Raw genomic sequence first — 102582 nt, 5'->3', positions numbered from 1 at the left:
ATAGTGTGGTGGCGATAGCCTGAAGGATACACCTGTTCCCATGCCGAACACAGAAGTTAAGCTTCAGCACGCCGATAGTAGTTGGGGGATCGCCCCCTGCGAGGATAGGACGTTGCCACGCGATTATTCCGGCATAGCTCAGTTGGTAGAGCACCTGACTGTTAATCAGGTTGTCGACGGTTCGAGCCCGCCTGCCGGAGCTTTGTAATGGAGAGTTGTCCGAGTGGCTGAAGGAGCAGCATTGGAAATGCTGTAAACGGGTACTAACCTGTTTCGAGGGTTCGAATCCCTCACTCTCCGTTTGGAATAGTATGACCCGTTGGTCAAGTGGTTTAAGACACCGCCCTTTCACGGCGGTAACATGGGTTCGAATCCCGTACGGGTCATTTTGGAGGATTAGCTCAGTTGGGAGAGCGTCTGCCTTACAAGCAGAGGGTCACAGGTTCGAGCCCTGTATCCTCCATATGACATAATAATATTATGGTCCGTTGGTCTAGTTGGTTTAGGACGCCTGCCTGTCACGCAGGAGATCACGAGTTCGAGTCTCGTACGGACCGTTGTTATGTTATTAATTTAATACAACAAGCATTACATGATGGTAAATGGCTCGGTAGCTCAGTCGGTAGAGCAATGGATTGAAGCTCCATGTGTCGGCGGTTCGATTCCGTCCCGCGCCATTATGGTGGGGTAGCGAAGTCTGGCTAAACGCGGCGGACTGTAAATCCGCTCCTTCGGGTTCGGTGGTTCGAATCCACTCCCCACCATCATAGGGATATAGTTCAATGGTAGAACAACGGTCTCCAAAACCGTCGATGTGGGTTCAACTCCTACTATCCCTGTTGTAATGTTATGGCGGTATTGGTGAAGGGGTTAACACACCGGATTGTGGTTCCGGCACGCGTGGGTTCGATTCCCACATACCGCCCTAGATTGGGCATCTTGTTTTATTTAGCTGGTCCAATCAGATTGGATAGGCGATTATGGTGGTATAGCCAAGTGGTAAGGCAGAGGTCTGCAAAACCTTTATCGTCGGTTCGAATCCGATTACCACCTTTGACTGGGTGTATCCAATCATGAGTTATTTTTTGCCGGAGTGGCGGAACTGGCAGACGCGCTGGACTCAAAATCCAGTGTCCGTTGAGGACGTGTGGGTTCGAACCCCACCTCCGGTATAAGAAGCTTCATCTCAGAAGTCATCGCAATCGGCGATGACTTTTTTGTAATCCTTTGTTAACGGGTTCGGAGATTGTAGGGTTTGTTGCGAGAGTCTAGTTTATTTACGAAGAAAGCTGTTGACTAAGCAATTACCTGTTAGTGGTTGATAATAAATGTTCACTGGATTAGGAGGCCGCTGCACAAAAATGATGTTGACGGACACTATTCGTCAACATCAAAAATAGCATGAGAATTTATTCAGCTGAGGCCTAATTGGGCTTCTGATATGTAGCCATACGCAGATCAGCATGTAAAAAGTTAGATTCAAGTGTAGTAGTGATAGGGAATCAAGGCACCAGAGCATATATGTGGCTGATTGGTAATGTATACGCCCCTTACTTAAGGCGTTAAGGCGCACGATGCGGCTGTGGTTGGTGGGCCTTGACGATTGTCACGTTATGCTGTGACCAACTACTAACATAGCGAGTTACATGGCCAATTCGGGTATAACGATCGGCGTCTTTTCCTTGAGCACCAATGACCGTCTCAATAACGTTATTGAGGTTGGATAGACGGACGATAATCCTTCTCGGGTCACCACAAATGATTGAGTTAATAACCGGGGCCTGGGTTAGGTGATGGGCATCATTAACCACGTTTTCCAAGTTATAAGCCGCCAAAGCTTTTTCCCGGTCAATTTGTGTCTGTAAGTCAAATGATTGAAAGCGTGACGTATAACGTGATGGATCAATTACGTAGATAAAGTATAGAGTTTTATGGCTGGCTGTTGCCATTTTTGCTGCATAGGTGACTAATGTGGAAGTAATGGCTGAATGGTCGATCGGTACTAAAATAACATTACCAGTTGTCGTCATGGGGGTAACCGCCTTTCTTTATCGAGATCACTAGGGACCGTATCATTTAAAAACTTAAAGCATCAACACATGCTTATCAGGTTTGGCGTAAACGGACCCACTAATACCTCAATAAGTTTTTGTCAATTTGATTATAGCATAAGATTAGTAGGTGAAATCATCCGCTTGATGAAAAAATCCCCCAGCTATTCAGCTAGGGGATTTATAGGTATTCGTCAATGTTAGCAATAAGATTTACTAGTTGTTGTACGCATTGTTCAAAGCTACTTTATCTTGATAATCAATGGAAGCATAACGATCTGAGGCGTACATCACACTCTTCTTGCTTGCAGAGTGGCTTAAACCTAAGGCATGACCAATTTCATGCGTTGCCACATTAGTGCGCTGATTTTTAGTATAATCGTACTTGCTTAATAAGCTCCGGTTTAAAGTAGACTTTGCAGAAACGATTTGATCGTTGCCACTCTTTTTGTAGTAAGAATAGTTTGTGTAACCAGCCAGTTTTCCGCCTTGTGTACTTAAGGAAGCAGAAGAGGTCAAGGTGATATCCGCTTTTTCACCGGTAGTGGCAGCCTTTAATTTAACCACGCCAACTTTATTCCAACGCTTAACAGCATTTTTCCAAATGCTTTGGTAGTAAGACGATGTATTCTCCGTTTTGTATGTAATTGTTGTGTCGTCCCAACTACCCCAACTAGGCGTCTTAGCAGCTGTTGCAGCGGCAAAAATGGTTGTGCCACAAGTTGAAATGGTTAATACGATGGTGGCGATCATTAAAATAGTCCATTTGCCAATTTTTGTTAACATTGCGAATACCCACTTTCTTAAAATCCGAATAATCACTTTTTTAATTGCTTGCTATCTTATTGACTATGGTTAGTATAGGACGGTTAGCAGAGATGGTTGACAGCCATTCAGAGGATTGTGGATAAAAGCTAGGGGACAGTTTTTTTTAAGTGGATATAATATATCCCAGATTGCTTATTGTGTGGTATTAAAGCGTTACATGTTGATGCTTGTGGTCAAGCCCCATTATGAATAGATGCGTCTAATATCGAAAATTAATTTTAAAAAAACTGACGCTGTGATTATTGCCAATCACAGCGTCAGTTTTTTGAAAACTATTTAGTTGAGTGTAACGAACTATTGAGGCGTAACAATCACATTTTTAAAGGAAATTACACATATTTAACAGCAGTCCCGTATGCAGCCACTGATTGCATATCTGTGCCAATTGAACCGGAATCGAAACGCATCATCACCACGGCATCTGCTCCCATATCATGGGCATTTTTTCGTAATCGATCCACAGAAATATTACGAGCTTCGTCTAACATTTTCGTATAATCTTTGATTTCACCACCCACCACATTTTTTAAAGCGGCACCCATATTACGTAAGACATTTTTTGATTGGGTAGTTAGGCCAAAGACCTCACCGATAACCTCATATTCTTTTCCCGGAATATGTTCAGTCGTTGTGACTAACAGATCAGTATTCATTCAAGCTTCCTCCTCGCTATAAATTAACTTCAATATACTGATTTTATTGATAAAATGCAAGTTTGCCATTTGAGCGTCATTTAACTGATAATTATAGATTTTATATAATATTGATTATAATGGGTATTAATTTTATTTCTTGTATGTTAAAGTGGCTTTACGGTTGATTGAAACCAAGAATCACCGTTGAAAGGAAGATTTAGTGAATGAGTAAAGATGATCTTAAGGGCGATATGACACCTGAAACGATTGGCACGAAAGAAAGAAAATTAATTGATCAATTTCTTGAACTACGCCAATCCTATCAAGCAATTACGCGACAGATTGAACACGACCTGCAAACGCCGTTAGATCACTATCAGCAAAAACGGTTATTTTATCTGGACGTGAGTGACTTAACTCACTTTCGGCTTAATTTTTTCGATACAGTCGGTTACTTTTTACGCGAGTCATTGGCAACAACCTATCATCTTGAGATTTGGGATCGGCAGACCCATCAAAAACGATGCTATTCGTTAGATGAGCTTCAGCGGGTATCCCACTGGCAAGTGGAGCAGGGGACAGCGGTAGAGACGGTAACTTATGGTAAGTTAGGGTATCGCATTCGCCGAACTTTTGACATCTACAACCAGCGCTTATATGTCAGTAAAACAGAGTTCTTTGATGCCAATGAGCAGATCCCGTTAGTAGATGGCCTCATGTTGCTCCAACAAGAACTGAATGACCATACACTGTGGATTCGAGGCAATCTATTACGAATTAAAGATTTTACTTAATTCAGGAAATAAAAAAGACGTTCAATCTTAACTAAATGATTGGACATCTTTTTTATTGGTGTTGATCAGATGCTTAGATTGTAATTGGTTTTGTGCAAGTGTCACTTGACCACGAAGCAGATCAGAATGGGTCACGGCTATAACGTTATGGTGTTCCAGTAGACGATCGGTGACTTGTATGATTCGTTGATCAACTAGATAAAGAACAGTCGGATCTACCTTGAAATTCCAATGATGTTCTGCTGTCACTGCGATTGGTGGTAAGTGAAGCGTGGCTGCTAAATTCTGGCAAAAATGGTCAATTAAGCTGGCGTCAACAATGCGATTACCTGTGAGTGTGGGTTGGTAGTTACCGCTAAGAATGTCACCAATCACCTTGATGGTGGTCATAAAAGTTCCTCCATTTATGAATTGATGTCTCATTCTAGCATGGTTTATTTTGAGAACGGTAGTCACAAACCAGGGTTTTGCTAAACTTTAAAAAACAAGCAATGTTCTAGAGCAAAATAAATAGGCCAGCGATTAATTGTAAGCATCCCGATGCTATTAGGCGGTAGCGTGCATTTAATCGAGGTTGTAACCACCAATGACCGCCCACAATCAGCATAACCACAAGTACTCGCCAAGAGAACGCGATTCCTCCCATAATAATAAGCAGAATTATCGGAGAAATTAACGTTAAGCGCCAATCACGTTCGGCGGGTAGATAGTAAGGTTCGAAGAAAACTAGGTAGCTGGCAACTAGGGGCAATAACAAGACTAAAAACTGAAGTGCCAAGTAGTGGTTTCGGAGAAAGAAAAGAATGACTGGGACACCATAACCGGCTAAGCAGCTAAAAACAATGAGCCCGTAGATGGACTGCAAGCCTAATTGTGGGATACAGACGAGAACTAAGAAAAGACAGAGGAGTAGGGCAAAAAGTTGCACTAAATGGACATTGGGAGCTGCTAGGAACCCCATAGTCACAGCTGCAACGACGAGAACTGGTCCAATTCGTGATCGAAATTGGTGATTTAAAATTAAAAAGATTCCCGCTGCCAGCAGGCCGCCATATACTACTAGGTAGATTTTAACGAGCGTCGTTAATGGACTTCCTGTATTGACGGTGGAACTGGCAAGCCACCAAAGACTATTTTGACACACTGTGAAGATAACAAGTTGCTGGACTGTTCGATTTTTTAAGAAGGCCATGAGCGTGGTCATGGAATCGCTCCATTCAATTGGTTATAGTGTTGCTTTTTATATTAGTGATTATTTGTGGTGCGGTCAACGGTTCTTTCAGATTTTTCTGGCACTTCCTTTTAAGTCAACTGATTTTGTGGTAAAATTCTTGAGTTATGAGTCAATTCCCGATAGGATTCACATGCTAGTGAAGCTGCCTTGTAACCGAATGGCGACGAGATTATCGGTCAACTTGCCGTCTACTATATCTAGGGGGAATATCCATTGCAAGAAAGACATTTATTTACGTCAGAATCCGTTTCTGAAGGCCATCCTGATAAGATCGCTGATCAAATTAGTGATGCCATTTTAGACGCATTATTGGCGCAAGATCCAGATTCTCGAGTGGCTTGTGAGACGTCAGTCACGACAGGCTTGGTTTTAGTTTTCGGTGAAATTTCAACGAAGGCTTACGTTGATATTCAAAAAGTGGTTCGGCAGACGATTAAAGAGATTGGTTATACGGATGGTCAATACGGGTTTGACGGCGACAACTGTGCCGTTCTCGTGGCGATCGACGAACAATCACCCGATATTGCCCAAGGGGTCGATGATTCCTTAGAAACCCGGGAAGGTGATGCTGATCCGTTAGATCAGATTGGCGCTGGTGATCAAGGATTAATGTTTGGGTACGCGGTTAATGAAACACCTGAATTGATGCCGTTACCAATCGAATTGAGCCATGCTTTGATGCGACGGATTGCGATGCTTCGTAAGCAAGCCGTTTTAGATTACCTACGTCCAGACGCCAAAGCTGAAGTAACGGTTGAATATGATGATAATGATCAACCCTTACGCGTGGACACGGTTGTTCTTAGTACTCAGCATGATCCAGACGTTACGTTGGATCGTATTCGCCAAGATGTCATTGAACAAGTTATTAAGCCAACTATTCCGGCTGACTTGTTGGATGATCAAACGAAGTACTTCATTAATCCAACTGGTCGATTCGTCATCGGTGGTCCGCAAGGGGATGCTGGCTTGACTGGCCGTAAGATTATTGTTGACACGTATGGTGGTGCCGCTCGTCATGGTGGTGGGGCCTTTTCTGGTAAGGACGCGACGAAGGTTGACCGGTCCGCCAGCTATGCTGCTCGCTACATTGCCAAAAACATCGTGGCAGCTGAATTAGCCCAGAAGTGTGAAGTTCAAATTGCTTACGCCATTGGGGTGGCTGAACCCGTTTCCGTATACGTTAATACGTTTGGGACTGGCACAGTTGCTGAAGCGAAATTAGCAGCGGCTGTTCGTGATCTGTTTGATTTACGGCCAGCTGGAATTATCCAAATGTTGGACTTAAAGCGGCCAATCTACAAGCAAACGGCGGCTTATGGTCACTTTGGCCGAACCGACATTGATTTGCCTTGGGAACATACTGATAAGGTAGATGCTTTGAAGGCTGCTTGCAAGTAAATAAGTTAAAAATTAGACGGTTAGACGCTCGGTTGAGCGGTCTAGCCGTTTTTCGTCGTGCTGGCTAAAAAAGATGAGCTTCCCTCTTGATATTTATGAAGCTAGCCGTGATAATTAGGACATTACTGTAAATCAGAAATTGGGAAGTAGCAGCAATTGGCTACTTAGATTCGTTGAGTGGTGGGGCCAACGTTAGGAGGAAATTATGGTTAAGAAACAAACTAACGTTGGTGTTGTAACGGGTGCTGTTTTTGTAGCGACATTTATGTCAGCAATTGAAGGAACAATCGTTTCAACGGCCATGCCCACCATTGTTGGTGACCTGCATGGGGTTGCCTTGATGAACTGGGTATTTTCTATTTTTCTGCTGACTAGTGCATTGGCAACGCCAATCTATGGCAAGTTAGCGGATACGGTCGGTCGAAAGCTTGTCTTTCTAGTCGGTCTATTTGTGTTCATTTTAGGCTCAACCTTGTCCGGAATGTCGCAATCAATGGAGACATTAATTGCTTGGCGAGCTCTTCAAGGGATTGGTGCGGGTGCCATTATGCCAGTCTCTTTTACGATCTTAGCGGATATTTATCCCGTTGAACAACGGGCCCGTGTGATGGGCCTGAACGGGTCTGCTTGGGGCATTGCTGCCGTTGTGGCCCCACTATTAGGGGGCTTCATCGTTGATCAACTTAGCTGGCACTGGATCTTTTTCATTAATATTCCAATTGGGATTATCACGATGCTATTGATTTGGTTTTTCCTGAATGAATCAACGCAGCGGAAACCCTTTATGATGGACTGGGCAGGGTGCTTATGGCTATCGGTTGGGCTATTAGCGTTGATGTTAACCTTCCAGTTGTTGAGTGAGAGTAACTTAGGGATCGTCTGGATTATAGCTGGCTTTCTGGTCACGATTGTGGCGTTTTGGCTATTTTTACGACGGGAGCAACGCACCGATGACCCGTTGATTCCATTAGCCCTTTTTCGGAATCGAACGTTTGTCATTCAAAACTTAATTGCGGCCTTATTAAGTGGTTTTATCATGGGATTTGAAGTCTATTTACCGACGTGGACGCAAGGCCTATTAGGTCTGTTGGCGTCACAGGCGGGGTTTGCTATTACACCCAGTTCACTGATGTGGATTGTCGGGTCCTTTATCGCTGGTAAGCTTCTTATGCGGCGCTCGCCTAATCAAATTGTTAATATTGCCCTGACGCTGGTTCTAATTGGTGCTGTAACAATGGCTTTATTGCCAGCAAATACGCCGTTTTGGTGTTTCTTTGTGATTGCTGCAATCTGTGGTACTGGTTTTGGGATTACCATTACGACCACTACGGTGACGGTACAGAGTCAGGTGCCTGTCGATGAGGTTGGTGTGGCAACGTCATTTAATACTTTATCGCGGACATTAGGGCAAACGGTGATGGTCTCACTGTTCGGCATCATCATGAATGTCGAGATGGCCCGCGGGGTGGCGCAACACCCCAAAACAACGATGGCGATGATGAATCAACTGATTAATCCGCAGACGGCTAAGGACTTGCCTCAGGCGCTCTTGCCGACGCTTCACGGTATTTTATACCAAGGACTGCATGTCATCTTTATTGCGGGTGCTGGATTGATTGTGATATCGTTCATGGTAAATTGGCTTGATCGTAAGAATACTCAGCGGGTTACTGAGCATTAAGAGCTAAATTATTCCCGTTTTAAACTAAGTTACGGTATAATAGCTATAAATAACGGTAGATGGAGGCGATAAGATGTTTGAAAGTAATCATGCCCGCTATGCGAGTTACGGCACGGTGGCGGCCTTACCAGGTGAGATGATTGATGCTGTTTGGCAGATTATTGATGACGACCTCCAGGGACTTTTCCCGTTGGCAAATTTGCTAACATTTAAGTTGCATAATAACCAAGGACAAACGACTTTTGAATACGTCCAAACTGATGATGACCAAGAGGTGACATTGCGAGCCGGATTTGACACACAGTTCGGGTACACTCCTGAATTGCCGGCTACAGTTTTGGCGTATGATGATGGTGATAGTCAGATTATTTTATTACCATCTGAAACGGCTGAACACTAAAAAAGAACTGTGAAATCTATGATGATTTCACAGCTCTTTTTTTATGTTTAAACGGCCGTGCTAGTACGAAGACCTTTTAAAGCATCATCGATTTGCCCCAAAACAAGTTCTGTATTACCGGGAACATCAAGGTCGTATTTTTGAAGGTCAATTTTGATCTTAGGACTAACGTCGTAATCTGCGAACCAGCCTTGATAAGCAGTCCACATCTTTTTATAGTAAGATTCTAGTTCAGGATTATTGTCAAATTGTTCGTAATCCCGACCACGTTTCTTGATCCGATGTAAGATTGTATCAAAGTCAGCGTCTGCGTAGACTAACAAATCAGGTGCCTTTTTAGGTAACTCATTGAGTTCATTCATCATGTTGTCTAACAGATTCAAATAAACTTCTAGTTCTGTATCTGTGATGTTACCTTCGGCGTTATTCTCCCGCGTGAAGAGGGCGTCTTCGTAAATTGAACGGTCTAAGACGTTGTTGTCATCGGCCAGTGCACGTTTGATCATGCTAAAACGCTTATTTAAAAAGTAAATTTGCAGTAAGAAGCCGTATTGTTTGGGATCTCGGTAGTAAAGTGGTAAAACCGGGTTATCGCCAACCGGTTCAAAAAATGCTTGCGTACCTAAATGCGATGCAATCTTTCCAGTAAGTGTTGTTTTACCAACACCAATCATTCCTGCTGTAATTATCACCATGATAGCCCCTCTTTTAAATAGAAATACAAGATATAGTGTACCATAAAATTGCCAACTACTACATTTGCTGAGCAAAAAAATTTCGCCATTTCGTAAACTTTGGTCATTGTTGTATAATGAATCTGTCAAAACCAGTGAACTAGGAGGCTAATTATGTATCAAGCCATCGTCTTTTTTGATCTGGATAGCACGCTATTTGACGATAACAAGCACGTCTTACCGGCAAGTGTCGCAGCCATTCATGAAATGCAACAACATCATATTCTACCAGTTATTGCCACAGGAAGAAACATCTTTGAGATACAATATGTTTTGGACGGTACTGGAATTGATTCCGTAGTCGGTGCTAATGGCAGTTATGTACAGTATCAAGGTCAGCGATTAGCCGCAGCGGTAATTGCGCCCAAGTTATTGACAGCAGTAACAGCATTTGCGCAACGCCAGCATGATCCGATTGCGTACTATACGAGTCAGGGCTTCCGTTTGAGTCAGGCCAATGCTGATACGACAGAAAACTTTCAGTTGTTACGGCTGCATCCGATCGTTGATCCAGCGTGGTATGCAACTCAGCAAATTAACTTTTTAAATGTATTTAATCGCGACCATGACCAGCTTTATCAAGAGAAGTTTTCAGGCCAGTTAACTTTTGTGCGAAATAATCCACGGTGTTTGGATACGATGGTCAATGGCGTGACGAAGCAGTCAGGGATTCGAACCTTAATTCAACAGGCCGGACTACAGGGGATTAAGACTTATGCCTTTGGGGATGGGTATAATGACCTGCAAATGTTTGACGAAGTTGATGTTCCTATTTCGATGGGGAATGGGGTGGCTGCTGCTAAAGAAAAAGCAGCATATGTGACTACTACAAATACCACGGATGGAATTGTTCGCGGACTTCGCCACTTTGGTTTAATTCAATAGAACACACAAAAAGGGACTGAGCGATTTGCTCAATCCCTTTTTGTATTGATGAATTTAGTCTAACTTAGCCGCAATGTTGGCTAAGGTCACATCGGCCGTGTCCGCAAAGACCATATCCGCGGCACCTAATTCGGTGGCATCACCAATGCCTAAGGAAATTTCACCGGCGGCATTAATCGCGGCCACACCAGCAGCGGCATCTTCAACGCCGATACATTGTTCGGGTGGCAAGTTTAATAGCTCAGCCCCTTTGGTATAGATCTCAGGATCTGGCTTACCATGAGTTAAACTAGCTGGGTCGACAATCTTTGGGAAGTAGTCGGCCAATTCCAACTTAGCTAATACGCGGGGGGCGTTCTTAGAAGCAGAGGCCAATGAGAGCTGGTAGCCTTTGGCGCGTAGATCATCAAGAAAAGCTTTCATCCCTGGTAAAATATTAGCGGGCGTCATCTTGTCGACTTCAGCGACATAGTTGGTGTTTTTCTGAGTGGCTAACTGCTCTTTTTCAGCCTGGGTATAGTCGTTTTCCTTACCACCAGCCTTCAGAATCATTTCCAAGGAATCCATGCGACTAATCCCTTTAAGACCATTGCCCAGTTCATCACTCCAAGTAACACCTAGGGAATCGGCGAGCTGATGCCAGGCCTTACCATGAAGAATGGAAGTATCCGTAATCACACCGTCGAGATCAAAAACAAATCCTTTAATATCAGAAAACTTTGTCATGCTAAGCACTCCTTAATAAGTTATGGTGGTTGAAACGTGTGGTTTTAGTGAAACAGATTGTTGCTGAATTTGAAGGGTGGTTGCCTGGTCGGCCGTCACGGTAATGTGGTGATGGTCAATGCTAAAGGCATAGGTGATGCCACGAATGCATTGCTTAAACGCAATGGCTGTCCAAGCATGGGGCAGGCGAGGGGCAACCGTCAGGTGATCGGCTAGCGCATCGACCCCGGCATAATACCGCATAGTCATTAACGTTACCGCCCCCATGACGCCTAGGTGAATACCTTCGGCTGTTGTCCCGCCTTGAATGTCGTAGTAATCGGACAACAGTGCTTGAGAATAGAATTGCCAAGAACGATCCAAGTGCCCTGCCATCGCCGTTAATGCGGCGTAGACAACCCGCGATAGGGTAGACCCATGGGTTGTTCGATCCAAATAGAATTGTAGATTCTTAGTTAACGCACCTGTGGGAAGCTGGTAACCCAATTGCTGAAGCAGCGTCATGACCTGTGGAACATCTAAGTTGTAGAAAATCATAAGGGCATCGGCTTGCTTAGCCACTTGGTAGGCATCAGGCGTCTTTCCTTCGGCCTTCAAGATGCGATCCATTCGGGAAATATCTCCGTATTTTTGCCGATACTTCTGGAAATCTAACTGGGGAAGCTTGAAGTAACCAGCAAATTGCCCGATAATGCCGTCCTCGTTAATGTCGAGTTTCAAGTGCTGGGCAACGTCTGCAAATTGGTCGAGAATTTGCGGAGTCACGCCCGTTTTCTGGTCAATGGCTGCCAATTGGTCGGGTTGGCACTGCTGCCGAAGGACCTTCAGTTCGCGAAATAACCAGGCAACCATTAGATTGGTGTATGCGTTATTGGCTAATCCTCGGCTGTGCGCGTTTGGATAGTTTTCGTGAAATTCATCCGGTCCCATGACTTGATCAATTGTGTATCGTTGATCGGGCGCATTCCGGTGGGCCTTACTGAGCCAAAATTGTGCAATTTCTTGCAGCATTTCTAAACCATATTGTACCAAGAAGGTATGGTCACCAGAAATTCGGTCATACATAATAACATTGTAAGCAACGGCTAATGACACGTGGCGTTGCAAAGATGAATAGTCGGGGTCCCACGTATTGGTCAGGGGATTCAAGTGAACTACCTGGGACTGTTCATCTCCAGTTGCACCGGACTGCCATGGGAACATGGCACCAGCAAATCCGGCCTCATGGGCGTTCTTTTTGGCAGCGGGTAGCCGACGATAACGATACATCAGCAGTTGCCGCACAAGTTGCGGATCATATAGTGTCAGTAGCGGCAGGTCAAACATTTCGTCCCAAAAGACATGTCCCCGATAGGCTTCACCGTCTAGCCCACGGGCGTTAATTGAGGCATCAATTTTACCAGAAGCGATGGCCTGCGTTGCTGAGAATAGATGGTACAGATTGACTCGGATTAATTTTTGGGCTGTCATATCACCCGAGAGTTGAATATCCGCAATATCCCAGCGATGTTGCCAATAAGTGGTGCTACTCTTATGCGTATTCTCAAAACTGGCCTGGGCCAAATCGGCTTGCGTTGCAGCTAAAAGGTCACCAGTTGTTTCGCGAGCGGTATAGAGCACAATATTTTTTTCAAACGTATAGGTGTGTTGGGGTTGAACGTCAAGCGACTGCATCTGGCGCACTTGTTGATCGGCGTCTGGGCGATCATGGTTTTGCGGGGTGAGCGCCGTTCCTGGACCAGTTAATCGGGACCCTAGAACGAACTTGACAGCTGAGGTAGTTGTTTGCCCCTCTAAGAACATTGAGTCGGTTTGCTGACTGGTTCCTGTGATGCGTAAATGTCGTTGATTAAAGGCATTATAGCGGTCGACATTCGCATTGATTACCCGACCATCAATCGCAGAGTAAATTTGCAGACTTCCCGCAAAATTTAAAGGAGTGATCCGGTATTGGATGGCTAAACGGTGCCAATCTTTGAAGTTAGCCAGTTTTTTAGTTTCAATTCGGAGGGCATGACCGGTAGGGAGTTGGACAAGCATGGTGGTGGTTAGCGTCCCAGTATGCAGATCAAGACTACGATAAATATCTTGGATATCAGCAGCCTTAATCTGAAAAGGATTTTGATGATCAACACCAAAGGATAAGGCCTGAGCGTTAGGTAAGTTAACCAAGTCTTCATTTGTTACGTTGCGACCATTGAGATTGGTGGTTAACTGGTCATACAGGCCAGCCGTATACATGCCCGGATAATTGTCGGCATCGGCGTGAGCTTCTGTATAAGCACCACGAAGCCCGATAAAACCGTTGCCGACGGTGAGCATAGCCTCTTGACCATAGTTACGTTTACCTTGGTACTGACCATAATAGTCAAGGTGCCAGGTTAAATAGTCGCGTTTAGCGGTCAGTGCAGCGGTGAGTCCTTGTTGCTGCACGGCTTGGGAACTGACAGCGGGAACATTTAACATGTTGGTAATCGCGAGGCCTAAATCAATCCGTTGGTGATTAATGCCCACCACGGTATCTGAAAATGGGTAACTGAGTGCATTATCAATTACGGCGGCATCGACGTCTAAACCAGCTAATTTCAACCGCAAATTCTCAAGGTTTTCGCCAATAGTTTGATCAGAATTGTAGGCGATCGTAAAACGTCGCCGTTCATCGGGATTAGTGGGTTGGTAGCTGACGGCTAAAGCGTCATCCAAGACATGCAATGAAATTAAGTTCAATTTGAGATCATCCTTTCTGCTAAATGATAGCGTATTCTTTCAAGACTAATCTTAGGCTACCCAGATTGAATAAGCAATTAATTCTTCCGATTTTGGTTAAAATAATTTTGTTGATAAAGGTTGATTTGACAATATTGCAACCGATTGCAGTATTTGTAGTCATCACGCCTTTGATCCATAAAAAAACACTCAAGCTGTGAACTTGAGTGTTACTGACGTTTAAGGGTTAACAATGTATAAGGGGGCCTGTCCCTGATCCACGCGAACCGCATTCTTGGCAACAATCGTAGCCATAGCGTCACGTGCTTCCACGGTTGCGTTACCAACGTGGGGCGTTAAAATGACATTGTCCAATGCTTTGAAGCCGGCGTCAACGTGCGGTTCGGCTTCATAAACATCCAAAGCAGCGCCAGCTAACTGTCCCTGTTGGAGAGCTGTCAACAGGGCGGCTTCATCGATAATGGAACCTCGGGCCGCATTAATTAAATAAGCGGAATCTTTCATGGCCTTAAATTCGGCAGCTCCTAATAAATGATGCGTCTCTGGCGTGAAAGGACAATGAATGGTTAAAATGTCACTTTGCGCAACTAAGTCAGTTAATGGCACCTGTTGGGCATGTAAGGCCTGCGCGGTGGTCGCATCGAGAGGATGGCGTTGCGTGTAGATAATTTTCATATCAAAAGCAGCTAAGCGTTTGGCGACTGCCTGCCCAATTTGGCCCATACCGAGAATGCCCAAAGTCTTGCCCGCTAGTTCATGACCCAAGAAGAATAGGGGTGACCAGCCATCAAACCCTTGATCGCGCATCAATCGGTCACCCTCAACAAGGCGGTGAGTTAAAGCGATGATGAGACCGGCAGTCACCTCAGCGGTTGAGACAGTCGAGACTTTCGGGGTGTTCGTCACGGGAATTTGTCGTGACCGGGCATAGTCGGCATCAATATTATTGAAACCGGCGCCATAATTTGCAATCAACTTTAGTTGTGGATCGGCATCAATGATGTCACGATCGACCTGAGTGGATAGTGGGGTAATCAGATAATCCTTACCCACAACACGTTTTAACAATTCAGCCTTGGTGATCAGGCCGTGGCCATTATAGCAATCTACGTCTAAGTTGGCTTGGCGCAAGATGTTTAGCGCCGCCTGAGGAATGGGGGCAGTTACGAGAACACTGGTCATATGAGTCACTCCTTCAGTTAAATTTAAAAGACACCTTCATTGTAATCGTTTCCAGTTAGGAATACAGCTATTAGCCGAATTTACTTCGATAATTTGAAGAAACGTGGTAACATTTGTACATGATTACTTAACGAAGGGGCATTCTGGCTGTGAAAATTTTAACGTCATTGTTGATGGTTTTACTAACTGGTGGTCTGATTGGCGGTACCTTGTGGGGGATGCTCACGTGGAACGTGGCTTTTGGCTGGGATATCATGATTGGTTTAACGGGATTGATCGTTAGTACGCTCGTTAATCTTGGTCTGTACTGGTTTTTATGGCCCCGATCGCCAATACTTTTAGAGGATGAGACGGCCGTTGGTGATGAGGAAGCACAAAAAAAGCCATTACGATAAGTCGCAATGGCCAAAGAGTAAGGTTACAACATAATTGGGGGATTATGTTGTAAAAAATTTCATCTACTTTGGGGGAGTAAAATGAAATCTGTCTGTTGAATGAGGACAGAAGCCTCACGCATAAGTTGAAGGTTAGTTCAAACTCATCCGCAACTTTATAGTAACGTATTTATTAAGAAATTGCTATTAAAAAGTAAATATTTTGGTGAAGGTATTTAATGAGACGGTTGATCGTTCAGCCATGAGGCGATTAGAGAACTTTGAACCGGTTAGTTAAGCGAGGAAACAATGCTGAGAGGGTGGACAAGGTGACACAACAACGGATTAAAATAGGTGGCTTTGGCAGTTGGCTATGGGTTATCGGGATGGTGATTCTAATATCGGTGGTTCAATTGCCATTGCTACAATTAAATCATGGCTCATTGTTGCATCGTGTTTTATGGAGTGGTATTTATCTGGCTGGGTTTGTGATCACGGCCCTGATTGGTTTTTGGCGCTATCGCCAGATTCATCCAGTTAATTGGCAACGGTTGACTGGGCAAGATTGGGTACAAATGGTCAAAGGCTATGGGTTTATCATCTTGTCAGAGTTTATTTTAAGTGGTTTGACTAGTGTGCTGTACCATCAAACTAGTACGGCGAACAATCAAGCCATTGGGACTTTGATGGGGCGGAGTAGTTTAACGATGATTCTACTGAGTTTGACGGCAGTATTGGGGTCACCAATTATCGAGGAGTTAACCTTTCGGGGGCTGTTAATTGATGGCTGTTTTGCCCCCAGATCTTTCTGGTTATCAATTGTTGTGAGCGGGATTGCTTTTTCGATTCCCCATGCCAGTTCTAATCCAATCAGTTGGCTTTTATATGCGGTAATGGGAGGAACCCTGGCCTATGTGTATCGGCGAACGGGTAAATTACAGAGTAGCATCCTACTTCACGGGTTTAATAACCTAGTTGCAGTGGGACTCATGTTATTGACACTTAAATAGTAAAAAGACAGCACTGACAATATCGTCCGTGCTGTCTTTTTATAAAAAATATTAATCTTGATCGACTTGTTTAGCAATCATGCGCTCTTGGCTGACGTGGTCTAACTGTGACTTCACGGTGACCAGTTCAGTCATCATTTGATCAATTTCTTTGTCGGACATTCCCAACAACGTTTGGCATTGACCGATACGCGTATAAACCTCGTCACGCTTAGCCGCTGCCATGTCGGTCAAGTGAATTAGCACTTGGCGTTCATCAGTTTGGCTTCGGACTCGAGTAACCCAACCTTGTTTTTCTAATCGTTTCAGAAGCGGGGTCAGGGTTCCACTATCAAGTTCCAAACGGTCCCCTAATTGGTGGACGGTTAATGGCGCATCCTCCCAAAGAACCAGCATGGCAATGTATTGCGGATAGGTTAACCCAAAAGGTGCCAAGGCACTCTGGTAGAAATGATTAAACTTTTTGCTAGCAGAATAGATGGAGAAGCAGAGTTGTTCGTCTAGCAAAATCGGTGTCACTTTAGTCATGGCACAGACCTCCTTTTAAATGACTTTCAGAGTATTGTATACAATTGAATTGTTGTTTACAAGTAAAAACCATTAAGGTTATTTTTCCTTAATGTGTTTAGGTAAATTCATTGTGATGAGATGGCCGGACATATCAGCCATATCGAGAACTTGGGGACATTGTAATTTAATGACCAGCTGATATAACAGACAGTAATCATGTTCGATTGTGACGAAGCACAATACCAAAATAATATTACAATTGCCAATAGCTTAGATACTTAATCGTATAACCATAAGTATAGCAGAACTTTAATAAATTTAAAGCCTGTTTAGTGAAGAACTTATAAGAAAGTGGCTAGATACAAGTTTAAACGGCGGCCTAATAATCACAATGTGAAATGTTATCTAATGATAAAACCACCATTTTTAGTATTGTGTAACCGCTTAGCTTGCTGTGCAAGTAGACTTTTAAAATAGTTCATCTGAGGGCAGAAAACAAACTGATATATTGCAAATATGGGATTGTTCCTGATAAACGGAGTCGGTATACTAGAGGACAAGGGGATGAAGTGAGTGAGATGGTTATTTTACATTGTGGTTAGCCTACTTTGGGGTAGCCTAATTGTGCGCGCGCTTTTTAACCGACAGTATCGACGTTGTTGGTGGTGGTTGGGCTGGTGGTTATTAACAACCTTAACGTGGACACCAGTCACGCTGAACTTTGGGAGTGCGGTTGGTGGAATTACGACTCATTGGTGGGCTGGTGGCATTTGGGTAATACGTCCCTTACAACCAGCAAGTGTTGATACATCCTTTTGGCTGAATATTGTCATGACCGTGCCACAAGGCGGACTATTAGCCTGGAACTGGCCGCGGTTGCGTTGGCCCCAATGGGTGTTAGCGGGGATACTCACAGGGCTAACCTTAGAAGCCGGTCAAGCGCTGGGAAATTGGTTACTTGGTCTGGGAAGATGGGTTGATGTAAATGATGTCTTAACCAATGCCACCGGAATAGTGATTGGTGCAATTCTATTTTGGTGTTGGCGTCAATGGCAGCAAAAAATGAAAGGGCGTGGCAGTAAATGTTTATGACGACGGGTGGTTTGAATCGAACGCATGCCATTCAAGGAATTTTAACGGCGACGGCTAGCACAATGTTACGGTCGGAAAAGCCAGATGAATTTTCTCTGTTTGACGGATTATTTGAAGAGGTTAAGCAGCAGTTAATGAAGCAAGCACAAGAGAATCAAGCGGATGGGCTAATCGAAGTGCGGTTTAATACCGAAGTCGTACGTATGAATGTAGCACCTAAATTTTTAGTCGTTCACGGGTATGGCACAGCGGTGAGGTTTCCAGACGTAAAAAAAACTGAATAAAGGGCTTCCCTTTTATGCAGTCTTAGTGTAATATATTATTTGTTGTTGAGTTGCCCCGATGGCGGAACTGGCAGACGCGCAGCGTTCAGGTCGCTGTTTGAGAGATCAAGTACAGGTTCGAATCCTGCTCGGGGCATAATAGTAATAAAAGAGGAACACTGCTAAATCAACGTTTAGCGGTGTTCTTTTTTACAATCAAAAAACGAAAAGCTTAGAAGCATTGAAGTGCTTCATAATTGTTAGACAAAGAAGTCTAACGATTGTGAGGTACTTTTTTCATGGTTAAATATAATTCTGTTTTAAAAGCCCAAATTATAAATGAACATCTCAACGACGGTACTTCCGGAGCGGAACTAGCAAGAAACCATCAATTACCCAAGCGATAAGTTAATCGGTGGCTTCAACAGTATCGTTTGAACGGCATTGAAACACTTAAGCGGCACAAAACTAAGCGTAAGTTCTCGGCAGAATTCAAATGGAATGTGATAAACTACTACCAAACTCATGATGAGTCTTTAGCCGAAGTTGCCGGAAAATACAATGTTTTAGCCTGTCAAATCTGTACTTGGCGAAAAACGTTTATTCGAGACGGCTACTCTGGTTTAGGACCCCATCCCAAAGGTAGGCCAACTAAAATGAAACGTTCTAAAAAACAGATTCGTCAATTAGAAAAACAAAGTGAACTTGAGCGTTTACGAAACGAACTCGCCAAAAAGAATCAAGAACTCTATGCCACAAAATTGGAGAATGATATCTTAAAAAAATCAATGACCCTGTTCGGACCTTCAAAGGACGTCAAAAAACCGAAATAGTGGATCAGATCAGGGCGGATCAAGTCAAGCTACCTAAGAACCAACGTTATAAAATTGGCGACATACTTAGTGCCATTGGTCTTAAGAAAGCCACGTATCATGATGAACGTAAACGAATCAAAAATCATACTGATAAATATGCCGACATCAAAATAAAAGTCAAAAAGATCACTGAAGATGGTAAGTGCCGCGGTCGGTTAACCTACGGTTACCGGCGGGTTCAAGATGAACTAATTAAGCTTGATGTCCATATCGCAGATGCGGTTGTCCGCCGACTAATGGCTGAATTGGGCGTACAAGTGAGTCTTTATAATCGGCACAAGAACGGTAAGTATTCCTCCTATAAGGGTACCATTGGTAAAGTCGCTGAAAACCTCTTGGAACAAAACTTTAACCAAGCCAAGCCTTATACGGTACTCCATACAGATGTTACGCAAATTCGCTTAGGGAACCACAAATGGGCTTATATCTCAGCGATCACCGACGAGGCCAGTAAGGAAATCCTAGCGTTTCAAATTAGCAACAGTCCCAATCGTATTCTAATAACTAAGACCGTTGATGAGCTGATCAGTAAGTTACCAAGTAATGTCCAACCCATCATTCATTCCGATCAAGGATGGCATTACCAATTAGATTACTACATGAAAAAATTATCCGAACATGAATTCATTCAAAGTATGTCCCGTAAGGGAAACTGTCATGATAATGCTCCAATTGAAAGCTTTTTTCACCTTTATAAGACCGAATGCCTGACTGGATTCCCACCCTGTAAAGATTTAGCCGAACTAAAAGCAGTTTCCTTAGAATATGTTAATTGGTTCAATTACCAACGAATCTCATCAAAAACAAAAGGTATGTCCCCGTGTGAATATCGAGAACATACCTTAGCAGCGTAATAAATATTTACTTTTGTCTAACTTTTATGTTGCACTTCACATTTGCCTTTTAGTACGGGACTTTCCGTTAGCTTAATAAAGCTATTACGGATACTTTTAAATCTGCTTTCGGTCAGCAAGTTAAGCAGAGAACTGCGGGACTCCCTCTTTTTGATTCGTGGTATAGTGAAGGGTATCAGTGTAGTTAAGAAAGGGGTTATGAGTAGTGGCAACTCAGTTACCAGCAGAAATTAAAGTGCGTGGCGCACGGGTGAATAATTTAAAAAATATGGACGTCGACGTCCCACTCAATGAGTTCGTGGCGATTACCGGACGCAGCGGCTCTGGAAAATCATCATTGGCGATGGGCGTCTTATATGCGGAAGGAGCGCGCCGCTACCTTAACGCATTATCAACCTTCACCCGGCGGCGGATCAATCAAATGGGGAAGGCAGCTGTGGATTCAGTCGAATATTTACCATCAGCCTTAGCGTTACGGCAACGCCCACAAGTTCCAGGAGTCCGGTCCACAGTCGGCACGATGTCCGAAAGTTTAAATATTCTGCGACTCGTTTTTTCTCGGTTGGGATCGCCAGTTTGTCCTAACGGGCATCAAGTGCCACCAACCCTAGATGCCGCTGAGAATGATGGCTACGTAGTCTGTCCAACTTGTGGCGTTCGTTTCCGTGCACCAGGAGCAGAGGATTTTGCTTTTAATTCAGATGGGGCTTGTCCAACCTGTGGTGGTTTGGGAGAAGTTCGCCAGTTAGATGCCAGTTTGTTAATCGCTGATGACACGCTAACCTTACGGCAGGGGGCTGTGGCATCTTGGCATTTACCTGGCCGAAATTTCATGCCAACGGTGGCGGATGCGATTGGAATTCCAATCGATGTGCCGTATCGGGAATTGAGTGCGGCGGACAAACAGCGCGTTTTACATGGTGCCAAGCAAACCGTTGCCGTGAATATTCCCAGTAGCAAAGGCAAAATTTTTCACATGGATAATGCTGTTTATGAAAATGCCTTTGCAGCGGTTGAAGATAGTCTAGCGACAACTAAAAATGAACGAACAATAGCGAAGCTTAACAAATTTTATACGTTTGACACTTGTCCGACCTGTCAAGGCACACGTCTCAATCCGGAACGATTAAAACAGCAGCTCAATGGGCGTAATCTGGCAGAAGTGTGTGACTTGCCAATTAACCAGTTACGTACTTTTGCCAACACGGTGGTGGCGTGGTTACCTCCTACCATGCAATCGATGGGGACGGAGTTGATTGACGAGTTGCTAGCTAGTCTACAGCCCCTCGTTGATTTGGGGTTAGATTACTTGACGTTAAGTCGACCAGGAGCCACGTTGTCAACGGGTGAACTTCAGCGTATTCAACTGGGCAGAACGTTGCGAAGCGCAACGACGGGAGTTCTGTACGTCCTGGATGAACCGTCTGTTGGACTACATCCGGCTAACGTGACGGGGCTTATTAAGGCCTTCCATGAGTTGGTTGCTCAGGGAAATTCAGTGGTGGTCGTGGATCATGACACCCGGATCATTAGTGCGGCAGATCATGTCATTGAAATTGGTCCCCAAGCAGGTAAGTTGGGCGGTACAGTTGTGGATCAAGGAACGGTTGCTGAGATCAAAAGCAGTGCGCAATCGTTAATTGCACCATTTTTAACGGGACGAGCACAGTTACGGGAACGCCCTACGCTGAGTTCAACTGACTTATGGGCCAAGGGGCGGCTGGCTATTGAGGTAGCGGACCGATTTAATATCAACGATGTGTCAGTGGCCTTTCCTAAGAACCGGTTGACCACGGTGACGGGGATGAGTGGTGCTGGAAAAACAACGTTAGTCCTAGACAGTTTGATTCCAGCAATTGAGGCTGAGGTTGCGCATCACCCGTTGCCAACCCATGTTCGCCAGCTTGAACGGGGGAAGATTCGCCATATCGTGACGGTTGACTCAGTTCCCGTGGGTAAGAATGTGCGCTCAACGGTGGCAACCTATACAGATATGCTAGATCATTTACGCAAATTATTTGCGGCAACGCCGGCGGCCCAAGCACATGGATATACGAATAGCCGGTTTTCATACAATGTTAAAGCAGGGGCCTGTCCACTGTGTAATGGAACCGGTCAAATCTCATTAGATGTGCAGTACTTACCGGATATTACCGAAGTTTGTCCGCAATGCCAAGGGCAGCGGTACAATCGTGAGACCCTAGCGGTGAAGTGGCAAGGATATAGTATTGCCGATATTTTAGCCTTGTCCGTGGATGAAGCCTTGCCAATTTTTGCGACAGAAAAGGCGATCAGCCAGACCTTGCAGGCGCTCCACGATATGGGGCTGGGCTATCTATTATTAGGAGAAAGCACCCCCGCTTTATCGGGAGGCGAAGCTCAGCGATTAAAATTGGTATCACGAATTGGTAAACGACAAAACGGCACTTTGTTTATTTTTGATGAGCCGACGGTGGGTCTACATCCCTTAGATATCCAACAACTGGTAAAGGTCTTCGATCAACTCATTTCACAGGGAGCCACCGTGATTGCCATTGAACACGATCTTGACTTGATTGCCAATGCTGATTATGTGATTGATATGGGGCCCGGCGGCGGAATTAATGGCGGCCAGGTAGTGGCTGTGGGAACGCCTAGCCAAATTAGTGCGAATCCAGCTAGTGTTACGGGACGCTATTTAAAAGAAGAATTACATCTGTTTGCGCAGCAGGTATAGGAGATTTAGGTAACTAATAGTATAAATGAGAGGGAGTGCTTGGTGTAAGCCATTGAGAGCATTCCCTTTTTGAATTCAGGTAAGGGTAATGCTGATAAACCGGAGATTATTGAGGAAAATATTCTCAGACTTGAAGTTCGCTGCAAATGAGATAGTATATAATGCAAGTGGGGGGATGCGTGTGAGTTATAGTAGACCATTCTATCGTGTGGTCGCATTTGTTCTTGGTCTGATGTTGTTAGTGATCCCTTTGACAGCACAATATTCTAATTTCGCGATCCCCGCTATTATCTTGGGGCTAGTATATGTATATTATATGTGGGTGGTTTCGTTGTTGCATAAGCGAGCCAGGGTATTTATTAGACTCTTTATCCATTTGATCTATACCACAATTGCGGTTAGAACGATGTACATTGCTTGTGATCATATTTTTATGATGCATAATCTCATTAGCTGGATTGACATGCTATTTGCATTGGTTGCTTTTGGTATTTTTGGGATTAAGACGATTATAATTTTTGTCAATAATTATGATGATATTATTAGTCTGCTGCATTAGACTAGCTGTTAAAAATGAATTACTTCTTAAGGATGAACGAAATTGATTGGAGTCAGTTTCGCTCATTTTTTACATAAAAATTTGCTTGAGCCCGCTTAATTGTCAAAACACCGAAAATGTTCGTTATTTCAACGATTTTTAGTTGTATAATGGTGTTAATTATAGGGGGTGCTGATATGGGTAAAGAAGCAAATGAACTAGCCAAATCGGTTGTAAGTGCGGTCTTGAGTGAGCTACGTCGGTACAAAAAGAAAGATCCCAATAAGGCATTTATGTTATTAGACTTAGCGGGAAACATGGTTACAGAGATTAGAAGTTGTGGGCCGTTAATTGCGTGTGAGTTGTTAAAAAACGATGGAGTAGAGTATATGAAATTATATAGTCCTAGTACCGTTAATTTTGAGATTCGAGAAGTAAAGAACAATTAGTCTGACTTATATCGAGATGTAATACCAATACGATCTACCAGACTAATGCTAATTTTAGATGGTTGTTATATTAGCTCTGCTTACTTTAAGCGGGGCTTTTTGACGTCTTTCTCACATCTAAATAAGTTAGTGGAGATTCATGGCTAGATGTTGATTTTAAAATAAAAAAGTTCTAGTGACTATAGATAGCATCTGGTTAAAATTTATCGAGAAATGCGTTTAACGATGAAATAATTCGTTTATGAAATATATTAAGGCAACAGATTATGCGAAATGTGTAACTCTCAGTAACTATATTAGTCAATCCCAAATAGCCTTTGGGAACCCAATGAAAGTTAAAATACCGTCCAATATCATTTAAACTGCTACAGTATTGTGTTAAAATGTTTTTATAGTATTAAGTATTGTAAGTGCTAATGTAAGCGGCATATATATATCAATGCTATTATAAAACGGACTAACTGGTAGACTATTAAAGCCATTAATAAATGATTGGAATTGGGTTCAATCATTTCTAATAAGACACAATAATTTTTAGGGAGGAGACCAATTTGAAGCTATCGACATCGCGATTGGTAATTTTACTACTAAGTTGTCTGATTTTCGGCTTTGGCATTATGAAGGGGCAGACGGCAGAAGCTAGTATTACGACATCTGGTAGTACGTATACGGTAACCTCGGGAGATGACTTGTTTAACTTGTTGACGAATAACAAGAATTACTGGTCATCCCAAAATGTTCCACCGACGGATCTGACAATCAAGGTGGCTAATACCATTACGTTACCGGGGTATGATGCGAGTTTATATAGTGGGCTGACCAATGTTAAGGTTGATTTTCAACAACACCAGTTCTATGCAGGAAATTACGTGGCGTCGCGAGTTCTAATTCCAAGAACGAGTTCGGCTCAATTAACCGTGGCCAACGTCAACAACACGAGTAATGCCACTACTAACCAGGTTACTGGAGTGCCAAACTCAGCTGGAACGGGGACAGCGACAGCTTATCTCAGTACCTACTACGGTATGTTGTTTTCATCAGATTTTGGGCTGTCGGGTGGCACGACCTCCTGCGCGGCACAAGTCACGTACGATAATGTTGTATATAATATGCCCAATAATTTGACCTACAATCAACCATTGTGCACCTACTTTGTACCAATCAATTTCACTGGAAAAAATAAAATTATCACTGCCGTCTCGGGACAACAAGTTGGTGAAATCGCAAATTTAAAGGTCAGTTCGGGAACCACTGAAATTATTGGTGGCGATGGAAGCAGTGGCTTAGCTGGTGGGATGTTTTATCCCTACTACAATAACTTGAATCAGGCTGACTTTCCGATTGATGTGGCAAAGGGAGCAACCTTGACGTTAACCAATAAAGATGCCAGGGCCCCCATGTTTGCATTTATTGGTATAGCCAATTCAGTAACAATTAATAATCAAGGAACCTTGAATTTAAACGCGACGAGTGCACAGACAACGTTATTTGGTTCGGGAACGAAAGGGGTAACCTTAAATGCTTCCGCACAGGCCAATACCAATATTAATACAGCCGGCGCAGCATTTAGTAATGACATGGGGACAACGAAGTTCATTGGTAATTTTGCCGACCAATCGCGTACAGTGCTTTCGTCCGCGACCTCTGTTTTTAAAAATTCAAGTGCTTGGAAAAACAATAGTTCCTTGAATGTTACGACTGGTGCTAAGATCGCGGCTTATAGTGGTGGTACCCAAACAGGTGGGTTAACCGACTCCAGCAGCCACTATATTCCGGTGACGTTTAATGGGGGGAGCATGGCTCAAGGCTTTTTAAAGCCAAGTGCTCCCAGTACGACGGACGATTATACCGGACTAGAACCGGCCGACTCGAAGTTTAATGCGGCTGGTAGTACCGTAAACTCTAATGACTTAACCAATGCCAATAATAAGGGGTTGCTTATTTCAGCGGAACTATTGGGGACTGACCTTGGTGCAGTCGATCAGTACAAGTGGGATTACAATATTGCGGACCTAAGTGAGCAGCCTACGTTACTACCGCGAACGACCGGAAACGATCTTTATTTTAGAGTGATTGATACACGGTCCGCGACGCCGTCTTTTTCGGTGATGGCAAGTTATACGCCAGCCGAAACACAGCCGTTTACCATGTGGTTTAAAAATGATCAGTCGGCGGTTCAGCTATCGCCAACCGATCAAACTGTGCTTAGTGCTGACCAGATGACGGCAGATAACGGGGTTTATACAAAAACTTTTGATGAGAACACCGGTTTGCTGCTTAGGGCTAGCATCGCTGCACGGGCCGGATCGTATACGGGGAAAGTAGTTTGGACCCTGGTAGATGGTGTTCACTAGGGAATGTGTTGAGTAGGCGTTGGTGATAATTGATCAACGCCTTTTTTGCGGGTTTAAAATTTAATTCATGAGGGCAACGACAAAAAAGACCCGCGATCTGTTTACCAATCGCGGGTCTTTAAAGGAGCTAAGATTCAAATGTGACAATTACAGTTTTTTAGAAACGGTATACCGTTTCGTCGTTGATGGCTCAGTAGAATTTGTGAGCTGTTGCTCCGCTAAAAAGATATCAAAGGACGGTTCACCATGCTCGTTTTTAACAACTAAAACATGGCCGGAATTATCGTGCCGTTCTTGATAGATTTGCGCCGTTTGCACGGCTTCGTGATAATCATGGAAATTACCAATTGAGTCACCAGGATTGAAAAGTACTACTTCATCCATTGTCATCATTCCTTTCAGGGCTAGCTGCTGATTTCATTATAGCGCATTCACTTGAAAAACAACACCAATTTACAAATCAGCATCCATGGTAAAAGATAATTTAGAGAGGTCACCGTTGGCCTGAATCAGCTTACCAATTTGAACTTGAATCTGGGCAAATGCAGCTGTGGCAGTTTCTTGATTGAAATGACCTAGCTCAGCGGCGGTGGGGGTAGTTTGCGTGTCACCTGTGCTTAACCGTTGAAAACCGGCAATTTGGGTTTCCTTTAGAAAATTGTCTAGTAGCTTACGGTTTTGATGATAGTGTGCTTCGCTTAAAACATCGAGTAATTTACCTGCCCAATAAGGATTTTGATTGTCATAGGCAGCGTTGTTTGCGGCATAGCTAGGGGCTAACTGATCACCAGCGGCATAGAATGGGACATACGGACTGAATGCCGGATTGCCCAAGCATTGCCAAATCACACCAGCTAAGGTTGGTGCGACGTTACGTCGCAGTTGCAGAATGTGTGAGTTCTGGGTTCGTGATAGACCAATTGCCCGAAATTGGTGACGTTCAGTTTCACTACCAGTTCCCAGTGGATCATAAGGGGTTTCTTGATAGTGTGATCCAAGGAAGGCTTCAACTTCGGGGATGCTAATTTTTTGTTCCGCCTGCCGAATAAAGGGGAGTTCCATACTGGTTGGCTCTTCAAAGGCACTGGGAGTGAAGCAACGATGACCGTACCACACCCGGGGCGTATTATAGTGTGCATCATCGGCCGTTTTGGTTCCGAAAATATGCCGGGAGTTAAAGCGACCGCCACCGGGATTTAGCCGGTGATGTTGAACAAATTGGCGAATACCAGCGGAAGTTAGGAAATCTTGTGGGCGATCAAAGTCAATATCCTCAATTGCTAATTGATTGGCGACAACAGCGTATGCATCGTCTGGAATTCGCTGGGCCACCCAGTGATGACCGCTAACGATTTCCATGTACCAGACTTCTTCGGTGTCACTGAAGAGCACACCGTTTGTTTCCGCAGCTCCCTGCTCACTAACTAGCTGACCTAGTCGCTTAACGCCAGCTTGAGCGGAGTCAATGTAAGGCAGCACAACAGTTAGCATGGCATCTTCAGCAATACCATTGCTGACTAAGGGGTCTACGCCAAGAACACGACTGTTCGTGTAGGCGCTTTCGGTGGCACTCATAGCAACATTTTTTTCGTTAATGCCGCTTTCTTCATAGTAACCTTCACTGGGATCGGTGTCGGGAACAGCGGTGTACTGATAAGTGGTTTGAGGAAGCCGAGTGGTGAACTGATTTCCTCGTGATACAAAAGGTTGTTCAGGAGACTCACCAGCGGGGTGGACAATTGCACGTTTAGGCCAGATAGCAACGAAGTTATCTTCATTACGGGCAATGATGGTGCTGCCATCTAAGGTTGCCATTTTCCCTGCCAAAAACGAGGTACAAGCTTGGTGTGTATGTCGAGACATTCAAGGTTCCTCCCTTTCAGAAATGAGACTGTGATTTATTACGAATACTATAGCACATTTCGCTAGTTTAAGACGTCTCTCACCGCTTCTTCATCAGAATTTGCTAAGATGGATGTATCAGAAAAAGGAGATGTCGTTATGGCACACACCCAACATCAGCATTCATTGACGCGAGAACTGGCGTGCATTAATCAAGTACCGATTTTTCAGCACTTATCAGATGAGCAGAAGGTGTCGGTTGCTCAGGTGACTCGCCCCGTTCATGCGGCCAAGGGTGAGACAGTGTTTGCGATGGGGGAGGTTTCCCAGACGCTGTACATTGTTAACACGGGCCAGGTACGGTTATATCATTTAGCTGCCGATGGGCATGAACAGGTTCTGCGAGTGTTGAATCCAGGGGACTTTGTGGGCGAAACGGCGTTGTTCACAGATGAAATTCACGCAAGCTTTGCTGCGGCAACGCAGACGGGTGAACTATGTACGATCTCACGGGCGGCACTGACTGCACTCGTGAAGACGTTGCCCCCCGTGGCATTAGCGTTGTTGCAGGCGTTGGCTGACCGGTTAAAAACAGCGGAACGTCAAGCAACCCTGTTAGCCATCCCAGATGCGTTACCCCGGTTAGCTGGCTACTTACAAGCCATCAGTGGGCGACAAGCAATCACGCTAACGTTACCGATGAGTAAACAAGATTTGGCTGCTTATTTGGGAATGACACCGGAGTCGTTAAGTCGGAAATTACGGCAATTGGCTAAGGCTGGTATTATCGAAACCGTCGGCCGACGTCAGATTGGGATTATTGCGCCTGAAAAGTTGGCGGAATTGGCGCCAGAATAGCGTTGAGCTTGTGGTTCTTTTAAGAATCCTTAATAATATGGTATTCCCGAAATAAATTTGCTAAAATGATGGGTGTTGTGTTTCATTGAAATAAATGAACGACTAATTAGGCTTAAGACTAAAATGAAAAAGGGGATACGCACATGTGTGGATTCGTTGGCTATGTGAATCAAAAGGATGTTCCGTCTACCACGATTAATGCGATGGCAGATCGGATCAAGCATCGGGGGCCCGATGATGAAGCTTTCTTTGAAGATGATCAGGCGGTTATGGGGTTCCGACGCTTATCAATCATTGATTTAGCTCATGGTAAGCAACCCATGTACAACCGAGATCAGACGAAAGTTTTGACCTTTAATGGCGAAATTTATAACTATCAAGAAATTCGAGAAGAATTAAAACAACTCGGTTACGAATTCCAAACGGACGTGGACTCAGAAGTCTTGATTCACGGTTACGATGCTTGGGGTCCTAAGCTGTTGGATCGCTTACGTGGGATGTATGCCTTTGTGATTTACGATAAGACGACCAATGAAGTATTTGGCGCACGTGATCATTTTGGAATCAAACCTCTATACTATTATGATGATGGGGACACTTTCCTGTGGGCCTCTGAAATCAAAGCTTTCTTGGAACATCCAAATTTCAAGAAGGAATTTAATGAAGCCTTACTCCCAATTCATCTGAGTTTTGAATTCATTCCTTCTCGGGATACGATGTTTAAAAATGTTTATAAAGTGCTACCGGGCCAATACTTTATTCACCATGCAAATGGCGAAACCGAGACGCACCGGTATTACAAATTCAATTACGATCACATTGACAACACCCAAACGGTTGAAGAAGATGCCAAGAAGATTCGGGGTATCGTTGATGAATCCGTTAAAGCCCATATGATTGCGGACGTGGAAGTCGGTAGTTTTTTATCCAGTGGGATTGATTCTTCATACGTGTTGAACGAGGCATCTAAGTTAAAGCCAATCCAGTCATTCTCTTTAGGATTTAAGGATTCTAAGTACAGTGAATTGAGCTGGTCAACAGAATTTGCCAAGGAAATCAAACAAAAGAATACGCCGCTCTACATGACGGGTGATGATTACTTCGATATCTTACCAACGATCATGTATTACATGGATGAACCCTTATCTAATCCATCGGCAATGCAGCTGTATTACTTGTCTAAGGGAACACGTGAATCCGTGAAGGTAGCCTTATCTGGTGAAGGAGCCGATGAATTCTTCGGTGGTTATAACACCTATCTGGAAGCTATTCCATTTGAACGCTATCAAAAATGGGTTCCAGGTGGCATTCGCAAGATGCTAGGGAGTATTGCTGAGAAGTTCCCTCGTTTCCACGGTCGGCGTTTCTTGGTTCGTGGGGCGCAGCCATTGAGTGAGCGGTACTACCGGGTTAACTATGTCTTCGACTTCCATGATCGTAATAAGATCTTGAAGAACCCGAGCTTGAATCAGGACGCTGGTGCTTATACCAAGCATTTGTTTGATGATGTGAAGGGGTTAGACGAAATGACCCAAATGCAATACTTCGACATCAACACGTGGTTACCTTACGACATTTTGCATAAGGCTGATCGCATGAGTATGGCGAACTCTCTAGAAGTTCGGACGCCATTAGTTGATAAAGAGGTGGCGAAGTTTGCGGCAACCATGCCGGTTAAGACGCGAATTCACACGGACGAAACCAAGGTCTCTTTGCGGACGGCGGCCGAAGCAGAACTGCCAGAACGGGTAGCTAAGAAGGAAAAGATGGGATTCCCATCTCCGATTGCGACTTGGATCAAGACAGAACCTTATAAGTCACGGATCATTGAGGCCTTCAACTCTGACGTGGCTAACAAGTTCTTCAATACGGATGCCTTAATGGATATCTTGCATGAGCACATCAATGGGAAGTCCAGTATGCAAAAGATCTTTACCATTTATACGTTTATCTTGTGGTACCAAGTTTACTTCCCAGAAGAGACGACGGCTAAAACGGTGGATCTAGTGCACCGGACGCAAGTTTAATAATTTAACGGCGCGCCAATGAATTTGGTCGGCCGATAACGATCAAGGTTGCTATTGGACTCGTCCGCTAACAACCTTGATTGTGTTTACTTAGCTTTTAATCAAAATTTAGTGTGAAGGGACGTTTATGTGTGATGGAAACCAATGGCGTCAAGTTTACGCCCGTATTACTCGGGAGTGATTTTAACGTTTACGGGATGGCTCGCTCCTTTTATGAGCTATACCATGAACCCGTTCAAGCTTTTGCCAGTGTGCAATTAGCACCAACGCGCTATACAAAAGTTGTTAATTTAGAGTTGATTCCTGGATTTGATGAAGATCCAGTTTGGATTCAAACAATGCGTAAACTTAAGGAGCGGTACGCTGATCATCCCGAACCTGTGATTTTAATTGGGTGTGGGGATGGTTATGCCGAATTGATTAGTAAGCATAAAGCCGAACTCGCTGATGTGTTTATTTGCCCCTATATCGACTACGATAAATTACGGCATTTGAACAATAAAGAGAATTTCTACAAAGTCTGTGACCAGTACGGATTACCCTATCCGGCTACCCGTATTATCACCAAGGACATGGCGACAGCCGCTGAACCGGTGGAACAACCCTTTGATTATCCGGTAGCCCTGAAACCAGCTAACAGTGTGGAATGGTTGGATGTCCACTTCGAGGGGCGTAAGAAGGCCTTTCGGATTCAGTCTGAAGCAGAGTTCCGCGATATTGTGCAGAAGATTTATGCCAACGGCTACCAGTCCGATCTGATCTTACAAGATTTTGTTCCTGGTGATGATAGTAACATGCGGGTACTAAATGCTTACGTCGATCAATATCACCATGTGAAGATGATGTGCCTCGGCCATCCTTTGTTGGAAGACCCAGCACCATCTGCGATTGGTAACTATGTTGCGATCATTCCTGAATATAACGAGACAATTTATCAGAACATTCAGAAATTCTTGGAAGCCATTGAATTTACTGGGTACGCGAACTTTGATATGAAGTACGATGTGCGTGACCAAACGTTTAAGTTATTTGAAATTAACTTACGTCAGGGACGGAGTAGTTTCTTTGTGACCTTAAATGGCTATAATCTGGCTGATTGGGTTGTTAAGGACTACGTTAAACAGGAATTGGTTGATGCTCCCACCGTTTACGGTAATCAAGATGAGTCACAACATGCGCTATGGTTAGGTGTGCCGGTGAAAGTCTTTAAGCAATATACGCGTGAGAATGTGGACAAGCAACGGGCGTTGAAGTTGATTGCCGCTGGCAAGTATGGAACAACGTATCACTACGATCAGGATATGAACTTAAAACGGTGGGCATTGCTAACCTGGATGCAACACAACTATACGGTGAACTTTAAGAAGTATTTCGCTGAAAATAAGGGGTAAGCCATTATGGAAAAATTCTTTACGATTATTGGCGGCATGGGAACCATGGCCACCGAAAGTTACTTACATCAATTGAACTTACGGACGCCGGCGCACGCCGATCAAGAGTATTTGAATTACATTTTGGTCAATCACGCAACGGTGCCGGATCGGACAGCTTATATTTTGGATCACAGCCAGCCCAGTCCGTTACCCACATTACTGGATGACATCCGGCAACAAAGCCAGTTAAACCCAGCGTTCTTTACGCTACCTTGTAATACGGCTCATTATTTTTATGATGACTTGCAGGCCGCTACGACTATCCCGTTGTTGCATATGCCACGCGAAACGGTCAAGGAAATCCAACGCCATTTTCCGGAAGCTAAGCGCATTGGGATTACTGGTACGCAGGGAACCATTACGGATAAGGTCTACGAAGATGAGGTGTTGGCGGCCGGGTTGACACCAGTGTTGCCAACCGCAGAGATTGAAGCGGAAACGATGGAGTTGATTTACGACAATATCAAGGAGCAAGACCGTGTAGATGCACCGTTGTATCACCGGATTTTACGCCAAATGCATGATGAGCAAGGGGCCGACTTGGTCATTTTGGGGTGTACCGAGTTATCTCTAGCCCAGGAACGCGAACCGGAAACTCAGATTCCTTTGGTTGATAGTCAATCAGTATTGGTTGATCGAACACTGGAAATGGCTTTAGCCTTACGTGATAAAAAATAAGTAATAGATAAATGATGGTCTTGAGTGGCTTCTCTTTTTAGAGGAGTCACTTTTTTTATTATAATCAATTGGTTAGGAAATTAATCGTAGTGAAAGTTTCTATCCAGCAGTGGCGAAAGTCGATCTACCCTAATCCAGATCACCACTTTCACTTTTATATAAAAATATCCCTTCTCAACATTAATGATGGCTGTTGAGAAGGGATATTAATAATTATTTAAAAGCTAACGTTAGTCCCAATCCAATCGTCAGTAAAGCGACGATACCTAGTAGCCAGTAAATGAGATGATGCGTTGTTCGCTCCATCTTTCGACCAAAGCTAATCTCAATTAGTGCAATGGTCCCAATTCCCAAAAGAAACTTGAGACTGATGAGGAGGGGAGCGTGGTTAAACGTTCGGATACTTAACACAACCCCACTGATAATCATGATGATATAAGCAATTCGCGCCAGAATAAGGCATTGGGTGGCTCGTTTTTCAGAATGTCGAGTCAGCCCAACGACGACTAAAATTGCTAAAATAATCCAAGTCCAAAAGTGAAGCCCTAACCACATAGCAACCGCTCCTTTGATATGACGCCTAGTAACCTTAGCCTACCATAATCTACCGGATACCGGGTACTAATTTTCCTCCTTTTCATAGACCAATTCTGCCAGTGGTCCAAGGGGGTGGACGGACTGAAGGTGGAAATGGTGGCGACGATTTAGGTCACCAAAGAGACGTTTACCTTGCCCCAAGGTAACGGGGGCGATTTGTAAGTAGAGTTCGTCAATGAGGTCGTCGGCGATTAAGGGGGTTAGAATGGCTTGTCCACCAATAATCCAGACATTGCCAGATTGCTGCTTCAAACGGCGTGCAAGGCCAAGCAGGTCTTCACTGGTGAAAGTGATAGTTGCTGTATCTTGATAGGGACACTGGGTTAAGACATAGCTGTGCATGGTAGGATTATAGGGATTGAGAGTTAATGTTGAGGCCGATTCAGCAATCGTATCATAAGTGACCCGGCCCATAATGGCAGTCGTCATCTTACCTAATACATCATGGCCGGCGTCCACCGGGATTCCCGCTAAGCCGGTTAACCAATCGAGACGATCATCAGTTGTTGCTAAGTAGCCATCTAAGGAGATAGCACCGTAAAATTGAATTTTTCCCATTATTGTAATGATCCTTTCAAAAAAACGCTGCTCCAATTCGGAGCAGCGTTAAAGTGGGCATTAGGCATTGGTATTTAAACCAGCTGCTTTAATCCAGTAAGCTTTATTATTTAAGACAATGCGATACCAAGTTGAGCCATCGCTGGCTTTGTTACCTTGTTTGTTGACCGTTACCTTGGTTCCGGTACTAAAGTCTTGCGTATGTGCCGTTGTCTTGGATAGATAAGTTGAATTGAGTACGTGGTTGTACATCGCGTAATTTTGAGAATTGTTAAGTGTCATGGTTCCACTGGCGTCACTGTAAGTGACCTTGGGAAAGTTCAAAACCTTGCTATATACCCAGTACTTCGTAGTGGCATTCTTACTGAAGCGGATGCGATACCAAGTGCCGCTCCAACCACCTTTTTTGACACCACGACTATCGACATAGACCTTGGCACCTTTGTGATCAGCACTCAAGCGACCCCAGCCGATTTTGTAAGCACCACTGGTTCCCTTAACATGATTGTAGACGGTCCAATTGGTGTAATTATTGGCTAAAGTTGCGGTTTCGTTATTACTCCCGTGATTGTAAGTGACCGTCTTTTTAGTAGTCGGCGTCGTGTGATCCGTTGACGTATCTGTATTGTTATCCGCCGGATCATCTGTTGATGTGGATGACCCTGATAACTTGGCGTACTGCGTATTTACGAGACTAACAAAGTCTGTCATAGTGTAAGTCGTCCCAAAGTAGGTACTGGCGTTACTCTTCCAATAACCATCCGGATCGGTATGATTGGTTCCGCCAAGGCGATTGGAGACATCATGATGGGAAAGAACCGTGGTGTAACGCTTAGGCGTGAGCCCATTTTGCTTTAAAATATAGGCCGTGTAGTAGGCGGCGTTGTTCAATTCAGAGGCGAAGGCCGCTTTAGAATGAACCTCAACTTGTTCAAACTGCACATACCGTGCATTGGCTACGGGACCAGCACCCCAAGATAAGTATTTGGTGTTGGCAATATTAATAATGTGACTGGCGTCGACAAACGTGTGTACGAAAGCTGCCGAATAATTATTTTTCATATAGGCAATTTCATTATAGATTGTGGAATTGGGGTTGGCTGTTTCATGGACCACAACCCCTTCCGGTTTATTATAGCGATAACTGTTCTTAGGAAAGGTTGACCAAATTGAGCTAGTAATTTTAGGTGTCGCATAATTTTGATTAGCGATGTACGTATTAATTGAATTGGCGCTAGCCGAAGTGTTGGACCAAAAGAGCCCAAAACAACCGGCGGTAATGGCGATTCCCCGAACCGCCCAACGTTGCCATTTTTTCATATTTATTTGTTCCTCCTGTTGATAACTATTTTTAAAATAGACTTAACGCAACGCCTAAAGTATAACTTATTTAAGGAACTTTGAATATTCAAAGAATTTTTGAAGAAAAAACATAATTGTTCGTTAATTACGCTGTATTTTTTGAAATACCCTTGAAAACAAGCATTAAATTTAGTTTTTAACCGAAAAATAAAAATAATGGGCATTAAAGTTCGCGTTTACTCGTTTGTTTCAAACTTTTTACATTTGTGTTGCGAGGAAAGGAGACTTTACTTGCTTCATCTAAGTGATTTGGCTATAATTAAATTTTGCAAATGAAAGGAGCGACGAACAATGGCTGAAATTAAAATTGGCGATTACGTTGCGGCAGAAAAGTTTGGTCCTCTCGAACATGATTTTACGGGAGAAGTTACCAAAGTGTATGATAATTCAGTTTTAGTTGAAATCCGTGAGTATGATCCTGCAGATAAAACGGCGGTCGGCGATATGAATAACCGGGCGGTTGTGCGAAAGACCGCTGCAAAAGTGACCGGTCACGTCGCAGACGAAAACTAGTTTTTTAAAAACTTTTTGAATTTATTTTCAAAAAATGATGACAACCCACAGATGGTATGCTATACTTTTCTGTGTTGTGCGGGTGTAGTTTAGTGGTAAAATTCAAGCTTCCCAAGCTTGCGTCGCGGGTCCGATTCCCGTCACCCGCTTTCGAATGTAGGCGGCCAACATGGTCGTCTTTCTTATTATTCGAAAGCTTTCACCATCACTGGAATAGTAATTTAAGTGGTTTCTCCTCAGCAAGTCCGGGTAGCTGTAAGCCGGAAGGGAATCTTTAAATGAACGGGTCAGTGGCGACTAATTTAATTCAATCATTTAAGTGGACTTTAAAGTCAATTAGAGTGGTACCGCGGGTAATCTCGTCTCTTACAAGTATTTTTGTAAGGGGCGTTTTTTTTGTTCCCGGAGTCGTTTGGTGTAAACTAAAATTGATTTACTAACTAATTAACAACCTTTCAAAGGAGGAGTATCTATGGACTACAAACAAATCGTAACGGCAGCCTTGAGTGACGCTTTAGCGGGTCAATTAACGCGTGACGAAATTGCTAGCAAATTGGAACGGCCAAAGACATCTGATAAAGGGGACATGGCGTTCCCGACATTTACATTAGCTAAGCTCTTGCACCAAGCTCCCCAACAAATTGCACAAGACTTAGCGGAAAAGCTAGATAAAACTAGTTTTGAAAAGGTGGAAGTTGTGGGGCCTTACTTGAACTTCTTCTTTGATAAAGGGGCGTACAGTGCCGAAACTTTGCAGACCGTGTTAACTGCTGGTGCTGACTATGGTCAAAACGACGATGGTCAAGGCGGTAATGTGCCGATTGATATGTCGTCACCCAACATCGCGAAGCCAATGTCGATGGGTCACTTACGGTCAACGGTAATTGGAAATTCAATTGCTGAAATCTTAACTAAGAATGGGTACCATCCCATCAAGGATAATCATTTAGGTGACTGGGGAACCCAATTTGGGAAGCTCATCACGGCCTACAAGTTGTGGGGGAACGAAGCCGATGTTAAGGCAGATCCCATCAATAAGTTGGTGGAATATTACGTTCGGTTCCATAAAGAAGATGTTGATAAACCGGAACTTGATGATACGGCACGGGAATGGTTCCGGAAGCTTGAAAATGGGGACGAAGAAGCCCATGAACTGTGGCAATGGTTCCGGGATGCTTCTTTACAGGAATTTAACGATGTTTACGAAAAATTAGGCGTGACGTTTGATACCTTTAATGGTGAAGCCTTCTACAATGATAAGTTGGAGGAAGTTGTCCAGATTCTTAAGGACAAAAACTTATTGGTTGAATCTCAAGGAGCACAAGTGGTTGATTTGAGTAAATACAACTTGAATCCTGCTTTGATCTTGAAGAGCGACGGTGCTTCACTCTATATCACCCGGGATATTGCAACGGCCCTTTATCGGGACCGGACGTATCATCCAGCTAAGAATTTATACGTCGTGGGCTCAGAACAGACGTACTACTTTAAGCAATTAAAAGCAGTGTTGCAAGAAATGGGCGTGCCATCAGCTGATGACCTGGAGCACATTCCATTCGGCTTAATCACGGTTGATGGTAAGAAACTGTCAACGCGTTCTGGCCGTATCATTTTGTTGGCTAAGGTTTTGGATGACTCCGTTAAATTGGCGGCTGAAGAAATCAATGAAAAGAACCCAGATTTGGCGAATAAGGATGAAGTTGCCCAACAAGTTGGGGTTGGTGCCATTGTCTTTGGCGATTTGAAGAATGAACGGACCAATAACATTGACTTCGTATTGGCCGATCAATTGAAATTCGAAGGCGAAACGGGACCTTACGTCCAATACTCACATGCCCGAGCTGAAAGTATTTTACGTAAGGCTGGTAAGGTGACGATTACGACTGATGGCAACCAAATATCGGATCCAGAAGCCTGGGACACCATTAAGACGCTAGCTGATTTTCCAGCCATGGTTAAGATGGCCTGCGATGAGTTTGAACCATCTGTGATTGCGAAGTATGCGATTCGGTTGGCGAAGACCTTTAACAAATACTATGCACACTCAAAGATTCTGACGGAAGACGCCGAGTTGCCTGCACGGTTGGCTCTAGTTAAGGCAGTTTCCACTGTGCTAAAAGAATCTCTACGGCTATTAGGTGTTCAAGCACCTGACGAAATGTAGGAAGAAACACGCAACTAGCTGTCGTTAGGCAATGAATGACTCAAGACAAACGTCTTGGGTCTTTTTTGGTGGGCACACGTCAAGATGGCGGTTATTAAATGTGCATGTAAATTTAGGAAAATGTTAATTTATGCGGAAAATAGCGAATGTAAGGGGCCTCTTTTGCGTTTATAATGAATATTTGTTAAAATAATGGTCGTAGTTATGCAAGAATATACGAGGAGGGTTGTTTTAGTGAAAAAGAGTATTCGGCAAGAACGTATCGAACGTCTGATTAACCAATATCCAATCGGAACCCAGGAGGAATTAATGGAGCACCTTGAGGATGTGGGTATTCAGGCCACTCAGGCAACCATCTCTCGAGATATTCGCGAAATGCAGATTGTAAAAGCGCAAGATGGACATGGGCATTTGCGCTACACGATTTTTAAAGTGGACAACCGCAGTGAAGAAGAGCATCTGCGTGAAACCATTAATGAAGTAGTCATTGGCTTAACTCAAGTGGATTTTGTTAATGTGTTGAAAACACTACCTAGTAATGGGAACCTGTTGGCCGCAATTTTTGATGATTTAAACTTACCAGAGATTGTGGGCACGCTGGCAGGTCACGATACAATCCTGATTATTAGTGCTAATGCAGATGTTGCCAAGCAGCTCCATGATAAGATTGCTGCTGAAATGAATCCGGAAATTATCCACTAATTGTTGATAGAATATGTCGTGGCGTCTAGCTGGACATGTTCTTTTTTTATCGTAATGACGGTTAAGCTATTTTAAAGGTTCATAAAGTTTCGCCTAAATGCGGGTGCGAACACAGGTTTATGCTAGAATTGTTTTATTACAATTGAAATAAGAAGAGGCTATTTTATGAATAACCAACAACCTAATCAGACCTTTTGGTCAGGTTTCAAAATACGTTTTAGACGCTTCTGGCGACGGTTTCAGCTTACTCGTTGGTTAATCGTTATTTTTCTCACGATTGTGTTTGTCATGAGTGCTTATTTAACGTTTATGGCAAAGACGGCCAATGTGGGGGACTTGAAAGCGGCCCTGGAAAATCCAACGCAAATTTATGATCGTCGAAATAAAAAAGCGGGAACCCTGTATTCTCAAAAGGGGACATATGTGCCACTGACGAACATCTCAACGAACGTTCAGCAAGCTGTCATCTCGACAGAAGATCGGAACTTTTATCATGAACATGGCTTTTCCGTCAAAGGGATTGGCCGCGCGTTTTTCCTGTACGCTAAAAATAAAGTTTTACGGCAGAATTATATTAGTGGCGGGGGAAGTACGCTGACCCAGCAACTGGTAAAAAATGCTTATTTGACCCAGGAACAGACATTTACGCGAAAATTTAAAGAGTTATTCCTGTCAGTTGAGGTCGAAAATGTATATAGCAAAAAGGATATTTTATCAATGTACCTCAATAATGCTTACTTTGGTAACGGTGTTTGGGGAGTGCAGGATGCTGCTAAACGGTATTTTGGTAAAACGGCAGCTAACTTAACTGTCCCAGAAGCTGCCGTTTTGGCGGGGATGCTAACCTCACCGAGTGCCTATAATCCAGTTGATCACCCTCAAGCGTCACGGGCTCGACGTAATGTGGTTTTGGGATTGATGGCAGAAACTGGGGCTATTACGCAAGCACAAGCCAAGCAATACCAGGCAACTGCCATTACGACAAATGATAGCTATAGCTACAAAAATTCTTACAAATATCCTTATTTCTTTGACGCGGTGATTAATGAAGCAGTCAATAAGTATGGGTTAACCGAATCAGAGATTATGAATAAGGGGTATAAAATCTATACAACGCTTGATCAGGCCAATCAGACGCAGATGCAGATGCTCTTTAGAAATCCGAGCTACTTCCCGGCGAACGCCAGTGATGGGACTAAGGTCCAAGCGGCTTCGATTGCTATCGATCCGACAACTGGTGGGGTGGAAGCCGTGGTTGGTGGACGTGGTAAACATGTTTTCCGGGGTTATAACCGGGCTAATCAAATGCGGCGTCAGCCCGGGTCGACGATTAAGCCACTGGCTGTCTATACGCCAGCTTTGGAGAATGGTTATTACTACGATTCTGAGCTTACGGATAAGAAAAAATCATATGGGACGAATGATTATACGCCGCACAATTATGGGAATCAGTATAGCGGTCAGGTACCGATGTATGAGGCGTTGGCCCAGAGTAAAAATGCGCCAGCTGTGTGGTTGCTGAACAAGATTGGTGTCGATAAGGGCTATGACTCTGTGAAGAAGTTTGGGCTACCAGTAACTAAATCAGATAAAAACTTGGCTTTGGCCTTAGGTGGGTTGAAGACAGGGGTGTCACCACAGCAATTAGCCCAAGCCTATACGGCATTTGCCAACGAAGGAACGATGACATCGGCTCATTACATTCGGAAGATTGTGGATGCGTCTGGTAATGTGGTCGTTGATAATACGCAAACTGAGGCTAAGAAAACTAAGGTCATGTCTAGTAAGACAGCTAAGCAGATGACCAGTATGATGATGGGTGTCTTCAATTACGGGACGGGAACGAGTGCGAAACCGTATGGATATACCATTGCTGGTAAGACTGGTAGTACCGAGGCGGATGGTGATTCTGATGCTACACGGGATAAGTGGATCGTTGGTTATACGCCAGATATCGTGGTTACCACTTGGGAAGGTTTCGATAGTACCAGTAGTAAACACCATTTGGAAAACGTTAGTGGTACGGGTGAAGGCCCACTTTATAAAGCAGAAATGGAAAGCATTTTGCCAAATACAAAGGGAACCGCATTTAACACCAAGGATGCATCGACAATCGCTAATGCTAAAAGTAGCGGGAGTTCGTCAAGCGGTGATATCTGGGATTCTGTACAAAAGGGTATCAATAATGCCGGCAAGCAATTTAACAATGCAGCGGATACGGTTAAGTCCTGGTGGAATAAGGCTAAGTCAATTGTGGAATAACTGGGAATCCCTCCTAGGGTGAGTTGCTAAAGCATGGTACAATGGAAAGGTAAGTCAACTGGGTCATAGACCCACTGAGGAGGAACTGTAATGGCTGATAAGATGCAAGCTCTGGGTGCACAGTTAACCCAAGCATTACAAGAAACAGATGAATTTAAAGCGCTCAAGGCAGCGTTTGCGACGATGAAGGAAGACGACGCAACTTATAAGTTGTTCAAACGTTTCCAGCAAATTCAAATGGATCTACAACAGAAGCAAATGGCTGGTCAACAAGTGACGGATGATGAGATGAGTCGTGCGCGCGACGTGGCTGATCAGGTTGCTAAGATTGAAGCCGTTAAGACGTTAATGGATGCAGAACGCGGCGTTAATGCTTTGTTGAATCAACTGAACCAGACCATCACCCAACCAATCCAAGATATTTACGCGGGTTAGGTTAAGTAGAGATTGTCGGCGTGGCTGCTCATTTGGGTGGTTAGGTCGACTTTTTTTAATCACAGAAAGGTCAAGTGATTGGGATGAAATTTATTCATGCGGCAGATTTACATTTGGATAGTCCCTTTCTGGGACTGACTAATTTGCCCAATAGTTTATTAACAGTCATTCGTCAGTCAACTTTTGCCGCGGTAACGAAGGTTTTTGACCGGGCGATTAGTGAGCACGTTGATTTTGTTGTCCTGGCCGGAGATTTATTCGATCGTTCAGAACAGAGTGTTGCGGCGCAGGCTTATTTATTTGAACAATTTGATCGTTTGCGGTTAGCGAATATTCCCGTATTTGTTATTTTTGGGAACCATGATTTCTTGGCTGATCAACACCAGCCCATTGCTTACCCTGAAAATGTACACGTATTTGGAGCGACGGTTGAAACAAAAACGCTGACAACCGCTGCCGGTGAAACGGTTGCCCTAAGTGGCTTTAGCTATCCGCAACGCTGGGTCGAAGCCAATCCATTGGCGGCGTTTCCCAATCGTGCGGCGACTGATTGGCATCTTGGTCTGTTACATGGCGCTATCAAATCTGGAAGTCAGGATCACTATGCGCCGTTTACACGGGCTGACTTACTGAGTAAGCGGTATGACTATTGGGCTTTGGGGCACATTCACCAGCACCAGATATTAAACACACAACCGCCCGTTGTTTATGCGGGAAACACGCAAGGCCGATCGATTAATGAAACGGGAGCCAAAGGCGCATACTTGGTGGAAAGTGATGGCACAGCCTTAGTCCCGCATTTTTTTGAGACGACCGTAATTGGTTGGGATATTCCAGAGGTTATGACAACGTCGGCCGCCGATTTACCGGCAGTGGGCCAAGCGTTAACTCAGTGGGTGACCACCCACGCGACTACTTTACCCACACTGACGGCATTGTCCATTCAGGCGCCAAAATTGGTGCCAACGGATCTACATGATTTAGAGACTGATTGGTTGGCTCTGTACCAGCGAACCCACGCGCGACTTTTAAAGGAACATCAGCGTTACTTCATTCGATTAAACGTGGCGTTGCCAGAGTCAACTCTGACAGCACCACAATTGGATCAACAATATTGGGAAGCTGGGGCCGCTACCGTCTTCACACCGGAAAACTTGCGTGATCTATTTGGTAAGTTGGCTCAGGAGCCAGCCTTGGCCGAGTGGTTTGAGCAATCACAGACGCAGACTGACTTAAAACGGCTGACAGAACGGCAAATAGCTACTTTAATGGGGAAGGCGGATTCGGATGTATCTTAAAACCTTGACGATTTATGGGTTTGGTCATTTTCATGATCGGACCTTTACGTTGGATGCCGGGTTAAACTATCTTGTCGGGCCTAACGAGGCCGGTAAGTCAACGCTAACCCAATTTATTGTCGCCATTTTATTTGGATTCCCCACCAAGAAGCATCCCGAATTACGGTATGAGCCGTTAGATGGTAGTCGGTTTGGTGGCGCGCTGACCTTTGTCCAAGCAAAGACGCATTATACGGTTAGCCGAACGGCAGGACCGCATGGTGGGACGGTCACCTTACATGATAATACGACCGATCTGACACTGCCGGCAACCCAATTACCCAAGCTATTAGCACCGATGGATCAGCTTTTATTCACCCAAGTCTATGTGATCAATGAACCTCGGCTTGGCCAGGTGTTCTCGGCGTCTAAACAAGCTTTAATTGAACGGCTACGTCACGTTGGCGCGGTTGGAAGTGACTATTGGTTACAACGGGCGCAGCAAATGGATAAGCAAGCCGATACGTTATACAAGCCGCAAGGGCGTAATCCCCAGTTGAATCAACAGCTAAGGACTTATCAGGAACTAACTGATAAGTTGGATAAGGCCAATGCGGCTTATGAGACGTATTGGCAATTACGACAGGAACAACAACAACGTCAGCGGCAGCAAGCAGATTTGCAGACGCAGCTCCAACAACAGCGGCGAGTAACAACTACTTTGACGCAGCGCGTCTCTCAATGGTCAACGTATGTGGCTTGGCAACGGTTAGCCCAGAACCAGCAGGCGGCTGTCAGCGGTTTTTCGGCGACGGATGCGACGCAACTAGAACAGCTTCGAGGTCAGTTAACGGCGGCTAAGCAGACATTAACTGCGGACCAGCAACGTATAGCCACGGCCCAGCAAGCAGCAGAACTCCCAGAGTTTTTTCAAGAATACTTGCCCGTAGCCGCCCAAGTGGATCCCTTACTGACCGAGTTACCAGACGTGCAACTGGCGAGCCAACAACAAACGGCTTTGAAAACGACCCGGGCCGAGTTACAACGACGGGCGACTGAAATCGAGGCACAGTTTGCGCAAGATGGTCAAATGCCACGGGCGTTTTCTTTGGCAACGACGCAACAGATTGACCAATTGCAGCAACGATTAATCAGTGCAAATCAACAACGGCGTCAGTTACAGCAAACCTTGAATCAGCTTAATGAGCGGTATCAGCAATTGCAGCCAGCAAAGGCTCATGCGACTAACCCCTTAGCGGATAAGCAAGTTGTTTGGCTGACCATGGGCTTAGCCGTACTAATTGGCGCCATGTTTTTACCTGGCGCGATGTTCAAGCTGGTGGGCGCACTACTGGGTGTGGCGGTTGGTTATTATGGTGTTTTTTTAGTGGATAGTAGCACACCGGCAAGTCGGCAGTTGCAGGCACTGACCGATGATATTCGGGATAGTCAAGCACAATTGCGAGAGAAAGGCCGGTTAATTGATGATTTGACTAATCAGTTGGATGTGATTGGGACCGCACATGGGTTAGGACACGTGCCAGTTGAACAGTGGTCGGCTACGCAAGCGGCAATTGGTGAATGGGAACGGTTGACCCAGCAACTAGAAACAACGGATACCCAGTTGGCGACCATTGCGCAAAAAGTGACGAATTTTCGTCAACAACTGGCGACAGTATTGCCTAAGCTAGCAACAAGTGACGATGCAACGTTGTGGCAACAGTTAGCAACGATTGTCCGGTTGAAGACATCGCTGAAGTCCCAAGAAAGCGAGCTGGCAACGATTGCCACGCGATTAACTCATGATCAGGCCGCTGTGACGTCGGCACAACAACAAGTGACAACGTTCTTGAGGACGCGAAATTTGCAGCAAGTTGATGATTTCTATGACCGTTATCAGGTTCAACGAGAACGGGCCAGTCAAGCTAAACAACAGGCCGCGCTGGCAGCTCAATTGGGGCCCGAGAATTTGGCCGCGCTGCAACAGGTGTCTGATTTAGCAGCCTTACAAGCACAATTACAACAAGCGCAAGCAAAACAGCAGACAGTGCAGGCACAGTTGGATCATTGTACAGAACGCCTTGCAACGTTGGCCGGACAGCTCGCACACCTCACAACCAGTGGTACGCAAGCCACGTTGCGACAACGCCGGCAAAACTTGGTGACAGAGATGCAGACGACTACTGAAAAGTGGTTAGTCGATCGGTTGGCGAGTCAGTGGATTGAAACGACGTTGGCTGCTGCCTCCGGCGATCGACTGCCGCAAATTATAGCGCAAGCTAGTGAATTCTATGGTAAATTAACGGAAAACCGGTATACTAAAATTGAATTGACGTCAACGACATTACAGGTGCAAAAACAAACGGGGGAGTGGCGAACGGTTAGCCAGTTGTCACGAGGAACGGCTGAACAATTAGATTTAGCAGTGAAATTAGCCTTTGCGGTTGTCATGCAGCAGCAAGTGGCGATGCCATTAATCATTGATGATGGCTTTGTCAACTTTGACGAGCGTCGCCGGCAGGCTGCCTATGCGCTGTTAGCAGAAATTAGTCATAAAATTCAAGTGATCTTATTAACGGCGGATACAACTGTGATTCAATTGGCAACAGGACGAGTGAGTCAACTAAGTGACTAGGAGGAATTTTCAATGGCAATAGGAAAACAATTACTAGATTACGACGAGGACGAGGCAGTCGATGCATTTGCATTATTAAAGTCTGCTGACGTACGCACAGCCAAAAACGGTAAGCAGTATATTGCTTTAGTATTTGAAGATCAATCCGGTGAGATTTCGGGTAAATACTGGGATGCCTCACCAGAAGACATTGCCAACTATGTTGCGGGGCGTGTGGTGCACGTTCAAGGAAAGCGGGAGAATTACCAAACGCATCCTCAAATTAAAATTATGCACTTACGGGTAACCCATGCCGGAGAGCCCAATGACCCCCAAGCCTTCATTGAACATGCGCCGATGAGTCGAGCGGATATGGAAGATTATCTGACCCAAACCGTGTTTGAGATTACCCAGCCAACCTGGAATCGGTTGGTGCGAAAGCTATTGAGTGAGTATGCTGAGCGATTCTACACCTTTCCGGCGGCCAAGAGTAATCATCATGCGTTTCAGGGCGGCTTAGCGTTTCACACCATTTCAATTCTGAAATTGGCGCACGCGGTAACCGCACAATATCCGGATCTCAACGCGCCATTGTTGTACGCCGGTGCCATTCTTCATGATCTAGGAAAAACGATTGAACTGTCGGGTCCACAGTCGACAACGTACACCTTAGCCGGTAACTTAGTTGGGCATATTGTTTTGATTGATGGGGAACTGGTGCGGGCGTGTGATGCCTTGAAGCTGGACCCACAAGCGGAAGATGTCTTACTGTTACGGCATATGATTCTGAGTCATCATGGTCTGTTAGAATATGGTTCACCAGTTCGACCAGCATTGCGGGAAGCGGATGTCTTGCATCAGCTAGATGAGTTGGATGCCTCGATTATGATGTTAGATACAGTGGTTGCCCACACAACACCCGGAGAATTCTCGGAGCGGGTCTTTGCGTTAGATGGTCGCCGGTTTTATCGACCAGCTAGCGACACACCGCAGCCACCAAAAGATTAGAATGGCACACAAAAACGCTCAACGACGATACTGGTCGTTGAGCGTTTTTGGCGATTAATAAGATTACTTAGATGAAGATGAAGCGGAACTAGAACTTGATGATGACAGGTAATCAGAAAGGATGTTCTTCAAGTCGTTATCCTTGATAGAAACGTTACCCTTCTTCAAGACCTTGGCAACGACATTGTGAAGGACAGTACTGTCGTTCATGTCGTTATCAATGATTTGCTTCGTCAATTCAGCCTTGTGTTCCTTGATCGTTCCCTTACCAGGGTTCTTCAACATCAAAATGACGTGGTAACCGTATTGCGTCTTAACAGGCGTTGCGGTGTATTCGCCAGTCTTCAGCTTGAAGGCGGCCTTCTTGAAGGTTGAATCAAGAGACGTATCGGTACTATCGAAGCTGCTCAACTTACCACCCTTGTTCTTGGTAGCCGTATCAGTCGAGTACTTCTTAGCCAACTTCGTGAATTCACTCGTCATGTCACTAGACTTAGTGCTCTTCAAGTCTTTAATGATGGTCTGAGCGGTTGACTTCTTAGAAACTAAGATGTGGGCAACGGAGACTTCAGGTTCGTAACTCTTGAATTGCTTCTTGAGTTGCGCATCGGTTACCGTAACGTTATCCTTAACGGCTTCCTTCAACAGTAAGTTAGAACGAATTTCCGTCTTCAAACTGGATTGCGTCATCCCACTTTGAGATAAGACACTGCTAAATGATGAACCATACTGTGACTTGTACTTGTCAAACTGTTTTGTAACAGCAGACTTGCTAACCTTGTCACCGTATTGCTTTTCCAAGACCTTGTTTAAGATCATTTGTTGCAGAACTTGCTTACCAGAAGACGTGCCCTTTAAACTACTGTAATAGGCACTTTCGGTAATTTTGCCACCATTAGTTGTGGCAACGGTTTGGCTGCCACAACCGGCAAGCGTTACGGTTAGTAACAAGCCAGCGAGCGCGATAAACCATTTTTTCATATTACTCAACACATCCATTCATCAAAATTGGTGTAAACACCATACTCAGACATCATAACACAAATAACCGCGAACCCAAAAAGGTCGGCAAAGCTTTACAAAAAGTTCAAATTTAATTCCGATCCCATTTTGCCACGATTTCCTCAATATTGGCAACTCGCGGCGCAATTTTAAAAGTGAACTTATCAACGGCCCCCTGAATATCGGCTAGTACTGGTTCAACGGCGGTGATTGCGGCAGTTAGCTGCTGGGTGCTAGCAGAAACCCGGTCGGTTGATTGACGAATCGCGGTTATTTGATCGCTGGTTTCGCGGACCTGATGTTTAACGTGTTGCCCCCAAGTCCGGGGATCTTGTTGGGTCGCCACCAGATAGGCGGCCAGGCCAACACCAGCGGCCAGTGTTGTTCCCATGATAAAGCGGCCAATTCCCATGATTATCCCTCCAACTGGGCGCTAATCTTAGTTTGGATGGCGGTATAGTCATCTGGCGTATAATTAGCGGCATTGTCTTTGAAAATCATTTTGAAATCATCTTGATCCGTATAGCGGGGAACCAAATGGATATGTGAATGGAAAACGGATTGATAGGCAACTGATCCGTTGTTATTCAAAATATTCATTCCCACAATTCGTGGATCGGCAGCCTTTACGGCACGGGCAATCTTAGGAATCCGTGAAAAAACAGCTGCCGCTAAATCAGCATCGTAGGCGAAGATGTCTTTAACGTGGGTCTTAGGGATAACCAGGGTGTGTCCCGGTGTTCCTTGCGAAATGTCCAGAAAGGCCTTAACGATGTTGTCTTCGTAAACGGTGTAACTGGGAATATCGCCGGTTAAGATTTTACAAAAGACACAATCATCGGCGTAATGGGGCTCAAGGGTCATTTTGTCCATAACTAAAACTCCTTCTTTCGATTCAATTGGGTTCATTATACACCACTGACTAGCGAGAATGAACCGTGACTCTGGCGTTGGTTAAGTGGTATTTAGGGTTAGGTGGCGTCTGTGATTATGGCACACTCCAATTGGGTGTAAATTTTATTTGCCACAATGACCTATGGTATAATGGGGCGGTTAACTTAAAGGAAAAGAAGGGATGTATGATGGCTTTAGAAGTCAGCCATGTTGTGGGTGGTTACTCACAGATCCCCGTCTTAAAAGACATTAGTTTTGACGTTAAGGACGGAGAACTCGTCGGCCTAATTGGATTGAATGGGGCCGGCAAATCCACGACAATTAATCATGTGATTGGATTATTGACACCACATAAAGGAAAAATCACGTTAAATGGTGTGACGATTGATCAGGATAGTCAGGCCTACAAACAACAGATTGCTTATATCCCGGAAACGCCGGTTCTTTATCAGGAATTGACGTTGCGAGAACACCTGGAAATGACCATGATGGCTTACGATCTTGATCAACAGGTGGCATGGAAGACCGCACATGGGTTATTAAAGACCTTCCGTTTAGATAATAAGCTGGATTGGTTTCCAGCCAACTTTTCTAAGGGGATGAAACAAAAGGTGATGATTGTGTGTGCCTTCTTAACGCAGGCTAATCTCTTCATCATCGACGAACCCTTCTTGGGACTAGATCCACTGGCAGTCAACGATCTTTTGCACCTGATCGAAAGTCGTAAGCAGCAGGGTGCTAGCATCTTGATGTCAACTCACGTGTTGGATACGGCGCAGCGTTATTGTGATCGGTTCGTTCTGCTACATGATGGGCAAGTAAAGACCGAAGGAACTCTCAGTGAATTACAAGCCGCTCTTCCGGAAGCGGGGGAATCGCTGAACGATATTTACCTGTCAATGACGAAGGTTGATCGCTCATGAGTGGACTATTTAAAACACGGCTTCAACGCCATCTCCGGGAAATGGCAAAATATCTGCGGCTAGTGTTTAACGATTTCTTTGTGTTTGCCTTGCTGTTCTTCTTAGGCGGCTTGGGGTTGGACTACTCAAACGTGTTAAAGACACTGCGGCCTGGCCTGTGGTGGGCACCGGTCGTGGCGCTGATTATTCTCGCAATTGTCAGTCAAATCGGTCGATTGGCAACGTTGGTTGAAGATGCCGATCGGGTCTTCTTATTGCCCAAAGAACGGGCGATGCATGCCTACTTGGTGGCTGCTCGTCGTTACAGTCAAGGATTGGCGCAGTGCACGCAATTAATTGCTCTGTTTATTCTATCGCCATTTTTACGTGTGGCGTTGAACTGGTCAGTTGCGGCTATTTTGAGTTTAGCGGTGGCCCAGGTGATCTTGAAGGACACCTTATTACGTTTGGACTTGGCAAGTGCTTATCAAGTGACGGGACAACGGCGAATGAATCACTGGTCGATTAAATGGCTGTTGGCTCTAATAGTCATTGCCAGTGGATTATGGCTGACACCGTATTTGGCGGTCGGCTTGGTTCTAATCAGCGATATTGGTGTTGCCGTATGGTTGCATCGGCACTGGCAACGGCAACAAATTCGCTGGCGTGAACAGATTAAGTTAGAAGATAACCGAATGTTAGGTATTTATCGCTTCTTCAATTTATTTACCGAGGTCCCAATGGTGGCAGGAACCATCAAACGGCGACGCTATTTGGATTGGTTGTTTAAGGGGATTAAACTGCAACAGAACCAAACTTATCTCTACCTGTTCAGTCGGGGCATGGTGCGGGGAACGGAGTTTAGTGGCCTTGTCGTCCGACTAACCATTATTGGCATGTTATTACTATACTTCGTGCAAGGTCAGTGGTTACCCATTATTTTGGCGGCGTTATTCATCTACTTAATTGGGTTTCAACTGTTACCATTCTTCCAGCAATACGATGATGTGGTCTTCACGCACGTGTATCCAATCTTGCCAGCCTGGCGATTGAAGAGCTTTGTCAAATTGGTCACACTGATTTTGAGTGTAGCTGCGGGACTGCTATGGCTCGTTCTAGTGATTGCTAATCGGCAGATAGAAACGGCTGGGATTGCCTTGGTTGTCGAAGTCGTTGAAGTCTGGTATTTGGCCCGTGTTTATACCCCACAGCGGTTAGCCAAGGCTGATAAAAATAAAGCTTGACGTCACGAGCATTTGCCCATAAAATTAATAATAGCTGACAAATCGAGGAGGGGTGGCACGCATGGCACTAGATCTTAGTGACGGCTGGAGCTTGTTTCCGCTAGGCGGAAATACAGGAACGGCATATATGGGAACCAAAGCGTCACAAAAGGTATTCTTAAAACAAAATGCGTCACCTTTCCTAGCAGCGCTATCAATGGAAGGAATTACACCGCGGTTGGTTTGGACCAAACGGTTGGCTTCTGGAGATGTGATGACGGCACAAGAGTGGTTGAACGGCCGCACCTTGCATCGACAAGAGATGCGCGAACAACGGGTTGCCCGGTTATTACATCGCGTGCATCATTCTCAGCTACTACATGATATGTTATTAAAAGTCGGCGGACGGTTTACCACGCCCGCCCAGTTGTTGACTCAGTTACGCCCGGCCTTAGCCGCGGATTTAGCCCAGCATCCGTTGATTCAATCAGCGTTTGCTAGTCTAGAGACTGAGCAGCCACAACTGACCAAGGCGCATTATGAAGTTTGTCATAGTGATTTGAATCATAAAAACTGGTTGCTGTCTGATCGTCAACGGCTATACTTAGTCGATTGGGATGCCGCAACTTTCGCTGATCCAGCTTTTGATCTCGGCGCACTGTTATGTGAGTACGTTCCGTTAGAAGAATGGCGTCGTTGGCTGTTGGATTATGGTGAAACACTGACCAGTGAGTTGATTGCCCGTGTGAACTGGTATGCGCGGGTGCATTGCTTGCGGGTTATTGCGGAGAGTTATCATCAACAGCGATTCCAAATTATGAATCAACATTTAATTTTACTGGAAAAACTGACGCGTGAGTCAGTGACTGATTAACACAAAATGGCGGCGGGAGCGGGGCAAACCTCGCGCCCGCCGTTGTGCTAAGGAGGAAATAAGAGATGCGTGTACGCAATAAACCTTGGGCCAAGGGCTATATGGCCGATCATTTGGACCGGTTGGTGGTGGAGCCAGAACCATTAAAGGGAAATTGGCAAAGTCGTTTTCCAAGTAACCAACCGTTATTCGTGGAAATTGGTACTGGTAAGGGGCAATTTATCATTGAAATGGCCCGTCAGCACCCAGATCGCAATTTTATTGGAATTGAAATTCAAACGTCTGTGATTGCGGTCGCTTTGAAGGGTGTCGTCAATAGTGGCTTAACCAACATCCAGTTGGTGCATACGGATGGTGAAGCCATTAATACTTTCTTTGAAGCTGGCGAGGTCGCAGGACTTTACTTGAACTTCTCCGATCCGTGGCCCAAGAAGCGACATACGAAACGACGGCTAACATCACCAGTCTTTTTGGCGCATTATGCGGATGTGTTACAGCCAGAGGGGCAATTGCAATTCAAGACGGATAACCGGGGCCTATTTGAATATTCTTTGGGTAGTCTGAACAATTTTGGCATGGTGTTTGAAGGCGTATGGCTGGATTTACATGCAGCTACCGACGGCGTTGAGGATATTCAAACGGAATATGAGCAAAAGTTTTCCAAGAAAGGGCCAATCTATCAAGTGATTGCCCACTTTCCAACCAACAACTAATATTTAAGTGGAAGTTCGGGTCAAATGGCCCGGACTTTTTGTGTCTTCAAAATCTAGTTGGAATGACGCCCTTTTACAGGTTAGTGGCTATTCTTTGCGGATTTACTCGTAGAGGAGGGATGCTTCATGTTAATTGCGGCGCATATGTCTGGCTTGATCGATGCCAGCGAGGCAACTCGGGGACTTGATTATCGGTGTCCTGCTTGCCAGCAGCCGGTGGTATTACGCCATGGGTCACAGATCCCACCATACTTTGCACATCACCCCCAAGCGCCTTGCCATTTAGCTGGCGAAGGGGAGACGCGCCAACACCTGTTGGGCAAGCGTCAGCTAGCTACCTTCTTTTCGGACTGGGGACCAGTGACATTAGAGCGTATTTTACCGGCCATTCAGCAACGTGCAGATGGGTGGTTGGACTTACCTCAGCCAGTGGCTTTGGAGTTTCAGTGTAGTCCCATCAGTCGCGAGGCAGTTGCACAACGAACAGCTGGCTACCGACGTATAGCCTGTTACCCATTTTGGCTACTGGGAAGCCGGTATGCCCAACAAAAATTGAATTGGCGGTTAATTGAGCGCTTTGCCTGCTGGTTAACGGGATGGGACCTTTGTCTGTTATTCTGGGAAGTTGACCAGAATCGATTACGGGTAGTCCATCACTTACGCCAAACAGCAACTGGGGCTTACATTAATGAAACAGCGTGGGTAACGACGCTGTCTGAGTTAGTGGCAGGGCCCACCTCATGCACCACTGTTGTTCGAAACCTTGGGCAAAAACAGTATCGATCTTACCTTAATCAGGCATTACGGCGTGCTACGCCAACTTTACGACCGATTCAAGAGGCCCTTTATTTAACGGGACACCAAGTCGCCGGCTTCCCAGATTGTTTGATGACAACGACCTTAACGGCCCCAATTTTTGGTCAGGGATTGATCCTGTGGCGAATCGTCTTAACTACGTGGATTGAAGAACAGGTAGATATGACGTTTTTAACCCTAGCCGAATTAAGTCAACGGGCCTTGTTACTAGTCAGCGGTCAGACTACTGCCGTTCGATTTGATGGTCAGTCAGCTTTTCGGCAAGAACAACGAAAATTATTAGCACTTCTCACGCAAGCTGGCATTTTGCGCCCCACGACGCAGGGATGGCACGTGTGTGGTCATCTCGAATGGGCACGTGATTATACTGATTGGTTAGAAAATGATGAGAAAAGCGGATGCTAGTTCACCTAATGTTAGCTTGAAAGTGGTAAACTATCTCTATGCAATCTTAAAGGAGGATGAGAAAAAGTGAAACAAATTCCGAAACGATCAGAGGTTCCCACGGCACTGACTTGGGACCTGACAACTATTTTTCCCGACGAAGCAGCTTTTAAGACCGCAATTGCCGCGATTAAAGCGCAAATAACGGTTGTGGCCGGCTTGAAGGGACAATTGGCCCAAAGTGGGGTCGCGTTATATCGTGTCACGACGGCGGTATTTGATTTGAATCGCCAGTTGGAGCGGGTATACGTCTATGCGTCTTTAAACAATGATCAGGATACCGGCAATGCTGCGGCCCAAGCATTAATGGGGCAGGCCGAGAGCTTGGTGGCAACTGTGGGTGCCGCCACGGCTTGGTTTGAACCTGAGGTATTGGCCTTGTCAGCGGATCAGCTGCAAACGCTGATTGATAACGACCCCCGGCTGGCAGATTATCAGCATGTGTTTGACGTATTGGGCCAGCAACGGGCACATACGCTGTCAGTGGCGGAGGAAAAATTGTTAGCGGGGGCTAGTGATATCTTTGGTGCATCTGCTAAAACTTATAGTGTGCTGAGTGATGCTGATCTAAAGTTTCCGGTTGTTCAAGACGAGGCCGGCAACGATGTGCGACTGTCAGAAGGACTGTATGGTGTTTTGCTACAATCCACAACACCACGGGTGCGGCAGCAGGCCTTTGAAGCATTATATTCGGTTTATCAACAATTCCGACATACCTTTGCTGCAACCTTGGCGAGTGAAGTCAAAACGCATAATTTTAGCGCTGAGACGCGTCACTATGCGAGTGCCAGAGCGGCCGCAATGAGTCGCAACAATGTGCCAGCAGTGGTCTATGATACCTTGGTGGAAACAGTCAATGAGCATTTAGACTCGCTGCATCGCTATGTTAATTTGCGCAAAGAGATTTTGGCCTTGCCGCAACTGCACATGTACGACCTGTATACGCCAATTACGGGTGAACCCAGCTTGAAATATACCTACCAAGAAGCACAAGAGATGGCGTTAAAGGCACTAGCAGTTTTGGGACCGGATTACACTGCCAATGTTCAAAAGATGTTTGATGGTCGGGCAATTGATGTGGTTGAAAATCAGGGTAAGCGAACGGGCGCTTACTCAGGCGGGATGTATGATACCAAACCGTATATTTTGTTGAATTGGCAAGATAGCTTGGAAAGCTTGTTCACGTTGGTTCATGAGATGGGACACAGCATGCATAGCCATTACACTCGGACAAATCAACCGTACCAGTATGGTGATTATTCAATCTTTGTTGCGGAAATTGCCTCGACAACGAATGAAAACTTGCTGACGGACTATCTGTTGAAAACCCAGACTGACCCCAAGGTGCGAGCTTACGTATTAAACCATTATCTGGATGGCTTTAAAGGCACGGTATACCGCCAGACGCAGTTTGCAGAATTTGAGGACTACATTCACCAACAGGATGCCGCTGGTGAAACTCTGACAGCTGACTTCATGAGTGATTTCTACGGCAAACTTAATCAGCGTTATTACGGTGATGGCGTGATTTCCGATCCACAAATCGCTGATGAATGGACCCGAATTCCACATTTCTACTATGACTACTATGTGTACCAGTACGCAACCGGGTTTGCGGCGGCTACGACGTTATCGCAACGAATTTTGAGTGGCGACGAGGCAAAGCGGGATGCCTACTTGGCCTATCTAAAGGCGGGAAGTTCTGCCTTACCACTTGATGTGATGAAACAAGCGGGCGTCGATATGACGCAACCGGGCTATTTGCAGACGGCTTTTGCAACGTTCGACGAGCGTTTGGCAGAATTCACGCAATTGGCGCATGAATTAAAATAGAGAATGCACTAAAAAGCACGACTCATTCAAATCAGAATGGGTCGTGCTTTTTAAACGGTTAATCAGTAGGCAACCAATCACGTTGCCAAATTAACCCCATAGTTTTTTCACCGGTGTGCACGCTAATAGCCGGTCCGAGCTGGCTTTGAACAAGTCGGACTTCGGGGAATTGTTCAGTAAGCGTGGCGGTCCACTGAGCACCCAGTTCAGGATTATTCGCATTGATAACCGTCACGACGAGTGGATAATCGACTTGCTGTAAGGTAGCTTTCAGCTTAGCAAGCATGTAGTTAAAGGCTTTGCGCATAGTGCGCTCCTTACCAATCGCAATGATTTGACCGGCGTCATTAAAGGTCAATAGGGGCTTGATATTTAACAGGTTGCCAATCATAGCGGAGCGGTTGGTTAGTCGTCCTGTTCGCGCCAGATGACTGAGGTTGTCAACCGCGAAATAAACGTGCATGGTGTCGCGGAGATTCTCTAATTCGGGAACAATTTCACTGGCAGAGTCACCATTGGCAACCATTTGACCAGCCAGAAGGCAAAGATTAGCTTCGCCAGCGCTGGCAACGAGTGAGTCAACCGGATAAATCTTGGCCTTTGTGTAGGTTTGGCAAAACATCTTGAGGTTACTCATAAATGACGTAATCCCACTTGAAAGGTGAATCGAAATAATCTCATCAAAACCAGCTGCAGCCAACCGATCATAGGCAGTTTCAATTTGGCCTAAGGAGACTTGCGCAGTCGTTGGGAGTTCTTGATTGGTTTTCAAGTAGTCGTAGAAAGTGGCGAGGCTGAGTTCGGATTCAGGATACTGGTGGTCGCCCAAAATAACGGTAATCGGCAGAACTGTAATGTGGTACTGTGCGACCTGCTCAGCGGTTAAATACGCGGCAGTGTCCGTGACGATAGCGGTTGGCATAGACGTTCCCCCTTTGTTCTTCAAAAAATAGTTGGATCAATCATACCATATTGATTATCATTTGCGTGTTTTTCTTCAGGATAAACGCGAAATAATACTATTTTTGACCAAAAAAACACCACTAGCTGTCTGGTAATAGCTAGTGGTGAGCATTGATTAAACTTAGAGAACGTGCAAATTAGGCTGTAAAGTGGTGGTTGAGCCTAAGTTTGGTGCATAAGTTGGTTCAGCCATTAAGGATTGTTTTGTCGCAATTCCTTGGCTTTCGCAGACTTCACAGAGTGCTTCGTAAGTCACGTCATTTAGCAGTAATCCGCATTGAGAAACATCACAATTGAAGATAACGGCCGAAGGAGATTGGGTAATCTTCATTTCAGCAGCCAACTTCTGATCGGTCTTGAATGCCTGCTTGGCTAGGTCAGAAGAACAATCTTCCTTAAACATATCAATATCCAAATGACAGGTTTGAGCTAAAGATAAGGCTAAATCAGTCGAGAACTGTTGATGATCCGCAACAACGGCTGTTTGCATCTTAAGTAGAAAATCACGGCCTTTGCGTTTACCTTGAAATAACGCCGCTTTATAAGCCAAAATAGCATTATAATGAACCTTGAACTGGGCATTACGCTCAGCTAAAGTGGGCTGTGCCGGAAGTGATCGTGCCACCACCTGTTGTGTCAACAGGGGCACGAACTGAAAGGATACCTTGTTATTAAGACGCGCCGCTAACTTCATAATGTTTTGTTCGGAACGCATACACGGTGCGCCCAATGGGTTAACAAACAAATAGACTTCTAACACATTGCTTCCTCCTAATATCCATCCTGGTTGGTGACCAACCAAAAAATAACAATACCACTACATTAGCAAAATTTCAAAAAATAGCAACTCGGAACATTTGTTTGTTAGTAACTTACTCGTTTAAAACGCAACCTAATCATGCAACATTTTTCCAGATAGGTAAAGCTAAACGCCTTGTAAAAATGAAGGGGCGTGACGAATGCATAATTAGTGAAGAAAACCACAAGTCGTTGAGGTAATTACTCTCGATTCTGGTTAAAATATGGTAGAATCGTAAGATGGAACGTGTAATTAAAGTTGGGGGATAGTCAGTATGGTAACCAATTGGGATCAATTTTTATTACCCTATCAACAGGCCGTGAGCGAGCTGAAAGTGAAGTTACGTGGTATTCGTAAACAATTTGAGAATCAAAGTGAACGACCACCGATTGAATTTGTGACGGGCCGAGTTAAGCCAATCGCTAGTATTAAGGAAAAGATGTCCCGACGACACGTTGCAGAAGAACGGTTGGAACAAGATATGCAAGACATTGCGGGCTTGCGCATCATGTGTCAATTTGTCGAAGATATTTATCAAGTAGTTGATCTTTTGCGACGCCGGACTGACCTAACGATTTTAGAGGAACGGGATTACATCCACAATGAAAAACCAAGTGGATACCGTTCTTACCATATTGTTATTGAGTATCCGGTTCAACTGGTGTCCGGTGAAAAAAAGATCTTGGCTGAAATTCAGGTGCGAACGTTGGCCATGAATTTTTGGGCAACGATTGAACATTCGTTAAATTATAAGTACCAAGGTGCGTTTCCTAAAGCGTTAAGTGATCGACTGCAGCGTGCAGCCGAAGCAGCGTTTAAGCTGGATACGGAAATGTCTGAAATTCGCGAAGAAATTCAAGAAGCACAGCAGTATACCCCCAAACATGATGATGGCACCACCGGTTCGCCGGCACGGCCAAGCAAGGAAGAATGATATGAAGGTTTCCATTTTTAGTAATAATGGGTTGTCCTCTCAAAAGGTGGCGACCGCTTTACAAAAAGGTTTAACAGCAGCAGGCGTTCCAATTGATAGTTTGGACCCTGATGTGGTCGTGACGGTTGGTGGCGATGGGACATTATTGTCGGCCTTTCACCATTACAATGACCGGCTAGATAAGGTTCGCTTTGTTGGGATACATACGGGGCACCTCGGCTTTTATACGGACTGGCGCGACTATGAGGTTCAAGAGTTAATTGATAGTCTGGCGCAAGACAACGGTCAAAGCGTGAGCTACCCGTTGTTGACGATACAGGTAGAGTATGCGGATGGTACCCATCCAGATCAAGCATTGGCGCTAAATGAGTCAACTATCAAGAAGGTCTCGGGGACAATGGTTGCCGATGTTTATATTAAGGATGAGTTATTCGAAAGTTTCCGAGGAGACGGGCTGTGCATCTCGACGCCAACTGGTTCGACGGCTTATAATAAATCAGTCGGTGGTGCGGTGTTGAACCCACGTTTTAATGCCGTTCAGATGGCCGAAATTGCCTCTATTAATAATTTGGTTTTCCGGACGTTGGGATCGCCTTTGATTATTCCGGCGGATGAGTGGATTCGTATCGAGCCGGCTGATCCGACTGACAACGTGTTGATGTGTGATCAGTTGGGAATCGAGGGCCGACCAATCAAGGCCATTACGTACCGAATTGCCCGGCAGCGGATTGCCTTTGCGGAGTATCGGCATACGCATTTCTGGCAACGTGTGGAATCTTCCTTTATTGGGAGGGAGAACGCATGATGACATTTGAATGGCAAGTCACTGGTGAAAGTCCCGTGCACGTGCGGACCGTGTTAATGGCCCACGGTGTCACGCGGACTTTTTTAAAACAGGTGAAGTTCCATGGTGGTGTGGTAACGTTGGATGGTCAACCGGTGCGGGTGATTGCGATGGCTACGCCAGGGCAAGTGGTCGGATTGCAATTACCACCAGAGCCAGATAACCCGCACGTGACGCCGTCGTTTGCGCCCTTAGATATTCTGTATGAAGATGAGCACTTTCTGGTCGTCAATAAGCCAGCAGGGATGGCGTCAGTGCCCTCGCACCTCTATTCGGAGGATACGTTAGCGAATCGGGTCAAAGGGCATCTGCTGACGATTCAAGCGCCGAGTACGGTGACCCATATTGTTACACGATTGGATCGAGATACGAGTGGCGTGGTGTTATTTGCCAAACACCACTTTGCCCACTCAGTGTTAGACAAGCAATTAAAACTGAAACAAATTGATAAGCGTTATGTTGCGGTGGCAAGTGGTCGGATGATGCCGGCTCATCAGCAGTTGACGGGACCGATTGGGCGCGAAGCAGGGTCCTTTATTAAACGGACGGTTAGACCGGATGGACGAGCTGCTGAAACGGAGGTATGGGTGCGAGCAACGTCAGCAACGGCAAGTCTATTGGCGGTCAAGCTGCATACGGGGCGAACACATCAGATCCGGGTGCATTGTGCAAACGCGGGGCACCCCTTATTAGGGGACTGGTTGTACGGGCGACCAACTAATCCGTGGATTCAGCGACAAGCGTTGCACTGCGCCCGCGTGCAGTTTTTTCAGCCATTTGCGGGTAAGTGGGTAACCTGTTATGCCCCGTTGCCAGATGATATGGCGCGAGTTATTTCTCAAGAATTTGATAGTTGATTAACTCTAAAAAAGGTGGAGCTGGGTAAAACTGGAGTTCCGCTAGCTGCGGCACTTTCAGCAATTAGTGCTGGTTCATGGCGACTTATTGATGGTAAACGCCGGAAACGCGACGATGATCAATAACCAAAAAGAAAGAGTAGTCAGTGAGCTACTAGCGAAAAAGGCCATGCTTAATTGCGTGGCCATTTTCGTGTTTATGGGTGGATTAATGTTGAAATGTTAAAATCACACATATCGGTAAATGTGAGCATAATGCAATCCTTGTGGCTAGAGGTAATTGGGATAAATAGGCCTTTTAAATTTCATTTTAAAAATGATGCATTTTTTAGTAAATACTGAATTAAATTAAAAAACAACATAATGAAAGAGACACCAGTTTGAATAAGAATCTCGTAATCGCGTATTTTTCACTAGTTTTGATAATATGGTTGTGATAAATCAGATTTTAAGTAATAATAATTTGACAAAACTATTTCGCAGCTGTATTAGTATGTAGAGCAAAACTATGCTAATATAAATTTATACGAGCAATGAACCAAAAAGCTGATTGATAAGCTATGTAAAAGGGGTTGCCATCTGACTAGGAGGATGGCTGTCCAATGGTCGACGAAGGTTCGCGTTGGTGGTAATAATCGGTATGAAGAAAAGCCTAATAAAAGATTTTAAAGCGGCTATGGAAAAACTAGGAAATATGAAGGATTATGCAACTGACAGCGTTACGTTAGCGGTATCTATTTCCGATCGACGGCACCGAGCTGATGTAAAATTTATTCGTGCGGTGAGCTTTAAGCATGCTTGGGAACCGATTGAAGGGCTATTAGCGAAAGCACCGCAGAATATTTGGATTAGAATTGAAGTCATCCATTCGGTTCAAAGAAAACGGCGCGCTCAGTTAGAACGGATTTTACATGAGATGACGCGGATGAATTACTGGCGGCAAGGTGTTAGCTTTGATGCAGATTTTAAAACGGCCCTCTTAGAGATGTGTAGGTAAAGGACGTTCGGAGTCGTGGATTGATTATCAGCAAGTTACTAAGTATCTGAGACGGCGAAATGGACAACTAAGTTTTGATATTGAGAGTAGCGAGTATGTTTGGTTATTTACGACTTCTGGTATCTTTTCTGATGGTGAGCAGATTTGGGTGTTAAATGATACAGAGACAGCGGAAAAGGGAGTACGACGCTTAGAAAATCCTAAAAAGGAATTACAGTCTTACTTAGTAGCAGGTGAGGCTTTCTTGACTCGGCAAATTAAAGAAGACGGTAAGTTTATTTACGGATATTATCCGGGACTTCAGCGGATTTTAAGCAATTATAATAGTGTTCGACATTTTTCCTCAGTATATGCATTATTGGAAGCGATTGATTTTACTGGAAACTATGAGGATACTAGACGAGCTAAGAAAACGCTACAATGGGGGATAGATTAATCACCAGCATGAAAAAAAGCCATTGTTGTTTGTGGTAGAAAAACGGAAACAGGGAACCGATGAAATTAAGCTTGGCGCCCAAGCAATGCTTATTTTGGCCCTATGTAAGTATCAGGAGGTCACAAAAGATGCTAGTTTTTTACGGCGACTTATGGAAGCATTCAATGCAGTTGTGTTCTTCCGTCAAAAGTCTGGGCGCTATAATCATGTATTAAATACTGATTTAACGGTCAAAGATGAGTTTCGGATTATTTATTATGAGGGTGAGATTACATTCGCATTGGCCCGGCTCTACGAACTCACTCAAGATAAACAGGTCTTAAAAATGGTTAAGCAATCTTTAGACTTCATGGTTGATAATGATTATGGCAAATATCATGACCATTAGATATCTTATGTAGTAAATGAGTCCTTGCAGATTCTTCCGAATAATCGAGAGTATATGAAGTTGGGCCTTAAGAATGTTTTTAGTCACCTAGATTTTATTACGAAGCGAGATACGTCATATCCAACGCCGTTGGAGCTAATGAATGTTGCTGTGAAGATGACGGATATCATCAAGCTTACGGGCAACGATGATTTGTTAGAGACGTATGATTTAATTCGATTACGAAGAATCTGGAAGGATCGAGTTGAATATGAGCTGGCAACGGGAAGCTTCCAGCCAGAATTAGCCATGTATTTTTATGCACCATATAAGTTTGTTGGTGGCTTTTTTGCCCGGCATGATCACTTCCGTACGAGAATTGATGACTGTGAGCATTTCTTATCCGGATTAATTAATTACTATAACTATACGTATTAAGGAAAGGGTTAAGCCATGATTATTCTGACGAGCATTTTCGCCTATAAGAAGGTTCAATTTGCCATTCGAATGTCGCTTTACGTCATCTTTTGTGGGTTAGTACTGTTTGTGCGCTTCAAGAACAAGAAGAAAACACGTAAACGGCTAGATAAAAGAACAGAGCATATGATGAAGAACACCCCTAAAGACAAAGATGGCAAATATCCTTGGGAAAAAAAGTAAGCGCTCAATAACTATGAAGAGGAGTGTTAGGCCGTGTTTTATTTTATTAATGAATACATTCTGCAAAAGAATTCTAGTGTAGAACACACTGCGATTAATCGGGTGAAACTATTTACGCACTATAAGCAACCAGCTAAGATTGTCACAAAGATTTATGATCGTTTGCTGCATCGAACGATTACTGACTTTAGTCTGACAGATGAGCAAGTGATAAACATGTTTGATTATTTTCAGGAAGCGACGGATTTAAAACAATCTGTTTTTTTGAAAGCCGACGACATTCATTTACCAATTGACTATGAAATCTCAGTCGGTGCGAATTATAGTCAAGTGTCTAATGGAGATACATTGGTTGAAAATGTGGGCTTCATTCCCGGCACTATTGGGCGAGTGTTTTATCAAGAATTTTTTGATCCCCAAGGTAATCGAATTGAAACAGATCTATGGGACTGGCGAGGATTCAAGTCAGCGACGCAATACTTTGGGCAGAATGGCAAATTAATTATGCAACGGTATTACACACCAACTGGTAAAAATGTGCTGGAAGAATACTATGCACCAGATACTCAAGGCAATCCACTACTATCACGAGTGATTTTAAAGAATTATCACGGTGAGGGAGATCGCTTCTTCCAAAACAGTGACGATCTGTTCGTCTTTTTCTTAAAAGAATTGAGTAAACAAGCTGAAGGGACGACTACCTTCATTAGTGATCGACCAGGGACCGGAGTTAAACCGCTCTTAGCGTTAGATGACGCTTCCCGTAAGTATGTATACATTCCAATCAATCATGCTGTTAATCCGAATGATCCAGTTCACGCGGATTTGGATGGCTTCTTACAGCCGGCCTTTGAGCACTTTAAGCATTTTGATGGGTTTATTACTGCTACGGTCCAACAAGTAGAACATCTCTCGGTGCGTTATCCGACTGCCAATATTTTTGCGATGCCGGCGGCGACAACTTTGCCGTTATCCAAAGAGGCTGATGATCAGGTTACACCGGACCAGCGTAAACGGCATAGTTTACTGTACGTTGGTCGGATCGCACAAGATAAACGGATTGATCAATTACTGCGGATGTTTTCTCTAGTTAAGGATCGTGTGCCAGCAGCTACCTTTACTCTGTTTGGATATGGTGATCCTAAGTATTTGGAAGATATGCAAAAGCTAATTACTGAATTAAATCTGGAACATAATGTTACCTTGAATGACTACACACCAGGTATTGAAAGTGAATATGATCATTATCAGGTTTTGGTAAACATGGCCTTTGCTGACGGGGGTCCAGTTGCAATGGCTGAGGCAATGATGCATGGGTTGCCAGTCGTTAGTTATCGATTTAACTATGGACCGGCTGAATATATTGATGAAGGCGTTAATGGTTATTTGATTGATTCCGGTCAGAGTCTGGCAATGGCTGAAAAGATTGTTGATTTATTTAATGATGATAAGTTATTGGCTGACTTTAGCAAGGCAGCGTATACGTCAGCGCATACGCGATGGACTCGCCGTAAGGTTTGGAATCGTTGGCAACGTAATCTGAAAACCTCATTTTAAATTTGCCTAAGAAGGGAAGACATCTGGTATGTATTATTTCTTGAACGATAACATGCAATATTCTAAGTCGGGGATTGAACATGCAGAAATCAATCGCTTAGATCTGTTTAAAAAGCATCATGTCCCCGCTAAAATTGTGACACGTGTGTTTTCCATGAAATTAGAAAATGTTTTACAGCAGTCGGGTATTGCACGTGAAGACTTTATTAATCTGTTTGAATTCTTTTGTGGCAGTATGCATGTGGCTACAAAGACTTTTACGATGAATGATCTATCGCTACCGGTTAATACCACTTCCACGCGTAAAGATAATCAATTGCAGATTTTCAGCCAAGGAAAGATGCTGATGATTATTTACTTCCGTCAAAATAGTGAAGAAATTAGTAATATCCAGTACTTTGACGTCAATGGTCGAACACTGAAGATGACCTGGTGGGACGTACGAGGTTTTAAGTGTCTAGAACAGTATTTTGACTGGGATGGCAAGATCTCACAAGAACAGTACTTTGGTCCTGATGGTCAGGTTCATATCGAGAAAAATCACTTGTTGGATCGTACGGGTAAAGAACGCATTTCTTGGAAGGTTGTTAACTACCATCAAGGAAGCTGGGTTTTTACAGGGATGAATGATTTAACTCGATTTTTCTACGATGAGTTGAATGCGAATGGTGAAGACAATGTCTTTATTTGTGACCGGACAGTGGAATGTGACTGGGGGTTGTTCCACATGCAGACGCCGGCAAAGAAGGTCTTGCATCTGCATAACGATCATGTTAGCGATCCAAGTGATATGTTGCACTCAACCTTGAATAATAATTATACGAATGCCTTGAATAATTGGGATAAGTGGGATGCGGTTATTTCTGCAACACCAGAACAAAGCAAGGATATCGAAGACCGTTTTGGTAAGAGCATCCCGGCCTTTACCATTCCAGTTGGCTATGTGACTGATGCGGAAATTGCGGCTAAGCATCAGGACTTTGAACAGCGACAAAAGGGGTTGATTGTTCACGTGGCCCGGTTGGCCCCAGAGAAGCAACAAAATCATTCCATTCAAGCCTTTGCGAAAGTTCGCGAACAGTTTCCGAATGCGCGTCTGGAACTGTGGGGGTACGCTAACGGTGATATTGAAAAGCAATTAAAACAACAGGTAGCAGATGCGGGATTGAATGACGTGATTAGCTTTAAGGGCTATACAACAGATGTGAATGCCGTCTATAATCGTGCCCAAATTGGCTTGCTGCCAAGCCGCGCTGAGGGATTTTCTTTGATGTTGTTGGAAGCCCAGTCCCACGGTGTAGCGATGATTGCTAATGATGTTAAGTACGGCCCAAGTGATATTATTCAGGATGGTGTTAGCGGTATTTTGACGGAAGATGGCAAGCCAGAACAATTGGCCGAGGCCATGATTAAGCTGTTGGATGATCAGTCGTTACTGAACCAGTACAGTGATGCAGCTTATGAGAATGCTAAGCGTTATTCAGAAGATACGGTTTTTGAGAAGTGGCAAAGATTACTAGATTACTTTGGCTAAAGAAAATATGGTGGTGGCTTTAATTGATTCTGTCTTTGGAGGATTGTTGTATGAACTATTTTATTGGTCAGAATTTAGGGGATAGATTGACTGGTATTGAGAAGGCACAACTGAATAGGCTGAAGCTTTTTGAAAGCAAGAAACTTAAGGCAAAGTGTGTTTATACTGAGTATAGTGGACGATTGTATGAACACACAACGCGTTTTGGGGCTACGGATAATTGTTTTATGATGTATGATTTCTTTCGGTGATATTCATTCGGAATCCCATTAATAAGAAAAACTGTGAAAGATGGCTGATTTGGCAATCTTTCACAGTTTTTTGATAGTGATTATAAATCGATCACAGCTGGACCAGCAATCAAATGGACGTCAAGCTGCTGACTAATTTTGGCAACTTCGGCTACAGTGACATCTGTTGGCACTAACGTTAAACCAACAGAATCTGCCAATCGTTTGCTAGCCGTCCAGTCGGCAAGCCGGTCTGTTGAGTTACCAGCGCTCCAGATCCGATCAAATCCTTGGTTTGCTAACCAATCAATGGCCGTCCCGCGGTCTTGTGGACGAATCTGATCAAATGCTGTGCTGAACGTGAGGCTCATACCGCCTGCTGCCGCAATCAGCGGGGTTAGGGCTTCGGTATCGACCTGTTGTTGATCAGTCAAAGCACCTAAGATGACACCATCTACACCCAGTTGTTGGGCCTCTAGCAGGTCAGCTTCCATCATTTTAATCTCAACGTCATTGTAAGGTGACACACCGCCACGCGGCGCAATGACCAACTCTATGCTTACTTGATGTTCATGGGCATATCGAACAGCTTCACCCATCACGCCTTTACTAACGGTGGTTCCGCCCACAGCTAGATTATCAGCTAATGCGACACGCTTACTACCAGCCGCTACTGCGTTGGGCAACTGCACATAGTTCTCTAATAAAGGTTCTGTTAATAGCAAAGTTGACATCCTCTCTAACGTTCCCGCTTTAGTCACAGCAGGTAACAGTATGTTACAATATATGCACTTAAATTAATTCAGATTAGGAGGGACAATTAATGAAAGAACCCGCGAAGCAACGGCGCTCTTGGTTCTGGAATTGGGTTATCAACAATCGCCTAGTTTCCGTCCTAACCGTCATACTTCTTATTTTACTCATTTTATTAGTCTTAAGTAAAGTCCCTTGGCTCGCAACCCCCTTTGTCTTGGTGGGCGAGATCCTCGGTTTACCTATTGTATTAGCAGGAGTCGGGTACTATCTCTTAAATCCGATTGTGGATTGGCTGGAAACGAAGCATGTGAAACGGACCTGGTCGATAAGTGGCTTATTTGTGATCGTGGCTGGGTTACTCGCGTGGGGGATTATCAGCTTAATTCCTATGATTCAACAACAAGTAACTGGATTGATCACGGAGTGGCCTCATTACTGGCGTGAAATTACCAATACGACCATGCATTGGCTCAAAGATGATCGACTAGATGGTATTCGAAAACAGCTAGAGCAATTCAACCAGCAATTGTCTGACAGTTCTTCGTCCGCGATCTCAAGTCTGGCTAAGAACACCGTCAGCTCCGTGGGCGGGATTGTGAGCCGCGTAGTTTCAATTGCTGTTGCGGTGGTGACGGCGCCTTTCATTCTGTTCTATCTTTTGCGTGATGGTCATCGACTTCCTGAGTACTTGGCACGATTATTTCCAATTAAGCGACGAGAAGACGTGGTTCATCTGTTACGGGAGATGAACTTACAGGTTAGTAACTACGTTCGAGGACAGTTAATTGTTGCCTTTATCGTTGCGATCATGTTTTATATTGGTTTTCTCATCATCGGTCTGCCATTTGCGCTGTTGTTGGGGATTTCAGCCGGTATTTTGAACTTGGTACCGTATCTGGGGTCCTTCTTGGCGATGGTACCAGTTGTCATCGTTGCCGCCTTTATTTCCCCGTGGATGCTGATAAAAGTGCTGATTGTCTTTGTGATTGAGCAAACATTAGAGGGACGAGCAATTTCGCCACTTGTTTTGGGTAGCTCTTTGAAGATTCATCCGCTAACGATTATTTTTATCTTATTAGTGGCCGGCAAAGCATTTGGTGTTGTTGGTGTGGTGCTGGGAATCCCAGGCTATGCCGTGATTAAAGTTATTGCCACTGAGTTTTTCCAGTGGTATCAGAAATTTATCGGTGGATATGAAGCCACTCAACCGGCCGATAAAGGCAATCAAGGAGTCGAAAAAAATGAAGAAAATTGACCAAGCTGCCGTTTTTTTGGCTGCTCAACCGGGATTATTTCGTTGCCCAGTCTGTCTAACACCGTATGAGGCCGTCGTGGGTCACAGCTTGCGGTGTCCCAACGGTCATGGCGTGGATTTATCCAAAAAAGGGACGTTATACTTTATGCAACGAGCAGTGGCCAGTGAATATGACAATGCGATGTTAGCTGCACGACGGCGGATGCTTCAAGCGGGCTTGTTTCGTGGAATTACGGATGAGTTTGTCGCCCACCTTCCCCAAATGTCACAGACGATTTTGGATGTGGGCTGTGGTGAAGGAACACCATTAGCCGATGTTTTACGCCAACGGAATAATACTGAAGATGTAGCGATTGGTTTCGATTTATCAAAACCAGGGATCAATTTAGCGACGCAACTAGCTAGTGGGGCCTTCTTCTGTGTTGCTGATTTGGCGCAGATGCCGTTTGCCAACCAGCAGTTTACGGCTATTTTAGATCTGTTCTCGCCGTCAGCTTATCAGGAATTCAACCGTGTTCTGGCACCAGGGGGACAATTGCTCAAGGTTATCCCTAACGCTGATTACCTTATTGAATTACGTCAGGCAATCTTTCCTGCAGGGAGCACTCATGCAAGTTATGATAACAGTAATGTGTTGAACCTGTTCCAGCAGCATTATCCCATGGCCACAACACAGCGCATTCGCTATCAAGTGCCGGTGCCCACAGAATTGTTTGCGGATCTCATGTTGATGACACCGATGCACTGGGGCGCAGACGAGTCACGCCTAGCAGAAGTGCGGGCTAATCCGTTTCCCGCAATTACGGTGGATGTAACCCTCCTAACGGCACAAGGGGTTTAGGTAAAACGTTTAAAAATCTTAGGAAAAGGACTTGCGAAGCTGACAGCAGCGTGTTATATTGACTCATGAGAAATCGTTTGGCGGTCGATATCAGCGTTTAACTGTTAGCGGCAGACAAGTAGCACTTCACTAAAGTAGTTCCTCGCCGTGCCCACACCGAGGAGCTGCTTTTTTTGTCCCATTAATTTGATAACAGATGGGCATCTCACGTTGGGACACCTCTTGTCAAACACTAGCCGAAATGGCTATAATAGTGAGACAGAACGAATGTTTGATAATAGATCGGAGAAGAGAATTTTATGACTAACCACATTGCGCTATTTGAACCGTTATTTCCAGCCAATACCGGAAATATTGCCCGGACGTGCGCTGGTACCGACACCATTTTGGATTTAATTAAACCCTTGGGGTTTTCTGTGGATGATGCCCATCTTAAACGGGCTGGCCTGGATTATTGGGACAAAGTTGATGTCCGCTATCATGAAAACCTACCAGCTTTTCTAGATACCATTTCAGATTTGAGCCAACTATACTTAGTGTCCAAATTTGCGGATCAAGACTATACGGAGCCAGATTACCAGGTGAATGAGCATGATCATTACTTCCTATTTGGTAAGGAAACAACTGGGCTACCAGAGCCCTTTATGCGGCAGCATGCAGAGAAGTGCATTCGGATTCCGCAAGACGACACGCATATTCGGGCTTTGAACTTGTCTAACAGTGCGGCCATTGTGATTTATGAAGTCTTGCGCCAACAACAATTCTTGAATTTAGAGCGGGTTCATCAGTATCCCCACGATAAGCTCAAGTAAGTGAAAGGGGGCAGTTGATTGGCTACGAAACGAAAAACACCCCGCCGGCGCCCAACTAAGCGCAAACCAGCCCATCGCAAGTCAGCTAAACGACAACCATTTCCCTATACGAGCAATGTACTAGGCCTAGTTTTAGTTGCGCTTGCCATGCTCGGATTATTTAATCTAGGGGTTCTCGGCACATTAGCAGCTAATATCGTGCGACTCTTTTTGGGTGACACGTATCAGTTCGGATTAGTGATTATCGGGGCCTTAGGCGTTGCTTTGACGGTCACTGGGACGTGGCCGCAGTTAGCACGGCACTATCTGATTGGCAGTGCGACGATTTACGGTGGCTGGCTCTTGTGGATCAGTGCGAACCATTTTATCGATGCTGATCAGCACCGGCAGTTTATGGCAACCATTTGGCATGCGAGTCTGGCAGACTTGTGGAGTGGTGGACTAACCTCACAACTGGGTGGCGGACTAATCGGGGCCTTTGAATTAAGCATTGTTGCGTGGTTGATTGCACTGCTGGGTGCCCAGATTGCCGCTTGGCTAATTATGGCTGGTGGTGTGATGATTTTCTTCCAGATTCCCTGGGCCAAAGTCGAGCAGGGATTACAGACCGTTTGGCAGATGGTGCATACGGGTGTCCAAGCTAGTGGAACCGCATTGAAACGGGGCAGCGAGCTGGCTAAGAAACGACAGAATCAACGACCATCGAAGCCAGCTTCGGTGGCACCAGCAGTGACGCCAATGGATCCAGATGATAAGGACTTGCCAGAACCAATTGCCCAAGCCAAACCAGCGGCTGAAGAACCCAGCTATCATATCACGGTGGCGGCCAATGAATCAGCTAAGGCGCCAGTCGCACCAGCTACGACTTCTTCTCATGAAGAGGACACGACCGCGGATGCGTTGGCTAGCAGTACACCGGTTGATCCCAATTATCAGTTACCAACGGCGGATTTGTTGAAACAAGTGCCACCAACTGATCAAACGGCGGAGGTTAACGCCATTGATGCGAATACTAAAATTTTGAAACAAACGCTGGATAGTTTTGGCGTTGATGCTGAAGTTAAGAATGTTAGTTTGGGACCATCTGTGACTGAGTATGAGTTGCATCCAGCCATTGGGGTTAAAGTTTCTCGAATTGTGAATTTAGCGGATGACTTAGCGTTGGCTTTAGCGGCCAAAGGCATCCGAATTCAAGCACCCATCCCTGGGAAATCACTGATCGGGATTGAAGTGCCTAATCGGGAAGTCTCGACGGTGGCCTTCCGCGATGTTGTCGAAGCCCAACCGGCTCACCCCAACCATCCGTTGGAGGTTCCGTTAGGACGTAATGTAACGGGACAAGTGGTCACCATGGATCTAACGAAGATGCCACATTTACTGATCGCCGGGGCAACTGGTAGTGGGAAATCGGTCGCCATCAACGATATTATTACCAGCATGTTGATGAATGCACGACCAGACCAATTGAAGCTGATGTTGATTGATCCCAAGAAGGTTGAACTGAGCGTGTACAATGGGATTCCACATTTACTAACGCCGGTGGTTTCTGAACCTAAAAAAGCGGCCCGAGCCTTGCATAAGGTGGTGGCCGAGATGGAACGGCGGTACGAATTGTTCTCACAATTTGGTCAGCGTAAAATTTCTGGTTACAATACCTTTGTGCAAAAGGCTAACGCTGAAGACGGGCAAGAACGGCCGTTACTACCATACATTGTGGTGGTGGTCGATGAATTGGCTGACTTGATGATGACGGTTTCGAGTGAAGTGGAAGATGCCATTATTCGCTTAGCCCAAATGGGTCGGGCGGCTGGTGTGCATATGATCTTGGCAACCCAACGACCGTCCGTTGATGTTATTACCGGGCTGATTAAAGCCAATGTGCCATCCCGAATCGCCTTTGCCGTTTCTAGTGGAACGGACTCGCGGACGATTCTCGATGCTAACGGGGCAGAAAAACTACTTGGGCGGGGCGATATGTTATACCAACCAGTAGACGCCAATGCTCCAGAACGGGTACAGGGAGCTTTTATTCCTGATGAGGATGTCGCTAACGTGGTTGACTTTATTAAGGAACAGCAACCGGCTGATTATGATGACGATATGATGGTCACGGACGAAGAAATACAGCAAGAAGAAGCTGGTGACAGCAATGATGAGCTGTTTAACGATGCCTTGAGCTTCGTGGTTGAGCAACAAAAAGCTAGTACATCTTTGTTACAGCGGCGCTTTCGAATTGGATACAATCGGGCCGCCCGGATTATGGATGATCTGGAGCAACGTGGTTATATTGGACCCCAAGAGGGAAGCAAGCCACGGCAAGTCTATAAACAACCAGACAGCTCTGCTGATGGACCAACGCAATGATCAAATAAAAATAGGTGTCAAGTCCATTTACGGACTTGACACCTATTTTGTGTTGGTAATTACCCCATCAAACCTAATGATGAAATGGCTCCAAAGACGAGTGAACCAATCGTTGCGAGAATCATGATCCAGACGAAAACGTTCGTAATTTTTTGAAATGTTGATTTTTTCTTCTTTTCCATGTGGAAATAGCCACCTCTTTGCGTCTAATTTACTCAATTAGTTTACCGTGGCTACCGCAGAATTGCAACCGGCAGGGGGAAGTTGTCAAGAGCTTGTTACAAATGGCGATTGCAACTCTCATGGGAAATCTCTATAATTAAACGGAAATCAACGTGTAAGGGGATATGAACATGGCGTTTTGGATCACACCTGGTGGTCAGCTCGTAATTTTAGTTGTAGGATGGCTATTAATCCAGGCGGTTAAACGGATTTTGCGGCGAAACTGGCCGAAGTATTTGAATACATGGGATCTAATGGCGCCACTACTACTGCTTTGTTCGGTGTTGTTAATCCCTAATGGTGCTGGAGCCATCTTGCCGTGGTTGGTTATAGGTTGGATGGGAATCGGCATCGCTGTGGCGTTATTGCAGGCAATTCACAACAAGGAGTTACTTTATGGGACCTTTTTGCGAACATTCTGGCGTTTGACTGATCTTTATTGGACAGCTGGTTTTGCCTGCTGCTTCTTACTGGTAATCAGCTAAGATGGCTGTATAAATGCATAAATATTAAGTTAATTGATTATCTACTCATTTTAAGTAAGCGCTGTGAAGCGTGTTAAGCCATGGTGAACACCTGTTCGCCATGGCTTTTTTGTCGTTGGTGGGGAAATTTATAAAAATTCGGAAACGTTGTGGTAGAAAGTGGGGGGGTGTGGTAAACTTGATAGCAGTTACAGTTGGGAGTGATTGGCCATGTTTATGGGTGAATTTGAACATTCAGTTGACACCAAAGGACGACTAATCATTCCCGCCAAGTTTCGGGAGCAATTAGGAGAACAATTCGTGGTCACTCGCGGGATGGATGGGTGTTTGTTTGGCTATCCGATGACCGAGTGGACGGCATTGCAAGAAAAATTAAAAGCGTTGCCAGTCAATCGCAAGGATGCCCGGGCCTTTGTCCGGTTCTTCTACTCCGCTGCAACCGAATGTGAACTTGATAAGCAAGGGCGCATTAATTTACCCAAATCTTTACGAGACCACGCTGCGTTAACTAAACAATGTGTGATTGTTGGGGTCGCAAATCGATTTGAAATTTGGAGTGCCGAACGGTGGAATGATTTTTCCACGAAGGCTGAAGAAGATTTTGACGATATTGCAGAAAATTTGATTGACTTTGGTATGTAGCAATTACAGCTATCTAGAAAGGAGAGTGTTCATGGAGGACTTTCATCACGTCACGGTATTACTAAAAGAAGCAGTTGCGGGTTTAGCAATTAAACCAACGGGAGTCTACGTCGATTGCACTCTCGGCGGTGGCGGCCATAGCCAGCGCATTCTGGAGCAATTGACGACCGGACACTTATACGCCTTTGATCAAGATCAAACGGCGATTACTTACAATGAAGAACATTTGAAAACTTATCTAGATGCCGGCAAATTGACATTTATTAAAAGTAACTTCCGTCAGATTCAAACAGAATTAACGGAACGCGGGATTACCCAGGTGGATGGTATCTTATACGATCTAGGTGTCTCATCGCCGCAATTTGATGAAGCTGATCGAGGATTTAGTTACCAACACGATGCACCTTTGGATATGCGGATGGATCAAAGCCAAAAGCTTTCGGCGTGGATTGTCGTGAACGAGTGGTCATTTAATGACCTACTACGAATCTTTCATCGATATGGTGAAGAAAAGTTTGCGAAACCCATTGCCCGGGCGATTGAACGACATCGTGAGCAAGCGCCGATTGATACGACCGGTCAGCTGGTTGAGATTATCAAAGAAGGTATTCCAGCGGCTGCCAGACGACATGGTGGGCATCCCGCAAAAAAGGTGTTCCAAGCGATTCGCATCGCAGTGAACGATGAATTGGGAGCGCTGGAGGATTCCTTAGAACAAGCGGTTTCGCTACTGGACGTCAATGGCCGAATCAGTGTGATCACTTTTCAATCGTTAGAGGATCGATTAGTTAAAACCATGTTTCGAGAACAATCATCTCTACCGGAACTGCCTCATGGCATTCCAGTTATTCCAGATAATTTGCAACCTGATTTTAAATTGGTTAACCGTAAACCGATTTTGCCGTCAGAAGAAGAGTTGGCAGTTAACCACCGCGCGCACAGCGCAAAATTACGAATTTTAGAAAAAATTAAGTAATGAGTGGCACTCAAATAAATATCGACATAGGAAGATGATAACTTATGGCGCAAAACAGCTTAGCAGAAGCCGTTCCGTTTACCGCGGAGCCGCAACAACGCCCAAACATAGAACAACCCGAACGACAAACACGACAGGCCCCACAGCAGCACCCCCAAGGGGAGAAGCTACCGGTCTCCAAGTTTGAAAAGTGTTTAATGACCGTTTGTGGATTAGCTTTGGCTTTGTTGATGGTTTGTGTGGTATCGTCTAAGATTGCAATGAGTACGGCTGAACATCACTTACAGAGCATTAATAACCAAGTGACAACCATTCAAAATCACAATACGAGCAAGCAACAACAGATTAATGAGTTGCAGAGTCGTAGTCGACTTGATAAAATTGCTAAAAAACAGGGTTTGACTCTCGAAAATGCTAGAATAAGGAATGTAAACAAATAATGAAAGATTCCCAAAAGCGACAAACGATGAATAAGCAACCCAGCAGAAACCGCAAGAGTGTTGGTCGGTTTCTGTTTTACATTTTTCTCGGGGTGTTTATCCTCATCGTCGGTCGCTTTTCGTATATCTCCATCGGCAAAAAGGTCCAAAACGTTAATTTGAGTCGGCAGGCACAAAAACTGTATACGGCAAATGAAACGTTAAAGGCCAAACGCGGGACGATTTACGATGCTAACGGCCAGGCGATTGCGGAAGACACCAGTGTGTATTCGATTTATGTGGTGCTGGACAAACGGCAGGTATCAACGAGTGGCCAAAAACTCTATGCCACAAATAAAGAGAAGATTGCGACCGTGTTAGCCAAAAACTTACCGATCAGTCGCAAGAAAGTTCTGAAGATTTTGAACCCTAGCAAAAAGAATACGTTCCAAGTTGAATTTGGAACGGCCGGGCAAAACATTTCGTTGATGACGAAACAAAAGATTCAGGCGGCCCACTTGAGTGGGGTTAACTTTGTGCAACAAGAAGCTCGGTTATATCCCAATGGGGTATTTGCCTCGCATTTAATTGGGTTGGCACAATCGACAACTAATAAGTCCGGGACAACGAAGCTAACTGGAACCATGGGGATTGAACAAGCGTTTAATCAGCAACTAACGGGAACGAATGGCTCACAAAAGATTAAGAAAGATATGTATGGTTACCAGTTGCCCGGAACGAAACAGAAATACAAAAAAGCGAAAAATGGTGACAACGTCTATACAACATTGGATACCCGATTACAAACGCTGTTGGAAACGGAAATGTCTAGCGTTCAAAGTCAGGTCCATGCCAAATCAATGAATGCCGTCTTAATGAATGCGAAAACGGGCGCGATTCTCGCGGCAACACAACGGCCCACGTTTAATGCGTCAACCAAGTCGGGCCTCAGCCAAATTTGGCGGGATACGTTGGTTCAGGATGCTTACGAACCGGGGTCAACGATGAAAATCTTCACGTTGGCTTCTTCAATTAATAGTGGAAATTATAATGGTAACGCGATGTATCAATCAGGGAAATACAGAATTGGGACCCAGACAGTTCCCGACTGGAACACGTCCGGATGGGGCACAATCACGTACAATAAGGGATTTGCTTTATCCAGTAACGTGGCAATGGCTCATTTGGAACAACAGATGGGGGCTAAAACCTGGCGTAAATACATTAATCGTTTCCGCTTCTTGAAGAGCACGAAGTCAGGGTTACCTGGTGAGTTGACAGGAAGTATTGCCTTTGAACGCCCAATTGAGCAAGCAGATACGGCATTTGGTCAAGGAATTCAGGTTACCGTTTTCCAAATGTTACAAGCCTTAACGTCTGTCAGCAATAATGGGACGATGATGAAGCCGTACGTGATTAGCAAAGTCGTCGATCCCAATACGAATAAGACGGTCAAAAAGTATTCACCAACTGAGGTGGGTAAGCCAATTTCTGCCACCACGGCTAAGAAGGTTCGGCAGCATATGGAAGACGTCGTGTATAAGAGCTACGGGATTGGTAGTGACTACAAGATGGCTGGCGAACGAGTGGCGGTTAAAACTGGGACGGCACAGATTAGTAACGGCAGTGGGTACCTAAACGGTGATAATAATTACTTGTACTCTGTTGCGGCTATGGTGCCAGCAAGTCATCCGAAATACGTGATGTATATTACGATGAAGCAACCCACGCTGGGGAGCAAAACGGCGACTAAGTTATTGGCGTCGATCATGAAGCCAGTTATGGCGCGGGCTTTGCAAGAAGATACGCAAACCAAGCAGACTACAAGCACCAAAATGCCATCGGTTGTTGGTCAAAGTGCCACTAGCGCAACCACGAAATTGACAAAGGCCAATACGCAAGTGACAACGTTGGGGACCGGTAGCAAAGTTACTAAACAGTCTGTCGCGGCCGGAACCACACTGTATTATGATGAACGGGTCTTTTTAACCACAAGTGGTGCGGTTAGCATGCCAAGTTTAACCGGCTGGTCGAAGGGCGATGTGGTAAAATTAGCACAGTTGGAAGGTTTGAAGCTGACTGTGTCAGGTGACGGTTATGTGACGAAGCAAAGTATCAAGACGGGGACGACCCTGTCAGCGAATGACACCTTAACGGTTACTTTGAAACAAAATAAATGAGAATGAGGATTGAGTAAGACAATGATGAATATACTGTTGCCCCTGTTGGGTGGATTTATAATTACTGCGGCATTTATGCCCGCGTTGATCCGGTATTTCCGGGCACGGCATGAAGGTCAAATGATTCGTGAAGAAGGCCCAACGTGGCATGAGAAAAAATCGGGAACGCCTACAATGGGGGGCCTCCTATTCATTGTTGCGATTGCGGTAATGACGCTATTGACCAGCTGGGTACTAGCGCCTCATCATATGTTACCGACAACGTGGATTTTAATTTTTATCCTAGTACTCTACGGGGCGTTAGGCATGTGGGATGACAGTATTAAGTTATTCCACCGACAAAATGAAGGTCTAAAGGCCTGGCAGAAAATGCTGGGGCAGATCGTTGGGGCCCTCATTTTGTTTTGGGTCTACACGCATGAACAGTTACCAATGGCGCTACATGTGCCAGGAATTGGTAACTGGCACATGAGTGGCTGGTATGCTGTGTTTGTCATCCTCTGGTTGGTCGGCTTTAGTAACGCGGTGAACTTATCAGATGGATTAGACGGCTTGGTGAGCGGGTTAGCCAGCATTGCCTTTGCGGCGTATGGTATTGTCGCTTGGCAACAGGCCCAGATTAATATTGCGATTTTCTGTTTTGCCGTAGTCGGCAGTCTTCTCGGATTTCTTATCTTCAATCACAAACCAGCTAAGATTTTCATGGGTGATACCGGGTCATTGGCCTTAGGTGGCGCCTTAGCGGCAGTTTCCATCCTGTTGCACCATGAATTATCCCTGTTATGGATCGGGCTGATATTTGTGATCGAGACGGCGAGCGTTATTTTGCAGGTTGCCTCATTTAAGCTAACGGGTAAGCGGATTTTCCTGATGAGTCCAATTCATCACCACTTCGAAATGAAGGGGTGGAGCGAATGGCGGATTGATTTGACTTTTTGGGGTATTGGTTTGGTCACGGCTCTGAGTGGTGTTTGGGTGATCTTGGCAAAGTAAGTTTTGGTCGACTAATGGGCTAACTGGCTCGTTAGGAGTCGGTTAGTCCTTTTTTAGTGAAAGTAAGTCAATTAACGATGAATGGAGAGCGAACGGTTATTATGAAACATCTCACGACATATCAAGGTAAAAAAGTCCTCGTATTGGGGTTAGCAAAGAGTGGTGTCAATGCGGCGCGACTATTACGGAAATTGGGGGCTCAGGTCACCGTCAGTGATGTTAAACCGTTGGCTGAAAATCAGGACGCGCAAGAGTTACAAAACGACGGATTTACGGTAATTACGGGAGAACAAACAGCCGATCTATTAGATCCCGGATATGATCTTGTCGTTAAAAATCCGGGAATCTTTTATGATGTGCCGGTGGTTAAACGGGCATTGGCTGATAAGGTGCCCGTTATTAGTGAAATGGAACTGGCTAGCGAAGTTGCTGAAGCCGAACTGATTGCGGTCACTGGTAGCAACGGAAAAACGACGACGACCACGATGATCCAAAAAATGGTTGACCATGATCGGCGTGCTGGCAAGGCTGTGTACGCTGGAAATATTGGGATTCCTGCGAGTCGGGTTGCCCAAGCGGTGACGGCTGATGATACGCTAGTATTAGAGGTCTCGAGCTTTATGCTGGTGGGAACAACCACCTTCCATCCCCATATTGCCGTGTTGACCAATATCTTCTCCAATCACTTGGATTACCATAAAACACGGGAAAACTATGTCGCTGCTAAGATGAAGATTACGGCTAACCAAACGGCTGATGATTACTTTGTGGTAAATTTCGACAGTCCGGAACTTCGCGAGCTTAGTGAACAGTCAGCGGCGCAAGTAGTGCCATTTTCTCGGGAAGCACGGTCGCAAGCCGGTGCTTATGAATTGAATGGTGACTTGTATTTCAAAGACGAGAAGCTAATGGCGGCCAGCGATATTAAAGTCCCTGGTGACCACAACGTTGAAAATGCACTAGCAGCAATCGCCGTAGCTAAGATCAAAGGGGTCAGCACCGCGGCAATCGTGGCTGTATTACGTAGCTTTGGCGGTGTTCGCCACCGAACGCAATATGTCTTAGAAGCAGACGGTCGTCAATACTATAATGATTCTAAAGCAACCGATATGGAAGCTACAGAGATGGCCTTGAAGGGGTTCACTGCACCAGTTGTCTTAATCGCTGGTGGATTGGATCGGGGCTATACGTTTGAGAAGTTGGTTCCTTCATTGAAGGCCCATGTCAAGGCCGTAGTGCTGGTTGGACAAACGGCGAAATTATTAGAAGATGCCGCTAAAAAAGCTGGCATTCAAACGATTCGACTGAGCGAAAATGTAGAGACGGCAGTGCCTACAGCTTACGAACTGAGCGATGCCGGTGACATTATCTTGTTGTCACCAGCCAATGCCAGTTGGGATCAGTATCCAAACTTTGAAGTTCGGGGCGATAGATTTATTAAGGCGGTTGAACAATTAACCGGCAAACAGGAGGAAAAATAATGCGATTAATGGTATCAGGTGGTGGGACTGGGGGCCACATTTACCCGGCACTTGCTCTGATCAAGGCGCTAAAAAAGCGCGAACCGAATTCCGCAGTGATGTACGTTGGATCTGAGCGTGGTTTGGAAAGTACGATTGTTCCGGCTAAAGGGATTCCATTTCAAGCAACGCGCATTCAAGGGTTTAAGCGGTCCCTCTCGTTAGAAAATTTCAAGACAGTCTACCTGTTCTTAAAGAGTGTTCACGAGGCTAAAAAGATGATTCGGCAATTTAAACCGGATGTGGTCGTTGGCACGGGGGGCTATGTGTCAGGGGCGGTTGTCTATGCGGCAGCCCGGCTACACGTGCCAACGCTGATTCACGAACAGAACAGTGTGGTTGGCATTACGAACCGCTTTTTGAGTCGTTACGTTGATCGAATTGCCTACGTCTTTGACGCCGCCTTAGATCAATTGCCAGTGAATAAAATGGTCAAGACTGGGAACCCACGAGCGCAGGAAGCTGCTGAGGTGGTCAGTCACTTTAGTTGGACCGAGTATGGACTTCAAGATGATGTGCCCACATTGCTGATTTTTGGGGGCTCCCAAGGGGCTTTGAAGATTAACGCCGCCACGGTTGCGGCGATTCCTGAATTTAATCATCGTGAGTATCAAGTTGTGTTTGTCACTGGACAGAAGCGCTACGACGGTGTGATGGCCCAGTTAAAAGGTACGACTGTTGCGGATAATGTTGTGATTAAGCCATACATTGGAAATATGCCGGAAGTGTTACCTCGGGTTGCGGCCATTGTTGGTCGGGCTGGGGCAACCAGTTTAGCTGAGATCACGGCTGATGGGATTCCATCAATTCTGATTCCAAGTCCGTATGTAACGGCGGATCACCAAACCAAGAATGCAAATTCCTTGGCAACGGTGGGGGCAGCTGAGATCATTAAAGAAGCTGACCTGACGGGTGAGACGTTAATTGCAAAGGCTGATCAATTAATGACCAATGATGCGTTGCGACAAGACATGGCAACGGCCTCTAAGCAACTTGGTGTACCCGATGCGGCTGATCGGGTGTTGGATGTGGTAGAAGCTTTGAAACGTGACTAGACCAATTTCAATGAGATAGGAGGTGAATAATCGTGAAATTCCGGCTAAACCGTCAGGAGTCTAAGCAGCAGCGTTCTTTGACGCCTTGGGAGCAGTACCAGGAACAAGCAAAACAAAAGCGCCGACAGCAGCAGCGTCAGGCGCGAACGCCCAAATGGTTTCACCAAGCTAAACGGATTGGTGATAAATTACCACGGCTCAAGCATCAACGAAATCGGCAGTTAGTTCGGCGACTGGCCATTCTATTAACGAGTTTCACGGTTGTTATCCTAGCTATGGTCTATCTGGTATCACCATTGAGTCATTTACAACGTGTGCGGGTAACCGGGGCGCATGCGCTATCGGTTCATCAGATTCAAACGGCGACCGGTGTGCTGCCAGGCGATTCGATTTTTAACGTGATGGGTCACGAAAAGAAGTTGCAGCAACAGGCGTTGCAACGAAATTCGCGGCTAAAAAAAGTCACGGTCCAGTTTCATTTACTTAATCACGCGACCATTCGAGTCACAGAATATGTGACTGCGGGCTATGTGATGAGGCAAAATCGTTACTATGAGGTACTAGAAAATGGTATTGTTAGTCAACAGTCGGTGAGCCAGCCTAAGAGTGGTACCCCAGTTTACGGGCAATTTAAGACGACCAAACGGCTACACCGAATGATTTTGCAGTATGCTAAGTTAGATAGTGACATTAAGAGTAGTATCAGTGAAATCCAAGATTCACCGACTAAAAGTAATCCTGATCGCGTTCATTTGTTTATGAATGATGGCAACGAGGTTTACGCTAGTATTCCCAGTTTCGCTAAGAAAATGGCCTATTATCCAAGCATTGCGGCCAAGATGAAACAAAAGGGTGTGGTCAATCTGGAAGTGGGCGCCTACTCATATGCGTTTAAAAAATAATTTCATTTTGATTGCATTGCGTAAAAAAGCGTCATTTAGGCTTTTTCAACCCCTATCAAGTGTGTTAAACTGAAAATTATTAGGGAAAAAGCGAATTCATGCAGTGTTATAAGATCATTAACTTAGGAGGTTCCTTTTTCTATGGATAATTCAGGGATGTACGTTGGCCTCGATATAGGAACCACCTCAATAAAAGTCATTGTTGCTGAGAATGTTAAAGGGCAAATGAACGTTATTGGTGTGGGAAATGAACGTTCGAATGGTGTCAGTCGCGGGGTTATCGTGGATATTGACAAGGCAGCGGAAGCAATTCAGCGCGCCGTTCGACAGGCCGAAGAAAAGGCTAGTATCGAGATTCACGATGTGATTGTGGGAATTCCCGCAAATATGTTAAAAATTGAACCTTGCAGCGGCATGATTGCCATTGACGATCAGTCACGAGAAATCACTGGGCGTGACGTTCGGAGCGTGGCCACGGCGGCTTTGATTCAAAGCCTGCCGCCAGAACGAGAAGTTGTGGATATTTTAGCCGATGAATTTGTCGTGGACGGTTTTGATGGGATCAAGGATCCCCGTGGTATGGTGGGTGTTCGCTTAGAGCTTCATGGTACCTTATTCACCGGGCCCAAAACGATTATGCACAACACGCGCAAAGCCGTAGAACAAGCCGGGCTACATCTCCGCGGCACGGTAATTAATCCGATGGCGCAAGGGATGATGGTGATGAATGATGGTGAGCAAGACTTTGGCACGGTCTTGATTGACTTAGGTGGTGGCCAAGCAACTGCCGCTGTGATTCATGATCATCAGCTTAAGTATGTGGACGTGGATCAAGAGGGGGGCCAATTCATTACCAAGGACATCTCCGTGGTCTTGAATACGTCACTGGACAGTGCAGAAAAGCTCAAGCGTGACTACGGCTATGCTGATTCAACGCAGGCTAGCGATGAGGATGAATTTCCGGTTGACGTGGTTGGTCAAAGCCAGCCAACGCCAATTTCAGAAAAATACTTAGCAGAGATTATTGAAGCACGGTTGGACCAAATCTTTAAACGACTACGTGCTAATTTAGATAAGGTACAGGCTTTGGAACTGCCAGGTGGCATTGTGTTAACTGGTGGGGTAGCAGCTTTGCCGGGCATTACAGATCTGGCAACGGATGAATTTAATACCAATGTCCGGGTTTACGTTCCGGATCAGATGGGATTACGTCATCCATCATTCACTTTGGCTTTAGCCTTGGTGAACTACTATGGGGGACTGAGTGAAATTGATTTACTCATTAAGAGTGCATTAACGGGCTCCACCCAATTAGCCGATGAAACCGACGAGATTCGTCAACGCGAACAGGTTGCTGAAGATGCGGCCAACGAAGCGGCGCAGGTAACTCAAGGCAAATCAGCGAAACCAAAACAGAAGAAAAATCGGACCGAAGGCATTAAAAAGTTCTTCAGCGACTTCTTCGACTAACCTGAGATGGAGGAATACACAATGGAATACTCATTAGATTCTGCGCAGAACAATGGCGCAATCATTAAAGTTATCGGTGTCGGTGGCGGTGGAAACAATGCGGTTAACCGGATGATCGCGGAAGACGTTAAGGGTGTCGAGTTTATCGTCGCTAACACCGATGTTCAAGCACTTGAGGCCTCAAAAGCCGAAACCAAGATTCAATTAGGACCGAAATTAACGAAAGGACTTGGCGCGGGTGCCAATCCAGAAGTTGGTGCCAAGGCAGCTGAAGAAAGCGAAGAAGCAATTACCGAAGCCTTGGATGGTGCCGATATGGTCTTCGTTACTGCCGGAATGGGTGGGGGTACTGGTAACGGTGCCGCACCGATCGTGGCTAAGATTGCCAAGGAAAGCGGCGCGTTAACTGTTGGTGTCGTGACCCGACCATTTAGTTTTGAAGGCCCACGGCGGGGACGGTTCGCTGCTGAAGGGGTTGCCCAAATGAAGGAAAACGTTGATACGTTGATCGTCATTGCTAACAACCGCTTATTGGAAATTGTTGACAAGAAGACGCCAATGATGGAAGCCTTCCAAGAAGCTGACAATGTTTTACGTCAAGGGGTTCAAGGCATCTCTGACTTGATCACGAGTCCTGGCTACGTTAACTTGGACTTTGCTGATGTTAAAACGGTTATGAAGGATCAAGGTGCGGCCTTAATGGGAATTGGGTCTGCTAATGGTGAAAACCGGACAGAAGACGCAACCAAGAAGGCTATCTCATCACCACTTCTGGAAGTGTCAATTGATGGGGCTGAACAGGTCCTGTTGAACATCACTGGTGGTCCCGACTTGTCCTTGTTCGAAGCACAAGCGGCCTCACAAATTGTGTCCGATGCGGCTACGAGTGACGTTAACATTATCTTCGGGACATCAATTGATGAAGATCTGGGCGATGAAGTTCGGGTTACGGTTATTGCCACAGGAATTGATAAGAAAAAAGAAGAACGCGAAGCGGCTCACAGTCGCGTAGCACGACGGGCTGAAAGCCAAAACCGGGCTGATAATGCAACCGAAACACCAGCAAAGGAAACCGAAAAGGATCCATTCGGAAACTGGGACATTCGTGAACCAGCTCATCGACCAGAACCAACTAGTTCGGCGGCTAACACCAATAACGAATTCGCTGGGGTTGATAAACCAGATTTTAATATTTTCAATCCGAACCAGAATGATAGCTCGGCTTCAGATGATAACAAGAGTGAAGATACACCACCATTTTTCAAACGGCGGCGTAAGTAACCGTTTGGAATTCGTTGTGAGAGGAGTGGCGAATCATGGCGGAAAAATTTAGTCTCAGCAAGTTTTTCGGGATGAATGATGAGTATGACGATGACTACGCGGAAGAGCCAACACCGGCAACTAAGTCAACGCCAACACCTCCAACTCGGCCGAATGATAGTCGGAAGGTGGTTGCTATGCGAACTGCAAAACCTAATGCCAGTCATATCGCGATTTGTGAACCGCGAATCTACTCGGATGCCAAGTCAATTGCTAAACAATTGACGAACGGTGATGCAGTCATCGTTAATTTTGCCCGGGTTGATGAAGCACAGGCCCAGCGAATTGTCGATTTCCTTAATGGAACTGCGTACGCTGTAGGTGGCGAAATTAAACGAATTGGGGAACAGATTTTTCTATGTACGCCCCATAATTTCGAAGTTAGTGGTGATGTGGCCGCTAATCTAGGCACGCAAGTCACACGATAAAGGAGCGACATTGTGTTAACTTTAGTCTTATGGATTTTTAAAGCCTTAAACTGGCTAGTCAGTGCCTATATATTACTGATCGTGGTGTATGCCCTATTAAGCTGGTTACCTGGCGGTTATCAGTCTAGATTTGGCCAAATTGTGGGGCGCTTGGTTGAACCCTTTTTGCGGTACTTCGAATTTATTTCGTTGGGACCGATTGGGTTTGGGCCAGTAGTAGCGATTGTGGTCTTATCGTTGGTCCAATATGGGTTACAGGCCCTACAAATAATGATTTTAAATTTACTTTTTACGTAGCAACGCTAGGAGGCGAAAACGTTGGATGAGAATGTGTTACAACATTTTCGGTCGGATGAAGCGCCGCTGATTGATGCTGTGGGGGGCTGGATTCAGCAGTCACAAGACGAATACCGGCCCGTTCTCACCAACTTTTTGAATCCGCGGCAGGTTTATATCGCAACAACTCTCGCACAGCGAGCCGATGTGCCAGTTCGGTTTAATGGGGGTTATGCCCACGCTGAAATGCAGCGGGCCCTATTTTATCCAGACTACTATGAACCCGTGGCTAAAGACTTTGAATTAGCAGTTTTGCGGGTCGATTACCCAGTGAAATTTGCCACCTTACATCATAGTCAGATTCTGGGGACATTGCTAGGCGCTGGGATTGAACGGGAAATTCTTGGTGACATTTTAACCGATGGCACTACCTGGCAGGTCGTCACTGAGGCGGGGATGGCCGATTACTTAACTGGGCAGGTCGACCGAATTGGTCGCGTTAAGGCGCGGTTACAGCTCGCCGATTTTGCTGACTTGGTGCACCCCTTAAGTGAGTGGACAGCAGAAGGTGCGACCCTGTCATCATTGCGGTTGGACAACATCGTGGGGACTGGGTTTCATTTATCCCGGCACCGCGCTAAAGAATTGATTGAAGCCGGTCATGTGCGATTAAATTGGGCGGAAACGCAAAAGCCTGACTATGAGCTAGATGTGGCCGATATTGTTTCGGTCCGGGGATTTGGTCGGATTCGCTTAGATGAAGTCGGCGGTCGGACGAAGAAAGATAAAATACGCGTCACACTAGCGGTACTACAGAAATAGATGCGGAGGGAACAGTGCAATGGTATTAAGTCCATTAGATATTCATAATAAAGAGTTCGGCACCAAGATGCGGGGCTACAACGTCGATGAGGTTAACGATTTCTTGGATCAGATCATCAAGGATTACCAAATCACGTTGAACCACAACAAAGAATTAGAAGAACAATTGGATGCGGCTAATGGGAAACTCAAGTATTTTAACGACTTGAAGGATTCCTTGAATCAGTCCATCTTAGTCGCGCAAGAGGCCGCCGATAAGGTGAAAGCCAACTCTCAAAAGGAATCGGAAATTATCATTCGCGAAGCCCAAAAGCAGAGTTCAGATATTGTTTCTGAAGCGACTAATAAGGGGAACCAAATCATGGCGGAAGCATCGAAGCGAGCGAAGAAGCTGGCTGTCGAAACGGACGACTTGAAGAAGAGTACCCGGGTCTTCCGCCAACGGCTTCAGGTAATGTTGGAAAGCCAGTTAGAAGTGGTCAAGTCTAACGATTGGGACAGCTTGCTTAAGGAAGGTTCCATGTCGAGCTACGAAGAAATCAAGAAGGTCGTTGGCGATCGACTTGACAATGAAGCGGCTCAGGGCGTACACTCAAAGCCTGAACAAACAGTTGCGGAACCGACTGAAGAAGCTGTGACTGAAGCACCCGTTACGGATGGTGGGGACAATGGTGAAACTGTTGTGATCTTCCCTGAAAATGACGACGAGCATTTTGATCAAAATAAATAATGGCATGAAGAACCACGTCAACTAAAAAGATGGTTTTAGCGAGTTAGCGATAGTGGAAGGCTAACAGCCCGCTCTTTTAGGTGATATCACTCTTCCAAGCTCTGTAGCCGAATCACAGTAAGCTATAGCGAGAACGTCGCGATATGACGATTGAGGGTTAATGTTAGTTGAACATTAACCGAATTTGGGTGGTACCACGAACGATTTCGTCCCTTGACGAGGTCGTTTTTTGTTTGCCATCAGTTAGATTGATTCTAGGCAATTGATTTGGTGGACCGGTGAGCTGAGACCAGACATGGTTTGAGCTCACCGGTTCACCAACCGAGAAACATCACTTAAGGAGGAAATGGTATGCGAGTAAAAGACACGCTGAACTTAGGCAAAACCAAGTTCAAAATGCGCGGTAATTTACCGGTCAAGGAAGTTGATCGGCAAAAAGCTTGGGCCGAAAACAAAATGTATGAAGCCCGCCAAAAGTTAAATGAAGGGAAGCCCACATTTATTTTACATGATGGGCCGCCATATGCGAACGGTCCGATTCATATGGGGCACGCGTTGAATAAGATTTCCAAGGATATCATTGTCCGCTACAAGTCAATGAGTGGCTTCCGGGCACCTTATGTTCCCGGTTGGGATACCCATGGCCTACCAATTGAACAGCAATTAACGAAGGCCGGTTACGACCGCAAGAAGATGTCAACGGCCGAATTCCGTGATTTATGTCGGGAATATGCATTAAAGCAAGTTGATCAACAGCGAGAGGGCTTCAAGCGACTAGGGGTCTCTGCTGAATGGGATAATCCATATCTGACCCTAAAGCCAGAATTTGAAGCCGCCGAAGTTCGCGTGTTTGGTGAAATGGCTAAACGGGGCTTGATTTATAAAGGAAAGAAGCCCGTCTACTGGTCCTGGTCATCTGAATCAGCGATGGCTGAAGCTGAAGTGGAATATCACGATGTTACGTCACCTTCTGCTTTTTATGGTGAGCAAGTTGTCGATGGTAAGGGCGTCTTAGATACGGATACGTACCTAGTTGTTTGGACCACCACGCCATGGACGATTCCGGGTTCTGAAGGAATCACAATTGATGCTGGGATCGAATACGCTGTGGTTAAACCAGCTAATGATGACCGCAAGTTTGTGTTGGCTGCTGATCTGGTCGATCAAAATGCAGAAATGTTCGGTTGGGAAGACGTTCAGGTTATCAAGACGGTCATGGGTCAAGATCTAGATAACGTGACGGCACAACACCCATTTATTGCGGATCGAAAGCTAGTTGTGATGCTGGGTGACTTTGTGACAACTGAATCTGGGACTGGCTTGGTTCACACGGCACCAGGTTTAGGGGAAGATGACTTTAACGTGGGTGCCTTGTATCACTTGCCAGTCTTAGTTCCCGTTGATGACAAAGGATACATGACAGCTGAAGCCGGTGCGGATTTTGCGGGTGTCTTCTACGAAGACGCAAACCAAATCGCTTTGGATAAGTTGAAGGCGGCTAACGCACTGCTGAAGTACATGCCTTATGAGCACAGCTACCCATTCGACTGGCGGACTAAGAAGCCAGTTATCTTCCGGGCAACGCCACAATGGTTTGCTTCTGTTGACAAGATTCGGGATGAAATTTTAGCCCAACTCAAAGACGTCAAGTTCCAACCAGACTGGGGTCAACGGCGCTTAGCCAACATGATCAAGGACCGGGGCGACTGGGTCATCTCTCGTCAACGAGTTTGGGGTGTGCCACTACCAATCTTCTATGGTGAAGATGGTGAGGCCATCATCACACCAGAAACGGTTGATCACGTGGCGGACTTATTCGCTGAATATGGGTCAAACATCTGGTTCAAGCGAGAGGCTAAGGATCTCTTACCTGATGGGTTTACTAGTGAACATTCACCTAATGGCGAGTTCACTAAGGAAACTGATATTATGGATGTCTGGTTTGATTCAGGGACTTCCCATCAAGGCGTGTTGGCTGAACGGGATTATTTGGATTTCCCAGCCGACTTGTACCTTGAAGGGTCCGACCAATATCGTGGTTGGTTTAACTCAAGTCTGATCACTAGTGTTGCGGCGACTGGTAAGGCACCGTACAAACAAGTGGTTTCTCAAGGCTTCACGTTGGATAAAGATGGGCACAAGATGTCCAAGTCTTTAGGCAACACAATTGCCCCAGACGAAATCATTTCAAAAATGGGGGCCGACATTGTCCGGCTCTGGGTGACATCCGTTGACTCTTCTGCCGACGTTCGCGTCTCTACCGAAGCCTTTGTGAAGATTTCGGATAGTTACAAGAAACTGCGGAACACCATGCGGTACTTGCTGGCCAATACCAGTGATTTCGATCCGCAGACAGATGCAATTGCAGTTGATGATTTACAACCGGTTGATCGCCACATGTTGTATCAGCTTAATGAATTTGCCAAGAGCGTTCGTGCTCACTATGATCACTATGACTTCTTGAATATCTACAAAGAGCTGATTAACTTTGTCGTCAGCGACTTGTCAGCGTTCTATCTCGACTTCGCCAAGGATATCTTGTACATCGAAGCCGCTGATAGTCCAGTTCGTCGGTCGATGCAAACGGTCTTCTACCAGATTGCTGTAAGTTTGACCAAGTTAATCACGCCAATTCTGCCACATACGGCTGAAGAAATCTGGGACTTCTTGAAGGAACCAGAAGACTTCGTTCAATTAGCAGAAATGCCGGCTGTTCTAGAATTGACCGATGCTAACGAACAACCGGACGATGGACATCAGTCAGCGTGGGATCATTTCATGACGTTACGAAGTCATGTTTTAAAGGCCTTGGAAGAAGCCCGCGATGCTAAGTTAATTGGGAAGGCTGCTGAAGCGCACCTTGACTTGTACGTGGACGAGGAAACTAAGCACCTACTCGATCAATTGAATGTGAATGTTCAACAAATCTTGTTGGTTTCTGGTTTAGACGTCGCCAGCTTAGATCAAGCACCAGCAGATGCGTTGACGTTTGACCACTTAGCGGTGAAGGTCACGCCAGCGGCCGGTGAGGTTTGTGATCGTTGTCGGTTGACCAAAGAAGACGTTGGGAGCGACAGTGCTTACCCACACTTCTGTGCCCGGTGTGCCGCTATTGTGCGGCAGAATTTCCCGGAAACGGCTACTGAGGGATTTGACGAAAACTAAAGATCACTAAGTTTTAGGAAACGGCAGCGCTCCGGGAGACCGGGGACTGTCGTTTTTGTGTGAAAACGAGTATAATTTGTTCTATGTAATGGGAGGGATACCATGTTAACCGGAAAAGTGAAGAGTTATAACGAGCAACGCGGCTTTGGGTTTATCACAACCCCCGCTGATGGTGATGTGTTCGTGTATTACACGGGCATTATTGGCGAAGGCTTTCGTAAATTAGAAGCGGGACAAACTGTCCAATTCGTGATTGTCCAAGGGATGCGTGGTCCTCAAGCGGCCAAAGTGACCCCCGTTGTCACCGCAAGTACTGAGGAGGATTAACATGGATTTAGAAGAACATGTTGAATCGACAGAGGAGCTTTATAATGGGGTAATCATCAAGGTTGAACGCCAACAAGTGCGTTTGCCTAATGGTGACTCTGCTTCTCGTGAAATTGTCCGACATGCTGGTGCTGTGGGGATTTTAGCCCTGACAGCAGATAATAAAATGATTTTAGAACGCCAATGGCGAGCACCAATTGCGGCAGCAACGTTAGAGATTCCAGCCGGAAAACTCGATCAGCGTGATGCGGATAATGTTGAACACGCCGTCATTCGTGAATTAAATGAAGAGATTCGGTATCAACCCGGGCAACTAAAACGGATTACCGGTTTTTATTCCAGTGTTGGTTTTTCCGATGAATACATGACGTTATTTTTGGCAACGGATTTAAAACCCGTGACGACTGAATTACCGCGAGATCAGGGGGAAAATCTGGAGTTGCTGACAGTAACCAAGGAAGAAGCCCAAGCGATGATTGATAGTGGCGAAATCAATGACGCCAAAACGATTACGGCCATCTATTACTGGCTATTACAGAAGTAGGTGACGATATGCGTAACGATTGGCAAGATCAAGATGAACAACCCAAAACACGAGCTGACTATCGGCGAGAACAAGAACGTGCTGAGCAGGATTTCCAGGAGCGCGATCGTAAACGGGTGGAAGTGGAAAAAGAGTACGCCCGCACGCATGGTCGATCGATGCCCGAGGATGGTGCTGATGATCATCAGCGCATCAGTCCGGCGGAACAAAAGCAACAACGTTTGGGACGACGATTAAATTGGGCCATTGGCTGGCTTGTCGTCTTAATTGTCATTGTGTATCTAATTTTATTTTTAGTTGATTAAGACTTAAGGAGTGGACAGCAACATGACATTTGGCATTATCTGCGCCATGGAAGAAGAAATTAAAGAATTACACGAAGCCTTGGTGGATGCTAAGACAACCAGCATTCACGGTTTGGAATTTTACACGGGTACCATTCATGACCAAGCGGTTGTGTTGGTTCGTTCTGGAATTGGTAAAGTGGAAGCCGGATTGACGACGGCCCTGTTAATTACACAATTCAATGTAGATTTAGTGATTAATTCTGGTTCTGCGGGAGCCTTGGCACCGGACTTAAATATTGGTGATGTGGTGGTTTCAACCGAAACGGCCTACCATGATGCCGATGCCCGGGCCTTTGGCTACGAATACGGGCAATTGCCCCAGCAACCTGCCCGATTCATTGCGTCTAAAGAATGGGGCGATAAGATTGTGGCCGCTGCCAGTGAAACGGGGCTGACAACGAAGCAAGGCTTGATTGTTTCTGGTGATCAATTCTTAAATAGCCCAGCTGTCATTAAAGAAATTATGGGTTACTTCCCAGATGCCCTTTCCGGTGAAATGGAAGGCGCGGCGGTCGGCCAAGTGGCGCATCAATTTGATGTGCCTTATGTGGTCGTTCGGGCAATGTCCGACAATGCCGACAATAATTCAGGCGTTGATTTTGATGATTTTATTATTGATGCGGGTCATCGTTCCGCACAGATGTTATTAGCTCTGCTAGCAGCACAGAACTAGCACGGGTGATTCAGGAGGTTTTGAGCGTGCAAGAGATTCACATTGACAATAGCAATGCAGTTCACGAAATTTATTTAGACAATGCGGCGACGACCCCATTAGCCCCAGAAGTTTTGGCAGAAATGACCAATAAGCTGGCAACGGTGTACGGTAATGCGTCAACGTTATATGGCTTAGGTCGTCAGGCCCATACGATTATGGAAAATAGCCGGCAGGTAATTGCGCAGAGTATTAATGCCGCTCACGACGAAGAGATTATCTTCACCAGTGGGGGCAGTGAAAGTGATAATACGGCGATCACACAAACGGCGATGGCCCGTCAATCATTGGGTAAGCATATTATTACGACCGCGATTGAGCATGAAGCAGTCTTGCGGCCGTTACACGCTCTTGAAGAGCAAGGCTTTGAGGTGACCTATTTGCCAGTTGATGAGCAGGGACGGATCAGCCTAGATGATTTTAAAGCAGCCTTGCGAGATGATACGATCTTGGTAACCATCATGATGGGGAATAACGAGGTTGGCAGTCGGATGCCCATTCATGAAATTGGCGATATTTTGAAAGACCACCAAGCTTGGTTCCATACGGATGCCGTCCAAGCTTATGGTTCATTGGATATTGATGTGCAACGTGATCATATTGATATGTTATCGACGTCTGCACACAAGATTAACGGCCCTAAGATGATTGGTTTTCTCTATAAACATGAGGGCGTTAATTTTCCAAGTCTAATCAAGGGCGGCGACCAAGAAGAAAAGCGACGTGCAGGCACTGAAAATGTTCCGGCAATTGCAGGCTTTGCTACCGCAGCGCAGTTGTTAACGCCAAAGGTGAAGGCTGAAAAGCGAACACGGTTCCATGGCTTTAAAGAGCAAGTGGTTCAAGGCTTGACGGCTAACGGCGTTGACTTTGCTGTTAATGGGTCACTTGAAGGCGAAAATCTGGAACATGTTTTGAATATTTGGATTAAGGGGATTTCCACGTATGTCATGCAGACAAACTTGGACTTGGCCGGAATTGCCGTTTCGGGTGGGTCAGCTTGCACGGCCGGATCGATTGAACCGTCGCACGTGTTGACTGCGATGTTTGGTGCGGACAGTCCCCGCATCGCCGAATCCATTCGATTATCATTTGGTCAGCAAACAACGCGTGATGATATTCAGGCATTCGTTGACAATGTGACGACCATTGTCAATCGGTTATCCCACAGTGAGGTGAAGTAGGATGTTATTTGAAAAACAGATGCAAGTTGATGGTGATACAGAGACATATGAACTGCACCCCAACATCAAGCCGTATGCATTAAAGGATGTTGGCTTTCAAGTGTCCAACGCTGGTAATTACACATTGGAGCGGTCCGTTGATCCCACGTCACCATACAATAAGAATCAAATGTTAAAGGTGACGGTAGCCAAGGATCTGAGCGGGTTTAAGATGGCCACGACCAACGCTTCCGGTAATCGCCGGATTAACATTTTTAAAGGGCCCCACGCCACTGAAAATGTCGAGCAATATCACTTTATCTTACAGAATTTAATGGACCGAGAAATTCTACAGAAAAAATAATGAGACAAGTAGGCCGAAAAGACATGACTTTTTGGCCTACTTTTTTTGAATCTGGATTTGACGACCGGCCATTCTTGGATAGTCAAGACCACCATGTTTCACTTGTGATACGCCAGGCTTGCAAAACGCTGTCAGAATCGGTAAACTAGGTCATACTGGATTTGTGCGACCTTCAAATCGTAGATTCTCCAGAATCTGATAGAAATGATGGTGATACCATGCAAGACAACAGCCAAACACGGGTTGTCGTTGGTATGAGTGGCGGGGTCGATTCTTCCGTTGTAGCTTTGCGATTAAAGCAGCAGGGTTATGATGTAATCGGCGTCTTTATGAAGAACTGGGACGATACAGATGAAAATGGGGTCTGTACCGCCACTGAAGATTACAAAGATGTGGCTAAGGTGGCTGCCAAGATCGGCATTCCTTACTACTCCGTAAACTTCGAAAAAGAATATTGGGACCGGGTATTCACATACTTCTTGGACGAGTACAAGAAGGGGCGGACACCGAACCCAGATGTTATTTGTAACAAGGAAATCAAGTTTAAGGCGTTCTTGGATTACGCGTTAGAGTTGGGTGCCGATTACATTGCCACGGGACATTACGCACAGTTGACCCGTGACGAGGCTGGGCATGCCCACTTAATGCGTGCAGTTGACCAGAACAAGGATCAGACTTACTTCTTGAGTCAGTTGTCGACTGAGCAGCTAGATCGGGTAATGTTCCCAATTGGTGACTTAGTCAAGCCTCAGGTTCGTGAGATTGCTAAGGAAGCTGGGCTGGCGACCGCTGAGAAGAAGGATTCCATGGGAATCTGCTTTATCGGTGAGAAGGGACACTTCAAGGACTTCTTGAAGACTTACTTACCAGCCAAGGCGGGTGACATGATGACGGTTGATGGTGAAATCAAAGGCCATCACGCCGGTTTGATGTACTACACGATTGGTCAGCGTAAGGGCCTGGGTATCGGTGGCGATGGTATCGACAACGAGCCTTGGTTTGTGATTGGTAAGGACCTGCAAAAGAATATTCTGTATGTGGGCAAAGGCTATCACAACCCGCATTTGTACGCGACTCACTTGTCAGCGTCAGATATTCACTGGGTCAACACGATTGACCGTGGTAGTGACTTCCACTGTACAGCGAAGTTCCGTTATCGGCAAAAGGATACAGGGGTTACGGTTCATTTGAACGACGATGGTCAGCAAGTGACGGTTGAATTCGATGATCCGGCCCGAGCAATCACACCTGGGCAAGCAGTCGTGTTCTACAATGGAGACGAGTGTTTAGGTAGTGCCATTATCGACGCAGCCTATAATCAGGAACGTGAATTACAGTTAATCTAGTTAAATAAGGAGTATTGCTATGAATTAGCAATGCTTTTTTTATTTGAAAAAAATTCGTATTTCTGATATCCCGGCTTTGAAATTCAGGTTAAAACTGGCATAATATAGACTATGTGACTTTATGGAAAGGACGGATCGCAGCGTGAAATTATACTTTATTCGCCACGGAAAGACCCAGTGGAATTTGGAAGGTCGGTTTCAGGGAGCTGGTGGGGATTCACCGCTACTGGATGAAAGTTATCAACAAATGATTCAAGTAGGCCAATTTTTACGGCAAACGCCATTTGTTCACGCCTATGCCAGCCCAATTAAACGCGCCCGAATAACTGCTCAACGCGTTATCAAGGAACTGCATCAATCGGTCCCGTTGACACTGTTAAATCGGCTAGAAGAATTTCACTTAGGTAAGATGGAGGGCATGGCATTTAGTGCGGTTAAGGATCAGTATCCGGCTGAGCTGGATGCGTTTCGCAATCACCCAGAGCGGTACGACGCCCGAACCATCGGTGGTGAAACATTTACCGAGGTGACAGCTCGAATGACACCAGCGATCCGTCAAATTGTTGCGGCTCACAATCACCCCACAGATAACGTCTTGGTCGTGAGCCATGGGGCGGCCCTTAACGCAGAAATCAATGCGTTAATTGGCACGCCGCTAGCCGACTATCGGAAGCGCGGCGGGCTGCGTAATACCAGTGTGACAGTCTTGGAAACGACGGATGGACAATCCTTTAAGTTAATTGACTGGAATGATACGAGTTTCTTAACGGCAACGGCCACGCCGACCGATACAATTTAAGGTGAGAAAATGACAGAAAAAAAGAGTGATCGTACGGCAGCAAAAAAGCGTTCGGAACAGGCCGTACATGAATTGATAACGCGGATCGATACCCATCCGGGGGATGCTGACGCCTACTATGAATTAGCCACCGTTCTAGTTGATTTGAAATCATTTGCCCAAGCAGAAGAATTGCTGATGAAAGCACTTGGGCTATTCCAAGCGCAGCCGGCAGTTGTCGATAAACTACATTATGGCCTAGGCAACGTTTACTATGCTGCCGAAGATTATCCTAAGGCCATTCAACAGTTTGACAGTTTAGGCGCGCAGTGGAAAGGGACCGGTTATTTGATGTTGGCTCAGAGCTATATGGCCAATGGTGACCACAAACGAGCCTTAGCGTTTGCGTTGACGGCTCTCGCCAGTCAACCTGATGATGTTGCCACACTGCAAGTGGTTGGCGAAAATTTGTTAGCATTGGGGAATATGACCCAGGCAGCTCAGTATTATGATCAACTCTTGGCGATTGATCCTAAAAATGGGCGGGCAACCTTTGATCGCGGGCTGGTGGCGATGGTGCTAGGAACACCTTACGCCGATTACTTTGAACGCGCCCAGACGTTAGATCCCCAATACTTCGAGCAAGGCCAACAACGATTGGCTGATATTGAAAAATTCATGCAACAAACCCCTGATTCAGATCAGCAGTAAAGGAGACGACACAGATGGCAACCGAATCACTAGACTTATTTGCAACCGATAACGCTGGGCAACCAGACTTTGTGGTCGGCACTGTCAGTGCGGTCTTTTTTGCCAGTAATGATAGTTTTTATAAGGTGATGCTGGTTAAGGTTTCTGAAACGAGTCTGGATTGGCACGAAGATGAGATTGTGGTGACGGGCAACTTTGCCGATGTTAAGGATGACGTGACGTACCGCTTTACGGGTAAACGTGTCGAACATCCCAAGTATGGCGTACAGTTTCAAGCCGATAACTATCAAAATGAAACACCGACCTCCCGTAGTGGGGTGATTGCTTATTTAAGTGGTGATGATTTCCCGGGACTGGGTAAGAAAACGGCAGAAAAAATTGTTGATGCGTTGGGCACCAACGCAATCGAAGAAATTCTAAATGACAGTGCGGTGTTAGCGCCATTGGGTTTGTCACCTAAAGTGACGGCTACATTGGTGAGCCAATTGCAGACCAATAATGGGATGGAGCAGATTATCATTGGCTTGAATGGATATGGATTTGGTAGCTCGCTCGCTGCAGCCATTTATAATCGATATCAAGAAAAAACTTTGGACGTCATTCACGAGAACCCTTATCAGTTAGCTGAGGATATTACGGGAGTCAGCTTCAAACGAGCCGACCAGATTGCCACGCAACTGGGTTATGCCGCGGATAGACCAGAGCGACTGCAGGCGGGACTCTTACAGACCTTGACAGATTTATCAGTTGCTAATGGGGATACCTATACAACGGCCAAACCACTGTTAAACCAAGCGCTGAGCTTGTTGGAAAATTCGCGCAATGTGCGATTAGAGCCAACTAAGCTGGCCGATCAACTCTTAGAATTGGCTAAACAGCAAAAAGTGGTGGGCGATGACCAACGGATCTACTTGAAGGCCCTATACGATGCTGAGTGGCAAGTGGCTGAACATTTGCAACGGTTGTTACAAGCGGATACCCATCAAGCGACGTTCAGTGACGAGGCGGTTGCCAAACAACTGCGGATTGTTGAAAAGCAGGCCGATATTGTCTATGATGATTCGCAAACGGCGGCTTTAACGGCAGCCTTGCAAGCAAAAATAATGCTCCTAACCGGTGGCCCTGGTACCGGAAAAACGACGATTATTCGTGGACTGGTGAACTTATATGCCCGGCTGCATGAGGTCTCCTTGGATATTAATGAGTATAAAGATAAACCCTTTCCGATTCTGTTAGCGGCCCCCACTGGTCGAGCGGCTAAACGTATGAGTGAATCAACGGGATTGCCAGCGTCAACTATTCATCGGTTATTAGGGTTAACCGGTCGGGAAACAGATCTCGATGCGGCTACGACCAAAGATTTAGAAGGGGGACTGCTGATTATTGACGAAGTCTCCATGGTCGATGTCTATCTGATGAAGACGCTGTTGCGAGCAGTTCCGGTGGGGATGCAGGTCATCTTGGTAGGTGATAAGGATCAGCTGCCATCAGTCGGGCCTGGTCAGGTATTCCATGATTTACTGGCGAGTGATCAATTGGCAAAGATTCAACTGGATACGATCTATCGGCAGGGTGATGGATCATCCATTATTCCGTTAGCACACGCTATCAAGGCGGGAAAGTTACCAGCCGATTTTACCCAGAACCACGCCGATCGCTCCTTTATCGCGTGCCATGCCAACCAAGTAGAAAGTGTCATTGATCAGATTGTCGCTAAGGCGCACGCTAAGGGATTCTCTGCCAGTGATATCCAAGTATTGGCGCCCATGTATCGGGGGTCAGCGGGGATTGATCGACTGAACGTGGTGTTACAGAATATTTTAAATCCGAAAAAAACGGCCCGGCAAAAAGAAGTCACTTTTCGCAATCAACAGTTTCGGATTGGAGATAAAGTCTTACACTTGGTCAACAGTCCGGAGAATAATGTTTTTAATGGTGATATTGGGACAATCACGGGGATTGATTTGGCGAGCGATAAAAATAGTAAAGTTAAAAGTGATCAATTAACAATTGCCTTTGAACAAACCGAGGTAACCTATGCACGTAATGATTGGATTCGGCTGACGCTAGCCTATTGTATGTCGATTCATAAGGCCCAAGGCTCAGAGTTCAAACTGGTCATTTTGCCAATGGTGAGCCAGTATAATCGGATGCTCCAACGGAATCTATTGTATACGGCCGTAACGCGAGCTGCCGATATGTTAATTCTACTGGGAGAACCGCAGGCGTTTGAAACCTGTGTGACGAATTTATCCGTTAACCGGCATACAACCCTGACAACGCGGATTCAGACGGTCTTAGATCCAGATAAAACGGCAACAGTATCGTCAAAGTCGGTTGATGACGCACAACCACAACCGGTGGCGGTAGCTGCACCGGTTGCAGTGGCCGATGCTTCGGCCCCAACGACCGATCATGACGCGGCAACTGCCACAGCTCAGGACTATCAATTGACACCGGCGCTAGTTCAGGCGCGACAGATTGATCCAATGATTGGCATGCAAGGCATTACCCCGCAACAATTTATGCCATCGTTATAAAATAGCGGTTGTAGGCGTTGCGTTTCTGAAAAAAGATTGCGATAATATAGAGAGACTAAAATTACGATTTGTGGAGATCCCACAGGGAGGCTGTCATGGCAGAACACGTTGAAGCTGGTAAAATGAAGGTATTTGCCTTAAACTCAAACCGGCCACTTGCTGAAAAGATTGCAAAAGCAGCGGGTGTGACGCTTGGAAAGTCCACCATTAAGCATTTTAGTGATGGTGAAATTCAAATAAGTATTGACGAAAGTATTCGGGGCGATGAATTATTTTTAATTCAGTCGGTTTCTGATCCAGTCAATACGAATTTGATGGAACTGTTGATCATGGTTGATGCGGCCCGACGCGCTAGTGCCGAAAAGATCAACGTGGTGGTGCCCTACTATGGCTACTCACGAGCTGACCGAAAAGCCCGTTCTCGTGAGCCAATTACGGCCAAGTTAATTGCCTCCATGATGCAGATGGATGGGGTTGACCGGGTCATTACGCTGGACTTACATGCGGCGCAATTACAAGGGTTCTTTGATATTCCCGTCGATCATTTACAAAGTGACCGGCTACTGACGAGCTATTTTGACCAGAATCCACGATTAGCAGATGAAGATATTGTGGTTGTCGCACCAGATCACGCGGGCGTGAGTCGTGCGCGGCGCTTAGCCGAATTATTGGGCGCCCCAATTGCTATTATCGACAATCGGTCAGAAACAGAAAATGCGGCTCATCCGGATGCGGTGATTGGAAATGTGACTGGAAAGCACGCGATCTTAGTGGATGACATCATTGATACGGCAATTCGAATTACGGTGTCAGCGGAAGCGTTGAAACGGGCAGGTGCGGCTGATGTTTTTGCTTGCGCGACGCACGCGGTTCTATCCGGCGATGCGACCCAACGAATTGATGATTCAGTGTTGGAAAAGGTCGTAATTACCGATTCGATTCAGTTGCCGGAGGACAAACAGAGCGATAAGTTTGAAATCTTATCTGTTGGTGAACTATTCGGTAAGGCGATTGATTTGATTTATCATGAGCAACCGGTGGATTCCTTATTCCACGGTTCATTGAAACGTCAAAAGCAATAAGTGTTGACCGTTACCGCTACTAGCTGGTGGCGGTTTTTATTTTGATGAAGAAAGTAGGTGGCGTAAATGCGACGTTACCAACAAGCCCAATTATTTCAACTACGCGAGATTGCTATGGGATTGACCTTTATTGGTGGTTTTATCGATGCGTATACGTTTGGTCAACGGGGTGGGGTTCTAGCGGCTGGTCAAACGGGTAACTTGATTTTTCTCAGTGTTGACATTGCCCAGCATAACTTGCCGGGTGTGCTCACAAAGTTATTGACGGTAGTATTCTTTATCCTCGGGGTTGTGACCGTGGGATTACTTAATTATCGATTGCGGCCGACCTCTCACTACTGGCGCTTACCCACGTTATTGGCAGAGTTTGTAGTTTGCCTAGTCGTTGGTGGGTTGCCAGAGACGGTTCCTAATTTGATTGTGACGCCGCCACTGGCGTTTGTGATGGCAATGCAGACGACGGCCTTTGGTCACATTGAAGGGCATGGGTACAATAATGTTTTTTCAACCGGTAATTTAAAAAAAGCAACATCGGCGTTGACGGATTATTTTATCTATCGACAGCCCGGAACACTGACAACCGGGATCATTTACGGTGGTTTAGTCGTCAGTTTTGCAGGCGGAGCGATTATTTCAGCGTTATTGCAAGGGTGGCTTTTAGGTCGAACGATTTGGTGTGCAGCCGGCCTCTTGCTGATCGTTGGTGGTTATTATACGTGGTTATTGTTTAAGCGCCAAGATGATGCGTTCGATCAATGAGCAAGTTAAAAAGAGAACTGAACCTGTGGTGAACAGGCCAGTTCCCTTTTTTAACTGACAGATTAGAGTAGTTTCAAATGTGCTTTAGGACGATCAAAGTCCAACCACCGTTCTAATTGATTCTGTCCGGTGGTAATGACCACGCAACATAGCCAATATAAAATGGCAATGGTGATGTAAATAGTCATATAATCTTGATTAGCGCCAGCTACAATTTTAGCTTGCATAAACATGTCTGTCACGGTAATCATGGCAGCGAGCGACGTTCCCTTAAACATATCCAGCAAAATATTACCAAGTGCGGGAATACTGATACGAAAAGCCTGCGGAATAATGATAAAACGCATAACTTTCCGATAGGGTAGCCCAATCGAATAAGCCGCCTCATATTGCCCGTGATCGATTCCTAAGAAGGCGGAACGAAAGACTTCGGAGACGAAGGCTGCAGCCCCTAAAGTGAAGGAAATAATCGCCGCTGGAACGGCCGTTAAGCCAAAGCCAAAGTAGACAATAAACAAGACAACTAACATCGGCACGCCACGCATAAAGGAAATATAGGCGCGGGCTAATCCATGGAGCACCCGCACGTGACTCAATTGAGCCAGAGTGAGTAACATGCCCCAAATTGTGGCTAGTCCGAAAGCCATGACGGTTAGAAAGATGGTCATGGGTAACCCACTCAAAATTTGTGGAATTGACGACCACGCTAACGGCGCATTAAAGAATCCTGGGATTGACAAATATTTCAGCATCGCTGGTCACCTAGTTTTCTATTGGCCCGTATATTTAGACTTAATGGTAAAGTTCTTAGAGATATGGACAGTTGGTTTTTGCGTTACATCAGCGCCGTAATATTTTTCGGAAATCTTTTTGATTGTGCCATCTTTCAATAATTTCTGAATTTCACGATCAACTTCTTTTTTCAGTTTGGTATTACTCTTCTTCATCAAAATACCAACACCTTGGCCATCATCACTGGTGGTAAAGTACATGTTCTTAGCAATGTGTAGGCCATTATTCGGTACCGCTTTGAGAGCAAGCTTTTGGAGGTAGTAGTCATTCATGATCAAATCGGTCTTGCCATTTTTGACATCTTTTAAGTAGACGTCGTTAGAGACATTATCATAGTTGACCAGTTTGGCACCTAGCTGTTGCGCCAAGCGTTGATAACCAGTCCCCGCTTCGCCGGCAGCCTTTTTCCCCTTGATATCTGCCCAAGAGTGAATCCCGGAATCGTCTTTATCCCGGACCACCAAACTATTAAATGAGTGCTTGTACACGGTCGACAAAGCATATTGCTTTTTTCGAGCTGGCGACAAGCCAAAATCATTGGCGGCCAGATCAGCTTTGCCGGAGTTGACAGCCGTCAGTTGTCCGTCAACACTTAGTTCCTTGAACTGTACCTTCTTGTGCAAGCCCTTAGCAACCGCCCGGACGACTTCCACGTCAAAGCCAGTTAACTTACTATTCTTTGACGTATGGAACGATGTGGGATATAACGTTCCCGACGTTGCGACAATTAAGGTCTTCTTATTAGCCACCTTAGTATTCGTTGACGTCTTTGAGGAGGTCCCGCAACCAACGAGAGCACCACTCAAGATAACGCTTAACCCTAAACCTAAAACCAACCATTTTTTCGTCTTATTCATCCTTTTTCAGTCCTTTCAATTTATGACCTAAGACTTTTTCAGTATACCGATTTGAAACCGCTTTTACAACCGAATGGTGGTAAAATAAAGCTGGTAACTTACTAAAGATTAGAACAAAATCAATGGAGGCGGTTTGGATGGTCGTAACAGATTGGATTGGGACCCCAGCGTTAACTTGGGCCCGACGGATTAGAGCGGGAGAGGTTAGTCGCCAGGAGCTCATTGAAACGGCGTTAGCGGAGATTGATCGGCAAAATCCACAGCTAAATGCGGTCATCACAACTCGCCGCGAGAAGGCTTTAGCGGAAGCAGCAGCGCAGAAAGACACGGGCCAGCCCTTTCTCGGTGTCCCATTGCTTTTGAAAGGGCTGGGCCAGCAACTGCAGGGCGAACCAAGCACTAGTGGATCAAAACTATTAACAACCAATGTTGCCAGCCAAACGAGTTTTTTTGTGCGGGCCTTACAACACGCCGGATTTATTATCATTGGTCAAACCAATTTTCCAGAGTTTGGGTTCAAGAATATCACGGATGCGAAGCTTTACGGGCCAGCGCGTAATCCCTGGAATTTAGACTATCAGCCCGGCGGTTCGTCTGGCGGCGCGGGCGCTGCGGTTGCGGCCGGATTGGTTCCCATTGCGGCCGGCAGCGACGGCGGTGGCTCTATTCGGATTCCATCATCGTGGTCGGGAACGATTGGGTTGAAGCCTACGCGCGGGCGGGTTCCCGTTGGGCCTAGCGATTGGCGATCATGGCAGGGCGCCGCCATTGATTTTGCGTTAACCCGGTCAATTGCAGATACAGCGGCGCTATTAGACAGCTTACAAACCCTGCAACCAGCTGCGGTCTTTCAAACCCCATTAGAACGATCCGGGTTCTTCGCCCAGCTCGATCAACCCGTGCACCCGGGGGTCATTGGCTTTACGACCGAATCACCAGTGGGGACGCCTGTCAGTCCCGAAGCGGTTCAAGCGGTTCAAGATGCGGTGACTTTCTTACGTGAGCAAGGGTTTGCCGTCGAGGAAATCCATAATCCGATTGATGGCGTGGCCTTAATGGAAAGTTACTACACCATGAATGCCGGTGAGACAGCAGCCTTCATGAC

Annotated in this window: 99 protein-coding genes, 13 tRNA genes, 1 rRNA gene and 1 riboswitch (1 of these 114 cut by a window edge); of the genes, 89 read left to right on the top strand and 24 right to left on the bottom strand. The window is 45.4% G+C overall.

The features are described from left to right. The first annotated feature begins 4 nt into the window (after positions 1 to 4). From rrf to ACP4IT_RS04370, 12 genes are all read left to right on the top strand, one after another. Positions 5 to 121, top strand: a 5S ribosomal RNA gene (gene rrf / locus ACP4IT_RS04425). Between the two features lie 6 nt (positions 122 to 127). Then, positions 128 to 200 (top strand) — tRNA-Asn (locus ACP4IT_RS04420). Positions 201 to 209: 9 nt separating this feature from the next. Beyond that, positions 210 to 300, top strand: a tRNA-Ser gene (locus ACP4IT_RS04415). A 13-nt stretch (positions 301 to 313) separates the two neighbouring features. After that, a tRNA-Glu gene (locus tag ACP4IT_RS04410) sits at positions 314 to 386 on the top strand. A gap of 4 nt (positions 387 to 390) precedes the next feature. Next, positions 391 to 463: transfer RNA gene (locus ACP4IT_RS04405), tRNA-Val, on the top strand. Positions 464 to 482: 19 nt separating this feature from the next. Beyond that, a tRNA-Asp gene (locus ACP4IT_RS04400) sits at positions 483 to 557 on the top strand. Positions 558 to 604: 47 nt separating this feature from the next. After that, positions 605 to 677: transfer RNA gene (locus ACP4IT_RS04395), tRNA-Phe, on the top strand. Positions 678 to 681: 4 nt separating this feature from the next. Next, positions 682 to 764, top strand: a tRNA-Tyr gene (locus ACP4IT_RS04390). A 4-nt stretch (positions 765 to 768) separates the two neighbouring features. After that, positions 769 to 839, top strand: a tRNA-Trp gene (locus ACP4IT_RS04385). A gap of 13 nt (positions 840 to 852) precedes the next feature. Continuing rightward, positions 853 to 925 (top strand) — tRNA-His (locus ACP4IT_RS04380). A gap of 57 nt (positions 926 to 982) precedes the next feature. Continuing rightward, a tRNA-Cys gene (locus tag ACP4IT_RS04375) sits at positions 983 to 1053 on the top strand. Between the two features lie 34 nt (positions 1054 to 1087). Continuing rightward, positions 1088 to 1172, top strand: a tRNA-Leu gene (locus tag ACP4IT_RS04370). Between the two features lie 390 nt (positions 1173 to 1562). Here ACP4IT_RS04370 and ACP4IT_RS04365 read toward each other — a convergent pair. The 3 genes from ACP4IT_RS04365 to ACP4IT_RS04355 all read right to left on the bottom strand — a co-directional run bounded on the left by ACP4IT_RS04365 (position 1563) and on the right by ACP4IT_RS04355 (position 3532). Further along, positions 1563 to 2030 (bottom strand): universal stress protein, encoded by a 468-nt coding sequence (locus tag ACP4IT_RS04365; RefSeq protein ID WP_011668250.1) that lies wholly within the window; start codon positions 2028 to 2030, stop codon positions 1563 to 1565. Positions 2031 to 2267: 237 nt separating this feature from the next. Beyond that, positions 2268 to 2837 (bottom strand): matrixin family metalloprotease, encoded by a 570-nt coding sequence (locus ACP4IT_RS04360; RefSeq protein WP_011668249.1) that lies wholly within the window; start codon positions 2835 to 2837, stop codon positions 2268 to 2270. Between the two features lie 371 nt (positions 2838 to 3208). Beyond that, complete coding sequence (locus ACP4IT_RS04355; RefSeq protein WP_139560135.1) at positions 3209 to 3532, bottom strand: heavy metal-binding domain-containing protein; 324 nt, start codon at positions 3530 to 3532, stop codon at positions 3209 to 3211. Between the two features lie 206 nt (positions 3533 to 3738). Between ACP4IT_RS04355 and ACP4IT_RS04350 the strand changes: the two genes are divergently transcribed. Continuing rightward, the gene (locus ACP4IT_RS04350) at positions 3739 to 4308 is read left to right on the top strand and encodes a hypothetical protein (protein WP_011668247.1); all 570 of its coding nucleotides are present in this window, start codon (positions 3739 to 3741) and stop codon (positions 4306 to 4308) included. A 27-nt stretch (positions 4309 to 4335) separates the two neighbouring features. Here the strand turns inward: ACP4IT_RS04350 and ACP4IT_RS04345 are convergent, their stop codons facing one another. Beyond that, complete coding sequence (locus tag ACP4IT_RS04345) at positions 4336 to 4698, bottom strand: hypothetical protein (protein ID WP_011668246.1); 363 nt, start codon at positions 4696 to 4698, stop codon at positions 4336 to 4338. Positions 4699 to 4804: 106 nt separating this feature from the next. After that, positions 4805 to 5512: a hypothetical protein gene (locus ACP4IT_RS04340; RefSeq protein ID WP_011668245.1), complete on the bottom strand. Its 708-nt coding sequence runs from the start codon at positions 5510 to 5512 to the stop codon at positions 4805 to 4807. A 127-nt stretch (positions 5513 to 5639) separates the two neighbouring features. Continuing rightward, a riboswitch (SMK box riboswitch) is annotated at positions 5640 to 5758 on the top strand. Here ACP4IT_RS04340 and metK point away from each other — a divergent pair. The 3 genes from metK (at position 5756) to ACP4IT_RS04325 (ending at position 9024) form a co-directional block, all read left to right on the top strand. Beyond that, positions 5756 to 6943 carry a methionine adenosyltransferase gene (metK, locus tag ACP4IT_RS04335; protein ID WP_015473935.1) on the top strand — a complete coding sequence of 396 codons (1188 nt, stop codon included), beginning with the start codon at positions 5756 to 5758 and terminating at the stop codon, positions 6941 to 6943. It overlaps the preceding riboswitch by 3 nt. Positions 6944 to 7148: 205 nt before the next feature. Beyond that, positions 7149 to 8624, top strand: a complete 1476-nt coding sequence (locus tag ACP4IT_RS04330) for an MDR family MFS transporter (protein WP_011668243.1) — start codon at positions 7149 to 7151, stop codon at positions 8622 to 8624. Positions 8625 to 8697: 73 nt separating this feature from the next. Then, positions 8698 to 9024, top strand: a complete 327-nt coding sequence (locus ACP4IT_RS04325) for a DUF960 domain-containing protein (protein WP_011668242.1) — start codon at positions 8698 to 8700, stop codon at positions 9022 to 9024. A gap of 47 nt (positions 9025 to 9071) precedes the next feature. Here ACP4IT_RS04325 and ACP4IT_RS04320 read toward each other — a convergent pair whose 3' ends face one another. After that, entirely contained in the window at positions 9072 to 9719 is a 648-nt protein-coding gene (locus ACP4IT_RS04320) for a deoxynucleoside kinase (RefSeq protein WP_011668241.1), read from the bottom strand. A 153-nt stretch (positions 9720 to 9872) separates the two neighbouring features. Here ACP4IT_RS04320 and ACP4IT_RS04315 point away from each other — a divergent pair, with 153 nt between their 5' ends. Beyond that, complete coding sequence (locus tag ACP4IT_RS04315) at positions 9873 to 10643, top strand: Cof-type HAD-IIB family hydrolase (RefSeq protein WP_011668240.1); 771 nt, start codon at positions 9873 to 9875, stop codon at positions 10641 to 10643. Between the two features lie 54 nt (positions 10644 to 10697). Here the strand turns inward: ACP4IT_RS04315 and pgmB are convergent, their stop codons facing one another. The 3 genes from pgmB to ACP4IT_RS04300 all read right to left on the bottom strand — a co-directional run bounded on the left by pgmB (position 10698) and on the right by ACP4IT_RS04300 (position 15278). Further along, positions 10698 to 11369 carry a beta-phosphoglucomutase gene (gene pgmB / locus ACP4IT_RS04310; RefSeq protein ID WP_011668239.1) on the bottom strand — a complete coding sequence of 224 codons (672 nt, stop codon included), beginning with the start codon at positions 11367 to 11369 and terminating at the stop codon, positions 10698 to 10700. 12 nt (positions 11370 to 11381) lie between these two features. Continuing rightward, positions 11382 to 14096 carry a glycoside hydrolase family 65 protein gene (locus ACP4IT_RS04305; RefSeq protein WP_011668238.1) on the bottom strand — a complete coding sequence of 905 codons (2715 nt, stop codon included), beginning with the start codon at positions 14094 to 14096 and terminating at the stop codon, positions 11382 to 11384. A 219-nt stretch (positions 14097 to 14315) separates the two neighbouring features. Further along, the gene (locus tag ACP4IT_RS04300) at positions 14316 to 15278 is read right to left on the bottom strand and encodes a 2-hydroxyacid dehydrogenase family protein (protein ID WP_011668237.1); all 963 of its coding nucleotides are present in this window, start codon (positions 15276 to 15278) and stop codon (positions 14316 to 14318) included. A gap of 149 nt (positions 15279 to 15427) precedes the next feature. Here ACP4IT_RS04300 and ACP4IT_RS04295 point away from each other — a divergent pair, with 149 nt between their 5' ends. Then, on the top strand, positions 15428 to 15673 hold the full coding sequence (locus ACP4IT_RS04295; protein WP_011668236.1) for a hypothetical protein: 246 nt from the start codon (positions 15428 to 15430) through the stop codon (positions 15671 to 15673). 308 nt (positions 15674 to 15981) lie between these two features. Beyond that, complete coding sequence (locus ACP4IT_RS04290) at positions 15982 to 16662, top strand: CPBP family intramembrane glutamic endopeptidase (RefSeq protein WP_011668235.1); 681 nt, start codon at positions 15982 to 15984, stop codon at positions 16660 to 16662. A gap of 51 nt (positions 16663 to 16713) precedes the next feature. On the opposite strand, the gene ACP4IT_RS04285 is transcribed toward ACP4IT_RS04290, so the two are convergent. Beyond that, positions 16714 to 17190 (bottom strand): MarR family winged helix-turn-helix transcriptional regulator, encoded by a 477-nt coding sequence (locus ACP4IT_RS04285; RefSeq protein ID WP_011668234.1) that lies wholly within the window; start codon positions 17188 to 17190, stop codon positions 16714 to 16716. Positions 17191 to 17745: 555 nt separating this feature from the next. Between ACP4IT_RS04285 and ACP4IT_RS04280 the strand changes: the two genes are divergently transcribed. The 8 genes from ACP4IT_RS04280 (at position 17746) to ACP4IT_RS04245 (ending at position 26313) form a co-directional block, all read left to right on the top strand. After that, complete coding sequence (locus ACP4IT_RS04280) at positions 17746 to 18264, top strand: VanZ family protein (RefSeq protein WP_015473929.1); 519 nt, start codon at positions 17746 to 17748, stop codon at positions 18262 to 18264. Beyond that, positions 18255 to 18548: a heavy metal-binding domain-containing protein gene (locus ACP4IT_RS04275; protein WP_011668232.1), complete on the top strand. Its 294-nt coding sequence runs from the start codon at positions 18255 to 18257 to the stop codon at positions 18546 to 18548. Before ACP4IT_RS04280 ends, ACP4IT_RS04275 begins: the two co-directional genes overlap by 10 nt. 52 nt (positions 18549 to 18600) lie before the next feature. Next, positions 18601 to 18684 (top strand) — tRNA-Leu (locus tag ACP4IT_RS04270). A gap of 277 nt (positions 18685 to 18961) precedes the next feature. Then, complete coding sequence (locus tag ACP4IT_RS04265) at positions 18962 to 19360, top strand: transposase (protein ID WP_259030819.1); 399 nt, start codon at positions 18962 to 18964, stop codon at positions 19358 to 19360. After that, complete coding sequence (locus ACP4IT_RS04260; protein ID WP_015473802.1) at positions 19360 to 20256, top strand: IS3 family transposase; 897 nt, start codon at positions 19360 to 19362, stop codon at positions 20254 to 20256. Before ACP4IT_RS04265 ends, ACP4IT_RS04260 begins: the two co-directional genes overlap by 1 nt. A 268-nt stretch (positions 20257 to 20524) precedes the next feature. Then, positions 20525 to 22972 carry an ATP-binding cassette domain-containing protein gene (locus tag ACP4IT_RS04255; RefSeq protein ID WP_225350038.1) on the top strand — a complete coding sequence of 816 codons (2448 nt, stop codon included), beginning with the start codon at positions 20525 to 20527 and terminating at the stop codon, positions 22970 to 22972. A 735-nt stretch (positions 22973 to 23707) separates the two neighbouring features. Next, positions 23708 to 23959 (top strand): hypothetical protein, encoded by a 252-nt coding sequence (locus ACP4IT_RS04250; protein ID WP_011668228.1) that lies wholly within the window; start codon positions 23708 to 23710, stop codon positions 23957 to 23959. Between the two features lie 551 nt (positions 23960 to 24510). Then, positions 24511 to 26313 carry a cell surface protein gene (locus ACP4IT_RS04245; protein WP_226769676.1) on the top strand — a complete coding sequence of 601 codons (1803 nt, stop codon included), beginning with the start codon at positions 24511 to 24513 and terminating at the stop codon, positions 26311 to 26313. 147 nt (positions 26314 to 26460) lie between these two features. On the opposite strand, the gene ACP4IT_RS04240 is transcribed toward ACP4IT_RS04245, so the two are convergent. Continuing rightward, positions 26461 to 26697 carry a hypothetical protein gene (locus ACP4IT_RS04240; RefSeq protein WP_011668226.1) on the bottom strand — a complete coding sequence of 79 codons (237 nt, stop codon included), beginning with the start codon at positions 26695 to 26697 and terminating at the stop codon, positions 26461 to 26463. Positions 26698 to 26766: 69 nt separating this feature from the next. After that, entirely contained in the window at positions 26767 to 28176 is a 1410-nt protein-coding gene (locus ACP4IT_RS04235; RefSeq protein WP_011668225.1) for a C69 family dipeptidase, read from the bottom strand. 138 nt (positions 28177 to 28314) lie between these two features. Between ACP4IT_RS04235 and ACP4IT_RS04230 the strand changes: the two genes are divergently transcribed. From ACP4IT_RS04230 to ACP4IT_RS04215, 4 genes are all read left to right on the top strand, one after another. After that, positions 28315 to 29013 (top strand): Crp/Fnr family transcriptional regulator, encoded by a 699-nt coding sequence (locus ACP4IT_RS04230; protein ID WP_011668224.1) that lies wholly within the window; start codon positions 28315 to 28317, stop codon positions 29011 to 29013. Positions 29014 to 29156: 143 nt separating this feature from the next. Beyond that, positions 29157 to 31040, top strand: coding sequence for an asparagine synthase (glutamine-hydrolyzing) (gene asnB, locus ACP4IT_RS04225; RefSeq protein WP_011668223.1), 1884 nt, complete (start codon positions 29157 to 29159; stop codon positions 31038 to 31040). Between the two features lie 134 nt (positions 31041 to 31174). Beyond that, complete coding sequence (locus ACP4IT_RS04220) at positions 31175 to 32431, top strand: carboxylate--amine ligase (protein ID WP_041815400.1); 1257 nt, start codon at positions 31175 to 31177, stop codon at positions 32429 to 32431. 6 nt (positions 32432 to 32437) lie between these two features. Further along, on the top strand, positions 32438 to 33151 hold the full coding sequence (locus tag ACP4IT_RS04215; protein ID WP_011668221.1) for an aspartate/glutamate racemase family protein: 714 nt from the start codon (positions 32438 to 32440) through the stop codon (positions 33149 to 33151). Between the two features lie 213 nt (positions 33152 to 33364). Here ACP4IT_RS04215 and ACP4IT_RS04210 read toward each other — a convergent pair whose 3' ends face one another. The 3 genes from ACP4IT_RS04210 to ACP4IT_RS04200 form a co-directional block, all read right to left on the bottom strand. After that, positions 33365 to 33706 (bottom strand): YisL family protein, encoded by a 342-nt coding sequence (locus tag ACP4IT_RS04210; protein ID WP_011668220.1) that lies wholly within the window; start codon positions 33704 to 33706, stop codon positions 33365 to 33367. Positions 33707 to 33772: 66 nt separating this feature from the next. Next, entirely contained in the window at positions 33773 to 34306 is a 534-nt protein-coding gene (locus tag ACP4IT_RS04205) for a dihydrofolate reductase family protein (RefSeq protein ID WP_011668219.1), read from the bottom strand. Positions 34307 to 34366: 60 nt separating this feature from the next. After that, positions 34367 to 35626: a peptidoglycan recognition protein family protein gene (locus ACP4IT_RS04200; RefSeq protein WP_011668218.1), complete on the bottom strand. Its 1260-nt coding sequence runs from the start codon at positions 35624 to 35626 to the stop codon at positions 34367 to 34369. A gap of 333 nt (positions 35627 to 35959) precedes the next feature. On the opposite strand from ACP4IT_RS04200, the gene ACP4IT_RS04195 reads away from it, so the two are divergent. The 9 genes from ACP4IT_RS04195 to ACP4IT_RS04155 all read left to right on the top strand — a co-directional run bounded on the left by ACP4IT_RS04195 (position 35960) and on the right by ACP4IT_RS04155 (position 46643). Continuing rightward, entirely contained in the window at positions 35960 to 36181 is a 222-nt protein-coding gene (locus ACP4IT_RS04195) for a DUF2187 domain-containing protein (RefSeq protein ID WP_011668217.1), read from the top strand. A gap of 78 nt (positions 36182 to 36259) precedes the next feature. Beyond that, positions 36260 to 36330, top strand: a tRNA-Gly gene (locus ACP4IT_RS04190). Positions 36331 to 36653: 323 nt separating this feature from the next. Continuing rightward, the gene (gene argS, locus ACP4IT_RS04185; RefSeq protein ID WP_011668216.1) at positions 36654 to 38345 is read left to right on the top strand and encodes an arginine--tRNA ligase; all 1692 of its coding nucleotides are present in this window, start codon (positions 36654 to 36656) and stop codon (positions 38343 to 38345) included. Positions 38346 to 38579: 234 nt separating this feature from the next. Continuing rightward, positions 38580 to 39047 (top strand): arginine repressor, encoded by a 468-nt coding sequence (gene argR, locus ACP4IT_RS04180; protein ID WP_128491868.1) that lies wholly within the window; start codon positions 38580 to 38582, stop codon positions 39045 to 39047. A gap of 165 nt (positions 39048 to 39212) precedes the next feature. Then, positions 39213 to 41309 carry a PBP1A family penicillin-binding protein gene (locus ACP4IT_RS04175; RefSeq protein WP_047021579.1) on the top strand — a complete coding sequence of 699 codons (2097 nt, stop codon included), beginning with the start codon at positions 39213 to 39215 and terminating at the stop codon, positions 41307 to 41309. Positions 41310 to 41399: 90 nt separating this feature from the next. Continuing rightward, the gene (locus ACP4IT_RS04170) at positions 41400 to 41744 is read left to right on the top strand and encodes a YlbF family regulator (protein WP_011668213.1); all 345 of its coding nucleotides are present in this window, start codon (positions 41400 to 41402) and stop codon (positions 41742 to 41744) included. Positions 41745 to 41827: 83 nt separating this feature from the next. Continuing rightward, a complete protein-coding gene (locus ACP4IT_RS04165; RefSeq protein ID WP_426855169.1) occupies positions 41828 to 43042 on the top strand; it encodes a metallophosphoesterase family protein in 1215 nt (404 codons plus the stop codon). After that, positions 43032 to 45656: an ATP-binding protein gene (locus ACP4IT_RS04160; protein ID WP_011668211.1), complete on the top strand. Its 2625-nt coding sequence runs from the start codon at positions 43032 to 43034 to the stop codon at positions 45654 to 45656. The genes ACP4IT_RS04165 and ACP4IT_RS04160 overlap by 11 nt, the downstream gene beginning before the upstream one ends. A 12-nt stretch (positions 45657 to 45668) precedes the next feature. Further along, entirely contained in the window at positions 45669 to 46643 is a 975-nt protein-coding gene (locus tag ACP4IT_RS04155) for a 3'-5' exoribonuclease YhaM family protein (RefSeq protein WP_011668210.1), read from the top strand. A 63-nt stretch (positions 46644 to 46706) separates the two neighbouring features. Here ACP4IT_RS04155 and ACP4IT_RS04150 read toward each other — a convergent pair whose 3' ends face one another. The 3 genes from ACP4IT_RS04150 to ACP4IT_RS04140 form a co-directional block, all read right to left on the bottom strand. Further along, positions 46707 to 47624 (bottom strand): peptidylprolyl isomerase PrsA, encoded by a 918-nt coding sequence (locus ACP4IT_RS04150; RefSeq protein WP_011668209.1) that lies wholly within the window; start codon positions 47622 to 47624, stop codon positions 46707 to 46709. A gap of 112 nt (positions 47625 to 47736) precedes the next feature. Continuing rightward, a complete protein-coding gene (locus ACP4IT_RS04145; RefSeq protein WP_011668208.1) occupies positions 47737 to 48057 on the bottom strand; it encodes a hypothetical protein in 321 nt (106 codons plus the stop codon). 2 nt (positions 48058 to 48059) lie between these two features. Beyond that, positions 48060 to 48518, bottom strand: a complete 459-nt coding sequence (locus ACP4IT_RS04140) for an HIT family protein (RefSeq protein ID WP_011668207.1) — start codon at positions 48516 to 48518, stop codon at positions 48060 to 48062. A 209-nt stretch (positions 48519 to 48727) separates the two neighbouring features. Here ACP4IT_RS04140 and ACP4IT_RS04135 point away from each other — a divergent pair, with 209 nt between their 5' ends. The 6 genes from ACP4IT_RS04135 to pepF all read left to right on the top strand — a co-directional run bounded on the left by ACP4IT_RS04135 (position 48728) and on the right by pepF (position 55344). Next, on the top strand, positions 48728 to 49462 hold the full coding sequence (locus tag ACP4IT_RS04135; protein ID WP_011668206.1) for an ABC transporter ATP-binding protein: 735 nt from the start codon (positions 48728 to 48730) through the stop codon (positions 49460 to 49462). Next, on the top strand, positions 49459 to 50685 hold the full coding sequence (locus ACP4IT_RS04130; protein WP_011668205.1) for an ABC transporter permease: 1227 nt from the start codon (positions 49459 to 49461) through the stop codon (positions 50683 to 50685). The genes ACP4IT_RS04135 and ACP4IT_RS04130 overlap by 4 nt, the downstream gene beginning before the upstream one ends. A 61-nt stretch (positions 50686 to 50746) precedes the next feature. Next, positions 50747 to 51538, top strand: coding sequence for a phosphotransferase family protein (locus ACP4IT_RS04125; RefSeq protein WP_011668204.1), 792 nt, complete (start codon positions 50747 to 50749; stop codon positions 51536 to 51538). 65 nt (positions 51539 to 51603) lie between these two features. Next, positions 51604 to 52251, top strand: coding sequence for a tRNA (guanosine(46)-N7)-methyltransferase TrmB (gene trmB / locus ACP4IT_RS04120; RefSeq protein ID WP_015473913.1), 648 nt, complete (start codon positions 51604 to 51606; stop codon positions 52249 to 52251). 126 nt (positions 52252 to 52377) lie between these two features. Beyond that, entirely contained in the window at positions 52378 to 53472 is a 1095-nt protein-coding gene (locus tag ACP4IT_RS04115) for a competence protein CoiA (RefSeq protein ID WP_107696607.1), read from the top strand. A gap of 66 nt (positions 53473 to 53538) precedes the next feature. Then, positions 53539 to 55344: an oligoendopeptidase F gene (gene pepF, locus ACP4IT_RS04110; RefSeq protein WP_024855562.1), complete on the top strand. Its 1806-nt coding sequence runs from the start codon at positions 53539 to 53541 to the stop codon at positions 55342 to 55344. Positions 55345 to 55402: 58 nt separating this feature from the next. On the opposite strand, the gene ACP4IT_RS04105 is transcribed toward pepF, so the two are convergent. Together ACP4IT_RS04105 and ACP4IT_RS04100 are read right to left on the bottom strand one after the other, a co-directional pair. Then, positions 55403 to 56266 (bottom strand): DegV family protein, encoded by an 864-nt coding sequence (locus ACP4IT_RS04105; RefSeq protein ID WP_011668200.1) that lies wholly within the window; start codon positions 56264 to 56266, stop codon positions 55403 to 55405. A gap of 162 nt (positions 56267 to 56428) precedes the next feature. After that, on the bottom strand, positions 56429 to 57067 hold the full coding sequence (locus ACP4IT_RS04100; protein WP_011668199.1) for a ClpXP adapter SpxH family protein: 639 nt from the start codon (positions 57065 to 57067) through the stop codon (positions 56429 to 56431). Between the two features lie 313 nt (positions 57068 to 57380). On the opposite strand from ACP4IT_RS04100, the gene ACP4IT_RS04095 reads away from it, so the two are divergent. From ACP4IT_RS04095 to ACP4IT_RS04050, 10 genes are all read left to right on the top strand, one after another. Further along, complete coding sequence (locus ACP4IT_RS04095) at positions 57381 to 58040, top strand: GTP pyrophosphokinase (protein ID WP_011668198.1); 660 nt, start codon at positions 57381 to 57383, stop codon at positions 58038 to 58040. A gap of 1 nt (position 58041) precedes the next feature. Further along, complete coding sequence (locus tag ACP4IT_RS04090; RefSeq protein WP_021740943.1) at positions 58042 to 58845, top strand: NAD kinase; 804 nt, start codon at positions 58042 to 58044, stop codon at positions 58843 to 58845. Next, the gene (locus tag ACP4IT_RS04085; RefSeq protein WP_011668196.1) at positions 58842 to 59741 is read left to right on the top strand and encodes an RluA family pseudouridine synthase; all 900 of its coding nucleotides are present in this window, start codon (positions 58842 to 58844) and stop codon (positions 59739 to 59741) included. Before ACP4IT_RS04090 ends, ACP4IT_RS04085 begins: the two co-directional genes overlap by 4 nt. A gap of 640 nt (positions 59742 to 60381) precedes the next feature. Continuing rightward, positions 60382 to 60738, top strand: coding sequence for a hypothetical protein (locus ACP4IT_RS04080; protein ID WP_225351005.1), 357 nt, complete (start codon positions 60382 to 60384; stop codon positions 60736 to 60738). A 148-nt stretch (positions 60739 to 60886) separates the two neighbouring features. Further along, positions 60887 to 61174 (top strand): hypothetical protein, encoded by a 288-nt coding sequence (locus ACP4IT_RS04075; protein WP_024855566.1) that lies wholly within the window; start codon positions 60887 to 60889, stop codon positions 61172 to 61174. Between the two features lie 31 nt (positions 61175 to 61205). Next, entirely contained in the window at positions 61206 to 61562 is a 357-nt protein-coding gene (locus ACP4IT_RS04070) for a hypothetical protein (RefSeq protein ID WP_021741809.1), read from the top strand. A gap of 54 nt (positions 61563 to 61616) precedes the next feature. Next, the gene (locus ACP4IT_RS04065) at positions 61617 to 61979 is read left to right on the top strand and encodes a hypothetical protein (protein WP_426855167.1); all 363 of its coding nucleotides are present in this window, start codon (positions 61617 to 61619) and stop codon (positions 61977 to 61979) included. Between the two features lie 15 nt (positions 61980 to 61994). Then, complete coding sequence (locus ACP4IT_RS04060) at positions 61995 to 62201, top strand: hypothetical protein (protein ID WP_015473902.1); 207 nt, start codon at positions 61995 to 61997, stop codon at positions 62199 to 62201. A gap of 33 nt (positions 62202 to 62234) precedes the next feature. Further along, positions 62235 to 63758, top strand: a complete 1524-nt coding sequence (gene asp1, locus ACP4IT_RS04055) for an accessory Sec system glycosyltransferase Asp1 (RefSeq protein WP_011668190.1) — start codon at positions 62235 to 62237, stop codon at positions 63756 to 63758. Between the two features lie 28 nt (positions 63759 to 63786). Continuing rightward, complete coding sequence (locus tag ACP4IT_RS04050; protein ID WP_011668189.1) at positions 63787 to 65292, top strand: glycosyltransferase; 1506 nt, start codon at positions 63787 to 63789, stop codon at positions 65290 to 65292. Between the two features lie 331 nt (positions 65293 to 65623). On the opposite strand, the gene ACP4IT_RS04045 is transcribed toward ACP4IT_RS04050, so the two are convergent. Continuing rightward, positions 65624 to 66256 carry a copper homeostasis protein CutC gene (locus ACP4IT_RS04045; protein ID WP_035465430.1) on the bottom strand — a complete coding sequence of 211 codons (633 nt, stop codon included), beginning with the start codon at positions 66254 to 66256 and terminating at the stop codon, positions 65624 to 65626. A gap of 89 nt (positions 66257 to 66345) precedes the next feature. On the opposite strand from ACP4IT_RS04045, the gene ACP4IT_RS04040 reads away from it, so the two are divergent. The 4 genes from ACP4IT_RS04040 (at position 66346) to ACP4IT_RS04025 (ending at position 71550) form a co-directional block, all read left to right on the top strand. Continuing rightward, complete coding sequence (locus tag ACP4IT_RS04040; protein WP_011668187.1) at positions 66346 to 67533, top strand: AI-2E family transporter; 1188 nt, start codon at positions 66346 to 66348, stop codon at positions 67531 to 67533. Continuing rightward, positions 67520 to 68374 carry a methyltransferase domain-containing protein gene (locus tag ACP4IT_RS04035; protein WP_011668186.1) on the top strand — a complete coding sequence of 285 codons (855 nt, stop codon included), beginning with the start codon at positions 67520 to 67522 and terminating at the stop codon, positions 68372 to 68374. Before ACP4IT_RS04040 ends, ACP4IT_RS04035 begins: the two co-directional genes overlap by 14 nt. 299 nt (positions 68375 to 68673) lie before the next feature. Beyond that, complete coding sequence (locus ACP4IT_RS04030) at positions 68674 to 69186, top strand: tRNA (cytidine(34)-2'-O)-methyltransferase (RefSeq protein ID WP_011668185.1); 513 nt, start codon at positions 68674 to 68676, stop codon at positions 69184 to 69186. An 18-nt stretch (positions 69187 to 69204) separates the two neighbouring features. Next, the gene (locus tag ACP4IT_RS04025; protein ID WP_011668184.1) at positions 69205 to 71550 is read left to right on the top strand and encodes a DNA translocase FtsK; all 2346 of its coding nucleotides are present in this window, start codon (positions 69205 to 69207) and stop codon (positions 71548 to 71550) included. A 59-nt stretch (positions 71551 to 71609) separates the two neighbouring features. On the opposite strand, the gene ACP4IT_RS04020 is transcribed toward ACP4IT_RS04025, so the two are convergent. Then, positions 71610 to 71732, bottom strand: a complete 123-nt coding sequence (locus tag ACP4IT_RS04020) for a DUF4044 domain-containing protein (protein WP_011668183.1) — start codon at positions 71730 to 71732, stop codon at positions 71610 to 71612. A 171-nt stretch (positions 71733 to 71903) separates the two neighbouring features. Here ACP4IT_RS04020 and ACP4IT_RS04015 point away from each other — a divergent pair, with 171 nt between their 5' ends. The 28 genes from ACP4IT_RS04015 (at position 71904) to ACP4IT_RS03880 (ending at position 99828) form a co-directional block, all read left to right on the top strand. Further along, positions 71904 to 72257: a DUF3397 family protein gene (locus ACP4IT_RS04015; RefSeq protein ID WP_024526741.1), complete on the top strand. Its 354-nt coding sequence runs from the start codon at positions 71904 to 71906 to the stop codon at positions 72255 to 72257. Positions 72258 to 72467: 210 nt separating this feature from the next. Beyond that, positions 72468 to 72899, top strand: a complete 432-nt coding sequence (mraZ, locus tag ACP4IT_RS04010; protein ID WP_011668181.1) for a division/cell wall cluster transcriptional repressor MraZ — start codon at positions 72468 to 72470, stop codon at positions 72897 to 72899. A gap of 31 nt (positions 72900 to 72930) precedes the next feature. Next, positions 72931 to 73875, top strand: a complete 945-nt coding sequence (gene rsmH, locus ACP4IT_RS04005) for a 16S rRNA (cytosine(1402)-N(4))-methyltransferase RsmH (protein WP_024855570.1) — start codon at positions 72931 to 72933, stop codon at positions 73873 to 73875. Between the two features lie 44 nt (positions 73876 to 73919). After that, positions 73920 to 74315, top strand: a complete 396-nt coding sequence (ftsL, locus tag ACP4IT_RS04000; RefSeq protein ID WP_011668179.1) for a cell division protein FtsL — start codon at positions 73920 to 73922, stop codon at positions 74313 to 74315. Beyond that, positions 74315 to 76474, top strand: a complete 2160-nt coding sequence (locus ACP4IT_RS03995; RefSeq protein ID WP_011668178.1) for a penicillin-binding transpeptidase domain-containing protein — start codon at positions 74315 to 74317, stop codon at positions 76472 to 76474. Before ftsL ends, ACP4IT_RS03995 begins: the two co-directional genes overlap by 1 nt. A 21-nt stretch (positions 76475 to 76495) precedes the next feature. Then, a complete protein-coding gene (gene mraY / locus ACP4IT_RS03990; RefSeq protein ID WP_011668177.1) occupies positions 76496 to 77467 on the top strand; it encodes a phospho-N-acetylmuramoyl-pentapeptide-transferase in 972 nt (323 codons plus the stop codon). Positions 77468 to 77568: 101 nt separating this feature from the next. Continuing rightward, positions 77569 to 78948 carry a UDP-N-acetylmuramoyl-L-alanine--D-glutamate ligase gene (gene murD, locus ACP4IT_RS03985; protein WP_024855571.1) on the top strand — a complete coding sequence of 460 codons (1380 nt, stop codon included), beginning with the start codon at positions 77569 to 77571 and terminating at the stop codon, positions 78946 to 78948. After that, positions 78948 to 80042, top strand: a complete 1095-nt coding sequence (gene murG / locus ACP4IT_RS03980; protein WP_011668175.1) for an undecaprenyldiphospho-muramoylpentapeptide beta-N-acetylglucosaminyltransferase — start codon at positions 78948 to 78950, stop codon at positions 80040 to 80042. Before murD ends, murG begins: the two co-directional genes overlap by 1 nt. Positions 80043 to 80074: 32 nt before the next feature. Continuing rightward, on the top strand, positions 80075 to 80944 hold the full coding sequence (locus ACP4IT_RS03975) for a cell division protein FtsQ/DivIB (protein ID WP_011668174.1): 870 nt from the start codon (positions 80075 to 80077) through the stop codon (positions 80942 to 80944). Positions 80945 to 81085: 141 nt separating this feature from the next. Continuing rightward, positions 81086 to 82414: a cell division protein FtsA gene (gene ftsA / locus ACP4IT_RS03970; protein ID WP_011668173.1), complete on the top strand. Its 1329-nt coding sequence runs from the start codon at positions 81086 to 81088 to the stop codon at positions 82412 to 82414. Between the two features lie 21 nt (positions 82415 to 82435). Then, complete coding sequence (ftsZ, locus tag ACP4IT_RS03965; protein ID WP_011668172.1) at positions 82436 to 83695, top strand: cell division protein FtsZ; 1260 nt, start codon at positions 82436 to 82438, stop codon at positions 83693 to 83695. A 35-nt stretch (positions 83696 to 83730) separates the two neighbouring features. After that, positions 83731 to 84162 (top strand): cell division protein SepF, encoded by a 432-nt coding sequence (locus ACP4IT_RS03960; protein WP_011668171.1) that lies wholly within the window; start codon positions 83731 to 83733, stop codon positions 84160 to 84162. Positions 84163 to 84174: 12 nt separating this feature from the next. Beyond that, positions 84175 to 84459, top strand: a complete 285-nt coding sequence (locus ACP4IT_RS03955) for a YggT family protein (protein WP_011668170.1) — start codon at positions 84175 to 84177, stop codon at positions 84457 to 84459. A 21-nt stretch (positions 84460 to 84480) separates the two neighbouring features. Beyond that, entirely contained in the window at positions 84481 to 85260 is a 780-nt protein-coding gene (locus ACP4IT_RS03950) for an RNA-binding protein (RefSeq protein WP_011668169.1), read from the top strand. Positions 85261 to 85279: 19 nt separating this feature from the next. Continuing rightward, positions 85280 to 85990 carry a DivIVA domain-containing protein gene (locus tag ACP4IT_RS03945; protein ID WP_011668168.1) on the top strand — a complete coding sequence of 237 codons (711 nt, stop codon included), beginning with the start codon at positions 85280 to 85282 and terminating at the stop codon, positions 85988 to 85990. Positions 85991 to 86341: 351 nt separating this feature from the next. Further along, positions 86342 to 89155, top strand: a complete 2814-nt coding sequence (gene ileS, locus ACP4IT_RS03940; protein WP_024855574.1) for an isoleucine--tRNA ligase — start codon at positions 86342 to 86344, stop codon at positions 89153 to 89155. A 102-nt stretch (positions 89156 to 89257) separates the two neighbouring features. After that, the gene (locus tag ACP4IT_RS03935) at positions 89258 to 89482 is read left to right on the top strand and encodes a cold-shock protein (protein WP_011668166.1); all 225 of its coding nucleotides are present in this window, start codon (positions 89258 to 89260) and stop codon (positions 89480 to 89482) included. A 1-nt stretch (position 89483) separates the two neighbouring features. Next, positions 89484 to 90026, top strand: a complete 543-nt coding sequence (locus tag ACP4IT_RS03930; protein WP_011668165.1) for an NUDIX hydrolase — start codon at positions 89484 to 89486, stop codon at positions 90024 to 90026. A gap of 8 nt (positions 90027 to 90034) precedes the next feature. After that, positions 90035 to 90331, top strand: coding sequence for a hypothetical protein (locus tag ACP4IT_RS03925; RefSeq protein WP_011668164.1), 297 nt, complete (start codon positions 90035 to 90037; stop codon positions 90329 to 90331). A gap of 22 nt (positions 90332 to 90353) precedes the next feature. Beyond that, on the top strand, positions 90354 to 91046 hold the full coding sequence (locus ACP4IT_RS03920) for a 5'-methylthioadenosine/adenosylhomocysteine nucleosidase (RefSeq protein ID WP_011668108.1): 693 nt from the start codon (positions 90354 to 90356) through the stop codon (positions 91044 to 91046). Positions 91047 to 91072: 26 nt separating this feature from the next. Next, positions 91073 to 92269: a cysteine desulfurase family protein gene (locus tag ACP4IT_RS03915; RefSeq protein WP_011668107.1), complete on the top strand. Its 1197-nt coding sequence runs from the start codon at positions 91073 to 91075 to the stop codon at positions 92267 to 92269. A gap of 1 nt (position 92270) precedes the next feature. Continuing rightward, entirely contained in the window at positions 92271 to 92612 is a 342-nt protein-coding gene (locus tag ACP4IT_RS03910; RefSeq protein WP_011668106.1) for a DUF1831 domain-containing protein, read from the top strand. Between the two features lie 218 nt (positions 92613 to 92830). Beyond that, positions 92831 to 93958, top strand: coding sequence for a tRNA 2-thiouridine(34) synthase MnmA (mnmA, locus tag ACP4IT_RS03905; RefSeq protein WP_011668105.1), 1128 nt, complete (start codon positions 92831 to 92833; stop codon positions 93956 to 93958). Positions 93959 to 94079: 121 nt separating this feature from the next. After that, positions 94080 to 94757, top strand: coding sequence for a histidine phosphatase family protein (locus tag ACP4IT_RS03900; protein ID WP_035465432.1), 678 nt, complete (start codon positions 94080 to 94082; stop codon positions 94755 to 94757). A gap of 9 nt (positions 94758 to 94766) precedes the next feature. Continuing rightward, on the top strand, positions 94767 to 95447 hold the full coding sequence (locus ACP4IT_RS03895; protein WP_086231893.1) for a tetratricopeptide repeat protein: 681 nt from the start codon (positions 94767 to 94769) through the stop codon (positions 95445 to 95447). 14 nt (positions 95448 to 95461) lie between these two features. Further along, positions 95462 to 97987 carry an SF1B family DNA helicase RecD2 gene (gene recD2 / locus ACP4IT_RS03890; RefSeq protein ID WP_156646452.1) on the top strand — a complete coding sequence of 842 codons (2526 nt, stop codon included), beginning with the start codon at positions 95462 to 95464 and terminating at the stop codon, positions 97985 to 97987. Between the two features lie 95 nt (positions 97988 to 98082). Next, positions 98083 to 99069, top strand: coding sequence for a ribose-phosphate diphosphokinase (locus ACP4IT_RS03885; protein WP_011668101.1), 987 nt, complete (start codon positions 98083 to 98085; stop codon positions 99067 to 99069). Between the two features lie 66 nt (positions 99070 to 99135). After that, positions 99136 to 99828 (top strand): YoaK family protein, encoded by a 693-nt coding sequence (locus tag ACP4IT_RS03880; RefSeq protein WP_011668100.1) that lies wholly within the window; start codon positions 99136 to 99138, stop codon positions 99826 to 99828. A gap of 62 nt (positions 99829 to 99890) precedes the next feature. Here ACP4IT_RS03880 and ACP4IT_RS03875 read toward each other — a convergent pair whose 3' ends face one another. Next, positions 99891 to 100580 (bottom strand): amino acid ABC transporter permease, encoded by a 690-nt coding sequence (locus tag ACP4IT_RS03875; RefSeq protein ID WP_011668099.1) that lies wholly within the window; start codon positions 100578 to 100580, stop codon positions 99891 to 99893. A gap of 18 nt (positions 100581 to 100598) precedes the next feature. Continuing rightward, positions 100599 to 101477, bottom strand: coding sequence for a transporter substrate-binding domain-containing protein (locus ACP4IT_RS03870; RefSeq protein ID WP_024855579.1), 879 nt, complete (start codon positions 101475 to 101477; stop codon positions 100599 to 100601). A gap of 137 nt (positions 101478 to 101614) precedes the next feature. Here ACP4IT_RS03870 and ACP4IT_RS03865 point away from each other — a divergent pair, with 137 nt between their 5' ends. Then, positions 101615 to 102582, top strand: partial view of an amidase gene (locus tag ACP4IT_RS03865; protein ID WP_024855580.1) — the 5' portion only. 520 nt of this gene lie beyond the right edge of the window; 968 of the gene's 1488 nt are visible here — the first part of the coding sequence; its start codon is at positions 101615 to 101617; its stop codon lies off the right edge, out of view.

Origin of the sequence: Levilactobacillus sp. LN180102, from assembly GCF_050106635.1 — a bacterium.
GTDB lineage: Bacteria > Bacillota > Bacilli > Lactobacillales > Lactobacillaceae > Levilactobacillus > Levilactobacillus brevis.
This window is presented reverse-complemented; position numbering and strand designations above follow the sequence as displayed.

What these genes read in the sequence shown, in the direction of transcription:
- ACP4IT_RS04365 (WP_011668250.1), bottom strand. Translation starts at nt 2,030, where the DNA reads ATGACGACAACTGGTAATGTTATTTTAGTACCGATCGACCATTCAGCC.
- ACP4IT_RS04360 (WP_011668249.1), bottom strand. Translation starts at nt 2,837, where the DNA reads ATGTTAACAAAAATTGGCAAATGGACTATTTTAATGATCGCCACCATC.
- ACP4IT_RS04355 (WP_139560135.1), bottom strand. Translation starts at nt 3,532, where the DNA reads ATGAATACTGATCTGTTAGTCACAACGACTGAACATATTCCGGGAAAA.
- ACP4IT_RS04350 (WP_011668247.1), top strand. Translation starts at nt 3,739, where the DNA reads ATGAGTAAAGATGATCTTAAGGGCGATATGACACCTGAAACGATTGGC.
- ACP4IT_RS04345 (WP_011668246.1), bottom strand. Translation starts at nt 4,698, where the DNA reads ATGACCACCATCAAGGTGATTGGTGACATTCTTAGCGGTAACTACCAA.
- ACP4IT_RS04340 (WP_011668245.1), bottom strand. Translation starts at nt 5,512, where the DNA reads ATGACCACGCTCATGGCCTTCTTAAAAAATCGAACAGTCCAGCAACTT.
- ACP4IT_RS04330 (WP_011668243.1), top strand. Translation starts at nt 7,149, where the DNA reads ATGGTTAAGAAACAAACTAACGTTGGTGTTGTAACGGGTGCTGTTTTT.
- ACP4IT_RS04325 (WP_011668242.1), top strand. Translation starts at nt 8,698, where the DNA reads ATGTTTGAAAGTAATCATGCCCGCTATGCGAGTTACGGCACGGTGGCG.
- ACP4IT_RS04320 (WP_011668241.1), bottom strand. Translation starts at nt 9,719, where the DNA reads ATGGTGATAATTACAGCAGGAATGATTGGTGTTGGTAAAACAACACTT.
- ACP4IT_RS04315 (WP_011668240.1), top strand. Translation starts at nt 9,873, where the DNA reads ATGTATCAAGCCATCGTCTTTTTTGATCTGGATAGCACGCTATTTGAC.
- pgmB (WP_011668239.1), bottom strand. Translation starts at nt 11,369, where the DNA reads ATGACAAAGTTTTCTGATATTAAAGGATTTGTTTTTGATCTCGACGGT.
- ACP4IT_RS04300 (WP_011668237.1), bottom strand. Translation starts at nt 15,278, where the DNA reads ATGACCAGTGTTCTCGTAACTGCCCCCATTCCTCAGGCGGCGCTAAAC.
- ACP4IT_RS04285 (WP_011668234.1), bottom strand. Translation starts at nt 17,190, where the DNA reads ATGACTAAAGTGACACCGATTTTGCTAGACGAACAACTCTGCTTCTCC.
- ACP4IT_RS04275 (WP_011668232.1), top strand. Translation starts at nt 18,255, where the DNA reads ATGTTTATGACGACGGGTGGTTTGAATCGAACGCATGCCATTCAAGGA.
- ACP4IT_RS04255 (WP_225350038.1), top strand. Translation starts at nt 20,525, where the DNA reads ATGGACGTCGACGTCCCACTCAATGAGTTCGTGGCGATTACCGGACGC.
- ACP4IT_RS04250 (WP_011668228.1), top strand. Translation starts at nt 23,708, where the DNA reads ATGGGTAAAGAAGCAAATGAACTAGCCAAATCGGTTGTAAGTGCGGTC.
- ACP4IT_RS04240 (WP_011668226.1), bottom strand. Translation starts at nt 26,697, where the DNA reads ATGGATGAAGTAGTACTTTTCAATCCTGGTGACTCAATTGGTAATTTC.
- ACP4IT_RS04235 (WP_011668225.1), bottom strand. Translation starts at nt 28,176, where the DNA reads ATGTCTCGACATACACACCAAGCTTGTACCTCGTTTTTGGCAGGGAAA.
- ACP4IT_RS04230 (WP_011668224.1), top strand. Translation starts at nt 28,315, where the DNA reads ATGGCACACACCCAACATCAGCATTCATTGACGCGAGAACTGGCGTGC.
- asnB (WP_011668223.1), top strand. Translation starts at nt 29,157, where the DNA reads ATGTGTGGATTCGTTGGCTATGTGAATCAAAAGGATGTTCCGTCTACC.
- ACP4IT_RS04220 (WP_041815400.1), top strand. Translation starts at nt 31,175, where the DNA reads ATGGAAACCAATGGCGTCAAGTTTACGCCCGTATTACTCGGGAGTGAT.
- ACP4IT_RS04215 (WP_011668221.1), top strand. Translation starts at nt 32,438, where the DNA reads ATGGAAAAATTCTTTACGATTATTGGCGGCATGGGAACCATGGCCACC.
- ACP4IT_RS04210 (WP_011668220.1), bottom strand. Translation starts at nt 33,706, where the DNA reads ATGTGGTTAGGGCTTCACTTTTGGACTTGGATTATTTTAGCAATTTTA.
- ACP4IT_RS04205 (WP_011668219.1), bottom strand. Translation starts at nt 34,306, where the DNA reads ATGGGAAAAATTCAATTTTACGGTGCTATCTCCTTAGATGGCTACTTA.
- ACP4IT_RS04200 (WP_011668218.1), bottom strand. Translation starts at nt 35,626, where the DNA reads ATGAAAAAATGGCAACGTTGGGCGGTTCGGGGAATCGCCATTACCGCC.
- ACP4IT_RS04195 (WP_011668217.1), top strand. Translation starts at nt 35,960, where the DNA reads ATGGCTGAAATTAAAATTGGCGATTACGTTGCGGCAGAAAAGTTTGGT.
- argS (WP_011668216.1), top strand. Translation starts at nt 36,654, where the DNA reads ATGGACTACAAACAAATCGTAACGGCAGCCTTGAGTGACGCTTTAGCG.
- ACP4IT_RS04175 (WP_047021579.1), top strand. Translation starts at nt 39,213, where the DNA reads ATGAATAACCAACAACCTAATCAGACCTTTTGGTCAGGTTTCAAAATA.
- ACP4IT_RS04170 (WP_011668213.1), top strand. Translation starts at nt 41,400, where the DNA reads ATGGCTGATAAGATGCAAGCTCTGGGTGCACAGTTAACCCAAGCATTA.
- ACP4IT_RS04165 (WP_426855169.1), top strand. Translation starts at nt 41,828, where the DNA reads ATGAAATTTATTCATGCGGCAGATTTACATTTGGATAGTCCCTTTCTG.
- ACP4IT_RS04160 (WP_011668211.1), top strand. Translation starts at nt 43,032, where the DNA reads ATGTATCTTAAAACCTTGACGATTTATGGGTTTGGTCATTTTCATGAT.
- ACP4IT_RS04155 (WP_011668210.1), top strand. Translation starts at nt 45,669, where the DNA reads ATGGCAATAGGAAAACAATTACTAGATTACGACGAGGACGAGGCAGTC.
- ACP4IT_RS04150 (WP_011668209.1), bottom strand. Translation starts at nt 47,624, where the DNA reads ATGAAAAAATGGTTTATCGCGCTCGCTGGCTTGTTACTAACCGTAACG.
- ACP4IT_RS04145 (WP_011668208.1), bottom strand. Translation starts at nt 48,057, where the DNA reads ATGGGAATTGGCCGCTTTATCATGGGAACAACACTGGCCGCTGGTGTT.
- ACP4IT_RS04140 (WP_011668207.1), bottom strand. Translation starts at nt 48,518, where the DNA reads ATGGACAAAATGACCCTTGAGCCCCATTACGCCGATGATTGTGTCTTT.
- ACP4IT_RS04135 (WP_011668206.1), top strand. Translation starts at nt 48,728, where the DNA reads ATGGCTTTAGAAGTCAGCCATGTTGTGGGTGGTTACTCACAGATCCCC.
- ACP4IT_RS04130 (WP_011668205.1), top strand. Translation starts at nt 49,459, where the DNA reads ATGAGTGGACTATTTAAAACACGGCTTCAACGCCATCTCCGGGAAATG.
- ACP4IT_RS04125 (WP_011668204.1), top strand. Translation starts at nt 50,747, where the DNA reads ATGGCACTAGATCTTAGTGACGGCTGGAGCTTGTTTCCGCTAGGCGGA.
- trmB (WP_015473913.1), top strand. Translation starts at nt 51,604, where the DNA reads ATGCGTGTACGCAATAAACCTTGGGCCAAGGGCTATATGGCCGATCAT.
- ACP4IT_RS04115 (WP_107696607.1), top strand. Translation starts at nt 52,378, where the DNA reads ATGTTAATTGCGGCGCATATGTCTGGCTTGATCGATGCCAGCGAGGCA.
- ACP4IT_RS04105 (WP_011668200.1), bottom strand. Translation starts at nt 56,266, where the DNA reads ATGCCAACCGCTATCGTCACGGACACTGCCGCGTATTTAACCGCTGAG.
- ACP4IT_RS04095 (WP_011668198.1), top strand. Translation starts at nt 57,381, where the DNA reads ATGGTAACCAATTGGGATCAATTTTTATTACCCTATCAACAGGCCGTG.
- ACP4IT_RS04090 (WP_021740943.1), top strand. Translation starts at nt 58,042, where the DNA reads ATGAAGGTTTCCATTTTTAGTAATAATGGGTTGTCCTCTCAAAAGGTG.
- ACP4IT_RS04085 (WP_011668196.1), top strand. Translation starts at nt 58,842, where the DNA reads ATGATGACATTTGAATGGCAAGTCACTGGTGAAAGTCCCGTGCACGTG.
- ACP4IT_RS04080 (WP_225351005.1), top strand. Translation starts at nt 60,382, where the DNA reads ATGAAGAAAAGCCTAATAAAAGATTTTAAAGCGGCTATGGAAAAACTA.
- ACP4IT_RS04065 (WP_426855167.1), top strand. Translation starts at nt 61,617, where the DNA reads ATGAAGTTGGGCCTTAAGAATGTTTTTAGTCACCTAGATTTTATTACG.
- ACP4IT_RS04060 (WP_015473902.1), top strand. Translation starts at nt 61,995, where the DNA reads ATGATTATTCTGACGAGCATTTTCGCCTATAAGAAGGTTCAATTTGCC.
- ACP4IT_RS04050 (WP_011668189.1), top strand. Translation starts at nt 63,787, where the DNA reads ATGTATTATTTCTTGAACGATAACATGCAATATTCTAAGTCGGGGATT.
- ACP4IT_RS04045 (WP_035465430.1), bottom strand. Translation starts at nt 66,256, where the DNA reads ATGTCAACTTTGCTATTAACAGAACCTTTATTAGAGAACTATGTGCAG.
- ACP4IT_RS04040 (WP_011668187.1), top strand. Translation starts at nt 66,346, where the DNA reads ATGAAAGAACCCGCGAAGCAACGGCGCTCTTGGTTCTGGAATTGGGTT.
- ACP4IT_RS04035 (WP_011668186.1), top strand. Translation starts at nt 67,520, where the DNA reads ATGAAGAAAATTGACCAAGCTGCCGTTTTTTTGGCTGCTCAACCGGGA.
- ACP4IT_RS04030 (WP_011668185.1), top strand. Translation starts at nt 68,674, where the DNA reads ATGACTAACCACATTGCGCTATTTGAACCGTTATTTCCAGCCAATACC.
- ACP4IT_RS04020 (WP_011668183.1), bottom strand. Translation starts at nt 71,732, where the DNA reads ATGGAAAAGAAGAAAAAATCAACATTTCAAAAAATTACGAACGTTTTC.
- ACP4IT_RS04015 (WP_024526741.1), top strand. Translation starts at nt 71,904, where the DNA reads ATGGCGTTTTGGATCACACCTGGTGGTCAGCTCGTAATTTTAGTTGTA.
- mraZ (WP_011668181.1), top strand. Translation starts at nt 72,468, where the DNA reads ATGTTTATGGGTGAATTTGAACATTCAGTTGACACCAAAGGACGACTA.
- rsmH (WP_024855570.1), top strand. Translation starts at nt 72,931, where the DNA reads ATGGAGGACTTTCATCACGTCACGGTATTACTAAAAGAAGCAGTTGCG.
- ftsL (WP_011668179.1), top strand. Translation starts at nt 73,920, where the DNA reads ATGGCGCAAAACAGCTTAGCAGAAGCCGTTCCGTTTACCGCGGAGCCG.
- ACP4IT_RS03995 (WP_011668178.1), top strand. Translation starts at nt 74,315, where the DNA reads ATGAAAGATTCCCAAAAGCGACAAACGATGAATAAGCAACCCAGCAGA.
- mraY (WP_011668177.1), top strand. Translation starts at nt 76,496, where the DNA reads ATGATGAATATACTGTTGCCCCTGTTGGGTGGATTTATAATTACTGCG.
- murD (WP_024855571.1), top strand. Translation starts at nt 77,569, where the DNA reads ATGAAACATCTCACGACATATCAAGGTAAAAAAGTCCTCGTATTGGGG.
- murG (WP_011668175.1), top strand. Translation starts at nt 78,948, where the DNA reads ATGCGATTAATGGTATCAGGTGGTGGGACTGGGGGCCACATTTACCCG.
- ftsA (WP_011668173.1), top strand. Translation starts at nt 81,086, where the DNA reads ATGGATAATTCAGGGATGTACGTTGGCCTCGATATAGGAACCACCTCA.
- ftsZ (WP_011668172.1), top strand. Translation starts at nt 82,436, where the DNA reads ATGGAATACTCATTAGATTCTGCGCAGAACAATGGCGCAATCATTAAA.
- ACP4IT_RS03960 (WP_011668171.1), top strand. Translation starts at nt 83,731, where the DNA reads ATGGCGGAAAAATTTAGTCTCAGCAAGTTTTTCGGGATGAATGATGAG.
- ACP4IT_RS03945 (WP_011668168.1), top strand. Translation starts at nt 85,280, where the DNA reads ATGGTATTAAGTCCATTAGATATTCATAATAAAGAGTTCGGCACCAAG.
- ileS (WP_024855574.1), top strand. Translation starts at nt 86,342, where the DNA reads ATGCGAGTAAAAGACACGCTGAACTTAGGCAAAACCAAGTTCAAAATG.
- ACP4IT_RS03935 (WP_011668166.1), top strand. Translation starts at nt 89,258, where the DNA reads ATGTTAACCGGAAAAGTGAAGAGTTATAACGAGCAACGCGGCTTTGGG.
- ACP4IT_RS03930 (WP_011668165.1), top strand. Translation starts at nt 89,484, where the DNA reads ATGGATTTAGAAGAACATGTTGAATCGACAGAGGAGCTTTATAATGGG.
- ACP4IT_RS03925 (WP_011668164.1), top strand. Translation starts at nt 90,035, where the DNA reads ATGCGTAACGATTGGCAAGATCAAGATGAACAACCCAAAACACGAGCT.
- ACP4IT_RS03920 (WP_011668108.1), top strand. Translation starts at nt 90,354, where the DNA reads ATGACATTTGGCATTATCTGCGCCATGGAAGAAGAAATTAAAGAATTA.
- ACP4IT_RS03910 (WP_011668106.1), top strand. Translation starts at nt 92,271, where the DNA reads ATGTTATTTGAAAAACAGATGCAAGTTGATGGTGATACAGAGACATAT.
- mnmA (WP_011668105.1), top strand. Translation starts at nt 92,831, where the DNA reads ATGCAAGACAACAGCCAAACACGGGTTGTCGTTGGTATGAGTGGCGGG.
- ACP4IT_RS03900 (WP_035465432.1), top strand. Translation starts at nt 94,080, where the DNA reads ATGGAAAGGACGGATCGCAGCGTGAAATTATACTTTATTCGCCACGGA.
- ACP4IT_RS03895 (WP_086231893.1), top strand. Translation starts at nt 94,767, where the DNA reads ATGACAGAAAAAAAGAGTGATCGTACGGCAGCAAAAAAGCGTTCGGAA.
- recD2 (WP_156646452.1), top strand. Translation starts at nt 95,462, where the DNA reads ATGGCAACCGAATCACTAGACTTATTTGCAACCGATAACGCTGGGCAA.
- ACP4IT_RS03885 (WP_011668101.1), top strand. Translation starts at nt 98,083, where the DNA reads ATGGCAGAACACGTTGAAGCTGGTAAAATGAAGGTATTTGCCTTAAAC.
- ACP4IT_RS03880 (WP_011668100.1), top strand. Translation starts at nt 99,136, where the DNA reads ATGCGACGTTACCAACAAGCCCAATTATTTCAACTACGCGAGATTGCT.
- ACP4IT_RS03875 (WP_011668099.1), bottom strand. Translation starts at nt 100,580, where the DNA reads ATGCTGAAATATTTGTCAATCCCAGGATTCTTTAATGCGCCGTTAGCG.
- ACP4IT_RS03870 (WP_024855579.1), bottom strand. Translation starts at nt 101,477, where the DNA reads ATGAATAAGACGAAAAAATGGTTGGTTTTAGGTTTAGGGTTAAGCGTT.